Source organism: Actinoplanes sp. KI2 (assembly GCF_025630775.1).
Lineage (GTDB): Bacteria > Actinomycetota > Actinomycetes > Mycobacteriales > Micromonosporaceae > Actinoplanes.
This window is the reverse complement of record NZ_JAOSZE010000012.1, coordinates 1-115343: the sequence shown is the minus strand read 5'-3', so window position 1 is coordinate 115343 and position 115343 is coordinate 1. Positions and strand designations below refer to the sequence as shown.

The window sequence follows — 115343 nt, the reverse complement described above, 5'->3', positions numbered from 1 at the left end:
AACGACCCCCAGCTGCGGGTGGTCTTCGGCTACTCGTCCGAGCACAGCCTGGCGACGACCGCGAAGGCGCTGATCCACGCGTACTACGGGCGCGACGCCGTGCACCGCTACTTCGACGGGGTCTCGGACGGCGGCCACGAGGCCCTCGACCTGGCCCAGCGGTACCCGGGCGACTTCGACGGCATCATCGCCGGGGCGCCGGCCAACAACTGGTCCCCGCTCGCCGCGATGTTCCAGCCCTGGCTCGCGCGGGTCAACCTGGACCGCAACGACCACCAGATCCTCACCGCCGAGAAGCTGCCCGCCCTGCACGCCGCCGTGCTGAAGGCCTGCGGCGCGGTCATCACCGACCCGCGCGCCTGCACCTTCCAGCCGTCCTCGATGCGCTGCCCGGCCGGCACGGACACGCCGGCGTGCCTCACCGCCGCGCAGGCCGACGTGGTGCGGGCGTTCTACCGCGGACCCACCGACGCCCAGGGCCGCAACCTGTTCGACGGCGGCATGCCGTACGGCTCGGAACTGGCCTGGCAGCTGTGGGCCGTCCAGCCGGCCGCCGACCCGGCCGCGCCCAACGACACGATCGCCGCCGGGCTCGGGCTGAACTACCTGCGCAACGCCGCGTACTGGCACAACCCACCGGTCACCATGGGCCTGCGCGACGTCCGCTTCACCGCCGCGGAATACCAGCGGCAGCAGGAGGTCGGCGACATCTACGACGCCACCAACCCGGACCTGCGCCCGTTCGAGGCCCGCGGCGGCAAGATCATCGTCTACCACGGCTGGGCCGACCAGGCGATCCCGCCGTTCGCCACGCTGAACTACTACCGCGCGATGCTGGCCTACGCCGGCGGCTACGCGGCGGCCCAGAGCTTCTCCCGGCTCTACATGATTCCCGGCCTGTACCACTGCCCGTGCGGCCAGCCCGCCGACGGCTCACCCCCGACCGTCGTGGACATGATGACCCCGCTGGTGCACTGGGTCCGCGACGGCGTGCCGCCGGGCGCGGTGACCAGCCAGGCCGTGCTGCCGTTCGACCCGACCCGGCCGGCACCCCGCAACGACGGCCTCAACAGCAACTACCACTTCATCGGGTACGCGAGCACCTACCGCACCGACGCGGCCCTGTGGTGCCGCCAGGACGGCCCGGCGCTGCGCTGCACCCGGCACCCATGATGCGGATCGTCAGTCCAGGCAGAACTCGTTGCCCTCGACGTCCTGCATGTTCAGGCACGACTCGTTCTCCTCGTCGGCGAGCAGCAGCTGCCCGCGGGTCGCGCCGAGCGGGAGCAGTCGTGCGCATTCCGCCTCGAGGGCGGCCAGTCGCTCGGCACCCACGAGCCCGGTGCCGACCCGCACGTCCAGGTGCACCCGGTTCTTGACCACCTTGCCCTCGGGGACCCGCTGGAAGTACAGCCGCGGGCCCTCCCCGGTGGGGTCGACGCAGGCGAACGAGGAAGCCGGATCGTCGATCCCCTCCGCTGCGACGTAGCCCAGCGCCGCGCACCAGAAGCGGCCGACGCGCTCGGGGTCGGCGCAGTCGAAGGTGACCTGAAACTTTTTGATCGACACCACCGGTCCACCATAGAGGCGGAACCTTCGGTCGTCTCCGCGGGCCCGCCACCGGCTCCACGACCCGACCAGCACGCATTGTCGGCCCATGACGGAAATGGATTTTGCTTTCGGGCGGCGCGGCGAAAACGGCGCCCTTCGACGCCGAGGTCGAGATCGTCACCAAAGACCCGCGGAGGCGACCCCTCGCAGAACACGGCGCGTGAAAGATCAGTTGTTCAGGGGACAAGCTGCGTGCGATCCTGGGGTTCTGACGACGGCTCGGAGTGTGCAGTGTGGCGATCGCGTTGCCCGGCACCGACCGGGTGCCGGAAGGACACAAACGCGAGCTGCTGGTGCGGCTGCACCGGCTGTACGACCAGGCCGGCAGGCCGGCGACCCGGGTCATCAGCAAACGCATCGACGGCGAGAACCTCGAATCCGTCTCTTACGAGACGGTCAGCTCCCTTCTCCGCGGCAACATCGTCCCCAGTTGGTCCCGCCTGCAGTCGATTGTCGTTGTTCTGGCCCGCATGTCGGTGCTGGAGGTCGACGTCAGTCAGGAGCTTGTCGCCTTCAACGAACTCTGGCGGCGTCTCGACTCGCCGGAATTGCGGATCCCGCCGTCGGTCATCCCTCCTGCGCCGTCCGTCGCTGTCAGTGATCGAGCGGTCGCCCCCCGTGCGCACGGTCCGCTTCCCGATCCTGCCGAGCTGTTCACCGGGCGTGAGCAGATCCTCGAGGCAATCGACAACCTGCTGGGCCGGCAACCGGACATCCCGCTGGTCCTGGTCGGGCCGGTAGGGTCGGGCAAGACCCAGTTGGCGGCCGAATACGTCCGCCGCCACCGTGATCACTACGCGGTGACCTGGTGGATCGCGGCCGAGGATGCCGGCCGGGCTCGGGAGTCGCTGCTCGATCTGGCGCACAAGCTCGGCGGGGAATCCGGCGCTGCCGACTACCGCGATCCCTTCGATCGGCTTTTTCGCTTCCTCGAACAGTGCGGGCCATACCTTCTTGTCTTCGACGGCGTGGCGGGCGAAGACATCCGGAATCTGATCCGTGCCGCAGGCGGCAGCGTCCTAGTGACCACTCGGGACAGCGGCTGGACCCAGCGGGGTCGGCATTCGAAACTCGAGATCGGTGACCTCGACCTGGTCGAGTGCGCGCTGTTGCTGCGCAAGCAGGATCGGCACATGACAGGAATGCAGTTGTCCCGGATCCTCGAGGTGGTGGGCCGGTCACCGGCCGGCGTAGCCGAGGCGGCTAGGCTCTACCGCGAGCGTGCGCTGTCTTGGGAAGACCTGGCGGACCGGCTCGCCAACCCGGCTAACCGTGCTCTGACGGATGACTACCCTCCGTCCGGGCATCTGGTCGACGAGATCCGCTCCATCCTGGCCCGTTTCCCGGAGGACTCCGCCGAGTTGGGCATGCTCATCCTGTTGCTTGGATTCGGTCCTGGCGCCGTGTGGCGGTGGATGCTGCAGGTCGGAGCCGATTCGGGCGTCTCGCCCGGCGTCCGGCGACTGCTCGACGACCCTGCCGCAAGCGGGCGGGCGTTCCGAAATCTGGCCGAGTCGGGCCTCGGTTGGCGGTCCGGTGACGGCGAGCGCATCGAGATACCGGCGATCATCCGCCTGGTGCTCCGGGAGCTGCTGCCTCGGGCGTACGGGGAGACCAACCGGCGCGACGTGGTGGAGATCCTGATCGCGGCCGACCCCGGACATCCGGAGAATCCGGCGACGCACGCACTTCACCGGCTCATCGCGCCGCACGTGCGGCCGGCCGGACTCGTCGATGTCCACCGCCCGGCGGCCTATCGGACGATCTACCATCAGATCCGCTTCCACCACCTCGCCGGCGACCTCGACGCGGCGATTCGGCTGGGGCGAGAGGCCGAGGCATCGCTAGCTCGGCAGGACGTGGTCGCGCCGGCCGACGAGCTGGCCCTGCAGATAGATCGCGCCCTCGCGAGCGCGCTGCGGGCCGCCGGACAATACGGCGAGTCCTACCGCCTCACCGAGCGGGCCATGGCGCAAGTCGATGCGAATACGTCAGTCGCGCTCGATCTGGCCCGCGGCAGGGGCGACGACCTGCGGATCGCCGGCGAATACCAGCGGGCGTACGAACTGGACGAACAGATTTGGCAACAGCACGCGGCCACCTATTCCGATGACGACCCTCGGACCCTGGCGAGCCGCTACAACCTCTCGGTCAGCCGGCGGTTCCTCGGCCGTTTCCGGGAGGTGGCAGAGGCGGACCGAGCAGTTCTCGACCGGCTGCGGGGCGGCCGGCGCGCCGGTCCGCGGCAGACACGCTGGGTCAACGCCCTGGCCGAGGATCTCTATGGGCTGGGACGCTTCGCGGACGTCGTGGAGTTGCTCGGCCCGCTGACGGAAGCGGAGTCCGGACGGGAACTGCAGCGAGCACGCCGGATGACCGGGGTTGCCTTCCGTCGCCTCGGCAGGCCGATGTCGGCCATGGAGCAACTCGCCGTCTGCTACCAGGAGTGTGTCGGCCAGATGGGCGAGCAGCGCGAGCTCACCCTGGCGGCGTGCGTGAGCCTCGGGAACGCTCTGCGCGACCTTGGCGAGTTCGAGACCGCCGTGCACTACTCCTCGCTGGCGGTGAAGGGTTATGCGGCAGCGATGGGCGCCGACAACCCGCTGGTGCACGTCGCCCGCACCAACCGAGCTGCGGTTCTCCTGGCACGTGGAGACGTCCAGGCGGCGCAGGAGGAATTGGACTTCGTGTACCCCACGCTGACCGATCGCCTCGGTGCCGAGCACCCGTTCGCCGTACAGACCGCGATCAATCGGGCTTCGGCGGTGGCGGTGACTGATCCGCCTTCGGCGTGGCGGTTGTCCCGCTCCGCATACCGGCAGGCACAGGCCGTCTTCGGCGACGACCATCTCGACACACTCATCGCCGCCGCCGGTTACGCCGCGGATCGAGTCACGCGCAAAGAGGACGACGTGGCCGCGCCCGGCCTGGACGAGATCGTGGCCCGTATCCGCCGCCAATTCGGTCCCGATCATCCATTGGCGAGCACTCTGGCATACGGGGTACGAGCGGTCGTCGACATCGAACCCCCGACCGGGTGACGGCAGCAGATTTTGTCAGATGCTGTCAGAACGCGGTGAGACTGCGGCGCCGATGTGGGGGGCGCACCTACCGTGAGCGGGTGACCACGTTTCTGGTCCGCTCCGCCCACGAGGCGGCCCTCGGGTGTACGACCACCCGAGGGCCGGAGGTTCGAATCAGACCCTGATCACTCGTCCTGTCGAGCACGATGTGAGAGCGAGACCCAAACTATGGCAAGACTAGTGCCTCTGCGGCGACGGCGACAGCGACCGCCAGAATCGCCGGCGCCACGCCCGGCGCCCACCGCACCCGTCACGACGAAGGCAGACCCGTCTGCCGTGCCAAGCAAACACGACATCATCCTCGCCTACATCAGGGGCATCACGCCGTACGCGGCTGCCGCCGCCACCGTCGTCGTCGCCTACTTGGCCCATCGCTGACGGGCGCCGCCCTCCACGGTGGTTGCGGCGAGCCGTGCTCGGAAGGTTTCTCAGGTCGGCGGCGGCTCTATGTCACCCTCGAGCCGCCGCCCCGCGACGGCCTGGCTCACCTCCGGGTGATCGGCGCCGAACTGCGCCGTCAATTGAATGATCGCTTCATCGAACAGCTCCGCAGCTCGGTCGTCGTCGCCGGTCGCCCGCAGATCGTGGGCGAGGTTGACGGCGCGCATCAGGACATAAGGGTGGGCGCTGCCGCCGCGAACGTCGACGCCCTCGACATCGGTGAGCTTGCTCAGTTGCAGCATCCGCTCGGACAGAGCCAGCGCCTGCGATGCCCGGCCGGCCAGGGCATGGTCGGTCGCCAGCGAGGTGCCGGCGCAGACGGTGTCGGGGTGTTGCGCACCTAGCTGCTCCTCCAGCCTCCGTTGGGCCGAAACGTCGAGGGTGAACGCCTGCTCAAAGTCGCCGCTCGCCCGCAGGAGGATCGCTTGATTGACTTCGGCGGCGAGAGTCAATGGATGATCCGGCCCGCACTCTTTCCGGTAAAGAGTGAGGGCATCGTTGATCAACAGGGCAGCCTCGTCGAGCTCACCCAGCTGCCGAAGCACGTTCGCCAAGCTCATGTTCGCCACCATGGCGTATTCGTGGGTGACGTTGAATCGTCGGACGGTCCGCTCCCGGGTATCCGTCATCAGCTCTCGGGCGTCGTGGAGCCGGCCGAGTTTCCGCAGAGTGATGGCACGCATGCGCTCGGACAGGAGATAGTACGGGTGTCGAGGGCCGACCAACCGCTCCAACAAGGGCAGCCATTCCTCGAGTCGTTCGAGGGCCGCCCCATAGTGGCCCAGTCCGTAGTAGTCGCGCGCCACGTTGATGTTCATCCAGACGACCTGGATGTCGATGACGCCGACGTCGGCGTAATGCGACGCGATCTCGTCGTCCAGGCGCGCCGCGGCGGCGAACTCGCCGATGAGCCGGTGATCGACGGCGAGATTGGCCATGGTGCGCAGGGTGTAGCTGTCGCCGTCGCCGAAGACCTGCCGGTGTGCCTGGACGCTCTGCTGATCGAACGCGAGCGCTTCCCGGTAACGGCCCTCGATACGTAGATCGTGGCCGCGCTGGTTCCCGGTGATCAAGGTGTACTCGTGGTCGGGGCCGAGCTGATCGCTCGCCAGGAAGCGCTGATACGTGTCCTGGAAGATGCGTGCCGCCAGTCGCACGTCGCCGACCGCCCGGGTCGCGCTCGCGACCTGGGCACGCGCCAGCAGGGTCGCCAGGCCGTCCGGCCCCAGCTGCTCCTCGTCCGGATCGGCGGCCGTCCATGCGGCCGCGGCGCGCTCGGAAAGCAGGCGGCTGCCCTCGTAGTCGCCCGTCAGATAGAGGTACCGGGCGTGATCGAGAATGGTCTGCCGACCCTGGGCAGTGCGGGCGTGGATCATGTCGGCGGCCGTCAGATGCGGCCCCATCTCGCTCTGCAGATCCAGCTCACCGATCTCTTCGGGGTCGCCCGGGCTCCCGGCGGCCAGCAGGTTCTGCACGTTGTGCAGGGTCTGAGCTCGCTGCTGCGGGCTGAGGGTGTCCCGCAGGACCCTCTGCACGAGCCGATGCACCTGGATGCGGGGCGATCTGTCGGCGCTGGAACGAAGGGCCGACGACGGAGACCGGCTCACCGTCTTGGCCAGGCCGTATCGGCGCAGCTCGCGCACAAGCTGACCAGTCCTGATCGGATTGCTGAGCGCGGCCTTCAACTCCGGGGACAGGTCGGCATTGCTGCCGCGTCGCAACAGCGACTGCCGGATCCCGTCGCCGCCGAGGAACGCGAAGAGCGCGAACAACTGAACGATCGCCTCGTCCTGCATGCGCAACTTCTCGATCGCGCCAGCCACCATCGTCGCGACCGTCAGAGGATAACCGGGCGGCCGACCCTCACCGAGCAGATCGAGGCGGCGGACCTCGAGCAGCTCGATGTATTCGCCGACCGGCATATCGGTGGCCAGCAACCACGCCGCGGCCTGCTCCAGGGCGAGCGGCAGATCACCCAGCATCTCGGCCAGTTCGTCCGCCTCGGCCTCGGTGACCCGTGTGCCACGGTCGGGATGATCGTTGGTCCGTTTGATAAGGAGCTGGATGCTTTCTTCCCGGCGGAAGACGTCGACCTCGAGCGTCACGCCGACCCGTTCCCATTCCTCGTTCCGCGTCGTGACGATCACGTGGCCGCCGGTCGACGGCAGCAGCGGGGTGAGGTTCCACGGCTGGTCGGCGTTGTCGTAGACGAGCAGCCATTCCCGGTCGCTGCCGGCCAGCCAGTTGAGCACCGTGCGGGCAGTCTTCTGCTGGTCGTCGGCGATCGGCAGATCGAGACGTTGCGCCAACTGGGTCAGCGCGGCAAGGACAGTCGAGGTCTCCTCGGCCGTGATCCACCAGATCAGGTCGTACTGGTCGAGGTGGCGGTGCACGTACTCGGTGACCAGTTGAGTCTTGCCCACACCGCCCATCCCGTTGAGCGACGGCGGCAGGACCGACGTTGTCGTGCCCTGATCGAGCGCCGAGCCGAGGCGCTCCAACAGTTCGACGCGGCCGGTGAAATTGCGGTTGCGAATCGGGATGTCCCCGACAATTCGTTCCTCGGGGCGGTAGTCGTGCGGCCGGGAGGCGGTCGAACGCGCGCTGATGGTGAGCTCGGCGAATCGGGTCGCCGCCGCCCCCGGATGCCGCCGCAAGATGATCTCGCCGAAGCCGCGTAGGTCGGCCGGCGCCTCGGCAAGCGTGTCGAGCAGGGCGGACATGTCGTCGCGGGCGTCGTCCGAACGAGGAAACACGAGATCGCGAGTCAGCGCCTCACTCAGTTCGGCGACGCGGTCGTCGCGCGTGACGCGGTCTTCGAGGCCTGGCACCTGGAGAAGGACATCGAGCAGACGAGCGTTTGGATCGGCCACGGCGTCTCATTTCCGGTGCACGAGCGAGTGCCTTGTATCCGGATTCTATAGGCACGACGTCGTACCTGGTCCGGTGCCGCTCGCTCCCCGCCGTCCGCCCTGGCACACCTCGAGCGACAGTATCGGAGCCGGTTCCAGACTCCACCGAACTCGCCGACCTGCCCACCTACGCAGTCCAAAGTGACCTGGGACTGCTTGATCGACGACATCGGAGCGCGACAGGGGCGGGGCCGGTGCCCCGCCCCCCGGTGTTCAGCCGCGGACCTCCATCTCGTAGATGCGGGCCGCGTTGTTGCCGTCGGACGCCGCGGTGACGACGTTCAGGCGGACGTAGCGGGCGTCGGCGTTGATGGTGGTCGTGGTGGTGTCGGCGGTGTTGCCGCGGATCGAGGCCCGGGTCGTCCACGTGCTGCCGTCGGTGGAGGTGAGCAGGTCGAAGTCGCGGGTGTCCCACTGCGGGTACTCACCGCCGGCGCCGGCGTGCCGGATGACCACCGAGCCGACGTGCTTGGTGGCGCCCAGGTCCTCCTGGAGCCACTTGGACGAGCCGGTCGAGCACCACTTGTCCGCCCAGCCGGCCAGCCAGCTGCCGTTGACCGCCTTGTCCGGGCCCTCGGTGGCGCTGCACGACGAGTCGGCGGTGGCCGCGGTGCGCAGCGCGAGGTCGGTGGGGGCCGAGGACGACCCGTACACCTCGAGCTCGTAGATCCGCGCGGCGGTGTCGCCGTTGTTGGTCGGGGTGGTGGCCTCGAACCGGACGTAGCGCGCCGTCCGCGCCGGGATCGGCGAATAGGTCCGGCTGTTGCGCATGCCCGTGGCCGTCACGGCCGTCGACCAGGTCGCGTTGTCGGTGCTGGTGGAGATGGTGAACGCGCCGGTGTTCCAGCCGGTGTTCTCGCCGCCCAGGCCGGCGTGCTTGACGATGAACGAGGACACGGTCTGCGCCGAGCCGAGGTCGACGGTCAGGGTGCGCGGCGTCGAACCCGTGCACCACTTGCTGTTGTCCTTGATCTTGCCGTCGACCGCGTTGGCCGCCGACTCGCTGCTGCCGCAGGTCGCCGCCCCGCTGGTGATCGGCTTGCCGAGGGCCAGGTTCGGGCCCAGGTTGGGCTCGGCGGGCGGCTGGGTCGCGCCGTCGCCGAAGCTCGGCGGGAGGTCACCGGAGCCGGTTCCCCAGGACGAGGGCGAGGATCCCATCGTGTACGCGATCGTCCCGCCCCCGGCGATGTCGGTGTACTTCAGGTAGTTGTGCGAGGTGGACGTGCCGTTGACCGACAGCGACTGGACGTACGGGGATGAGGCGCTGCCGCCGCTGATCGTGAGGTTTCCGGTGGGTCGCTGGATGAGCACGCTGGGGAACAGGCCGCCGTGCACCGCCAGGGTGTCCGCGCCCGGCGTGACCGGGTAGAGGCCCAGCGCCGCCCAGACGTACCAGGCCGAGGTGGCGCCGAGGTCGTCGTTGCCGGGCAGCCCGCCCGCGCCGGCGGTGAACGAATCGGACATCACCCGCCGGACCGCGTCGCCGGCGGCCGACGGCTTGCCGGCGAAGTGGTAGGTCCACGGGACGCCGTGCTCGGGCTCGTTGCCGACGTAGAAGTACGGCAGCGAGAGGCCGCCGTTGAGCTGGGTGAAGTGGTGGTCGAGCCGCTGGATCGCGGTACCGCTGCCGCCCATCAGCGTGATCAGCGCGCCCAGGTTGAACGGCACCATCCAGGTGTACTGGGCGGCGTTGCCCTCGGTGTACGGCGACTCGGTCGCCGGGTTGAGCGGCCACGGGAAGCTGCCGTCGGAGTTGCGGTTGTGGATGTACGCCGACTCGCCGTTGAACAGGCTGCGCCAGTACTGCGAGTGGGTCGCGTACGTCTGGTAGGTCGCGGTGTCGCCGAGCGCCTGGGCGAACCGGCTGATCGCGAAGTCGCTGTTGGCGTACTCCAGGGTCTCCGACGGGTTGCCGGCGATGAAGTGGTTGGCCTCGTAGGTGGCCTCGTTCCCGCGCAGCACGTAGCCCTGGGTAGCGCCGCCGGTGGCGCTCTTCTTCATCAGCGCGAGCGCCGCCGCGGTGTCGAAGTTGCGGACCCCGAACTGGTAGGCCTCGTCCACGATGATCGGTCCGGGGTCGCCGGGCATCACGAAGTCCTCGATGCTCTGGTGCGACCACTTGGGCAGCAGGCCGCCCTGCTGGCCGTCGAGCACCATCGACTTGACGATGTCGGTCATCACGTCCGGCGCGATCAGCGAGACCAGCGGGGTCCACGAGCGGTAGATGTCCCAGCCGGAGTAGTTCTGGTAGATCGGCGAGGACGAGCTGTGCACCGCGCCGTCGAAGCCCATGTACTGACCGTTGGTGTCGCTGGAGATGGTCGGGTTCATCAGCACGTGGTAGAGCGCACTGTAGAACTTCTGCAGGTCGGCGGTGGCGCCGCCGGTGACCTGCACCCGGTTGAGCGCGGTGTTCCAGGCCGAGCTCGCGTTCGCGCGTACGGTGTCGAAGGCGCCGGTCTCGGCGGTCGCGTTGGCCTGGGCGTTGGCCACGCTGACGAACGAGATGCCGACGGTGGCGTTGACCACCGCGTTCGACGAGGTGTCGAAGGTGACGTACGCGCCGGTCTGCGTGCCGCTCGCGGACGCCGAGCCGGCCGAGATCGTCGAGCCGCTGAACGTGCCGTACCCGGTCGGGGTCCGGTCGAACTGGATCGAGTAGTACATCGTGAAGGTGCGGCCGCCGCAGAACCCGCCCGCGGTGTGCTGCCCGTACACCCGGTTGCCGCTGACCGTGACGTTGCCGGCCCGGTCGCCGGTGGCCGAGCGGCTGTCGTTGATCAGCAGCCGGGCGGTCGTGGTCGGCGGGTAGGTCAGCCGTAGCGCGCCGGTCCGGGTCGTCGCGCTCAGCTCGGCGGTCACCCCGTACTTGTCGAGCCTGTTCTTGTAGTAGCCCGGTGCCGCGCTCTCGTTGCTCTTGGTGTACGCGCTGGCGTACGAGGTCCAGGCCGAGCCCGGCGACGAGCCGAGCGCGCCGGTGACCGGCAGCAACGGGATGTCCTCGTTGTTCGGGCAGCCGGCGCCGTTGAAGTGGGTGAGGCTGAACGACTCGATGGTCCGGTCGGAGTCGCGGTAGCCCGAGGGGGAGCCGTTGGGGGTGTCGGGGCTGAACTGCACCATGCCGAACGGCACGGTGGCGCCGGGGTAGGTGCTGCCGCCGGCGCCGCCGACGACGGGGTTGGGGGAGTTGCTGTCGTCGGTGCCGACGAACGGGTTGACGTACTGGGTGAGGTTGGGGTCGGCGGCGAGCGCCGGCGAGGGAACGGCGGTCAGGGCCGCGGCGGCCAGCAGGGAAGCCGCGGCGAGGGCACGGATCATCGGTGCCATCCCTTCGTGCGGAACGGGGAATGACAACGTTGTCGGGAATTATTGAGGCATGTCAATATCCTGGCGTTCCGGAACTTGATTCCTGCGCGTTCGAACCCTCAGCGTAGGGACGATCGGCCCCCGGCCGGGGCCGATCGCCCGGCTCGGAGCATGGCCGATCGCCCGCCGGCTCGGAGCCTGGCCGATTGCCCGCCGGCTCAGAGCTTGAAGGCGGCCACGAGCGTGCGCAGCTCGGCGGCCATGGTGGCCAGCTCGCCGGCGGCGCTCTGCGAGCGGTTGACGCCTTCGGCCGTCGTGTGCGCCGCGGCCGCCACATCCGCGATCGTGGCGCTGATCTGTTCGCTGGCCGTCGAGGCCGCCGCGACGTTGCGGCCCATCTCCGCCGTGGTGGAGCTCTGCCGCGCGACGGCCGCGGTGATGAGCTCCTGGTAGCCGCTGATCCGGCGGATGATCGTCGTGATCTCCTCGATGGCGGCCACGGCGCCGGCCGTGTCACCCTGAATGACCTGCACCCGCTCGGTGATGTCGTGGGTGGCGCGGGCGGTCTCCTGGGCCAGGTCCTTGACCTCGCTGGCGACCACGGCGAAGCCCTTGCCGGCCTCGCCGGCGCGGGCGGCCTCGATCGTCGCGTTGAGCGCCAGCAGGTTGGTCTGCTCGGCGATCATGGTGATCGCGTTGACGACGGCGCCGATCTCGGTGGACGACGCGCCGAGGCGGGTCACGGTGGCGGTGGTGGTCTCGGCGGCGGCGACCGCCTCGACGACCACGGCGGCGGCCTCGGCCGCGTTGCTGGAGATCTCCTCGATGGAGCTGTCCACCTGGGCGCTGCCGACCGAGACGGTGTGCACGTTCGCCGAGACGTGCTGGGCGCTGCGGGCCACCTCGCCGGCCTGGGTGCTGGTCTCCTCGGCCATCGTGGCGATCTGGACCGCGGTCTCGGTGAGGTCGGTCGACGCGGTGGAGATGTGCTCGGCGTGGCCGGACAGCGCCCCGACGGTCTCGCGCAGCGCCGCCGTGGTGTTGTTCAGGGCGTTGCCCAGCTCGGCCAGCTCGTCGTTGCCGGGCACCTCGGCGTGGACGGTCAGATCGCCGGCGGCGAGGCCGCGCAGCGCCCGGACGACGGTCCGCAGCGGCCGGACCACCGACCGGGTCGTGACGATGCTCAGGGTCACGGCGGCCAGCAGCGCGACGACCAGCGCGGTGCCCAGCACGGCCATGCTCTCCCGACGCAGGTTCGCCATGGCGGTGGTCTCGGCGGTCATCTGGGCGCCGAGCTCCTGGTCCATCGAGTCGATCGTGGTACTGATCCGCGCATAGATCTCGCTGGTGGTGCCTTCGTTGAAGCTCTTCTTGGCCGCGGCGACGCCCGCCCGAGGATCCCGCCCGATCGCCTGCAGCAGCGCGTCATCCTCGGCGAAGTAGGCGTCCCAGCTCGCCTTGAGCTCGCCCCACAGGCGGCGCCCGGTGTCCGTGGCGGCGTTGCCCGCGCCCGCCTTGAGCTTGTCGTAGACGGCGGCCTTCGCCTTCAGCATGCCGTTGCGGTTGTATCCGTCGGAGCCGGTGGCGGCCGCGTAGCCGTCGGTGACGACATCCACGACGACCAGGCCCTGCCAGCCGCTGATGTCGGCCAGCGACAGGCGCTGGTCGGCGACCTCGGTGCGGAGCTCGACCAGCCTGGCGAAGCGCTGCTGCGCGTCGTTGGTCTTCGTCAGCCCCCACGCACCGGCCACCGCCGCGGCGATGATCAAGGCGGCGACCATGGCGAACGCCAATCCCATCCGCAGACCGACACGAAGATTCGCGATGCGCACCATGACCGCTCCCAAGCGCCATTGACCGGAAGAACTGTCAGTCCGATCGGCAGCAAGCGGATGCGCGACCCCGCTTCGTGAGTGAGGTCACCGGCGACGCGAGACGCCGGTCAATTGGTCCGGTACGGGCCCGCGTGCTCGGGGGTGCGGGTGGCGACCATCAGCGACAGATCACGCATCGCCTCGTAGAGCCGGGCCTTCGCGGTGGCCGGGGTCAGGCCGAGCTGCTTCGCGGCCTCGCCGGTCGTGCGGCGGCGGAAGTAGGTCGCGACGATAATCTCCCGGTGCTGGGGCGGGAGGCTCTGCAACATCTCTTCCGTCGAGGTCGGCATCCTTGGCACTTTGGTCATCGGGACGCCGGCACACCAGTGCGCACCTGCGGCGTAGTCGCGCGGTCACCGGTCCGGAGGCGCCTGCTCGGCGGTCGTTTGCGCCGCGGTCGTGGTGAACGTGATGTAGGTGTCGGGCGGGCGGGTCTCGGGCGCCGGGCCGTCGTGGATCTCCCAGGCGTCGCCGGCCGCCCGCGTCGCCACCCGTGACCAGAACGCCTCGACCCCGGGGTTGTAGCGCTGGAAGGCGACCTGCCACCGCCCCGGGGTCAGCGCGATGACCTGCGCCGCCGCCGCGAGCCCCACGCCCGTGCGGCGCAGCGCCCGGACCACGAAGAAGCCGTTGATCGACGTTCCGCCGCCGTCCGCCGCGACCGTCATCACGAAGCCCCCGGTCCGGCCGGCCGCGGTGATCAGCCAGGCGCGCCGGGACGGGTCCCGGCCGGCCAGGAACAGGTCGAGCTGCCGGTCGTTGAAGGTGCCGTCGTCGTTGGGCAGGTGCCCGTACGGCTCGGAAAGGTCATGCCGGAACAGCTGGCCGAGATGGCCGAGCACGGCCCGGTGCGAGCGGTCGACCGGCACCAGCGCGACCGGGGCCGACGGCGGACGAGGAAGCATCATCGGATCTTCGCACCGCCGCGGCCCCGGGCGTCGCGTGGGCTCAGCGGTGCTCGCGGATGGTTTGGTGGATCCAGCCGACGATCGGGTCGACCCGGGCCGTGGTCTCCTGCTGGTCGTGCGGGCAGGCCGGACCGTTGCTGTCCAGCGAGACGAGCCGGGGGAGCCGGCCGGTGGTGAAGTACGGCGCGCCCGAGTCGTACAGGCAGCCGCTGGTGGTGGGCTTCGGCGCGTACCCGACGACGCCGACGGTGGTGTCGGCGACCGCGGTCACCTTCATCTCGCCGGTCTGCAGATGGGTGGCCGGCTTCGCGTTCACGTCGCTGAGCGAGCCCCAGCCAGCGATCCGGACGATCTCGCCGATCTCCGGGGCGGTACGGGACAGCGCCAGCGGCCGGATGTCGCGTACCGGCTCGGCCAGCTTGGCGATCGAGATGTCGCCGGCCGGCGCCTGGTAGTCCTCGATCACGTGGACGACGTGGCCGTTGGTGTCCGCGTCGTCGGTGCGCCCGATCGTCGCGACCGTGTCGTACGGCACCGGGCCGCTGACCGGGACCCGGTTCACGTCGTGGAAGCAGTGCCCGGCCGTGATGATCCACTGCGGGGCGATCAGCGAGGCCGAACACCCGCTGTTGTACGTCGTGCCGTCCGGCCGCGGGATGTTCGTCATGGTGAGCTTGGTGGCGAACCGGTACTGCCCCTCGGCGGCCGGCGTCCCGTCGGCCACGGCCGCGGCCGGGCCGGACGTGCCGAGCAGCAGCGCCAGCGAGCCGGCCGCGGCGAGCGCGACGGCAGTTGCGGTGCGCAGTCGGGTGGACATGCGTTCCTCCCCTCGTGAGTGGAGCGGGATCACTCCACAGAGGACGACGGTAGCGGTACCGGATTGTTCAGCAGGATTCGGGCCGCCCGGCCGGGGCCGGAATGGTCTGATGATTTTGTGTGGCGCATGTCTCACCACCTCATGTGACGGCCGTCGCCACCGACTGAGAGAGCGCTCAAGCCGCATCCGACGAAGGACCCTAGATGTTCCTCACTTCCTGGTTGGAAGATCGTTCCCTGCGTACCAAGGTGCTGGCGCCGGTCATGGTGTCGGCCCTGGGCCTGGGGACCATCTCGTGGGTTGCGGTGGCCGGCCTGAGCACCGCCGGCGAGCGCACCGAGGCGATGTACGCCCACACGGCCAAGCCGCTGAACGACCTGGTGTCGCTGCGGGACGCCCAGGGCGATTCCCGCGTCATCGTCCGCGACGCCCTCCGCGAGCGCGGCGACGCGCAGCAAGCGGCGATCGACAGCTTCCCCGGCATCGACGCAGCGGTGGACAAAGCCATCGACTCGTACGTCAAGGACCACGGGACCCTCACCCGGCAGCAGACCACGCTCCTGGCGCAGGCCCGGCTCGGACTCAACGAGTTCCGGGCCAGCCGCGACAACCAGCTCGTCGGGTTCATCCGGAACGGCTGGCTGAAGCAGGCGGAGACGCTGCTGGACGACAGCGGCGCCCTCGGCGCGGCCAACAACGTGTTCGGCCAGGCCCTGGACACGCTGACCGCCGCGGAGACCACCCAGGCCCAGTCGGTCGCCGCCGCGGCCGTGACGGCGCAGCGCGACAGCACCCGGGTGCTGCTGGTCATCTCGCTGGGTTGCGTGCTGCTGGCGGTGATCGTCGGCCTGTTCCTCGCCCGGATGGTCGTGCAGCCACTGCGCCGGGTCCAGAACGTGCTGTCCAGGCTGGCCGCCGGCGATCTGACCGGCGACCCGCAGGTCACCTCCCGCGACGAGGTCGGTGCCATGGCGGCCGCCCTGGTGTCGGCGAACGCGTCGCTGCGCGAGACGGTCGGCATGGTCGTCGGCTCCGCGCACACCCTGGACGAGGCCGCCGAGCGGCTGAACAGCAGCAGCGACCAGATCGCCCACCAGGTGTCCGCCTCGGCCGAGCAGGCCACCTACGTGGCCGACGCCGCCGCGACCGCGTCGAGCAGCATCACCACGGTCTCCGAGGGTGCCTCGGAGATGGGCGCCGCGATCGGTGAGATCGCCGAGCGCGCGGCGCAGGCGGCCGCGGTGGCCAGCGAGGCGGTCCACGCCGTCGAGACCACCTCGGCGACGGTCGCCGAGCTGGGCCGCACGTCCGCCGACATCGAGCAGGTGCTCGGCGTGATCACCTCGATCGCGCAGCAGACCAACCTGCTCGCCCTGAACGCCACCATCGAGGCGGCCCGGGCCGGCGAGTCCGGCAAGGGCTTCGCGGTCGTGGCCGGCGAGGTGAAGGAGCTGGCGCTGCAGACCGCCAACGCGACCGAGGACATCGCCCGGCGCGTCGCGGCGATCCAGGCCTCCAGCACCGAGGCGATCACCGCGATCGGCCGGATCGGCGACGTGATCAACGAGATCAACGACCACCAGGGCGCGATCGCGACCGCCGTCGAGGAGCAGACCGCGACGACGGCCGAGATGCAGCGGAACGTGGCCGAGGCGGCCGCGTCGAGCACCCGGATCGCCGGCACGATCACCGACGTGGCCGACGCGGCCCGGACCACCGAGGCGGAGACCTCGGCGTCCCAGGCGGCGATCTCCACGGTGGCGACGATGGCGCGTGAACTGCGCGAAACGATCGGACGCTTCCAGCACTGACCGATCGCCATGGCCCCCGGCGAGGGACCGCTCTCGAACGCCCGATGACACCGTGCTCGGGCCGGCGGGAGTGGTCCCTCGCCTGCGTTCAAGGTCCGGGTGCTCCTCGGCTGAGTTTGCCCAGACACCCGATGTCGTCAGCCGCACGCGTCAGCGCACGCCCACCCGCTTTCTGCCGCGCGGAGAGAGGGGCCGATCCGGTGGGTGTCCGGTCGGCGGTAGCCGCAGGCAACCCGATGCGCATCGGGCCGGCGGCCGTAGGGGTGGCGGCCACCCCCGCTTGGCGTGCGGGATCGGCAGTCGCGTACGGGATGGGCAGCGGCCACCCCGCTTGGCGTGCGGTATCGGCAGCGGCGTACAGGATGTGCAGCGGCCACCCCCCGCTTGGCGTGCGAGACGGGCAGCGAAAAGCCGCATCGCCCGGCTCCGACGTGGGGGTGTCGGAACCGGGCGATGCGGCTCGCCGGTGGGACCGTCAGGCGTCCGGGTTGTTGGCCAGCCGGCGCTCGTTGATCTCCCAGCTCCGCACGTACAGGCGGATCATCTTGGCCATGCTCTCCTGCGTGTCGAAGGTGAGCACAATGTGCTGGCCGGGGTCGCCGTGCGGGGCGTCGCGGACGGTCAGGACGGTGCCGGTGAGCTCGACCTCGCCGTACTCGCCGAGCACGACCATGGCGGTCAGCTGGTCGCCGGGGGACAGCCGCGCCGGCTCGTCGATCCAGCAGCGCAGGCCGCCCTCGCTGATGTCCAGCAGCGCGCCGTCGATGTCGCGCTTGCCGGTGGCGAGGCGGACGGCGGCGCCGCCACCGCCGCGGACGAACTCGCGCCGGTTGCTCTGGCGCGGGGCCTGAGTCGGGGCCAGGGTCCAGCGGTACGGGGCCTCTCCGGAGATCGCGATCAGTTTGCAGGGCAGCACGATGCGGGTGCGCGGCGGCGCCCAGAAGACGTCGAGCTCGTGGCCGGACGTGATCGCCGTGTGGCCGGTGGTCTCGAGCGGCGCGGCGACCGTGAAGGTCTCGGTGTCGATCGACTCGAGGCGGGACCGGAAGTTCACGTGCTCGCCAAGCACCAGGTACATCGGCGTACCGATGACTGGCAGCTCGGTGGTGGCAGACACCGCGACGATCATGGTTGGAGACACCTCACGCAGGGGGATCCGGTCGAGTACGCCATTCGGCCACCCGAACAGAGACTTGAGCGATCCGGCGAGGTGACGTGGGCCTCGACAGGCGCGCCGGACGCAGCGCAGCTCAGAGCCCGAACGGTGCGCCCAGCGAGGTGGCGGTGGCCGCGCAGCCGAGCAACGGCAGATGCAGTTGTTCCTCGACGAAGCGCAACGTGGAGCAGTGCGTCATGGGTTGACCGGTGCTGACGTTCCGCACGGTGGGCGCGATCACGATGGTCGGGATGTGATTGCTCCGGGACGTGCCCTCGTCCCAGGTGATGACGATCGTGAGGCGGCCGGCCCGGTAGTCGGGGCCCGCGACGATCTGCGGGAGCCAGGTCTGCAGCCATCGGTCGCCGGTCCGCACCAGGTCGGCGGGGCAGCCGGCGGCGCCGTGCATGTCGTCGCAGGCGTTCGGGCTGACGAACGCGTACGCGGGCAGGGTGCCGGCCGTCACGTCGTCGTGCAGGGCGCCGGCCGTGGCGGTGCCGAGCGGGACGCTCCACCGGGCGCAGTCGGCCCGGGCGTTCACGAAGTACGTCGCCGGCACGTGCCGCACCAGATAATGGCCCTTGCTGGTCAGCACGCACGTCCGGGCGGCGGACTCGGCATAGTTCCGCCACTGCCGGGCGGACGCGCCGACCTGGTGGAAGACGTTGTCACCGGACAGCGGGTGGTCCTTGGGGTCCTCGTCGTCGCAGATGCCGGCGGTGCTGCCGCTGGTGAGCAGGATGTACGCGGCGAGCGACGGGCAGTGCGCCGGATACCCGGCGTCGTAGTCGGTCGCGGTGCCGAAGCCGGCCGCGAGCTGGTTGAGGTAGGGCGCGTGCGGGTCACCGATGATCTGGTCGTACCCGTGGTTCTCCTCGGCGATGATCATGACTTTGCGGCCGGGGTCCGGCGCCGGCGGCGAGACGCTGACCGGCGTCGTCGGCTCGGGGGACGACGAGCCGTGCTGACATCCCGCGGCGAGGACGGTGACGGCCAGCAGGGCGACGGCGATGCGCGACCTCATGCCGGCGGACCCTACCGCCGTTCGCCTGAAAGCCCGGTGAATGTCCTCGTCGGCGCTAACAGCTTCCTGACAATCTCCGGTCAGCCTCTGCGGGTATGACCAATCGGAAAACGATTCTGTGCCTGACCGCCGTGCTGCTGACCGGCGGCTGCAGCGGCGCCAAGACGAGCGGGCCGCAGGTGGCGTCGGTCCCCGGGGCGACGACGGCGACCGTGCGGCCGAGCGCGAGCGACTCCGCCGCCGACCGGCAGCTTCCGCTCGGCGCTACGCAGGAGCAGATCGACCGCGCGTACGCCGCCTACTACGCCTGCTGGACCGCGCACGGCGTGCCGTCGACCAAGAGCGGCGGCGAGGACGGCGGGCCGCTGCTCACGTACAAGCTGAATCAGAAGAAGTACCAGCCGGCGGTCGATGCCTGCGCGGACCGGGAGCCGCTGAACCCGCCGGAGCTCGACCCGCAGCAGAACCCGGACTACTGGGACCAGCTGCGCGACGAGCAGCGATGCGTGCAGGCCAAGGGCCTCCCGTTGCAGGTGGTGCCCGGCCAGCAGGGCCTCTGGGTGCGACCGGCGACCGACGCCAACTACCGGAAGGTGCGGTCCGACGCGGCGGTGCAGATCCAGCGCGACTGCGAGATCCAGGCGTACACGAAGAAATGAGGCGTACACAAATCGCTCTGGGTTTGATCGGTTTGGTGGTTGTCACGGGCGGCGGGTTCTATGCGCATCGGGCGCTCGCCGATCGCAAGGCGACACCTGCGCCCAGCGCCTCGGTGCGGGTGGCGACCGCGAAAGTGATCCGAACCGATCTCTCCGACTACTGGTCGGAGACCGGCACGGTCGGCTACCGCAAGCAGCGCACCCTGCGCGGCACGGCGGCCGGCGTGGTGACCTGGCTGCCCCGGGCGGGCAGCGTCGTGGCGCGCGGCGGCACGCTGTTCCGGGTGAACGATCGGCCGGTGACGCTGTTCTACGGGTCGACGCCGATGTTCCGCGACCTCGGCCCGGTCGGCGTGGTCGGCCGGGACGTGCGGGTGCTCGCGAACAACCTGCGCGCGCTGGGGTATCGGATCGGGGAGCAGCCGGCGGCCGGCCGCGTGGTCGGCGCGGGCGCCGCGAGGGTGCGGGTCACCCGGGACGACGCGGTGTTCACCGAGGCGCTCAAGGCGGCCGTCCAGCGCTGGCAGTGGGACCGGCGGATCCAGCCGGCCGATGGCGTGCTGAAGGTCGGCGACGTCCTGGTGCTGCCCGGGAGGGTGCGCGTCGGTGCGGCCGGCGCGAAGCTCGGCGACGACGCGACCGGGGACGTGCTGGCGGTCAGCGATCAGACCAAGGTGGTGTCGGTCGAGATCGATGCGGATCGCGCGGATGACGTCCGAGCCGGTCAGAAGGTGCGCATCACGCTGCCGGACAGCACGGTCACGACCGGAACGGTCGGTTCGGTGAGCACCGACGTGATCAAGGACGGCGACACGCCGAAGGTACGGGTGGTGGTCACGGCCGACCGGCCGGCCGCGCTCGACGGGCTGACCACGGCGGACGTGGAGGTGCGGTTCACCGGGACGACCGTTCGGCACGTGCTGGCGGTGCCAGTCGGCGCGCTGCTCGCGCTCAGCGGCGGCGGTTACGGCCTGCAGGTCGCCGGTGGCGCGCTGACCGCGGTCAAGGTCGGGCTGTTCGCCGGCGGCATGGTCCAGGTCTCCGGCGGCGGCATCACCGAGGGTGCGAGCGTGGTGACGACCTCGTGACCGCCGTCCTGGAGATCAAGAACGCGAGCATGGTGTACGCCGGGGGAGTCACGGCGCTGAACGACGTGTCGCTCCGGATCGATGATGGGGAGTTCGTGGCGATTCTTGGCCCGTCCGGATCGGGCAAGTCCACCTTGCTGCACATCATGGGCACTCTCGACCGCCCGACGCACGGGTCGGTCGCCATCAGCGGCCACGAGATCACGGACATGTCCGACAGGGAGCTGTCGCGCCTGCGCGGCGAGCGGATCGGTTTCGTCTTCCAGCAGTTCCATCTGATCGACGGGCTGACCGCGGTGGAGAACGTGGCGACGGCGCTGCTCTACGCGGGCGTGCGTCGCCGTGACCGGCACGCGCGGGCTAAGGAGGCGTTGGACCGGGTGGGGTTGTCCGACCGTCTCGACCACACCCCGCGGCGGCTCTCGGGCGGCGAACGGCAGCGCGTCGCGATCGCCCGGGCCCTGGTCAACCGGCCGGCCCTGGTGCTGGCCGACGAGCCGACCGGCGCCCTCGACGCGGCCAGCGGCGCCGCCGTCCTCGACCTGCTGACCGAGCTCCACCGGGCGGGCACGACGATCGCCCTGATCACCCACGACCGGGACATCGCGGCCCGGGTCCCCCGGCAGGTCCACCTGCGCGACGGCCGGGTCGGTGCCGCATGACCCGGATCGCGCCCGGCGACCTGATCGGGCTGGGACTGCTCGGCGTCCGCACCCGCAAGGCCCGCGCCACTCTCTCCGCGCTGGGCATCGCGATCGGCATCGCCACCCTGGTCGTCGTCACCGGAATCCCGGCGTCGAGCCGGCAGGCCCTCGACCGGCAACTGGCCGCGCTCGGCACCAACCGGCTGCAGGCCGCGCCGGTGCCCGACCGCGATCCGCCGGTGATGCTGCCCGCCGAGTCGGTCGACATGGTCGCCCGGATCGCCCCGGTGACCGTGGCCAGCGCGGTCGCGGACTTCGGGCAGACCGTGGCCCGCTCCGATCGGACCGGAGCGGGCGACTTCAACGCGCTCGCCGTGCTGGCGGCCAAGAACAACCTGCTCCAGGCGGTCAACGGCCGGGTGCGGGCCGGTCGCTTCCTGGACCCGGCCGTCGAGCACTTCCCGACCGTGGTGCTCGGCTCGGTCGCCGCCGCCCGGCTCGGCTTCGCCGACCTGGCCCCGGGGCAGAAGACACCCCAGGTGTTCATCGGGCGGCACTGGTTCACGGTGATTGGGATCCTGGAACCGGTGCCGCTGTCGCCGGACCTCGACCGGTCGGTGCTGATCGGCTGGGACGCGGCCGGAAAGTGGCTGCGGTTCGGCGGCCATCCGACCCGGATCTACCTGCAGACCACCGACGACCAGGTGGAGGCCGTGCGCGGGGTGCTGGCCGCGACCGTAGACCCCGAGCACCCCGGCGACGTGCTGGTCAGCCGGCCGTCCGACGCCCTCGGCGCCAAGCGGGCGGTCGAGCGCACCTTCGGCGCGCTGTTCCTCGGGCTGGCCGGGATCGCGCTGCTGGTCGGCGGCATCGGCGTGGCCAACACGATGTACATCTCGGTGCTGGAGCGGCGCCGCGAGATCGGCCTGCGCCGGGCGCTGGGCGCGAACCGGGGGCAGGTGCGCGTCCAGTTCCTCACCGAGTCGATCGTGCTGTCCGTTCTCGGCGGGGCGGCCGGCGTCCTCGGCGGAGTGCTGGCGACGGCCGCCTATTGTGCCTGGCAGGACTGGCCGCTGGTCGTCCCGGGCAGGTCGACGGCCGGCGGGCTCACCGGCGCGCTGGCGATCGGCGTGCTGGCCGGCGTCTACCCGGCGATCCGGGCCGCCCGGCTGCACCCGACCGAAGCACTCTCCAGCGTCTGAGGGCCGCGCAATGACCTTTGGGGGCCATCCATGACCACACGGCGGGTTCTCGTGGCCGAGGACGATCCGCGGCAGGCCGAGGTGGTGCGCCGGTATCTGGAGGCGGCCGGGTACGCGGCGAGCGTGGTCCACGACGGGGACGGCGCGCTCCACTGCGCCCGTACGCAGAAACCGGATTTGGTGGTTCTGGACGTGATGATGCCGGGGCTGGACGGGCTCTCGGTGTGCCGCAAACTGCGCGCCGAGTCGGACGTGCCGATCCTGATGCTGACCGCCCGGGCGACCGAGGACGACCTGCTGACCGGCCTCGAGGTGGGCGCGGACGACTACCTGACCAAGCCGTACAGCCCGCGGGAGCTGACCGCCCGGGTGCGGACGCTGCTGCGCCGGACCACGCCGCGTCCCGGCTACGTGGCCGGCCCGCTCGCGGTCGATCCGGTGCACCACCGGGTGACGCTGGACGGGCGGGAGATCGAGTGCACGCCGGGGGAGTTCGCCATCCTGGCCGCGATGGCCCGCGAGCCGGGCCGCCTGTTCAGCCGCGCCCAGCTGCTCGCGCACACCCGCGGGCTGGACCGCAGCTCCACCGAGCGCAGCGTCGACGTGCACGTGCTCAACCTCCGCCGCAAGATCGAGGACGATCCGCGGAACCCGGTCCACCTGCGCACGGTCTACGGCGCCGGCTACCGGCTGGGTGGCTCGTGAGCCGGCGGGGTTGGACCGGGAGCCGGCGTATTCCGCTGCGGCACCGCCTGGTCACCCGGCTGCTGCTGACCGTGATCGGGGTGCTGGTGGTGGCCGTCGGCGCCACCGCGTGGCTGGCCGCCCAGACCGCGACCCGGGCGATCCGCCAGGAGCAGGGCCGCTCGCTCGCCGACGAGAAGGGGCTGTACGAGGCGCTGGTCGGCTACGCGGCGACGCATCCCGACTGGTCCGCGGTCGGTCCGCTGCTGCACGACCGGGCGCGGGCGCTCGGCCGGCGGGTCACGCTGACCACCGCGCAGCGGCAGGTGATCGCCGACTCGTCGGCCGGGCCGCCACCGGCCATGAGCAGCCCGGCGGCCACCGTGGACCCGCTGCGGCTCGACCTCGGGGTCACCGGCGGCACGGAGATCATCGACGGGCGGGTCGTCGGGCCGTACCGGCTCACCGCGGGCGAGACCCAGGCCGTCGACAAGATCGCGCAGGACGTGCTCACCTGCCTGGCATCCGCGGGGGTGGAGGGGCGGATCGTCGGCTCGCCGAGCGGCCGGCCGACGCCGGTGGTCGTGCGCGGCGGCGACCCGAAGGACGCGATGAGCCAATGCGGCGCCCGCTTCGCCGGCTGGAGCATGCCGAGCGAGGAGAAGGCGCTGCGCGGGCTCGCGAAGTTGATGGCGACCTGCCTCGGCCAGCCGGACCCGTCCTTCATCGGCATCCAGGTCAACTGGGCCGCCAGCCCGCCCTCGTTCGCGGCGATCGACGGGTCGGCGCATCCGCGCGGGGGCGCGCGGGTGCGCTCCTGCCTCGACCAGTCGCGGCGCGCACAGTTGGAGCCGTACACCGCGCCGGCGGCGCTGCTGTTCGTGACCGATCCGGACACCGGGCTGGCCCGCACCACGTTCAACCTGTCCCGCGGCAACGTCATCCGGATCGCGGCCGTCACGGGCGGCATCCTGCTGGTGACGATCCTGGTCACCGTGCTGCTCGGGCGCCGCCTGGTGCGCCCGCTGCGGGTGCTGACCGAGAGCGCCGCCCGGCAGACGCCGGCACCGGTGACCACCCGGGACGAGATCGGCTATCTGGCGACCGTGCTCAACGAGGCGATGCGCCGCCGCGGCGAGGCCGAGGCCCAGCGCCGCGCGATGGTCGGCGACATCGCTCATGAACTGCGCAACCCGCTGACCAACGTGCGCAGTTGGGTCGAGGCCGCGCAGGACGGTCTGGCCCGGCCGGACGCGCAGCTGCTGGCCCTGCTGCACGACGAGACCGTGGTGCTCCAGCACGTGGTGGACGATCTGGCCGACCTCGCCGCGGCGGACGCGGGCACGCTGAGCCTGCACCTCGCGCCGGTCGACCTGGGCGAGGCGCTTTCCCAGGTGGTCGCCGCGCACGCGACCGACGGACTCACCCTGAGCGTTGCGGTTGCGCCGGCCACCAAGATCAACGCCGATCCGGTACGCCTCCGTCAGCTGGTCGGCAATCTCGTGACCAACGCCGTTCGCTACACCCCGCCCGGCGGCACGGTCGTGGTAACGGGCTCGCTCGAGGGTGGCGAGGCGGTCATCACCGTGCGCGACACGGGCATCGGGATCGCGCCGGACGACCTGCCGAGGGTGTTCGACCGGTTCTGGCGGGCCGATGTGTCGCGGAGCCGCACCACCGGGGGCAGCGGGCTGGGCCTGGCGATCGCCCGCCAGCTGGCCCGTGCCCACGGCGGCGACATCACCGTCTCCAGCACCATCGGCGTGGGCACGACGTTCACGGTTCGGTTCGGGGGCCTGACTAGATTGGAGCCATGAGCGAGGCGCCCCGGCGGCAGGTCGCCGCCACCATGGCCGAGGCCGCCCGGTCCTGGCTGGGCCTGCTGACCGCGGAGCAGCGCGCGATCGCGACCGGCCACCCGCCGTCGGATGCGGCGACCGACGGCGAGCGGCGGCGCTGGTTCTACACCCCGACCGACCACGGTGGCCTGACCCTGCACCAGCAGCGGCCCGCCCAGCAGCGCGCGGCCATGCGGCTGGTCGCCACCGGCCTGTCCCGCCCCGGCTACGTCACCGTCGCCACCACCATCGGCCTGGAGAACGTCCTCGACCACACCGAGGGCTTCGTGACCCGCTTCGACCGCGAGCGCGGCCGTGACCCGGGCCTCTACTACCTGCGCGTCTTCGGTGACCCGGGCCGCGACGCCACCTGGGGCTGGCGCTTCGGCGGCCACCACGTGTCGCTGAACAACCTGGTCGTCGACGGCGAGCTGGTCGCCACCACGCCCTGCTTCATGGGCGCCGACCCGGCCAGCTCCGAGCTGCTCGGCGGTGCGGTCAACCGCCCGCTCGCCCGGGTCGAAGACCTCGGCCGCGACCTGGTCCGATCGCTGCACCCCGGCCTGGCCGAGCGCGCGATCCTGTCGGCCCGGGCCCCGTCGGATCTCGTCACCGCCAACCGCACCACCATCGCGCCCGGCGACCGGGTCATCCCCCTCGCCGGCGTCTGGCGCGACGAGCGCTTCCCCGACCCGGCCGAGCAGGCCAAGCTGCAGGCGGTGAGCGACGCGATCGACGCGGCCGCCGGCTACGCGGAGTCCGACCACCGGGCGCTGGAGTACACCCGGCAACCGAAGGGCATCGCCGGCGCCGAGCTCGACGGCGGGCAGCGCGACCTGCTGCAGGCCCCGCTGGGCACGTATTTCGGACGGGTGCCGGAGGCGGTCGCCCCCGCCTACGACGCCGCCGCCCTCGACACGCTGTACTTCGCGTGGGCCGGCTCGACATCGCCCGGTGCACCGCACTACTACCGGGTGCAGGGGCCCGAACCTGCTGATCGAGTGGGACAACACCCAGCGCAACGCCAACCACGCCCACTCGGTCTGGCGCGACCCGTCCCGCGACTTCGGCCTGGACGTCCTGCGCGCCCACCGCGCCCGCCACCACTGATCGTCCTGGGCGCCCACCGCGCCCGCCACCACTGAGCACGGCAAGGCGGTGCCCCGGATCCGACGCGGGAGGACGACGGATCCGGGGCGAACTCGGCCGGGCTCGATCAGGACAACGGCGGCCCGAGCCGGTTCACGTAGATGGCGTTGTCGGTGCCCCGGACGAACAGGTGCAGTTCGCTCTGGTAAACCCCGGCGCCGGGTCCGGACGGGGTCGCGCCGCCACCCGGCACCTGCGACCATCCGGACCACGCGCTGCCCAGCGAGTTGAGGTAGATCGCGTTGTCCGTGCCGCGGACGAACACGCCGAGCTCACCGCGGTAGACCGCCGCGGCGGGCGAGGACGGCGTGCGGCCGCCGCCGGGGACCGCTGACCACCCGGACCAGCTGGACGCCAGCCGGTTCGCGTAGATCGCGTTGTCGGTGCCTTGAACGATCACGTACAGCGAGTTCTGGTAGACCACCGCCGCGGGCCCGGACGGTGTCGCGCCCGCGCCGGGCACCTCCGACCAGCCGCTCCACGTGGTGCTCGCGTACCGGTTGAGGTAGATCCGGTTGTCGGTGCCCTGGACGAGCAGGTACAGCGCGCTCTGGTAGATCGCCGCGGTCGGCGCGCCGTGGGTGGCTCCGCCGCCGGGAAGCTGCGACCAGCCGGACCAGGACGCGCCGGACAGCCGGTTGACGTAGATCCGGTCGTCCGTGCCCCGGACGAAGAGGTGGAGCTGGGACTGGTAGACCACCGCCGCCGGACCGGACGTGGTGAGGCCGCCACCGGGCACCTCGCTCCAGCCGGACCAGAGCACGCCGTTGTCCCGTTGCACATAGATCCGGTTGTCCGTGCCCCGGACGAACAGGTACTGGATGTCGTTGTAGTGGACGGTTGCGGGCGAGTCGTACGTCGCGCCGCCGCCGGGGACCTGCGACCAGCCCGACCATCCCGCCGGCAACGCCGCCTGGGCAGCGGCCGGCTGCACGCCGGCGAGCGCCGTCGCCGCCACGATCGCCACGATGCCCGCTATGGCGGCGCGGACGAGCCGTCGGCCGACACCACCCGGGGCCTCCTGAGCCATCACTTGTCTCTCCTCGTGATCAGTCACATTCGTCCGGCGCGCCTGAGATCGACCGTAGTGAATGAATGTGACCAGAATGGAGGAGCGTGATTACAACCCGTGAAAGCCTGCCTCCGCGAGCCGGGCCCGGTGGGCGCGGTTGATCTCGATGAGCCGGTCGAGGGCGTCCCGCGCCCGGGTGAGTTCCTCGAGGTGTTCGGTGATGCGGTCGCGTTCCCGCATCATCCGGTCCCAGGCGGCGTCGGTGTTCTGCTCGCTGGGCGAGTCGACGCAGGGCAGCAACTCGGCGATGGTGCGGCTGGACAGCCCGGCGGCGTACAGCCGCTGGATGAACGTGACCCGGGCGATCTCGTGCTCGGTGTAGTGGCGTTGACCGCTGGGGCTGCGGGTGCTGGTGAGCAGCCCCTGCTCCTCGTAGTAGCGCAGGGACCGCACGCTCACGCCGGTGCGCGTGGCGAGGTCACCAATCCGCATCGTGTCTCCCGCTGTGACTTGGTTCTCAACGCTTGCATCTGACGTCAATGTCAGCTTTTAGCGTAGCTGACGTGGCGATCGTGGGGTCCGTGAAAGGCGGCGTGTGATGACGACCCTGTTCGACCGGTACCGGCTCGGCGAGCTGGTCCTGCCTAACCGTGTGGTGATGGCCCCGATGACCCGGGTCCGCGCGGCGGCCGGTGCGCTGGCGACACCGTCGATGGCGACGTACTACGCCCAGCGCGCCAGCGCCGGGCTCATCGTGACCGAGGGGGTGCAGCCCAGCCTGGTCGGCCAGTCCAACCCGGGCACCCCCGGGCTGCACACCGATGAGCAGGTCAAATCGTGGCAACTGGTCACCGACGCGGTGCACGCCAACGGTGGGCGCGTCTTCGCCCAGATCATGCACGGCGGCCGGGTGTCGCACCCGGACACCACGGGCCTGCACCCGGTGGGCCCCTCGGCGGTGCCGGCCGAGGGCAAGGTGTTCACCCCGACCGGCCCGAAACCGGCGCCCACGCCGCGGGCGTTGCTGACCGCGGAGGTGCCCGAGCACGCGGATTCCTATGCCCAGGCCGCGCGGCGCGCCGTCGACGCCGGCTTCGACGGGGTGGAACTGCACGGCGCGAACGGCTATCTCATCGCACAGTTCCTGTCCAGCAGCGCCAACCTGCGCACCGACCGGTACGGTGGCTCGATCGCCAACCGGATCCGGTTCGCCGTCGAGGCGGTCACCGCGACCGTCGACGCGGTCGGTGCGCACCGCACCGGCATCCGGCTCTCGCCCGGCGCCGGCCTGTGGGGCGCGCACGACACCGACGTCCCCGAGCTGTACGGCGCGCTCGTCGCCGAGCTCGCGCCGCTCGGTCTGGCCTACCTGCACCTGGAGGCCACCACCGGCGAGGACGTCCTGGCCGGCCTGCGCGACGCCTGGCCCGGCACCCTCATCGTCAACCCGACCTTCCCGATGGGCCCGCGCACCACGGACAAGGCGGCCGCCGACCACTGGCTGGGGCTGGGCGCCGACCTGATCAGCTTCGGCCGGGCCTTCATCAGCAACCCGGACCTGGTCGAGCGGCTCCGGCAGGACCTACCCCTCGCGCCCGACGACCAGGCGACCTGGTACGCCGGAGGCGACACCGGCTACCTCACCTACCCGACCTACCAGCACGGCGTCACGTCCGATTCCTTCAAGACAGCGTCTTTGCGTGCTTGATAGCTTCGCGCCATGGACATGGAGACATCCCGGCACCTGAGTGCACACATCGACCGCTCGGTCCAGGACGTCTACGACTACGCGTCCGACCCCTCTCACCTGCCCGCGTGGGCGCCGGGCCTGGGCAGCTCCATCGAACTGGTCGACGGGCAATGGGTCATGGAGTCGCCGATGGGCCGGATCGTGGTCGCCTTCGCGCCCCGCAACGAGTTCGGCGTCCTGGACCACGAGGTGACGCTCGCGTCGGGCGAGACCTTCTACAACCCGATGCGGGTGACCGCCGACGGCACCGGTTGCGAAGTGGTGTTCAGCCTGCGTCGCCAGGCGGCCATGAGCGACGAGGACTTCGAGCGCGACGCCGATGCCGTGTTGTCCGATCTCCGCAGACTGAAGCGGAAAATGGAGCGGCCGTAGCGTCCTGATGACGGGCCTCGCCGGGTGACCTGCACCCGGCGGGGCCCGCGGGACGCGTTTCAGTGCCCTCCGCAGTTGGGCGCGGCTGGGACGTCCACGAAAGCGTCGATCACCTCGCCGGTGGCCCGGCTCACCGAATGGACCGTCATGTGCTGCGTTCCGGGCTGACTCGGCGCGGCGTGCACCTCTCGAATGCCGTCGACCGTCGACGTGGACGGCTGATCGAAGAAAATCACGCCGTTGTCGGCGAAGGTGACCTGCCAAACCTGCCCGGCCGGCACCTTGATCTCGAATTCCTCGCCCACCACCGGCGAGCCGCCCGGCTCGTCGTCATCCTGCTTCGCCTTCAGGATGTACGGGCTGCCCTGGCTGCCCACGCCAATGGTGGAGAAACCCGGGCTGCACGGTCGCCCGCTCGCCGAGGCCGGACCGGTGAAGGCCACCAAGCTCCCGATGGTGCCGGCCACGAGAATCCCCGACATGACTGCCTTGCGCATTCCTACCTCCCGGAAAGGCACGTTCGACCTGTCGCGAGGACATACGCACCGGGGTTACCCGGGGCCGGCGGAAAATTGTCGGTGTAACCCCCGCTCGTATTCCTGTTCGGACGCGAAAAATCCGTCAGGAGGAGCTTCAATCATGCGACCGCGCATCAATACCAATGCTCGCAGAATGCGTAGCGGCGCCGTTTCCCTCGCGCTCATCGGCTCTTTCGGGCTGGTTGCGGCGTGCGGTGGTACCGGTGGAAACAAGGCGGACGCCGGGCTGAGGGCCTCACCGGGCGGCAGCCTGCCGGGTATGCCGGGTGGTTCCGGCCCGCCACCGTCGATGGCGGGTATGCCCATGCCGTCGCCATCCGCGGCGACCGCCGGCGCCGCGGCGCCGGTCGCCGGTGACCGTGTCGCCATCAAGAACTTCGCCTTCGCGCCGGCCGTGCTGACCGTGCCGGTCGGAACCACGGTGACCTGGACCAATCAGGACTCCGACGCGCACACGGTGACCAGCAGCGGGTCCGGCGGACCACTCAACTCCAAGGCCCTGGGCACCAATGACACCTTCAGTCACACCTTCACCAAGGCGGGCACCTTCACCTACCTGTGCTCGATTCACCCGTTCATGACGGCCACCGTGACGGTGACCCGATGAACGGGGGCAGCCACGAACACGGCGCCGACGGCGCGGGCATGACCCGGCGGCAGTTGATCCGCCATGCCGGATGGTTCGGCGGCGCGGTGGTGCTCAGCGTGGCCGCCGGCGAGGTGATCAGCCACGTCGCCCACGATCATGACGCCACCGCCACCGCCGACCCCGGCGCGCTGCGGTTCGTCCAGGTCTCCGACAGCCACATCGGGTTCACCGGGCCCGCCAACACCGATGTCACCGCCTCGTTCGGCCACGCGGTGGACCGGATCAACTCGTTGGGGTTCCGGCCCGACTTCGTCATGCACACCGGGGATCTGACCCACCTGTCGACCCCCGCGCAGTTCGACCAGGTCAAGCAGATGCTGTCCACGGTCCGGGCGGAGCGGGTCTTCGTGGTGCCGGGCGAACACGATTCCGTTGGCGACGGCGGCCGGGCCTACCTGCGTACGTTCGGCGCCAACACGGCCGGCGACGGGTGGTACAGCTTCGACACCCACGGCGTGCACTTCCTGGCCCTGGTCAACACGCTGAGCCTGGAGAAGTTGGGGCATCTGGGAACCGAACAGATCGATTTCGTACGCCGGGATCTGGCCGCGGTGAAGCCGGACACCCCGGTCGTGGTGTTCAGCCACATCCCGCTGTTCGCCATGTATCCGCAGTGGGGCTGGAGCACCGACGACGCGCTGCAAGTGATCAACATGTTGCGCCGCTTCTCCTCGGTGACCTGCCTCAACGGACATGTCCACCAGTTGTTCACCAAGACCGAGGGCAACATCACCTTTCACTCCGCCACCACGACGGCCTATCCGTTGCCCGCGCCGGGCCGCGCTCCCGCGCCTACCCCGCAGGTCCTCCCGGCCCGGCAGCTCGAGGACGCCCTGGGCATCCGCACCGTGACCTATCGGGAAGGGGACCAGGCCCTGGCGGTGAAGGAGGAACGACTCACATGAGCACGGCAAGGCTGGTGATCCGGCTCGTCGTGGTGGCCACGGTCGCCGTGAGCGGTTACGTGCACGCTGAGCTTTACGTCGACGGCTACCGTTTCGTGCCCCACGTCGGACCGATGTTTCTCCTGCAGGCAGCGGTGTCGTTCGCGCTGGCCACGCTGCTGCTGCTCGGCGGACCGCTGCTGGTGCAACTGGCGGCGGCCGGCACCGCGCTCGGCGCCCTGGGCGGCTTCGTGCTCTCCCGCACGGTGGGGATCTGGGGGTTCACCGAGCGGGGGTTCCAGCCGCACCCGCAAGCATTGGTCAGCGTGCTGTCGGAGCTTGCGACACTGGGACTGCTCACCGCGCTCTGGATTCAGGCGCTGCGACATCGGGCGGCCGGCGGTGCGGCTAGGTCCGGTCCGGTGTAACCCGCGTGCGTATCTCACCGCAGGAGGTGAATGCCGATGGCGGTTGCGGATCCGCAGCCCCCGGAGCCACGCGTTCTGCGGCTGGTGGGCGCTGAGACGTACCCGAGCTGGGAAGAGGTCTACCGGGACAACGCGGAGCGGGTCTACCGGCTGATGTTCAGCCGCGTCGGCAACCGGCCGGACGCCGAGGACCTGACGACCGAGGTGTTCCTCGCCGCGATGCCGCGGCTGCGTCCCGACGCCTCGATCGGCGAGGTACGGGCGTACCTGCGGGCCACCGCGCGGACGACGCTCGCCGAGCACTGGCGTCGCACGCTGGGCCGCCAGGTAACCTCGATCGACCCGGACGCCATCGCCGACGAGTACGCCGCGCCGCCCGGCCGGCCGGAAGCCGAGGGCCAGGTACGGCGGCTGCTCGCGGCGCTCCCCGAGCGATACCGGAAAATCCTGGAGCTGAGGTTCCTGCAGGCCGCGTCGATCCGCGAGGCGGCCGCGAACCTCGGCGTCAGTATCACCCACGCCAAGGTTCTGCAATATCGAGCACTGCGAGCGGCGGCGAAACTCATCGACGCGGAAGGGCGGTGAACAGGGTGCGCCGGATCTCCGCCTACATCGACCGGTTGCTGCGCCAGCGCCGGCCGGGCCGCTTCGTGCCCACCGACGACGAGGCGGACGCGCTGCGCGCGGCGATCGCGCTGCGAGCCGCCGAGCCGGAGGGGGCCATGCCGCGCCCCGAGTTCCTGGCCGACCTGCGGGCCAAGGTGGCCACCGAAATGGCGCGGGCCGGCGAAGCCGAGCCCGAGGTCGGCCGTCCACCGACCGGCCGGCGCCGCCAACTTCTCGCGGGCACCGCCGCCGCGGCCGGCGCCGCCGTCGTCGCCGTCGTGGTCGACCGCACGGTGGCGGCGCCCACGACGGCCGAGCCGTCGCCCACCCTGTCACCGAATGACGGCGCCTGGCACACGGTCATGGCGAGCGAGGACCTTGCCGAGGGCGATGCGCGCACCTTCGACACCGGCGCGGTGACCGGCTACCTCCACCGCGTCGACGGCGTGGTCAGCGCCCGCTCGGGCATCTGCACCCACCAGGCCTGCCGGCTGCTGCTCAACCTTCCCGAGCGTCGGCTGGACTGCCCCTGCCACCGCACGTTCTTCGCGCTCGACGGCGAGGTGATCCATTATCAGCTGAAGACCAAGCCGGGCCGCCTGCCGGAGATCCGGGCCCGCGAACAGAGCGGGCAGATCCAGGTCTTCGTCCCCCGGACCACGGCGGACTGAGGCGGTGCACTGCTGGCCCCGCCGGGGTGACATCCCCGGCGGGGCTCGTTCCGGTCAGGCCGGAGCGCCGTACGCTCCGATCTCGACGGTGTCGACGAACGCGCAGCCGGTGGACTGGCTCGGGCAGTGGCCGCCCTCGTCGGCGACCTGGGTGCCGAGCATCGTGTAGCGGAGGAACTTCACGGCGGACGTGCCGGCCGACAGGCTCACCGGGTTCATCCGGTTGCGGTCGGCCGTCCCGAAGTGGCCGGTGGCCGCCACCGTCCAGGCGGCGCCGTCCGGTGAGGTCTCCAGCCGGTAGTCGCCGGTGGAGGAGCTCGGGTCGTCGCCGCAGTTGCCGGTCGGGTTGATCTCGATGGAGGCCAGGTTGACCGCGGCCGGCAGCGCGATGGTGACCGAGCGGGGCTCGATCGCCGTCCCGGTCGTGACGACCGCGTCGGAGCTCCAGCCGGTGCCCTGCGACATGTCGATCGCCTGGCCGGGGCCGCAGCCGAAGCCGCTGTTGTCCTCGCCGTCGAAGGCGGTGACCGAGGCGCCGCCCTGGGCCGCGGCCCAGTCGCGGCGGACCGACCAGTCGACCGTGCCCGGGGCGGCGACCACGGTGACCGTCTTGATCTGACTTTCGAACCCGGCCCCGCCGGCGGCGACCTTCTGATACGTACCCAGGAAAATGTTCTTGATCTGGTAGTGGCCGTTGTGGTCGGTGACCGCGGCGTAGGAGCCGGCGAACCCGGAGGCGTGGCCGCCGAAGGTGACCGCGACGCCCGCGGCCGGCTGTCCGGTGCTGCGGTCGGTGACCGTGCCCGCGATCGAGCTCCTCGGCGAGTGCGGCGCGGGCGGCATCGAGAAGTCCTCGACCGGCGCGGTGTCCGAGCCGTCCACGGCCGCGGCGAAGAAGCCCATGCCGCGGTGCGCGAAGACGGTCCAGATGGCCGTACGGTGCCGGCCGCCGGCCACCACCTGGTCGGCCATCAGGATCGCGTTGCGCATGTCCAGGAAGGACGGGTCGGCCGGGGACAGCTCCATCGCCCGGGTGGCGAGGGACTCGGTCAGCCGGTAGCCGAGCGCGGTGCGCAGGTCCCAGAGCGTCTCCGCCCAGATCTCGCCGTCCGCGTGCACCTCCGGGCCGCGGCGGGAGATCTTCCCGTAGTCACCGTACGTGTACCCGCCCGGTCCCGCGTTCGGCCGGCCGGGGCAGACCGCCGCCGGGGCGCCGACCGGGCAGTCGAGCGGCTGGGTGCGGATGGTGTTCGCGCCGGCCGTCGAGTACTCGAAGATCACCAGCTCGCCGGGTTTGGCGGTGTCCTTCTCCAGCCCGACGCTCTGCAGGTAGTCGTAGGCGTACCAGTCGCTCCACGCCTCGCCCATCGCGCCCGACTGCGGCCCGTTGAGCGTCGACACCCCGGCCGCGTCCACGACGAGACGGTTGGACAGGCCGTGGGTGTACTCGTGGTAGACCGAGGACGCCTCGTTGCCGACGTCGGACGGCACGTACGGGTCGTCCGCCGCCGGCGTGTTCGCGGCCGGCTGCAGGTACATCTGCATCGTGGGCGAGGTGCCGTCCGGCGGCGTCGCCATGTTCGCGTTGTCGACGTGGTTCTCGTCCGGGAAGCCGTTGTCGGTGTTCGCCCCATCAAGATCATTCACCTGTACGGGGTCGCCGTCGCGCGTCTCGAAGTTGCCCGCGGCCCGGGTGAAGCCGATCGGCGCGGCCAGCAGGTGGTCGTGGAACACCGAGGTGAAGTAGAGCAGCTGTGCGGCGTCCATCGCCCGGTTGTCCTGCCAGGAGAACGCCTTGAACGGGTCCCAGGTGCACTGGTACTGGGCCGAGCAGAGCTCGCCGGTGAACGTCTTCAGCGGGTAGGTGAAGTGTCCCGGGGAGCTCTGGCCGACCTCCTCGCCCGGGTTGGCGACGTTGTCGTCGTTCAGGTCGGAGAACACGTGCGACGAGTTGCCGGTGAGGTTCTTCGCGTACGGGGTGACCCACTTCGACAGCGAGACGCGCCGCTGCTTGCCGCCGGCCGGGGCGCCCGGGTAGTTGTCCCAGACCAGCGCGTCGGGCCCGGCGTCGTGGGCGGTGAGGCTCTGCCGGTAGAGGACACGCCCGGTCTGCGCGTCGACCACGTGCAGGTAACCGGCCTGCATGGTGAGCGTCCGATAGCCCAGCCGCAGGCCGCCCGCGGTCGGGAAGGCGACCAGCTGGGCCTTGTCGCCGGCGGTCGGGCGGGTCTCCCGGGCGTCCCGGCGGGCCGTGTCGAGCGCCTGGCTGCCGGACAATCTGGCCCCGGCCAGCGACGCGGGCAGCTGCCGCACCGGCGAGCCGGTCATCTGGACCAGCGCGCCGTTTTTCGCCACGTCGGCCCGGATGCCGTTGCCGAAGACCGGCACGTCGCCGACCCGCTGCAGGAAGCTCAGGTGGTGGGTGCCGGCGATGTCCAGGTAGTCGCGGCTCAGGTGCAGCGTCGCCGGGTCCACGCCGAACAGGTCGGCGTGCGCCTTGAGGTAGTCCTTGGCGACCCGTACGGCGGGCTTGCGGGACGGCCCGGTGAGGAAGCCGTCCAGCCGGGCCACCTGGCGGGGCGTGCCGGTGACCGGGTCGATGTCGACGATGCCCTGATCACCCAGCTGGGCGCGGAGGGTCTGGACCGAGGGCCGGGCGGAGAGCGCGGCCGCCCGGGTGGCGAGCGCGCCGGCGAGCGCGGGATCGTGCCGCGCGTCGTAGTTTCCGGGGGCGGCGGTGGCCGCCGTCGAGGGCGCCGGACCGGGGGCCGCCGTCGCGGGGGCGCTCCCGGCCACGGCCGGCGTGATGCCGATGGCCAGTGCCACGCCCCCGGCGAGGGTACGTCTGAGGTTCTTTCTCATCCGGCCAGACTGGCAAACCGATCGACCGGTTTCAACATCGATCAGATCAGCCAGCGGTTCTTCTGCACGATCGGCAGCGAGGCCCACCACCGGCCCAGGCCCCAGGTGTGCCCGGCATAGGTGAGCGCCAGGACCACCCCGGTGACCGCGTAGATGAAGTGGTAGTCGGTGATCGGGTTGGACGAGCCGCTCGGCTTGCCGTCCGCTGTGGTCTTGTCGAGCGGGAACTCGGCCAGCCACATCAGGGCCATCAGCACGACCAGGGCGACGGCGGCGACCCGCAGGCCGATGCCGAGGACGAGGGCCAGGCCGATGCCGAGCAGGCCCAGCATGAACAGCCAGTCGGCCCAGGGTTTGCCGGCGATGTCGTGGAAGAAGGTCTGCAGGCCGCTGGGGCCGACGTCGACGTTGGACAGGAAGCCCTTGGTGGGGGAGCCGCCGTTGATCCAGGCCTTGGCGGACGGGGTCGAGTACCCGAGGCCGAAGCACTTGTCGAGGAATGACCACAGGAATACGAAACCGGTGGAGATGCGCAGGACCGCTAGCGCCTTCGCGGCGGCCGCGCTCAGTGGGGTGCCGGGCGCCCGGACGTTCTCGAGGTGGTGAGCGTCCCGGCCGGTGGTCGTCATGGTGTCCTCCCATCGATGTCCTTGGCTATGAGTGAACGCCAAGGGCCTTGACGGGGGTCAGGGCCGAAAGTCCCCTCTGCCCGACCGACTTCGATCAGATGAGGATCAGATGAGGACGTCGGCGACCTCGCGCCGCCGGGTCGGGTGGCCGGGGGTGCCGTAGCCGAAGCGGATCAGGATCTGCGGGCTGCCGGATCGGCCGAGCGAGCGGCGGAGTTGCTCGCGCGCCGCGGGCACCTCGATCGGCTGGCTGATCATCGAGGTGTCCAGGCCGGCCGCGGTGGCCGTGAGCAGGACCTTCTGCATGGCCTGGCCGGCCCGGATCTGGTCGGCCGGCCGGTCGCCGGTCACCCCGAGCACGCCGACCAGCGGCTCCGGTTCGTAGTCCCGGCCGGGCACCCGCCGACGGTCGGTGAACAGCCGCTGGGGAAGGAGGTCCTGCGGCTCGGGCAGCGGCGCGCCGGCCTGCGCGGGAACGCCGTCGGGGGCCTGGTCGGCGTGCGTCCAGGTGGCGAGCTCGGCCTGGTAGCGGGCGTCGCGGCGGAGCACCCGGTCGGCGCTGTAGGCGATCTCGCTGACCGCGGCGAGGGCGGTGGCGCCGACCAGCAGGTCGAGCCAGGCGACCTCGTCGCGGGCCGCCGCGAGCAGTGCCCGGCGGACCTCCGCCGGGACCGGGGCAGGCCAGAACGGGCCGCGGTTGCTGTACCGGCGGGCGACGGCGTCGTACAGCTCCGCCTCGGCGTACGTCGGCGGCCGCGGCTCGGCCGGGGTCAGCCGGGCGACCAGGTCGCGGTCGGCCGGGTCGGGGTGTGCGTCGACGACGGGCGGGTGGCCGGCCGCGGCGAGCGCCAGCCGGGCGTTGTAGAGGGCGGCCCCGCAGGCGAGTCGGGCGGCCCAGCCGGACCGGCCGGTGCCGAACTGCCGGCGCGGGTCGATGCGGATCTCGACGGCGCCGTCGCGCAGGCCGAACAGCCACGGCTGGCTGTTGTGCAGCGAGGGCGCGCGGATGCCCGCCTCGGCGGCGTGGCGCAGGTCGGACTCGTCGTACGCGACGACGGCGACGCCGGTCGCGCTGATGGTCGGGCGATTCATGGCGGGCACCTCCTGCACACCACGGTCCCTCCGACGGCGCGGCCGGGTCAGGGTCAAAGGTCCCGCGTGCCCTGGCGACCGGCCTGGGAGTACGCCGGAACTTCGACGGTTACCCGATGTGACGCGGGACCTCACGCCTATCGGGTGTCAGCATCTTCTGAAGGAGGAAGCGATGCCCAGCGCACGTGAGATGACCACCCCGGTCGCGATCCACCACGAGCTGATCCAGGGCCGGTACGCCGGCCTCGGCGAGTACACCGTCTCGTTCGAGCGGTTCCCGCGGGACGTCGACCCCGCGCCCTACTTCGCCGGGCTGCCCGGCGACCGGTGCAGCTGCCCGCACTGGGGCGTGGTGACCGCCGGGCAGATCACCTTCCGGTGGGTGGACCGCGAGGAGACGTACGCCGAGGGCGACGCTTACCACGCCCCGCCCGGCCACCTCCCACTGATCACCGCCGGTACCAGCGTGATCGAGTTCAGCCCGGCCGAGGAGCTGGCGAAGGTCCAGCGGGTGGTCGACGCGCACATGACCGCCGACCGGTTCGTGCGCTGGCTGGAAACGGGTGCGGAGCCCGGGGACTTGTTCGCCCCGGACGTGTTCGGCGACCTGACGCTGCCGCAGTGGCGGGTGCAGGCCGGCACCGCCACCGACCTGATGGCGCTGCGCACCCAGGGCCACCCGTGGCCGGGGACGGTCACCGTGGAGCGGCTCGATCTCACCGCGCGCGGCTGGGTGATGCAGATGACCGAGCGCTGGACCGACGACAACGGCGCGGACTGGTACTGCCGGGAGATGTTCCGCGCCGACGTCGAGAACGGCTCGATCACCGACATCGCCATCTCCTGCACCGGCGACTGGGACGAGGCGACCGTCCGCAAGCACGCGGCGGAAGTGGAGCTGCTGCGCCCATGAGCGACGACGTGCGGCGACTCCTCGACCGGGCCGACGGGCACCGTGCGGCCGGTCGCGGCGCCGACGCCGGCCCGCTGTACGCCGAGGCGACCGACCTCGCGCTCGCCGCGGGCGACCTGCCGGCGGCGATCCGGGCGGTGCTCGCGCTGGCCCGGGGACAGCGGTTCGACGTGCAGCCGGGCCTGATCCCGGCCCGGCTGCACGACGTCTACGTGCGGGCCACCGAGCCGGCCGACCGGGCCCGGCTCGCCGCCGCCCTGGCCCGGGTCTGGGCGTACGCGAGCCGGCCGCACCGGGCCGCGCCGTTCGCCACGACCGCCCTGGAGCTGGCCCGCGCGGAGGGCGACCCGGTGCTGCTGGCCGACTGCCTCGACGCGACCCTGACCGCGCACTGGGGGCCGGACGACCTGGACCGGCGCCGCGGCTGGGCGCAGGAGCTGGACGACGTGGTGGCCCACCTGCGCGACCCGCAGGCCCGGCTGCAGGCGTACCTGTGGGCGCTCACGGTGGCGTGGGAGCTGCTCGACCTGCCCCGCATCCATCGCCACCTGCGCGCGCTGGAGGAGCTGGGCGCCGCGGACGCCGAGGCGCGGTTCTTCGCGGCGCCCCGCCGGCTCGCCGCCGACCTGCTGCTCGGCCGGCTGGACACCGCGCCCCTCCTGCGCGAGATCGCCGAGGAGGCGGCCGGGCAGGCGTTCGTCGCGGACGTCGAGGGGATCGGGCACTTGATGACCGCCTACCCGGCGATGCTGCGCGGCGACCGGGCGACCTGCGCCGCCGAGGCCGCCGTCTACCAGGAGTGGGCGACGACCGAGGGCGCGCCGACGGTGCTCGCCGAGGCCGGCCTGCTCTGGGCGGCGGCCGGGCGTACGGACCGGGCCGCCGCGGTGGCCGGTCAGTTCGGCGGTGACACCCTGGCCGGGCTGCCGGCCGACGGGGACTGGCTGCTCACGGTCCAGTGCGTGCTGGAGGCCGCGCTGGCCGGGGGAGTGCGGGAGGTGGTCGCGGCGGCGGTGGAGCTGCTCACCCCGTACGAGAACCGTGCCGTGATCAACGCGGGGGCGGTGATGTTCCACGGCACCACCGACGACACCCTGTCCCGCGGCAACGCGCTGCTCGGCAACGCGACGGCCGCGGCCCGCCAGCGGGAGCGGGCGCTGGCCACCTACCGCCGGATCGGGGCGGTCTGGTGGCGCGAGCGGCTGGAAGCGGCGGCCCCGGGCGGCGACGCGGGCCGGATGCGGTTGCGGCGCGCCGAGGGCGGGCTGTGGAGCGTCGGGCCGGACGCGGCGCCGGTGACCGTGCCCGGGATGCGCGGGCTGGAGTACCTGCACTGCCTGCTGTCCCGGCCGGACACCGAGATCCCGGCGCTCGACCTGGCCGGCCCGCAGACGGTGCGGCAGGGCGGGCTGGGTCCGGACGCCGACGCCCGGGCGCTGGCCGAGTACCGGCGGCGGTTGGCCACCGCGCCGCCGGCCGAGCGGGCGGCGATCGAGGCGCACCTGCGCTCGGTGACCGGGCTGGGCGGCCGGGCCCGGGAGAGCGGGTCGAGCGCCGAACGGGCGCGGGTCGCCGTGCGCAAGGCGATCGTGGCGGCGCTGGGGCGGGTCGCCGAGGCGCAGCCCGAGCTGGGTCGCCACCTGTACGAGCGGGTCAGCACCGGCGCCACGTGCCGCTACCGGCCCGATCCGGCGAATCCGATCACCTGGCTGCTCTGACGGCCCCGCTCACTCTCGTACGTCCGCCGGGCCCTGGGTGGTCGGCAGGCCCGCCGCGAGCCATGCCTCGACGCCGCCGGCCAGATCGGTGGCCCGGTGCAGGCCGAGCGCGCGCAGACTGGCCGCGGCGAGGCTGGAGCTGTAGCCCTGCCGGCAGGCGACGACGATGTGCAGGTCGTGGCCGGTGGCCTCGGCGATGCGGCTGTCCGACAGCGGGTCCAGTCGCCATTCCAGGACGGTGCGGTCGATCACGATCGCCCCGGGCAGCTCGCCCTGGCGGGCCCGCTGCCGGTCGGTGCGGGTGTCGATCAGGAGGGCGCCGGCCGCCACCGCCGCCACCGTCTCGTCCGGGTCCAGGCGGTCCATGCCCTCGCGGGCGCGCTCCAGCGCCGCGTCCACTCCGCCGAGAGTCGTCGTCATCCCGCGATCATGCCCGACCCGCCGGCGGGGAAACGGGGATGCTCGCCCGTTCTCAGTCCGGCAGGCTGCGGAGGAAGGCGGCGAGCAGGTCGCGCAGGGCGGTGCGGTCGGTGTCGGACAGGCCGGCGAACAACTCGCCGGCCACCCGGTCGGCGGTCGCGCGGGCGGCGGCCAGCCGCTGCCGGCCCTCGTCGGTGAGCGCGACCGCGCGGGCCCGCCGGTCGCCGGGTACCGCCTGGCGCACGGCCAGGCCCAGCGCCTCCAGCTCGTCGACCGAGCGCATCATCGTCGACTTGTCGCCGTCCAGCTCGGCGACCAGCCGGGCCTGGGTGCACGGTCCGAGCCGGCCGAGCGTGTTCAGCACGCCGAACAGGCGGCCGTCGATGCCCAGCGGCGCGAGCTCCCCGCCGAACCGGCGGGTCGCCCGCTTGTGCGCGCCCGCCAGCAGCTGACCGATCTCGACGCCGACCGCGTTGCTCCCTGCCATGACCCCACTCTACTCAGCAGAGAAGTTCTCGCTTGAGATATTCTCGTCTGAGAGGATATGGTCGGCGGGTGCATCAGTGGATCCGCTGGCCGCTGCGACTCACCTCGTCGCTGGCCGCCCTGCTCCTTTTCGACCAGGCCGTGTTCGCCGGCCAGTTCCTCGCCGGCGCCTTTCCGGCGTTGCAGACCCACCGGGACAACGCGACCTACGCCGGCGTCGCGGTGCTGACCGCCGCGGCCGCCGCGGCCCTGATCCGGTGGCCCGGCCGCGGCCCGATCTGGCCGACGCTGGCCTTTCTCGGGCTGTTCGGGCTGATCGCGGCGCAGATCGCGCTCGGCTTCGCCCGGGTGCTAGCGCTGCACATCCCGCTCGGCGTGCTGATCATCCTGACCGGCGGTCTGCTGGCGGCGTGGTCGTGGCGCTACCGCCCGGCGGTGGTCGCGGTCGCGCCCCGGCCCACCGGCACGGCGTCGGTGGGGGAGCGGTCGTGAGCCTGAGCCGGCGGCGCCTGCTGGGTGGTCTCTCCGCGGCCGGTGCGGCCGCGGTGGTGGGGGTTCCCCTGCTTTCCGGGGTACGCGGCGCCAGCTCGACCGGTGAGCTGCTGCCCAGCCGGATCGCGCTGCCCAGGCCGTTCACGCTGCCGTTCCGGGTGCCGCCGGTGCTGGCCCCGGTGCGCTCCGACGCGAGCGGCGACCATTACCGGGTCACGCAGCGAGCCGCACTGGTCGAGATCCTGCCCGGCGTGCGTACCCAGATCTGGGGTTATGAAGGTCTGTTCCCGGGGCCGACGATCCGGTCGGTGCGCGGCCGGCGCACGGTCGTGACCCACCGCAACGAGCTGCCGGTGCCGGTCGTGGTGCACCTGCACGGCGGGCACACGCCGGCCGGGCAGGACGGTTTCCCGACCGACCTGCTCTACCCGGTCGGCCGGCCCGGCGAGCACGCGCACATGGACGGGGCGATGACGCACGGCAGCCGTGACTACGTGTATCCGATGACCCAGCCGGCCGCCACGCTCTGGTATCACGACCACCGGATGGACTTCACCGGTCCGGCGGTGTGGCGGGGGCTTGCCGGGTTTCACCTGGTCAGCGACCCGGCCGAGGACGCGCTCGGGCTGCCCTCCGGCGACCGGGACCTGCCGATCATGATCGCCGACCGGTCGTTCGACGCGGACGGGTCGCTGCGCTACCCCAGCCTCGACCCGACGCTGACACACACGCCGGGCGTGCACGACCCGTACGGGTCGGGGGTGCTCGGCGACGTGATCCTGGTCAACGGCGTGCCGTGGCCGGTCGCCGACGTGCGCGCGGCCCGGCACCGGCTGCGCCTGCTGAACGCGTCCAACGCCCGCCGGTACCGCCTGACCCTGGACCCGCCGGGCGCGCTGGTGCAGATCGGCGCCGACGGCGGTCTGCTGGAGAGCCCGATCGTGCACGACGCGGTGGAGATCGCCCCGGCGCAGCGGTTCGACGTGGTGGTCGACTTCGGCCGCTACCGCCCGGGCGACGTGGTGACCCTGCGGAACGCGTACGGCGATCGCACCACGACGCCGGTCATGCGGTTCCGGATCGGCCCGGCCGGCCCGGACACCAGCCGGGTGCCCGACCGGCTGGCACCGTCACCGGCGCCCGCCGCGCCCGTCACGGTGACCCGTGACCTGCGGTTCCGGCACGGCAAGGTGCACGGGATGCCGGGCTGGACGATCAACGGGCAGGCGTTCGACCCGGCCGTGGCCGCCGCCGATCCCCGGCTGGGTGACACCGAGATCTGGCGGCTCAGCTCGGACTTCCACCATCCGATCCACCTGCATCTGGCGTCGTTCCGGGTGCTGTCGCGGGGGATCGGCGGGCCGGGCGCCTACGACCACGGCCCGAAGGACACGGTGGATCTGCGACCGGCCGAGCAGGCGAGCATCCTGGTGCGCTTCACCGACCACCCCGGACGGTACGTCTTCCACTGCCACAACCTCGAGCACGAGGACATGGGGATGATGGGCGTCGTCACCGTCCGCCCTTGACGATCACGGCTTGCGGCCGACCGCCCCGAACTCGTCGACCTCGCGCAGGTCGTCGCCCGCCGCGTCGGGGCTGGGTCGCCACTTGTTGCACGGCACCAGGCCGGGCTCGAGGACCTCGAGGCCCTCCAGGAAGCGGGCCAGTTCCTCGGGCCGGCGCAGGTGGTAGGAGAGCGGAGCGTTCGCGTTCCAGACCCCGATCGCCTCCTCGAAGGCCGGGCCGTCGAGCACGTTCGTGCCGTCGGCGGTGACCAGGTAGGAGCCGGACGGCAGCGCGGCCAGCAGCTGGCGCACGATGCTGACCGCCTCGTCGAGGTTGGGCACGTGGCCGAGGATGTTCATCAGGATCAGGCCGGTCGGCTGGGACAGGTCCAGCGTGGTGCGCCCGGCCGCCTTGATGATGTCGGCCGGCTCGTGCAGGTCGGCGTCGATGTACTCGGTGGCGCCCTCGGGCGTGCCGGTGAGCAGGGCCCGGGCGTGCACCAGCACGAGCGGGTCGTTGTCCACGTACACGATGCGGGCGTCGGGGGCGACGGCCTGGGCGACCTGGTGGGTGTTCTCGGCGGTGGGCATGCCGGTGCCGATGTCCAGGAACTGGCGGATGCCGGCCTCCTGGGCCAGGTAGGTGATCGACCGCTTGAGGAACGCGCGGGACGAGCGCGCCACCACGGTGATGTCCGGGTAGAAGCCGGAGAACTGGTCACCGACCTGGCGGTCCACCTCGAAGTTGTCCTTGCCGCCGAGCCAGTAGTTCCAGACCCGGGCGGAGTGCGGGATGCTGGTGTCGAGCTTGGCGCTGGCCTCGTTGTCGGTCATGGTGGCCCTCCCGCTGGGGAAATGTCCTTACGGCTACGTTCCTATCAGCCTGTTCGTCGGTATGCTAGCTCGCGAAGATCACGCTGTTCCAATGTGGACGACCGGGGCAAACGGATGGATTTTTCATCCGGCGGGCGACTTTCGGCAGGCGGACTTTAGTGAACCAAATAACGGGCGGCGGCTCGACCGTGCGCCGCATGCAACTCGGCGCGCGCCTGCGTGCCCTGCGCCGGGCGGCGGGGCTGACCCGTGAAGAGGCTGGTCATCCGATCCGGGCCTCGGAATCCAAGATCAGCCGGATGGAGCTGGGCCGGGTCGGGTTCAAGGAACGCGACGTCGCCGACCTGCTGACCCTGTACGGCGTACACGATCCGGACGAGCGGCGGCGGCTGCTGGCCTTCGTGACCGAGGCCAACTCCCCGAGCTGGTGGCACGAGTACGGCGATGTGCTGGACACCTGGCTGCAGACCTATCTCGACTTCGAGCAGGGCGCCGAGCTGATCCGGACGTACGAGATCCAGTTCGTCCCGGGTCTGCTGCAGACCGAGGCGTACGCCCGGGCGGTGATCAGCCTCGGCTACGACCCGAGCAACCGCGACGAGATCGAGCGGCGCGCCCGCCTGCGGATGGAGCGCAAGCAGCTGCTGCTGCGGCCGGACGCGCCGAAGCTGTGGGCCGTGCTCGACGAGGCGGTCCTGCGCCGCCCGATCGGGGGAGTCGAGGTGATGCGCGGGCAGGTCGCCGCCCTGCTCGAGCTGACCGATCTGCCGGGCGTGCAGCTGCAGGTCATCCCGTTTGCCGCCGGCGGGCACGCGGCGTCGGGCGGCGCCTTCAGCGTGCTGCGCTTCCCGTACCAGGAACTGTCCGACGTGGTGTACATCGAGCACATGACCGGCGGCCTGTACCTGGACCGGAGCGAGGAGGTCGACCGGTACACGGCGGCGATCGGCCGGCTGTTCATCGAGGCGGCACCGCTCAGCGAGACCCCGGCGATCCTGCGCGGCGCACTGAAAGACCTCGGCGGCTGAGCGGCGCGGCATGCCCCGACAGTGCCGCATCGTGGCGACGAGCGAGCGCGTCGTCAGCTGAACATCTGCTCCTTGAGCAGATAGAGGCAGAGCACGACGCCGGTGACGGCGGCCAGCCCGACGAAGAAGCCGATCAGCATCAGCGCGACCTTGAACCGGCTCTCCGGGAACTCGCCGGACGCCGTCCCGGTGTCACCGTTGAGGTAAACGTGAAAGTCGCGCCCCCGATAGACGTACGTGCAGACCCAGACCGGAAGCAGCACCAACGCGACGTCCAGCCCGGAGTAATGCGGGTCCTTCCACAAGTCCCAGCTCGTGTACGAGGAGCTCAGCGCAATATCCCGGCTGCCCTCCCGCGCCTCCCGCACCCGGTCGAGCATGGTCGCTTTCGCGGTGTCGACGGCCGCGTCCGGTTCGACGTCGTACCGGACCGCTTCGTGGCCCTCGAGGAACTCGGGGGTCAGCGGCCGCGCCGACGCCAGTGACCACGGCGCCAACGCCGTCTGGTCGGCCGTCGGCACCACCGCACTGGCCGGGACCGTCACGTCGCTCTGCCGGACCCGGGTCCGGGCGGCGCTGCGCATCTCGGGCACCCGGTGCCAGCGCGGGTCCGGCGCCAGGGTGGCATCGAAAACCCAATGCGGCAGGTACGTGCTGCGCCACGACTCAAGCTCGGTGACCTGCTTCAACGCGTCCGGGGCGAGCGGCCGGTGACCGATCCAGCGGCGTACGTGGTCGAGCAGGCCGGCCCGGTCGACGGCGAACGGCAACACCCCGTCGGGCACGAACTGTTCGCGCGGGTTCGCCTCGGTCACCAGCGGCGTACCGCAGAACGGGCAGCGCCGGGCGAGATTCGTGGTCTCCGTCCGCGCCTCGCAGCCCGGGCAGGAGAACACGGTCGCCCCGGCGTACGCGACCCGCCGGCGCCGGCTGCGAATCAGCTGGTCGTAGGGATGCCGCCCGATCGCCGCCGCCGAACCGGCGATCGCGGTCTCGTGTCCGCAGTGCGGGCAGCGCAGGACCGCAGTGCCGGGTGCGAACTCGAGATCGGCGCCGCAACTCGGGCACGGGTAGCTGAGCACCGGGCGACAATAGCAACACGTCCTAGCCGGCCTCGGGGTCGCGGACCGACCGCAGCAGGACCCGCGACACGTCGATGACCTGCAGCTCGTCGGCGGCCTTGCCCTGCTGCTTACGGACGTTGGCGCCGTCGGTGAGCATGACGATGCAGTACGGGCAGGCCGCGGTGATCAGCTCGGCGCCGGTGGCGATCGCCTCGTCGGTGCGGGTCTCGTTGATCCGGGTGCCGATCGTCTCCTCCATCCACATCCGGGCGCCGCCCGCGCCGCAGCAGAACGACTTCTCGTGGCTGCGGGGCATCTCGGTGAGCCGGACGCCGGGCACGCCGGCCAGGATCTCCCGGGGCGGGGAGAAGACCCGGTTGTGCCGGCCCAGGTAGCAGGGGTCGTGGTAGGTGACCGCGGCCTCGACCGGGTGCACCGGCACCAGCTTCTGCTCGGCGACCAGCTGGGACAGCAGCTGGGTGTGGTGCAGGACCTCGTAGTCGCCGCCGAGCTGCCGGTACTCGTTGCCGAGCGCGTTGAAGCAGTGCGCGCAGGTGACCACGATCCGCTTGGCCCCGGCCGCGTTCAGCGTCTCCACGTTCTGCTTGCCCAGCTCCTGGAAGAGCAGCTCCTGGCCGAGCCGGCGGGCGGCGTCGCCGGTGCAGGTCTCCGCGCCGCCGAGGACCATGAACTGGACGCCGGCCTCGTTAAGCAGCTCGGCCACGGCGCGGGTGGTCTTCTTGGCGTTCTCGTCCAGCGAGCCGGCGCAGCCGACCCACAGCAGGTAGTCGACGTCGGCGGGGAGCTGCTGGCCCTCGTCGAGCACGCGTACCTCGAACGGCAGCCCGGCCATCCATTCCAGGCGGGCCTGCGCGCCGCGGCCCCACGGGTCACCGGCCCGCTCGAGGTTACGCAGCAGGGTGTGCGCCTCCTTGGGGAACTGCGACTCGATCAGGACCTGGTAGCGGCGCATGTCGACGATGTGGTCGACGTGCTCGATGTCGACCGGGCACTGCTCGACGCAGGCGCCGCAGGTCACGCACGACCACAGCACGTCCGGGTCGATCACGCCGCCCTCGCTGACCAGGCCGACCAGCGAGCGCTCGGCCTCGGCGAGCACATCCTTCGGAAGAGCGGAAGTATCGGGGCCGGCCAGCAGGTACGGCGCCTTGGCCGCGGCGTGGTCGCGCAGGCTCATGATCAGCAGTTTGGGGCTGAGCGGCTTCTCGGTGTTCCAGGCCGGGCACTGGGACTGGCAGCGGCCGCACTCCGTGCAGGTGCCGAAGTCGAGCAGGCCCTTCCAGGTGAAGTCCTCGATCGCCCCGCGGCCGATCTTGTCGTCCTCGCCGGGGTCCTCGAAGTCGACCTCCTTGCCGCCGGAGTAGACCGGCAGCAGCGCGCCCAGGGCTCGGGGGCGGCGGGAGAACGCGACGTTGATCGGGGCCAGGAAGATGTGCAGGTGCTTGGAGTACAGGACGAGCACCAGGAAGGCGAGCACGACACCGAGCGACAGCAGCAGGCCGACCGTCTCGAGGACATCGTTGGCCGTGGAGCCCAGTGGCGCCAGCACCTTGGCCACCGCCTCGGAGGCGAAGGCGCCATGGGCGTACGGGAAATTGCCGGTGTTGATCTGCGCCCCGCGATAGAGCAGCAGCGTCCACATCACGTTGAAGATCATGAACAGGACCAGCCAGGCCGGGCCCAGGTGCGAGCCGAAGAACCGGGACCGGCGGCCCTCCCGCTCGGGGCTCTGCCGCAGCCGGATCACGCTGAACACGGCCAGGCTGACCAGCACGGCCACGATGAACAGGTCCTCGAGGAAGCCGAGCCAGGTCATCGTGCCGATGATCGGGATGTGGAAGTCCCGGTCGAACAGGGCCCCGAACCCCTCGATGATCGTGGCGAAGAGGATGGTGAAGCCCCAGAACACCGCGAAGTGCGCGGCGCCGGGGACGCTCCACTTCAACAGCTTGCGCTGCCCGAGCACCTCGGTGGTCACGGCCAGGACGCGCTTGCCCACGCCGCTCGTGCGGCCGGGCTCCACCGCCTGCCCGGTACGCCCGATCCGGTACAGCTGGAACGCGCGGCGACCGGCCACCGCCAGCACGGCCAGCGTGATCGCCAGGCCCAGCACGAGTCGTACGACCACTCTCACTCCTCGGTGAAGATGACGGGTTGGGCCCGGCGACGCTCGATCTCGGCGAGCAGTTCCGGCACGACCTCGTGCACGTCGCCGACGGCGCCGAGATCGGACAGCTGGAAGATCGGGGCGTCCGGGTCGCGGTCGATGGCGACGATCGTCCCGGCGCCGTGCATGCCGCAGCGGTGCCGCAGCGAGCCGGAGATGCCCAGCGCCAGGTAGAGGCTGGGATGCACGATCGTGCCGACCTGGTCGACCTGCGCCTCGCGCGGGCACCAGCCCTGCTCGGCCGCGGCGTGCGAGCCGGCCGCCACCCCGTCGAGCGCGGCGGCGAGCCGGCGGACCAGCTCGAACCCCTGCTCGGACCCGACACCGCGACCGCCGGCGACGATCACGGCGGCGGTGGAGAGGTCGCGGGTCTGCGCGCGGCTGTGCACGGCCCGTACCCGGTCGGAGAAGGGCACCCGCAGCGCGCGGATCTCCGGTTCCACCGGCGCCGGGGCGAGCGTGACATGCTCGGTGCGGACCACGAGGATCGGGACGCCCCGCGCCACGCTGGACTCCACCAGGTACGCGCCGCCCTGCACCGACTGGGTGGCGATCGGGCCGTCCGGGCCGGCCGTCACGTCGATCACGTCGCTGAGGACGCCGGAGTCCAGCCGGACCGCCACCCGCCCGGCGATCTCGAGGCCGTCGCGGCCGGAGGCGATCACGATCGCGGCGGGCCGCCGCAGGCCGGCGAGCCGGACGAGCATCTCCACCCGGGCGGCCACCGGATGCTCGTCCACCTCGGGCGCGACCACCGAGTAGATCGTCGCCGCGCCGAACCGGCCCAGCAGGTCGATGCTCGGCCGATCGGCCGTGCCGCCGAGCACCGCGGCCGGCCTGCCGAGGCGCCGCGCGACGGTGAGCAGCGCAGCGGTGGCACGCGGCTTCCGCCGCCCGGCCAGCACCAGGACCTCCGCCACGCGCGCCTCCCGAACTCGCCGGTCTACAGGAACTGGCGCTCGGCCAGGAAGTCGGCCACCCGGATCGCCACGCTGGTCGAGTCGCCCGTGGCGAGCTCGCCGGGCCGGCCGCCGCGCCGCGGGGTGGTCGCCCGCACGACGCACGCCGAGCCGGCCAGTCCCACCTCGGCCGGTTCGATGCCGAGCGTGGCCAGGGTCCACACCGAGATCAGCTTGTCCCGGGCGTCCAACCGGGACACGTACCGCGGGTAGCGGGGCTCGCCGCACCGCTCGGTCACCGAGACCACCACCGGCGGCGCCGCGGCCAGCACCCGCCGGTCGCCGCCGCCGTCGTCCCGGTGGATCTCCACCCGGCGCTCGCGGGCCACCAGGCGGTCGGCGAAGCAGAGCGCGGGCACGCCGAGCCGCTCGGCGACCATGGCGGGCACGGCCGACATCCCCGAGTCGGCCGACGAGGAGCCGCACAGCACCAGGTCGAACCCGAGCCGGTCGACCGCGGCGGCGAGCACCCGGGAGGTGGCCAGCGCGTCCGAGCCGTGCAGCGCGTCGTCCCGGACGTGCACGGCCGTGTCGGCGCCGAGCACGAGCGCCGTGTGCAGGGCGCCGACCGCGGCCGGCGGACCCATCGTGACGGCGGTGATCTGCACGTCGCGGCGGCGTACGGCGATCTGCAGGCTTTGATCGACGGCGCACCAGTCGGCCGCGTTGAGCGCGGCGGGCCGGTCGTCGCGCACCAGGGTGTGGTCGGGGGCGAAGGACAGGCCGTCGTCCATGGACGGTACCTGCTTGACGAGCACCACGATCCGCACGGTGGACCTCCCTGGGCTGAACGCGAGTTTAGGACGATCGCCGTCGATCTGGCCAGAGTGACCAAGGGCCCGCCCGGAGAGGACCGATCGCCCTGTCCCGGCGGGCCGGCCGGGCCGAAGCTCGGAAGAGGAGGGGGCTGATCCCATGAACACGACAACCGTCCCGCCGTCCCGCCGGGTCCTGGCGGACTGCGTGCGCACCGCAACGGCCGCGCCGTCGCTGCACAACAGCCAGCCGTGGCGGTTCCGGCTGGATGGGCCGGTGGTGGACGTGTACGCCGATCCCGCGCGCCGCCTGGAAGTGATCGACCCGGCCGGGCGTGAGCAACTGATCAGCGTGGGTGCCGCCGTCCTGACTCTCCGCCTGGCGATCGAGCAGGCCGGGTACCGGTGCGAGACGACCCCGTTCCCGAGCCCGGCCGAGCCGGAGCTGGTGGCCCGGGTGGTGGCCGGGGCGCCCACCGCGGTCAGCGCGACGACCGAGGCGCTCGCCGCCGCCATCCCGCATCGGCACACCAACCGGTGGCCGTTCGCCCAGCTGCCGGTGCCGCCCGAGGCGCTGCGCCGCCTCGTCGACGCCGCGCGCCACGAGGGCGCGGTGCTCACGATCGCGACCCCGGCCGGGCGTGACCGGATCCTGGCGATGGCCGCCGAGGCCGGCCGCCGGCTGCAGGGTGGCCCCGGTTACCACGCCGAGCTCGACCGCTGGGCCGGGCAGGGCGTCCGGCACGACGGGGTGGCGCCCTGGGCGGTCGGGCCGTGGGACGCCCTCGAGGCGGTGCCGGTCCGCGACTTCGGCGAACTGTCCGAACTCCGGCCGGCCGAGCCGTTCGAGCCGTACCCGACCATCCTGGTGCTCGCCACCGCCGGCGACGCGCGGCCGGACTGGCTGCGGGCCGGACAGGCGCTGCAGCGGGTGCTGCTGACCGCGACCTGGCAGAACCTGGCCACCACGCCGATCAGCCAGCCGGTCGAGGTGCCCCAGGCGCGGCGCCTGCTCACCGACCCGGCGACCGGACTGTCCGCCCAGATGGTGCTGCGGGTCGGCTACGGCAAGGTGGCCGGCCGCTCGCCGCGGCGGCCGCTCTCCGAGGTGCTGCTGCCCGACCGCGCGCGGTAGACCCTACCGGGGTTCGGGCGTTGCGTGGCCGTCCGGCTGGACCCGATGGAGAGGCTCCAGCAGAGGTTCGCGCGGCGCCAGGTCGACGACCTCGCCAACCTGTTCGAAGGGCTGCATTCCGGGCGGGCCGAACATGAGGGCGAGGATCCGGATTGGCTGCTCGGGCTCACCCAGACCGCGATGAAGGGCATCGACGCGACCAGCCTCACGTCGTTCGGCCGGCACCACGGGTTCGTTGACGACGGCGACTTCTGGGCGAGCGATCTCGGCCTGCGATACCTGGATCAGAGTTGTGGGACCACAAGCCCTCGGCCGGCCTGCCCTCGGTTCAGTAGACGGTCAGGCCGTGGTCGCGGAACTGGTCGCGTACGCGCTCGATGGTCGCGGTCCCCGGTGGCGGCGTGTCGGCCAGCGGGAACGGCAGCCCGAGCGCCGCGTACTTCGGTGCGCCCAGCCGGTGGAACGGCAGCACCTCGACCCGCTCGACGGTGGGCACGTCCTCGGCGATCGCGGCCACCGCGTCGACGTTCGCGCGCTCGTCGGTGAGCCCGGGGACGAGCACGAACCGTACCCAGATCGGCATGCCTCGCTCCGCGAGCCGATGCGCGAAGCGGATGGTCGGGCTCAGCCGCCCGGTCCGGGTGACCTTGCGGTACGTGGCCGGGTCGCCCGACTTGATGTCCAGCAGCACGAGGTCGACGGCCGACAGCAGGTCGTCGTCCGCCCGGTCGCCGAGGAACCCGCTGGTGTCCAGCGCCGTGTGCAGTCCCATCTCGTGGCTACGGCGCAGCACCTCCCGGGTGAACGCGGGCTGCTGCAGCGGCTCGCCGCCGCTGAGCGTCACCCCGCCGTGGGCGACCTTGATGAACCGCTCGTACCGCCGGATCTCGCGCAGCAGCTCGTCAGCGGTGACCGGATGGCCGCTGCGCCGGTACCAGGTGTCGGGGGAGTGGCAGAACTGGCAGCGCAGCGGGCAGCCGGCCAGGAACGCGACGAAGCGCGTCCCCGGCCCGTCGACGCCGGTCGAGACGTCCCACGAGTGCAGGCTGCCGGTGGTGGTCACAGCGAGCCGTGGAACGTACGGGAGATGACGTCTTGCTGTTGCTCCCTGGTGAGCCGGACGAAGTTCACCGCATAGCCGGAGACCCGGATGGTGAGCTGCGGATACTTGTCGGGGTTGGCCATCGCGTCCTCGAGGGTCGCCCGGTTCAGCACGTTGACGTTGAGGTGGAAGCCGCCCGCGTCGGTGTAGCCGTCCAGGATCCCGGCGAGGTTCTCGACCCGCTCCTCGCGGGAGTGGCCGAGCCCGTCCGGGGTGACCGTGGTGGTGAGCGAGACGCCGTCGCGGGCCTGCCGGTACGGCAGCTTGGCCACCGACAGCGCCGCCGCGACCAGCCCGTGCCGGTCCCGGCCGTTCATCGGGTTGGCGCCGGGCGCGAACGGCTCGCCGGCTCGCCGGCCGTCGGGCGTGTTCCCGGTGTGCTTGCCGTACACGACGTTCGAGGTGATGGTCAAAATCGACAGGCTCGGCTCCGCCTTCCGGTACGTGGGCTGCCGCCTGATCTTGGCCATGAACCGCTCGACCAGGTCCACGGCGATCGTGTCGGCCCGGTCGTCGTTGTTGCCGAAGGCCGGGAACTCGCCGTCCACGGCGTAGTCGACGACCAGCCCGTCCTCGTTCCGCAACGCCTTGACCTGGGCATACTTGATGGCGGCGAGGCTGTCCACGGCGACCGAGAGGCCGGCGATGCCGGTGGCCATGAACCGGTGCACCGGGTAGTCGTGCAGGGCCATCTCGAGGCGCTCGTACGCGTACTTGTCGTGCATGTAGTGAATGACGTTGAGCGCGTCGACGTAGGTCTCGGCCAGCCAGTCGAGCGTCCGGTCGTAGGCGGCCAGGACCGTGTCGTAGTCGAGCACGTCGTCGGTCACCGCCGCGGACGCGGGGGCGACCTGATCGCCGGTGATCTCGTCGCGGCCGCCGTTGATCGCGTACAGCAGCGCCTTGGCCAGGTTCGCGCGGGCGCCGAAGAACTGCATGTCCTTGCCCACCCGCATCGCCGACACGCAGCAAGCGATCGCCGTGTCGTCACTATAAGCGGGCCGGATCAGCTCGTCGTTCTCGTACTGGATGGCGCTGGTGTCGATCGAGACCTGCGCGCAGAACCGCTTGAAGCCCTCGGGCAGCCGCGGCGACCACAGCACGGTGAGGTTGGGCTCCGGCGCCGCCCCGAGGTTGTAGAGAGTCTGCAGGTACCGGAAGCTGGTCCGGGTCACCAGCGGACGGCCGTCGCAGCCGATCCCGCCGATCGCCTCGGTCACCCAGGTCGGATCCCCGGAGAACAGCTCGTCGTACTCCGGCGTGCGCAGGAACCGGACGATCCGCAGCTTGATCACGAAGTCGTCGATCAGCTCCTGGGCCTGCTCCTCGGTGAGCGTGCCCTCCTCGATGTCGCGCTGCAGGAAAACATCGACAAAGCTTGACGTACGCCCGAGCGACATGGCCGCGCCGTTCTGCTCCTTGGCCGCGGCCAGGTAGGCGAAGTACAGCCACTGGATCGCCTCCCGGCCGGTGGTCGCCGGCGCGGAGATGTCGTACCCGTACCGGTCGGCCATGTACCGCAGGTCCTCCAGGGCCCGGATCTGCTCGGCCAGCTCCTCCCGGTCCCGGATCACGTCCTCGCTGGACAGGCTCCGGTCGAGCTCCGCCTTGCGCTCCGCCCGCTCGGCGATCAGCCGGTCCACGCCGTACAGCGCGACCCGCCGGTAGTCGCCGATGATCCGGCCGCGGCCGTAGGCGTCCGGCAACCCGGTGATCAGGTGCGAGCGGCGAGCCGCCTTCACGTCGGCCGGGTAGGCGTCGAACACCCCGTCGTTGTGCGTCTTGCGGTACTGCGAGTAGATCGTCCGCACGGTCGAGTCGAGGCTGTACCCGTACGCGGCGAGGCCGTTCTGCACCATCCGCAGGCCGCCGCTCGGCATGATCGCCCGGCGCAGCGGCGCACTGGTCTGCAGGCCGACGATCAGCTCGTGGTCCTTGTCGAGGTACCCGGGTGCGTGCGAGGTGATCGTCGACGGGGTGTGCGCGTCGACGTCGTAGATACCGCGGCGCCGCTCCTCCACGAACATCAGCTGCAGATGCCGCCAGATCCGCTCGGTCCGCGGCGTCGGCCCGGCGAGAAACTCCGGCCCGCCCTCGTACGGCCGGATGTTGTCATGGATGAACCGGCCGACGTCAATCGTGTCGCGCCATTCCTCGCCGTGGAATCCACGCCAGCCGTCCTGCGATGCGGTGCCCATGGGCCCTCCTTCGTCCATCTCCAGCCTTGCCGGATCGGCGTGGCGGATGCAGGGCCGAAGGTCCCGGCGCGGCGGGTCAGCCGGCGGCGTCCTTGAGGGCCTTGTCGACGAGGGTGCGGACCGTCTCGGTGGTCGCGGCGGCGTCCGGCTCGGTGATCTTGGTGACATTGGCCTGGGTCTTGGCGGCGCCGACGACGACGAAGTGCATGGCCGGGTAGGAGGCGGCGTTGGCGTCGACGGCGGCGGCCGGGGCCTGGCCGGCGGCGAGGATCAGGTTGCAGCCGCCGATGGCGAGGGTGGCCAGGTAGGTGGCGGCGTTGGCGGGGGTCTGGTCGCCGGCGACGGCGAGGTAGCGGACTTTGCCGTGGGTGGCCAGGGACGCTTTCTGCATGCCGTCCCAGGCAAGCACGGCGTCCTTGTCGGTGAGGCCGGCGGCGGGGGTGAGCAGGCACGCGGTAGCCGCGGTGTATTGCCGGGCGCGGGGTTCGGCGTCCTCGGGCCACAGCAGCCAGGTGAGGCCGACCGCTGCGATCGCGGCCGCCGCCGCGGCGGCGATCCACGTTCGACGGCTCATTCGCATACGTGACACGGCGCGGAGCGTACACGGGAATCCGGTCCGGCTTGAATTGATATCCATCAACACAGAGCGTTACCTGATCGCCGCTTGACGCACAGGTGATCTTCAGTGAATCTTGGCGCCGAATCATGCTCGCGGCAGACGGGGAGCTGGGGTCCTGTGAGTACTTGGTGGCGTCGTTGTGCGCTGGTGACCTTGGTGGTTTTCGGTCTGTCGACGGCGATGCCGGCCGACAACGTCCACGATGGACACTTCCCGTTGAGCTGGCTCACGCGCCTTGTGGACGTGCGGTTCGCGTCGGCGCAATCGCCGGGCGGGAAGGGACCGCAGAATCCGCACGGACCGCAGCCCAAACACGGTGGGTATGTGCCGACGGCGGCGACGATGGCCAACGGTGGGGCGGGCCGGGCGCCGGGCAAGGTGAAGGGCGCGCTGGATTCGTACCGGCCGTACCAGCCGGCGGTGAAGCCCATCAAGATCCGCGGCAAGTCGCGGGGCTTCGTGGCGGCGACCAGCACGCGGGACGCCGCGAAGTCCACCGCCACGATGGACCAGTACGCCAACGCGGACGGCACGACGACGCGGGTGTACACGCCGGGCGCGACCAACTACCGGACGTCCGGCGGCGGGTGGCAGAAGATCGACCCGACGCTGGTCAAGGACGGCTCGGGCGGCTGGCGGGTGAAGGCGAGCGGCCTGAAGGTGTCGCTGGCCGCCCGGGCAGCGACCGCCTCACCGACCGCGACGCCGGCCTCGACCGCGACGCCGGCCTCGACCGCGACGCCGGCCTCGACCGCGACGCCGGCCTCGACCGCGACGCCGGCGACTTCGGCGGGCACGAAGGCGGCCCGGCCGCTGGCCTCGATCATGCTGCCGGGCGGGAACTCGGTCGGTTACGACCTGGCCGATGCGTCGCCGGCGCCGGCGGTGGTGACCGGTTCGACCGCGACGTATGCCGGTGTTCTGCTGGGCGGTGACCTGCGGCTGCGGGCGAGCGCGGACGGTGTCGAGCAGTCCTTGGTGCTGGCCGCGCCACCGGCGACCGACGAGTGGGTGTTCCCGCTGCGGCTGACGGGGCTGAGCCCGCGGCTCGGCAAAGACGGGTCGGTGGAGCTGGTCGACAAGTCGGGCAAGGTGCAGGCGTGGTTCCCGCGCGCGACGATGTCGGACTCGGCGTTCGATCGGGCGTCCGGCGATTTCGTGCGGTCGTCGGCAGTGACCCTGTCGTTGACGACGGTCGGCGGTGCGCCGGCGGTTAAGGTGACCGCGGATCGGGCGTGGCTGGCCGATCCGGCCCGCAAGTATCCGGTCACGGTCTCCGGTGCGCTGACCACGGCCGCCGCTCGTGGCGCGTTCGTGGACAACAACGCCGCGACCGGTCCCGGTGTGCAGGCCGGTGGCGATCTGGCGATCGGGACGTCGAACGGCTCGACGAAGGCGCGTTCGTTCCTGAACTTCGGTGACGTCAACGCTCGGGTCGAGGGCAAGAAGGTCATCTCGGCGTCGTTGAAGCTGCATCTGACGTACGCGAAGTGTGGGGCGGCACGGTCGTTCTCGGTCTATCCGCGGTCCGCGGCGACCTCGGCGGCGGCGTTGTCCGCGACGACGTATCCCGGTCCGGCGCTGGCGGCCCGGCCGATCGGGTCGCTGACGGTGGCGAACCCGGCCGCGGCCTGCGCCAACACCGCCGCGGATCCGGCGGCCGGGACGGATGTGACCGTCCCGCTGGATGCGGCGGCGTTCAACAACGGGACCGTGGACAGCACGAGCTTCGGGGTGGCGCTGGCGACCTCGGACACCGACCCGGCGGCGTACAAGGTGTTCGCCGCGTCGTCGTCGGCGGTGGTGCTGACGACCGCGGCGGCGAATGTGGCGCCGCAGGTGGACACCCGGTATCCGGGCAACAACGCGACGGTGGAGACGCTGACCCCGCAGTTGGTGACCCGCGCGCATGACCCGGACAACTCGCCGAACACCGGTCTGACCTACGCGTACACGATCTACAACAGCGCGGGCACCGCGGTGGTGGCCAGTTCGGGCACGGTGACGACGGCGGGCTGGCAGGTGCCGGCCGGGAAGCTGGCGTGGAACTCCACGTACCTGTACACGGTGGCGGTCGGTGATCACACCAGCACGGCGCCGGCGACGGCGGCGTTCGCGTTCGCCACCCCGGTGCCGCAGCCGCGGTTGACTGCGGATCTGGCGCAGAACCCGGGGGCCGGGTTCGACCCGAACAACGGCAACTACACCACCTCGGCGGCGGACGCTAGCGTGGCGGGCGTCGGCCCGGAGCTGGAGATCTCGCGTAGCTACAACAGCCTGGACACCCGCCGGTTCGGCGCGTTCGGTCAGGGCTGGTCGAGCATTCTGGACACCAAGGCCACGCAGAAGCTGGACGCGGCCGGTGCGGTGCAGACGGTGGTGGTCACCTATCCGAACGGTTCGGAGGTGGCGTTCGGCCGGAACAGCGATGGCACGTTCACGGCGCCGTCCGGGCGGTATGCGGTGTTCACCGCGCAGACCTCGGGCAGCACGGTCACCGGGTACACGCTGACCGACAAGGATGCGACGCAGTATGTGTTCGGCCGGTCGGGTGGCTCCGGGGTTTTCCGGGTCACGCAGATCATCGATGCCAACGGGCGGGCGCTGAGTTTCGGCTATGACGGCACGACCGGTCAGGCCACCAGCATGACCAATGCGTCGGGCCGCAAGCTGACGCTGACCTGGACCTCGTCGACGCCGTGGTCGCCGGCCGCGTTGACGAACGTGGCGCATGTGGCGACGGTGACCACCGACGCGCCGACCGCGGGTGGCTCCGGATACACGTGGACCTACGGCTACACCGGCAACGATCAGCTGGCCACGGTCTGCCCGCCGGGCACGACCACGGCGTGCACCGCGTACACGTGGGGCAACACCGTCAATCAGTATGCGAATGCGACGCTGAACTCGAACCCCTACTCGTATTGGCGGCTCAACGACGCGGCGGGCAGCGCGTCGGCGGCCAGCAGTGTGCTGACCAACGCCGGCATGGACGTCGGCATCTACCGGAACGTGACGCTGGGCGCGCCGGGCGGGCTGGGCTCGTCGACGGCGACCGCGGCCTCGTTCGACGGCAGCACGTCGTATCTGGCGTTGCCGGGCAAGCTGGTCGCGGACGGCTCGTACCAGTCGGTGAGCATGTGGTTCAAGACCAGCGTCCCCAACGGTGTGCTGTTCAGCTACAGCCATGACTCGGTCAAGCTGGGCACTTCGGGGAGCAACTTCACCCCGGCGTTGTATGTCGATAAGAACGGGTATCTGCGGGGCGAGTTCTGGCAGGGCGCCGCGACGACGATCAAGTCGACGGCGGTGGTGACCGACAACGCCTGGCACCATGTCGTGCTCTCCGGCGCGGGCAGCACGCAGACCATGTACATCGATGGGGTGGCGCAGGGCAGCCTGGCCGGGACGATCTCCATGTTCGGCGCCAACGGCTCGGCGTTCGAGACGGTCGGCGCCGGCTATGTCGGCTTCGGCTGGCCGGACCACGCGAACACCGGCGCCACCTCGGGCAAACCGTACTTCTTCGGTGGTTCGATCTCGGATGTCGCGTTCTACAACAAGGCGTTGACCGCCGCGGATGTCACCGCGCAGTACTGGGTGGCGAAGAACAGCAGCTCGATCATCTCGAAGATCACTCGGCCCGGCGGGGGAGTCGCCGCGCAGGTCACCGTCGACCCCGCCGCCGGGCAGGTGGCCAACGTCGTCGACCAGAACGGCGGCACCTGGACGATGGGCACGCCGACCATCGCCGGCAACAGCTCGGTGTATGCGGCGTCGGTGCTGGGGGCGAAGCCGTTCGACTATTGGCGGCTGGGTGAGAACGACGCGGATGTGACCGACGCGGTGAACGAGGTCGCCGGCGACACCGCCTCCTACAGTGCGACCACGCTGGGCGTGACCGGCCCGTTCGCGGACAACACGGCGACCCAGTTCGACGGCACAAGCTCGAACGTGGTGATGCCGGGCAGCGTGGCCACGGCCGGGGCGAACTCGGTGAGCCTGTGGTTCAACACGACGGCGACCGGCAAGGTGCTGTACGGAGTGCAGGGTGGGGCGCTGGGCACGACGACCGCGCCGGGTCTGCCGTCGTTGTGGATCGGCGCGGACGGCAAGCTGCGGGGTCTGTCGCCCTCGGCCACGCCGACCGGGCCGGTGCGCTCGGGGGTGGCCGGTAAGTGCCTCGACGACTACAACATCGGTACCGCCAACGGGAACAAGATCGACATCTGGACGTGTAACGGCAGCATCTCGCAGAACTGGCAGATGTATTCGGACGGCAGCATCCGGACCATGGGCAAGTGCCTGGACATCACCGGCGGCGCGTCGGCGACCGCGAACGGCACCAAGGTCGAGCTGTACACCTGCAACGGCGGCGTGAATCAGGTGTGGCAGCCGTACAACGGAGGGCTGCGTAACCCGAACTCCGGCCGGTGCCTGAACGACGCGAGCAACTCGGCCGTCGACGGTAACCCGGTGATCATCTACGACTGTGTGGGCGCCGCGAACGATCGGTGGTCGATGGGGCTGGCCTCGACCGGCGCGGTCAACGACGGTAAGTGGCACGAGGCGGTGCTGACCACCTCGGGCACCAACCAGTCGCTGTACGTCGACGGTGTCAAGACCAACTTCAGCAACGGCAGCACGGCGCTGACCCCCGGTCCCCAGCCCAATGCCTACCTTGGCGCTGGGCTCACCGGAACCGGCTGGTCCGGTCTGACCGCGAACACCACCTCCTACTACGCGGGAAAGCTCGCCGAGGCCGCGTTCTACGACTCGGAGCTGACCGCGGCGCAGGTCGATGCGCAGTGGCAGGCCAGCAAGCAGAGCTCCGCGGTCGCGTGGACCACCATCGACACCACGATCAAACCGATCACCATGCCGGTCAAGACGGTTACCGTCATCGACCCGGGTGGCAAGACCCTGTCCTACAGCTACGACCTGACCAACAACCGGCAGATCGACGAGACCGACGCGCTGGGCAACACCACCCGCTACGGCTACGACGTCGGCGGCTTCTCCAGCCTCGTGTACGACCCGACCGGCGTGTGGACGCAGGCCAACCAGGACGCGCGGGGCAACACGATCTCCCGGATCACCTGCCAGGACCAGTCCGCGAGCAAATGCTCGACGTCGTATTACGAGTACTACCTGAACGCGTCGAACCCGGTCGACCCGCGCAACGACGAGATGATCACCAGCCGGGACGCCCGTTCGGCGAGCGCCACGGACGACACGTACAAGACGACGAGCACGTACGACGCGAAGGGCAACCCGCTCACCACGACCGCTCCGCTGGGCCGGGTGACCTCGACGAGCTTCACCGACGGCAGCACGGTCGCGGCGGCGGACTCCGGGTTCGCCCCGGCCGGCCTGCCGTACCAGGTGGTCAACGCCGCCGGCGGCAAGCAGCAGATCAGCTACAACGCGAACGGTGATGTCGCCAAGACGGTGTCGCCGGCCGGTGAGGTGACCACCTACACGTACGACAAGCTCGGCCGCAAGATCTCCGAGACGACCACGACCTCGACGTTCCCGCACGGGCGCAGCAGCACGTTCACCTACGACGGGCAGGACCGGGTCCTCACCCAGACCGACCCGGCGGTCACCAACCGGGTCACCGGCGCGGTGCACACCGCGGTCACGACCGACGTGTACGACGCCGACGGGAACATGACGTCGCAAACCACGTCGGACGCGACCGGTGGGGATGTGGCGCGGACGCAGACGGTCGTCTACAACGCGTTGGGTCAGAAGCAGTCGCAAACCGACGCGGTCGGTAAGAGCACGAGCTTCACGTACAACCAGTACGGGCAGGTGGTCACCGAGACCGATTCGGACGGCGGGGTCACCGCGTTCGAGGTCGACGCCGAGGGCAACGTGCTGACCGAGACGATGAAGGGCTGGACCGGGGATCCGAACAACCCCAGCGCCCCTGTCGATCTGGTCACCGAGACCAAGAAGTACGACCCGAACGGCCGGCTGGCCAGCACCACCGATGCGCAGGGCTGGACGACCTCGTACAAGTACACCGACGACGGACTGACCGCGCAGGTCATCCGCAGCAACATGCCGCCCAAGGACGACGGCACGCCCGCGGACGGCGCGACCACGTTCGTTCAGGAGAGCGACACCTACGACAAGGCCGGGAACCTGGCCACCCGGGTGACCGACAACGGCGCCACGACCACGAACTTCGGCTACGACGCGGCCGGCCGGCAGACCAGCATCACCCTCGACCCGACCGGCCTGAACCGGGTCACCACCAACGTCTACTCCCCCGACGACAACGTGGTGAGAACGACCCGCAGCGGCGGCGGCAGCACATTGTCGGTCACCGACCGTCAGTACGACGCCGAGGGTCGCGTGCGGGCCGAAGTCGCCTACAACGGCGACCCGGCGACCACGCCGGTCGGCCGGTGGAAGCTCGACGAGACCTCCGGTACGACGGCGGCGGACAGCGCCGGCAACAACGTCGCCCAGGCCGATCCGTCCGTGACCTGGTCGACCTCAGCCCCGCCCGGGCACACCGGCAGCGCCAGCTTTACCGGTGCGAGCGCGTCGCGGATCCTGAGCACCGATCCGATCCTGGACCTCACCCAGGCGTACACGATCTCAGCCTGGGCGCAGCTGAACACAAAGGCCAGTGACCAGTACGTCGTTCAGCAGCCGGGCGCGAACGGCAGTTCCTCGATCAAACTCGGCTACCTTGCCGCCAGCAACACCTGGACGGCGGCCGGAGCCAACCGGCTCGCCGACGGCAGCATCAGCTGGTGGACCAGCAACAGCGCGGCCGGCGTGCCGACCGTCGGCGCCTGGACCCACCTGGCGGCCACCGTCGACCCGAAGACGTCCACGGTGAAGCTGTACATCAACGGCGCGCTGGCCACGACCACGACGGTGAGCAGCCCGTTCAACAACCAGTCGGCCGGGCAGATGCAAATCGGCTCGCAGGGGGGCGGCTCCGGCTTCATCGGCCAGATCGCCGACGTGCAGGCCTACCAGGCCGCCCTGACCGACCAACAGATCTCGGCCGTCTACGGCAACTCTGCTCCCGCCGCCGGCGCGGGTGTCACCCGAACCTCCTACCAGCTGGACGAGGGTGGCCTGGCGCTGCGCACGACCGATCCGCGCGGCAACGCCACGGATGTGTCCTACGACGAGGACGAGCACCCGGCGGTCAGCACCGGCGTGTCGGTGACCGCGGAGACCGTGAACGGCGCGGTCGTGGCCCGCCCGGTCTCTTACACCGGCTACGACACCTTCGGCGACCCGACCGAGTCGGTCGACGCCAACGGCAACCAGACGACGAACGTCTACGACCGGGCGGGCCGGGTCTACGAAACCCACCGGCCGTCATACACCGCGCCGGACGGGACGACGATCAACCCGGTCAGCTCGGTCGTCTACGACACCCTCGGGCAGACCGCGTCCAGCACCGACGAGCTGGGCAACACCACCCACTTCACGTACGACCAGCTGGGCCGGCTCGCGAAGACGGTCGCGCCGAACGACGGCGTCACCACGACCGCGTTCGACCTGGACGGCAACCCGATCTCGGTGACCGGGCCGACCGGGGCGACGGCCCAGATGACGTACGACTACCTGGGCCGCAAGGCCACCGCGACGCAGATCCTGCGGCAGCCCAACGACACGCTCACCACCACCTACAGCTACGACACGGCCGGTCGGCTCAAGTCGCAGGCCTCCCCGAACGGGGTGACCACCAACTACACGTACAACGCGGCGGGAGAGCCGGTCACCGCGGTCGACGCCGCCGGGAACACGACCACGACGACCTATGACGGTCTGGGCCGGCCCACCCGGGTCACCCAGCCGAGCGGGGCATACCAGAACACCGCGTACGACATGCTGTCGCGGGTCTACAGCGCCGCGTCGTACGACGCGAGCGGCACGCAGTTGACCAAGTCGTCGCGGTCCTTCGACGCGGCCGGCAACGTGCTGACCAGTTACGACGGGCGTGGCACGGCGACCACGTTCACCTACGACCCGACCGGTCTGGTGTTGTCGGAGAAGCAGCCGACCACCTCGTCCACGTCGATCCTGACCTCGTTCGGGTACGACCTGAACGGCAACCGAACCAGGTTCACCGACGGGCGCGGCAACGCGTTCTGGAACACCTACAACTCGATGAACGCGGTCGAGTCGACGATCGAGCCGGTCACCAACTCCTATTCGGCGGCCTCGGATCGCACCTGGACCCGCAGCTACGACGCGGCGGGGCAGCTGGTCGGGATCGCCGAGCCGGGCGGGGTGAGCCAGACCTACGCGTACGACAGCATGGGCAATCTGACCGCACAGTCCGGCGCGGGCGCGGCGGCGAGCACGGCGACGCGCACGTTCGGGTACGACCTGGCCGGGCGGATGACCTCGTTCTCCGCGCCGGGCGGCACCAACCAGATCACCTACGAGGACCGCGGCCTCCCGAGTTGGGTGGGCGGTCCGTCCGGCACGACGTCGTTCACCTGGACGCGGGACGGGCTGATGAAGTCGCGCATCGACGCGGCGGGCACGACCTCGTACACCTACGACGGCGACGACCGGCTGGCCACGCTGACGAACCCGACGGCCGGCATCAACCAGACCTACGCGTACGACGTCGACTCGGCAGTCAAGACGATCACCTACGGCGGCACCGGCAACGTCCGCACCTTCTCCTACGACGGGATGAAGCGGGTCACCGGCGACGAGCTGAAGACCGCGGGCGGAACGTCGATCGCGAAGATCGCCTACGGGTGGGACGCCAACAGCAACGAGACGTCGAAGACCACCACCAACTTCGGCGGCACGACCACGGCCAACACGTACACGTACGACCTGGCCAACCGGCTGAACTCCTGGTCGGACGGCACCACCACCACGGCTTACACGTATGACGCGTCGGGCAACCGGACCGGCAACGGGTCCACCACCTACACCTACGACCAGCGCAACCGGCTCGTCGGGGATAGCACGGGCACCGGCTACACCTACAGCCCACGCGGCACCCTGACCTCCACGGCCAAGGGCACCGCCACCGAGACGACCGTCTCCGACGCGTTCGACCAGGTCGCCTCGCAGACCGCGGGCGGCAGCACATCGAGCTACACCTACGATGCGCTCGGCCGTGCCCTCCAGTCCGGGTTCGCCTACACCGGCACCGGCAACGACCTCGCCGCCGACTCGGGATCCACCTACGTCCGCGACCCGAACAACGCCGTGGTCGGCGCCTCCTCCGGTGGCAACAACCGGGAAGTCTGGACCGATCTGCACGACGATGTGGTCGGGCAGTTCACCGACACCGGCACCGCCCTGTCCGGGTCGACGGTGTACGACCCGTTCGGCACGGTGAAGTCCTCGACCGGAATGCTGGGCAACCTGGGCTACCAGTCGGAGTGGACCGACAACCTGACCAAGCGGGTCAACATGGCCGCCCGCTGGTACAACCCCGGCACCGGGCAGTTCGACAGCCGCGACACCGTGGCGAACAACCCGGTCCCGGACTCGGTCAACGCCAACCAGTACGCCTACGCCAACGCCAACCCGCTGACCGGCACCGACCCGACCGGCCACGGCTGGTGGAGCAGTATCACGAAGGCCGTGTCCAGCGCCACCAGCGCGGTGGCCTCGGCAGCCAGCTCGGTGGGTTCATACGTCTACCAGGCGGCCTCGACGGCGTACAGCTACGCGTCGTACGCCTATCACGCAACGGTTGCCGCCGCCTACGCGGGCGTCGCGATGGGGATGGACTGGGTCGCCAGGAAGGCCACGAAGTACGGCGCCAAGGGGCTGGCGAAATGGGCCCACCGAGGCCGGATGGCGGCGGCCAAGAAATGGCGTGAACACACCAACCGGGCAACCAGGGCGCAACAGGACGCCGAACGCAAGGGCCACGCCCTGTATCAACGCACGGCCCGGGCGGTGCAAAAGGTCTCGAAGGTTGTCAAGGACGCCGGGAAAGCCACCGTCAAGTGGGCCAAGAAGCACAAGACGCTGGTGGAGATCGGGGCCGTCGTGCTCGCCGTCGGCGCCACGGCTCTCCTAGGCCCGGTCGGCGGGGCGCTGGTCGGCGTCGCGATCAACCTGGCCAAGGACGCCGCGCTCGGCAACATCCACAACCTCAAGGATCTCGGCACCTCGGCGTTGATGGGGGCCGCCGGGGCGTTGATCGGCGGCGGCACCGGCCGGATCGCCGCCATGATCGGGAGCCGGGTCGTGGGGGCGGCGGCCGGGAGGATCGGCTGCGGCATCATCGGCAGGACGCTGTCCGGCGCATTATCCGGCGGCGTCGAAGGCGGCATCGGTGGTGGCCTGCAGGACGCCAGCACCCAGCTGCTGACCACCGGCCACATCAACATGAAGCAGACCTTCCAGGCGACCGTCCAGGGCGCCCTGGTCGGCGCGGTCACCGGTGGCGCACTCGGCGGAAAGACACCGTGTCACAGCTTCGAACCGGATACGCGCGTGGTCATGGCCGACGGTCACACCAAGCCGATCGGCGACGTGAAGCTCGGCGACAAGGTCCTCTCCACCGACCCGGCCACCGGCAGAGCCGAGGCGAAGACGGTCAGCGTCCTGCACCACAACCACGACAGCGATCTAGCCGACGTAACCGTCAAGGATGCCAAAACCGGCAAGACCAGTGTTCTGCACACCACCCAGAACCACCCGTTCTGGAACGCCACCAAGGCCAACTGGACCGACGCGAAGAACCTGAAGGCCGGCGACAAGCTCCGCAGCCCCGACGGCGAAACCACCCAGACCGTCGCGGCGGTCAAGGTCTGGACCGGCCTGAAGTGGATGGACGACCTCACGGTCAACGACGTCCACACCTACTATGTCCTCGCCGGCACCACCGCGGTACTCGTTCACAACAACAACTACTGCGGAAAGCATGCGTCTGGCGAATCCGCGGAGAACTCCGACTACATCGGACGGCATCTCGCCGACAATGACCTTAAGAAAGACCTGATGGACGCAGGTGCCCGCAGAATCGACGAGGTGAAGGGCGGCCTTGGCGACGGTGACGAGCTTCCGGGGGCCTTCAGTGTCGGGCGAGACCGCACAAATGGGCGCGTCTACCACGGAGAGAGCGGATCCGGCGCCGGCCTCGATCCTCGAGTGCAGTCCGCCCTTCCGGCTGAGTCTCAGATGGAGAACGGGCGGCCGCCTGAGGTTTGTGCCGAGGCTCGGATGTGTACCAACGCATTGGCTGGAGGATCCCGTTTGGAAGATCTTGATATTGTTACGGTCAACCAGAAGGGCAAGCGGTTCAAGATGTGCCCGAACTGCGCCACCTGGGTTCCTGGTCTGGTGAGGAGTGTGCTTACGGGATGACCGCGAATTCGGCCCGGATGAGGATCTGCGAAGCGCTCGAGGGCATAAGCGCGGTGCGCTTCGTCCGGACGGCCGACGTCGACGTCGAGGATGCCTGCCGTCGATTTCGGAGCGAGGGCTACGAGGTGACGGACTGGCTGCGGAGTTTCATCCGGGATTACAGCGGGTTGACTGTTGGATGGAAAGGTGTCCGGGGCGGCGACAACGAGTTCAGTACTGCAGTCGAAGACGCCTTGGACGCCTTTCTTCCAAACATTCGCATTTATTCCAGGAGGTTAGGTTGTTTGGCGCTTCCGATTGGTGTCGCTTTCGCCACTGAGGAGCGTATGCTCCTATCGGAGTTTGACGACGTGATTTTGGGCGGGGACGCCGGTTTGCAGCGCGTCGGCAAGGGGTTCGAGGCCAGCATGTGCGCCCTCGTGACCGGTCAGTGGGACAAGACCTTTTTCTAGCTAGTGCATCGTTCCTTAAATCCTGTACGTCACTTTCAGGCGGTAGCCCCTATATCCACGGTTCGACCTTTGGCGTTGAGCTGCGCGGTCGTGACCGCGGTGACGATGTGGATGTCGCGGGGGTCGGCGAAACATCCGCCACCAGGTTCTTGCAGGTTGAGCTAGCAGTCGCGCCAACGGCGAAGGAACCGTCTACCAGCGCGCCGACGGCCCGTGGGAAGGCGCTGACTAAGTCCTGACCGCCGACGGCGCCATTCAACGGGTTCGATCGTTGACTACGGCGTCGTGACGCTCACCGGCACGGTCGGCCGCCGGTCGTCCGAGGAGCTGGCCGCCCGGCTGTCCCGGCAGGTCGCCGGGTGGTCGACGTGGTCGACTTCTGCTTCGACGACAGCCAGGCCCACGGTTTCCGGCTCGGCTTCGGCACCCTCTGGGGCGGATGATGGGTTCCCGTCATGGCGCCCGGCGGATCATCTGCGCACGCCGCCGCACCGGCTCCGCCTCGGCCGGCCAGCCCAGATCGGCCGGCGTACGCCAGGTTGTCCAACCGGGCGGCGACGGTCGGATGGTTCGGGTCGAGCGTCTGCTCGCGGCCATGTCGTGATCTCGACCGTCTCAGGGCGCCCGAGCCCGCACGGCCGATCTACTGAAACCCGCCGGTCGATCGATGCCGCCGGGCCGCGTCCTTGGTCAAGTGATGCAGAATGGCGAGGTGCTCGATGCGGTGTGGCAGGCGATCGAATGCGGTGACTGGGAGACGGCTCAGCGGTTGATCGGCAGCTTGCCGGAGACGGTTTTGACCGGGCCGCAGGGTGCCGCATTGCTGCACGCCGCCATCCACGGCCGCAGCGCAATGACTGTCGATGTGCTTCTCATGTGCGGTGTGGACCGGCACGTGCCGAGCCCGGACGGCGGCGACCTCCTGTCCTGGTTGGCCGATCGCGGCGACTTGGAGATGTTGGACAGTTTGCTGGATCATGACGCCGATCAGGCAGCGGCGGCGAAGCGGGACGCGCTGGAGATCGCGCGTGGGTGGGTTGCCGGCGGCGTGGAGGCTGAGTTGCGCCGGCGGCTGGGATTGCCCGACGGCGGTGTGCTCGAGCGGGAACAGGTGCCGTACGGCGACGGCTGGCAGCACGCCACGCGAGTTCGCGTGACCGCGCCCGACGGACGGTCGGCCGAGGTGCTGGGCGCGCACCGGGCGATCGTCACCGTGCTGGAGTGCTCCCTGGGCATCGTGGCCGCACCCGACGAGCTGCTGGCGCGGGCAATGCATGACGGCGATCCTGACTCGTGCGACTGGAACGCCGCCGCTTTCACCCTCACCAACCACCTGCGTGCGGACGAATCGTACCGTTGGGCGATCTCCCGGGTCGGCGATGCGCAGACCCTGGTCCGCCGCTTGGCAGCCGAGGTTCTGCACCGTCTCAGCTTCGACGACCGCCCGTTCGCGGCCGCCGCGCTCAGCCCGATCCGCGAACGGCTGACCGTCGAGGACGATCCCTACGCCCTGGAGCAGCTGCTGGCCGCCTACGCCGGGTATCACGGCGACGGCCCGCTGCCGGAGGTCCGAGCCCACGCGCGGCATCCCGAGGCGCGCATCCGTGCCAGGGTGGCCGACCTGCTGTTATTCGCCGGGCCCGATCCCGACGCGGTGATCACCCTGCTCGAGTTGGCCGGTGATCCGGACGGCCAGGTCCGGGCCGGAGCGCTGTATTCCCTGGTCGAGTCCGGCGTCCGCACCGCGCAGGTTCTCGCGGCGTACGCGGCGAACCGGCACGACGACCGCATAACGGTGCTGGTCCAGGCGCTCGCCGGCCTTGCTCTGCACGGCGACGATGAGGCCCTGGCACGGTTGCAGGAGTTGCGGTGGTATGCCGGCCCGGACAAGTGGAATGTGTCCTCGCGCGCCGACGACATCACGCGGCGGCTGCAAAACTGGTGAATTCGATGCCGCCTCAGCCGCCGGTCGCCGCCGCAGAGGCCACAGCGTCACGACGACGGCGATCACGCTGCGGAACGCCACCCGCGCTTTGCGAACGTGCGGGCATCAGTCGCACACCTTCCACTTGCCGTCCTCCTTGGCGAGCGGCAGTTCCAGGTCCTCCGTGGCGCCCGTGCCGGTGGTGAGCTTCATCTGCACGGTGGCCTGCCACGACAGGTTCCACAGGGTGACCTTCGTGTTGGCCACGGAGCTGTCGGTGATGCCTTTGCGGTGCACGTACTCCGTGAAGCTGTCGTGGCTGGCCTTGGAATCGGCGGCCGTGCAGACGTACTGCAGCGCCTTGGCGTCGTCGCCGGCGATCACCGCGCTGACGTAGGACTCGGCGGCCGCGTTGGCCGGCTTGGTCTGGCTCGCGATCAGGCCGAAGAAGGTGGCGCCGCCGCAGCAGCACAGAAGCACCAGGCCGCCCGCGATCAGGCCGATGATCAGGCCCCAGCGAGTCGGCTTCTTCGGCGGTGGCCCGAACGGCGGGGGGCCGAACGCCGGCGGTCCGTACGGTGGCGGTCCGTACGGGGGTGTGGCTGACATGCGCGGATGGTACAGCCGGCCATCAATGCCGGCCGTCCCGTCAGCGCGGCACGCTCAGGCGGTCGTCGGGGATGACCGCCACGCCGAGGATCTCGATCATGGCCTCGGGTTACTGGCAGATGACCGCCGACACCGAAAGGCTGCGGACGGGCCCGGGAGGACACGTGGGGGCGACTCTGCAATCCAGCGCGGCCGACCCGAACCCCGGGGCCGACACTTCGGAAAAGTCACTTCCCGGACCCGCCGAAGATCACCCTAGAACACTGCTCCCCATGATGTCCTGACGCAGAGGGGCGGCAGATCCGTGCAATTCATCCACCGTCAGGATCGCGGGCCGAGGAGCGCCACGACGCGGACATCGCGACGATGGTCCGGGTCACGGTGTCCGGATCCACCAACTGGTGAAGGTGCTGTCCGGCATTTTCCTCGACGACCCACCCACGTTGCGCGGCCTCGCGCGCCATCGCATCGTATGGCGGACCGAACAGCAGGTAGCCGCATGGCCGGCTGTCCCACCCGGGAGGCACGGGCACCAGTTCCTCGTAGTAGCTCAGCGGCAGTCGAGGTTGCTCAGCGGAAACCGCCCTGCGCACCTCGGCGTCGGGGAACATGGGCGCAACGTCTTCGTCGTCCCACCACGCCGTCCATTGCGGTAGCCGCCCATCGACCGCCTTCGGGCGCAGAAACTCCAACAGTTCCGGCGTAGCCACCGGCGTAGGGCCGGACAGCGAGGGCAGTGCCGCATCGACGAAGATGCACCCGGCGACCGGGCGTGGTGCCGAGGTGACGACGACCGGAACAAACAGACCGGCGTTGCTGTGCGCGACGATCACGATCGGCTGATCCGCCGGTAGCTGATCGATCGCCTCCCGAGTGATCTGGGAAACGACCCTCCAGAACGGCGGTCCGGAATCGGCGACGCCAACCAGGGTCGGCATGATCGTCGCCGCGCCACCGGCCTCGAGTCGGCTCTTGATCGGTGCCCACGTCCGCGGACCGACCGATGGACTGTGCACGAGAACGAAGGCGGGATTCATCGGACAACCGTGCCCTGGCCTCGTCGGCGCAGTCCACCCCGCCCGTCACGCCGAGCGCGAACAGACGGGTGGCAACGCAGTCGGTGGAACCTCGCGACTCAGATATCGAACCGGCTTGGCAAGGGACTCCGCGTAGGCAATCTCCTGCCGGGTTGACTCGCCCACGTAGCCGCCCGGATCCACGATGTACACCTCGTCAGCCATGCGAATCTTTTGGAAGTGCACGCCGCGAAGCCGCCGCTTGAGGTCCGAGCTATCGACTGTCCAGTCATAGCCCGGCAGGTCGAACATTCCGAGGCTGATCACGACGCACCCGTCCATCGTGAGCCGCTGGTTGACCTCCGCGAACTCAGCCTCAAACCTGGTCGAGCCGCAGAGCGTGATGACCTTCGCGTCCCCCTCGGCCGACCGCGGCGAGTGCTGGTCCTCCATGAGGTCCATGATCTGCCGCAATCGGCTTGTTGACCAGGCAAAGGGTGTGTTTCGTGGTTGAGGGACTTGGCGGTGCGCGTAGGTAGGCTGGTTTTCATGGTGGGGATCGACGCGTATTCGGCGTTGGACGAGGGCTTCCGACGGTGGGGACCGGTCCCGGACGCCGAGCTCGCGATGGCGCACGCGATCTTCCGCCCGCATCGGGTGCCGACCCGGACGCTGCTGCAACACGCCGGTGCGCCGGCGGAGCGAGTGTCGTTCATTGTGCGTGGGCTGACCCGCATGTTCTACGTCGGCGAGGGTGGGGTTGAGCGTACGAAGGGCTTCCGGGCGGAGGGCGAGCTGGTCTGCTCCTACGCCGCAGCGCTGCGCAATAAACCGTCTCAGCTGTTCATCGAGACGCTGGAACCGGCCGAGCTGTTGACGGCGGACCGGCCGGCGTTTGTCCGGCTTTGCGCAGGTCACCCGGCTTGGGCGGCGGTGCTCGGCGCAATGACCGAGCGGCTGTTCCTCGACGAGGAGCGCCGCCATCGGCAGCTGTTGACGGAAGATGCCACGACCCGATATCGCGCGTTTGTCGCGGGGCAGCCGGCCCTGGCCGCGCGGCTCACGCAGCGCCAGATCGCCGCCTACGTCGGTGTGTCCGCTGAGGCGTTGAGCCGGATCCGCACCGCGCTGGCGGTTCGTTGATGTAGGTCAAGGCCGTCGAGGGGTCCGGTTTCGTAGCTTCGGAGCATGAACGGACAGGAGATGGTTGCGGTCGGCGTCGACGCGTTCGGCGGGCCGCTGCGCCCGCTGCGTCTGCCGGTGATCGCGGCGGGGCCCGGCGAGGTGCTGGTCCGGGTGGCGGCCGCTGCGGTCAATCCCGCCGATCTGGGGATGGTCGCCGGCCGGTACCGCTGGGCCGATGAGGTCCGCTTTCCGCTGGTGCCCGGCTACGACGTCGCGGGGACTGTCGAAGCCACCGGCCAGCCGGTGGTCGCGTTCACCTCGCACAAATCGACGCAGCGTGGCGGGTACGCCCAGTTCGTCACCCTGCCCGCCGAGTTGGTCGTGCCGCTGCCCGATGGGCTGACGGCGGTCGACGCGGCGCCGCTGCCGTTGGCCGGGATGACCGCGTTGCAGGCACTCGACGTGCTCGGCGAGGTGGACACGTTGCTGGTCAACGGTCCGCGCGGCGCGGTCGGCAGTCTGATCGTGCAACTGGCCACCGCCCGCGGTACGACGGTCGTGCCGGCCGACAGCCCCGGTCCGGTCGACGCGGCTGTCGACGTCGTGGGTGGCGCTGTGGCGCGGGCAGCGTTCGACCGTGTGCGTGACCACGGCCGGTACGCCACCGTAGTCCCGGAGTTCTGGATCCCGGGTGGCGTGTTCGCCGCCGAACGTGGGATCACACCGCGGGTGGTGTCGGTACGGTACGACCGGATCGGACTGATGGGTCTGGTCGAGCAACTCGCAGCCGGTACGGTCACCGCCAAGGTCGGCGCGGTCCTGCCGCTCACGGACGCGGCGCAGGCGCACCGGATCGTGGGGAGGGCCGAAGCGGCGCCGAGGGTAGCCGGCAAGATCGTCCTCGTGCCCTGATCCCAGAACCGACGGGTTCGACCGTTCGAGCGGACAGCGGACAACGACGACGAGATCACCATCGAGTGCGACGCCTTCCACCCAGGAAAAACGACCTACCCTGACGAAATGGCCCGCTACGTGATCGACGCCGCCACCCTGCTGCATCTCGTGGATAACGCGCTTGCCGTTGAGCGCAGTCACCAGTTGGTTGCGCCGAACATCATTCGTTCGGAGGCGTTGCAGCTGTTGTTGCGCGATGTCCGTCGAGGCGGACGTACCGATCGGGAAGCGCTTGAGGTTCACGAGCGGATCACCGAACTCAAAATGCGGCTCCTCGGTGACCGGGTGTCGCGTGCAACAGCTTGGCGGATTGCGCGTCAACAGGACTGGGACACCCTGCGTGACGCCGAGTACTTGGCGGTTACCCGGTTGCAAGCCGATGCGCTGGTCACGGTGGACACAGATTTGGCGGCCAAGGCAGAGAACGTCGTTCCGGTGGCGCCCCTCCGAGCCCTGATCACCGGCAAGTAGCACCAGCCGCGCAACGTCCGCCCAGGCCGCTGCGATGTTGAGGGGAGGATGCCGGCCCGCACACGTCCCGGGCTAGCCGCCCAGGAAGCGCAGCACGGCCAGCACCCGGCGGTGGTCGCTGTCCGCCTGGGCCAGCCCCAGCTTGGCGAAGATGCTGTTCACGTGCTTGGCCACGGCGCTGTCGCTGACCACCAGCGCGCCGGCGATGCCCGCGTTGGACCGGCCCTCGGCCATCAGGGCGAGCACGTCGTGCTCGCGCGGGGTGAGCCGGTCGAGCGGGGCGGTGCGGCGCACCAGCAGCTGCGACACCACCTCGGGGTCGAGCACCGTGCCGCCGCCGGCGATCCGGCGCGCCGCCGCGAGGAAGTCGTCGACGTCGGCCACCCGGTCCTTGAGCAGGTAGCCGAGCCGGCTGGTGTCGCCGGTGAGCAGCTTGGTGGCGTACCGCTCCTCGACGTACTGGGACAGCACCAGCACGCCGACCTCGGGCCACTGCCGGCGGACCTGGATCGCGGCGCGCAACCCCTCGTCGGCGTAGCCGGGCGGCATCCGCACGTCGGCCACGAGCAGGTCGGGCCGGTGCTCGTCGACGGCCCGCAGCAGCGCGTCGGCGTCGCCCACCGCGGCGACGACCGGGCAGCCGCGGGAGGCGAACAGCCGGGACAGGCCGTCGCGCAGCAGCACCGAGTCCTCGGCGAGCACTACCCGCACGGCAGGGTCACCAGGATCGACGTCGGTCCGCCGGCCGGGCTGGCGATGCTGAGCGTGCCGTCCACCGACTCGACGCGCTGCCGCAGGCCGCGCAGGCCGGTGCCGTGCACCGGGTCGGCGCCGCCCCGGCCGTCGTCGGCGACGGCCAGGGTCAGGCCGTCGGTCTGCTGCCGCACCACGACGTCGGCCCGGGTCGCGGCCGCGTGCTTGGCCACATTGGACAGCGCCTCGGACACCACGAAATAGGCGACCGCCTCGATCGCCGCCGGCGGCCGCCCGCGCAGGTCGACCACCAGCCGCACCGGCACCGGCGAGCGGGCCGCGATGCCGGACAGCGCCGCGTCCAGGCCGAGCTCGTCGAGGACGGCCGGGTGCAGGCCGCGGATGAGGTCGCGCAGCTCGGCGAGCGCCTGCTTCGCCTCCTCGTGCGCCGCCGCGACGGCCGTGCGCACCGCGGGGTCGGCCTCGGCGAGCGCGGCGCGGGTCATCCCGAGGTTCATGGCCAGCGACACCAGGCGCTGCTGGGTGCCGTCGTGCAGGTCGCGCTCGATGCGCCGGCGCTCCGCGTCGGCCGCCTCGACGGCGGCGGCCCGGCTGGCCGACAGCGACGCGACGCGCCGGGCGAGCAGTTCGGCGGGCGGCGGTTGCAGGAGCCGCCGGGCCAACCTCAGGTCGAGGGCGGCGGCACCCCGGGCGAGCCAGCCCGCAGCGACCGCGATGGCCACGCCGAGCGCCGCGATCGGCGACCGGTGCAGCAGGCTGCCCTTGCCGCTGAGCGCCGCGGCCACCACGAAGCCGGGGCCGAACACCACGCCGGCCAGGACCAGGGTGCCGGCCAGAGCGAGGAATGCGCCGCCCAGCGCGTGGTAGCGGACCTGCCGCCAGGTGGCGGACGACACCGCCTGGCGGGCCAGCCAACGCCGGCGGGGCATGCCGGGCGGCCGCGCGGCGGGCGGCGCCAGGTCGGCGCCGAGCAGGCGGAGCCGGGCCTCGTGCCACGACGTGAACCGGGAGGTCAGCGCGAGCAGCACGGGCAGGGCCACGGCGAGCGGGGCAACCGCGCCGACCGTGCCGCCCAGCGCCGCGGAGCCGCCCAGGCCCGGCACGGGGTGCTCCGCCCCGACCAGCTCCCCGACGTCCACGATCGCCGACACCAGCACGACCGGGACGAGCCAGAGCGCCGCGCCGGCCAGCAGGCCGGCGACGGCCAGCCACGTACGCCGCGACCACAGCACCGCCGGCACGTCCCGCCATCCCACGCGCCCACCCTAGCCAGCCGCGGCCGCCCGGAGGATCCGGCTGATTACCGGATCTCTCCTGTACCCAGCACCACCCTCGAGACGGATGCCGCCGCTACCGACACGGGCCGCCGCGGCAACCACGCTTGATCGCATGGACCGAATCTCGTTGCCGGCCGTGCCGGCGATAGCCGCGGCCGCGTTGGTGCCGTGGACCGTCGGCATCGCCACGCTCCTGCCCCGCACCGCCACCGCCCGGCACTGGAACATCGTCTGGGCCGGGCTGGACGTCGCCATCATCGCGGGCCTCGCGTCGACCAGCCGGCTGGCCCGCCGTCGCGACCGGCGGGTCGTGCCGGCCGCCGTCGCGACCGCCACGCTGATGTGTGCCGATGTCTGGTTCGACCTGTGCACCACCGACGCCGGCCGGCCGTTCGCCACGGCCTGCGCCTCGGCGGCGGTCGAACTGGCGGTCGCCGCCACCTGCCTGGTCGTCGCCCGCACCGCCGATCCCGCCGAAAGCCTCCCGTCATCTCCCAAATGCTGGTGAGCCGTCACCAGGGCACACCATCACGGCCTCAGCCGCACACCTTCCACTCTCCGTCCTCCTTGGCCAGCGGCAGCTCCAGATCTTGCTGGGAGCCCGTGCTGGAGGTGAGCTTCATCTGCACGGTGGCCTCCCACGACAGGTTCCACAGCGTGACCCTGGTGTTGACCACGTAGCTGTCGGTGATGTTGTTGGTGTGCACGAAGTCGGTGAAGCTGTCGTGGCTGGACTTCGCGTTGCTGCTACCGCAGACGTATTGCAGCGCCTTGCCCTCGTCTCCGGCGATCACGGCGTTGACGTAGGACTCGGCGGCCGCGGTGGCCGGTTTGGTCTGGCTCGCGCTCACGCCGAAGAAGACCGCGCCCCCGGCGCAGCACAGGAACACCAGCCCGCCCACGATCAGGCCGATGATCAGGATCCAGCGAGTGGGTCGTTTCGGTGGCGGCCCGTACGGCGGCGGCCCGTACGGTGGTGGTCCGTACGGTGGCGGTCCGTACGGCGGAGTTGCTGACATGCGCGGATGGTACAGCTGGCCATCAATGCCGGCTGTACCGTCAGCGCGGCACGCGGAGGCGGTCGTCGGGGATGACCGCCACGCCGAGGATCTCGATCATGGCCTCGGGTTGCCACAGGCTGGTGCAGCCGATGCCGGCCATCGCCGGGTAGACCGGGCCGGCCAGTTCCCGCCACACCTTGCCGATTTCCTTGCCGTGGGCCTGGTAGTCCGGGATGTCGGTCAGGTAGATCGTGATGCTCACCAGATCTTCCGGCTGACCGCCCGCCGAGCGCAGCGTCGTCAGCACGTTGCCGAACGCCTGCCGGAACTGCTCGACGATCCCGCCGGGCACGATCCGCATCTCCGCGTCCAGGGCGGTCTGCCCGCCCAGATACAGCGTGTTGCCGGACAGTGTGCCGTGCGAGTAGCCGCTGGGAGCCGGCAGGGAAGCGGGGTTCACCGCGACGGGCCTCATGGCATTGACTTTATGTGACGGCCGTGAAAAATACGAGATATGGAGCCCGACCTCAGCAACTATGTCCTCGAGGGCGACAACTCGATGTACCGGTTGCCCAGCGGCCTGGTGGCCCCCGTGGTGACCCGCGGCGGCCTCGAGGACGCGAACACCGCGAACTCCGGCGGCGCCATCCGTGTCTCGGGAGTGAGCATCCAGCACACGCCGGCCCGTCGCCTGTGGTTCGGCAAGGTGCACAACGACCCCGGGTACCGCTCGGTCACCCACCACCACGGCGAGGCGGAGACCGGCGGCTACGTGCTCTCCGGCAAGGCCCGCATCTACTTCGGCGAGAAGTTCGAGGACTACGTGGACATGGAGACCGGCGACTGGGTCTTCGTGCCGCCGTTCATGCCGCACATCGAGTGCAACCGGTCCCGGTCCGAGCCGCTCACCTGGCTGACCACCCGCACCCCGGAGAACATCGTGGTCAACCTGGCCGACGTCCCGGACGACGAACTCCCGGGCTGGCTGAACCGGTGAGCACCTCCGAGGTGGTCACCGCCGCCCTGACCCTCAAGCCCGTCGATCCCGAGCACTTCGACCAGGCGTACGTGGGGACACCGCAACCGTGCCCGTGGCCCAAGGCGTACGGCGGCGACCTGGTCGGACCGGCCACCGCGGCCCTGGTCCGCTCGGTGCCGGGCGACCGTGCCCTGCACTCGATGCACAGCTACTTCCTGCGCCCGGCCGAGATCGGCGCCGAGGTCCGCTACGAGGTGGAGCACCTGCGCGACGGGCGCGGCTACTCCACCCGGCACCTGCGCGCCTACCAGGCCGGCAAGGTGGTCTACACCGCGATGGCCTCGTTCCACGTGGGCGAAACCGGCCAGGAGTACGCGACCCGGCCGCCCGCCGACGTGCCCGGCCCGGAGACGCTGCCCAGTTCGGCGGAGTACCTGCACGACCGGTCGCACGGCACCGGGACGATGACCGCCGCCTCGAAGGAATACTGGTCACACGGCCGCGGCTTCGACATGCGCCACGTCCCCGGCCCGGTGTACCTGCGCGTCGAGGGCCCGCGAACGCCGTACCAGGCGGTCTGGGTCCGGCCGTTCGACCCGCTGCGGCCGGTCGACGGGCTGACCGGGGAGCAGTTGCACACCGCCGCTCTCGCGTACGTCTGCGACTACACCATCCTCGAGCCGATCCTCCGGGTCCTGGGCCGCCCCTGGGCCGAACCCGGCCTGGTCACCGCCAGCCTCGACCACGCGATGTGGTTCCATCGCCGCGGCAGCGTCGACGACTGGCTGCTGTACGTGCAGGACGCGGTCGCCGCCGACTCCGGTCGCGGCCTCGGCGCCGGGCGCTTCTTCACCCGCGACGGCCGGCATCTGGCCACGGTCGCCCAGGAGGGCATGATCCGCACGTCCTGAAAGGACACCCCCGTGCCGCTCTCGCCATCGGCTCACGTCGACACCTTCACCCGCGACCACCTGCCACCCGCGCACCTATGGCCGACGATCGAGTTCGCCCTGCCGGAGCTGCGCCACCCGGACCGCCTCAACGCGGCGACCGAGCTCATCGACGTTCCGGTCGCCCGGTTCGGGGCGGACCGACCAGCATTGCGTACGCCGTCGGGGGAGACCTGGACGTACGGCGAGCTGCAGCACCGGGCCAACCAGGTCGCCCAGGTGCTCACCGAGGACTTCGGCCTGGTACCCGGTCAGCGGGTCATGCTGCGCTCGCCGAACAACCCGTGGACGGTCGCCGCCTGGCTCGGCGTGCTCAAGGCCGGCGGGGTCGTGGTCACCACGATGGCCGCCCTGCGGGTCCGCGAGATCACCCCGGTCGTCGAGCGCACCCGTCCGGCCGTCGCGCTGGTCGACGACCGCTTCCTCGGTGAAATGCCGGAGTTAGTCCAAACGACACCCTATTCCGTCCTCAATGCGAAAAGCCGAGCCAAGTCCGGCGAATTCGCCAACGTGGAGACCGCCGCCGACGATGTCGCGTTGCTCGGGCCGACCTCCGGCAGCACCGGCGCCCCGAAGATCACCATGCACTTCCACCGCGACCTGCTGTCGATCGACAACACGTTCGGCCGGCACCTGCTGCGGCTGACCGAGGACGACCTGATGGCCTGCTCGGCCCCCCTCGCCTTCACCTTCGGGCTCGGCGCGCTGGTCGTTTTCCCGTTGCGGGCCGGCGCCTGCTCGCTGCTCACCGAGGCGACCACCCCGGTGCAGCTCGCCGACCTGGTCGCCAAGCACGGCGTGACCGCGCTGGCGACCGCGCCCACCGCGTACAAGACCATGCTGCGCGAGGGCCGGGAGGGTGAGCTCGCCGGTTTGCGGGTCGCCCTGTCGGCCGGTGAGCACCTGCCGGTGGAGACCTGGAGGCGGCTGCGCGACGAGCTCGGCCTGCGCGTGATCGACGGGATCGGCACCACCGAGCTGCTGCACATCTTCATCTCGGCGGCCGGCGACGACATCCGGCCCGGCGCCACCGGCAAGCCCGTGCCCGGCTGGCGGGCCACGATCCTCGGCCCGGACGGCGCGGAGCTGGGACCGGGCGAGCCGGGGCGGCTGGCCGTGATCGGCCCGGTCGGGTGCCGCTACCTGGACGACGAGCGCCAGCGCGCGTACGTGGAGAACGGTTGGAATGTCACCGGCGACACCTTCGAGCGCGACGAGGACGGGTACTTCGTCTACCACGCCCGCACCGACAACATGATCGTGTCGTCGGGGTACAACATCGGCGGCGCCGAGGTCGAGGCGGCCATCGACACCCATCCGGACGTGCTGGAGAGCGCCGTGGTGGCCCGGCCGGACAGCGAGCGCGGCTCGGTGGTCTGCGCGTTCGTGGTGCTGCGGCCGGGGGTGACCGGGGACGCCGCGAAGGCCCGGCAGATCCAGGAGCACGTCAAGCAGATCCTGGCGCCGTACAAATATCCGCGCGACGTGCGCTTCCGGGATTCGTTGCCGCGCAACGCGAACGGGAAGCTGCAACACTTCGTGCTCCGGGGGATCGCCGAGGCCGAGCGGGCGGGTGTGCAGTGAAGGTCGCCATTGTCGGCGGGGGCCCGGGCGGCCTCTATTTCGCCACCCTGATGAAGCAGCTCGACCCGGCGCACCGGATCACCGTCTGGGAGCGCAACGCCCCGGACGACACGTTCGGATTCGGCGTGGTGTTCTCCGACGAGACGCTCGGCGGCATCGACAACGCGGACACCGAGTTCGCCGCCGCGATGGCCGGCCGGTTCGCCCGCTGGACGGACATCGACATCCATTTCCGCGGGGTCAGCCACACCGTCGGCGGCCAGGGTTTCGCGGCGATGGGCCGGAAGGAACTGCTCGGCCTGCTCCGGCAGCGGTGCCACGACCTCGGCGTCACCCTGCATTTCTCGACGCCCGCCCCGGACGTCGAACACCTGCGGGCGACGCACGATCTGGTGCTGGCCGCCGACGGCGCGAACTCGCCGATCCGGGCCGCCCATGCCGGCGTTTTCGAGCCGCGCCTGGACCGGCGGCACAACAAATACATGTGGCTCGGCACCGACCTGGTCTTCGAGGCGTTCCAGTTCTACATCAAGCAGACGCCGTGGGGGACCATGCAGGTCCACGGCTATCCCTACTCCGAGCAGGGCTCCACCTTCATCGTCGAGATGCACGAGGACGTCTGGCGGCGGGCCGGGTTCGACGCGACCGAAGACGTCGCGTTCCCGCCCGGCGTCTCCGACGAGTCGGCCATCGAGCGGCTGCGCGGCATCTTCTCCGACGAGCTTTCCGGACACCGGTTGCTGGCCAACAACTCGAAATGGCTGAACTTCACGACCGTACGCAATCGGAAGTGGCACCACGGAAACCTGGTGCTCGTCGGCGATGCCGCGCACACCGCCCATTTCTCCATCGGCTCGGGGACCAAGCTCGCCATGGAGGACTCCCTCGCGCTCGCCGCCTGCCTGCACGAGAACCCCGACATCGAAACCGCGTTGATCGCGTACGAGTCGGAGCGCCGCCCGGTCGTCGAATCGACCCAGCGCGCGGCTCAGGCGTCGCTGGAATGGTTCGAGAACATCGGGATGTACGTGGACCAGGAACCGACCCGGTTCTGTTTCAACCTGCTGACCCGATCCCGCCGCATCACGTATGCGAACCTGCGCACCCGGGACGCCGAGTTCGCCGATCGGGTGGACGCCGCCTTCGCGGCCGAGAACGGTCTGGAAACGGTGGCGCCGGCGATGTTCCAGCCGTTCCGGCTCGGCGCGATGACCCTGAAGAACCGGATCGTGGTGTCCCCGATGGACATGTACTCCGCGGTCGACGGCGTCCCCGGCGACTTCCACCTGGTCCACCTAGGCTCGAAGGCGATGGGCGGCGCCGGCCTGGTGATGACCGAGATGGTGTGCGTGTCGCCGGAGGGCCGGATCACGCCCGGCTGCACCGGCCTGTGGAACGATCAGCAGCGCGACCAGTGGCAGCGGATCGTCTCGTTCGTGCACGAGCGCAGCACCGCCCGGATCGGGCTGCAACTCGGCCACTCCGGGCGCAAGGGCTCGACCCGGCTGATGTGGGACGGCATGGACCAGCCGCTGCCCGACCGGAACTGGGAGCTGATCGCCCCCTCCGCCATCCCGTACGGGCCGGGCTGCCACCTGCCCCGCGAGGCGACCCTGGCCGACCTCGACCAGGTGGTCGCCGACTTCGTCGCGGCCGCCCGCCGCGGCGCCGAGGCCGGCTTCGACCTGCTCGAACTGCACTGCGCGCACGGCTACCTGCTGTCCTCGTTCCTGTCCCCGGTGGCCAACACCCGCACCGACGAGTACGGCGGCTCGCTGGAGAACCGGCTGCGGTTCCCGCTCGAGGTGTTCGACGCGGTGCGCGCCGTCTGGCCGGCCGAGAAGCCGATGAGCGTACGCATCTCGGCGACCGACTGGATCGAGGGCGGCACCACCGAGCGGGACGCCGTCGAGATCGCCCGCGCGTTCGTGGCGCACGGCGCCGACGCCATCGACGTCTCCACCGGCCAGGTCGCCCAGCACGAGCGCCCCGCCTACGGCCGCTCCTACCAGACCCCGTTCGCCGACCGGATCAAGCACGAGGTGCCCGAGGCGACCGTGATCGCGGTCGGCGCCATCGCCTCGTACGACGACGTGAACTCGATCCTGCTGGCCGGGCGCGCCCACCTGTGCGCGATCGGGCGCACCCACCTGTACGACCCGAACTGGACCCTGCACGCCGCCGCCGAGCAGGAGTACCGCGGCGACGCGGCGGACTGGCCGGTGCCGTTCCGGGCCGGCAGCCGCAAGCCCCCGTCGGCACGCACCGACGCGATCCGGCCGCGGCTGTCGCTGCTGCGCGCGGCGGAGACCCGGCCCGACACCCATCTGCGCTGGCGGCCGCAGTGCTCCGATAGGGTGCCGGCATGACGGTGGAGGTGGCGTCGGCCGCGACGGCCGGCCGCGACTCCCGTATCTCTCAGCTGATCTTCACCATCTTCGGCCTGTACGCGCGGGCCGAGCGCAACTGGCTGTCGGTCGCCTCGGTCGTGCGCCTGCTGGCCGATCTCGGCGTGGACGGCCAGCCCGCCCGCAACTCGATCTCCCGTCTGAAGCGGCGCGGCGTGCTGTGCAGCGAGCGGCACGACGGCGCGGCCGGCTACTCCCTCGACGGCCCGACGCTGGAGGTGCTCGCCGAGGGCGATGTGCGCATCTTCGAACGCACCCGGGCCGCCGCCGGCGACGGCTGGATCGTGGTGGTGTTCTCGGTGCCCGAGTCCGAGCGGGAGAAGCGGCACGCCCTGCGCACCAGCCTGACCCGCCTCGGCTTCGGCACCGCGGCACCGGGCGTGTGGATCGCGCCCGGCAACCTCGCCGCCGAGACCCGGCGCACGCTCGAGCGGCGCGGCCTGTCCGGCTACGTCGACATCTTCGCCGGCGACCACCTCGCCTTCGGCGACCTGCGGGCCAAGGTCCGCCAGTGGTGGGACCTCGACGAGCTGACCACCCTGTACGCCGACTTCCTGCGCCGCCACGGCCCGCTGCTCGACCGGATCGCCGGCGGCCGGACCACGCCGCTGACCGCCTTCCAGATGTACGTGCCGATGCTCACCGAGTGGCGCCGGCTGCCCTACCGCGACCCCGGGCTGCCGCTCTCGCTGCTGCCGGCCGACTGGAACGGCGTGACCGCCGGCGCCCTGTTCGGCGAGCTCGACCAGGTGTTGCGCGCGCTCGCCGAACAGCACGCGCATCCGATCGTCCACCCCATCAAGACCGCTTGACGGTACGGCTCATGTAGCGCCCGATCCGCCCGTCCTCGACGGCCGTCAGCCAGAGCTCGGCGACCCGCGGCTCGACCGGTCCCGGGATGCCGGCGTGCAGCTGCTGCTTGGTCAGCCGGAACGTGTCGGCCGGGATCTCGGCCAGCGTCCGCGCCCGGGCGACCGCCGCCGAGGCCGTGCCGACCTGGTCGATGTGCCCGGCGGCGAGTGCCTCCTGCGGGCGGAGGGTCGCGCCGGTCAGCACCGCCCGCTGCGCGGCGGCCTGGCCCCACGCGTACCCGAGAATGTCCAGCGCGGTGGTCGGGAACGGCACGCCGACCAGCAACTCGGTCACCCCGATCGTGCCGCCGCTCATCACCCGCTGGTCGCAGGCGGCGGCCAGGATCGCGCCGCCGGCGATGGCGTGCCCGTTGATCGCCGCCACGGTCGGCTTGCCGATGCCGAACACCGCGAGGAAGGCCGCGTCGAGCGCCGGCAGGAACTCCCGCGCGTACGCGGCGCCGCCGTCGAGGATCCGCCACAGGTCGACCCCGGCCGAGAAGGCCGGCCCGCTCCCGGTGAACACGACGGCCGTGGCGTCGCCACGGTCCAGCTCCTCGAAGGTGGTCGTGATGGCGCGCAGCAGGTCGAGATCGAGCGCGTTGACCTTGCCGTGCGCGAGCCGGACGACGGCGACACCGTCCCGGTCCTCGACATGCAGAGACATCAGCAGGCCCCCTGAGCGATTTCCGTCATTTTACAGGTATTTGTGTGGTGGGCTTGGTCAAGGACGTCGGCTCACGACCGAAGGAGGCACCGGTGAGTACATCGGGCGCCACCGGCACCAGGAGTACCACGTCGTTCAGCGCGCTGACCGGCTTGGCCTCGCTGGCCATCCTGCTGCAAGGTCTGTGGGCCGGCATCTTCCTGGAGCACGACGGGCAGCGGGACGCCGCGAGCGGCTGGATCGACGTGCACGCCCGCGGCGGCGAGGTGGCGCTGGTGCTGGCGGTCGCGGCCACGGTCGTCGCCCTCTGGCGGCTGCGCCCTCGCCGGGACCTGTGGATCGGCAGCCTGGTGCTGGTCGTGTTGCTCGTGCTCGAGTCGTACCTCGGCGGGTTGATCCGGGACGACGGCAAGGACGCGCTCACGGCCGTGCACATCCCGCTCGCCATGGCCATCATGGCCGTCTCGGTGTGGCTGCCCCTGCGGGCCCGGTCCCGGCGCTGAGGCGAATCGCTGCCGGTAGCGCTGGGGTTCACGGCGCGTGCCAGCCCGACGGCCCTGCGGTGACCCGCAGATCCTTCGACCACGCCGTAGACGGCATGCCGGAAGTGCCTCCCTCGCAGCGAAACCTGTAGATGTCGCCATCACAAGTTTCCCCTGCCAGAGAGGCACTTTCGCCTTCTTGCACGCCGTCAGTTGGTCTTGATTCTGGCACCCAGTGCCGACAGAGCGTCGACCGAGTTCACGACGAAAATGCGCGCGTAGCAGCCGTGGCCCGAAGGTACGAAATCGGGGTTGCCTTTGCATTTGGTGGTTTTCATGGTCTGGTCGCCGCCGACGATGAATCCTTTGATCCGCATCGACCCGTTCGTGGCGTAGGTATAGGCCGGTGCACCCGAGTCGCCCTGATCGGCGATCCCGACCTGCGAGCCGCCGGACACCCCGGTACTGAGCACCCAGAATCCCGGGCCCACGCGGCCGACGCCGGCGATGTTGGCGTACTGATTGACGCCTCGGACGGTCACCTTCGAGCAGGATTCGCCGGACAGGCCGCCGCTGACGCAGATGGCGGTGTTGTTACCCGGCCGGATGGAGTCTTTGACCGGTGCGCTGCTGAACGCGTTCCAGGGTCCTTGGAACACCCTTCCCGTGGTCGACCCGTTGATCACCTGGGTGTCGAGGCCCTTCGCTCGCGCCCCGATCGTCCCGATCGTGTTGCTGTTGCCGTAGGTCTGCCACGTCCCGGTCCCGCAATGCCATGCGGTGCTCAGCCCTGTGGTTGCGCCAACCGTGACGGCGACCCCGCCGGAGCACACATACGAGCCGTTCTTGATGAGGTTCGCGCCGTAGAAGGGCCGCGTGTCGTTGTTGCGGTTGGTCGGCACCGGGTCCGCGTATCCCGCGATGGTCACCGGCACCGTGGCAGAGATCTGCCGGGTGGCCTGCGGCTGCAAATCGGTGGTCCGGCGCGGCTGGAGGAGGATCTGCAGCCCGCTGAAGTCGTCGCGGGGACCGACCGATGCGACCGTGTCCGGGTTCGCGTCGGCCACCTGGATCGCCTGGGCGTCCAGTTCTGCGGCCGAATAGGCGGCGGGGGCGACGGTGACGGGGGTCGTGACCGGCTCGGTGGCCAGGAGTTGCAGGACGTCCGCCGGGGGATCTCCCTTCCACGCCAGGGTCACCGCGCCGCCCACGACCGAGACGCCGCCGAGACCGCTTTCCGGGTGGGTGTCGAGCCACTCGGTGAGGTTGTCGGCGGTCACCTCGGCATCGGTCTGTTCGCCACCCTCCGGGATGGTGGCCTCGGACACGGGCTTCGGGTCGTCGTCGGCCATCGACGGCGCCGGCAAGGCGAACGTCGCGAGTAAAATTCCGCTGGAGATAGCGGCTGTCCACCGTCTCTTCATTTTTCCCCGTTTCGTGGTGCGGTATGCAAGTGAGGACTTCGACAATGGGTGGGCCGAGGCAATGGGTATGACCAAAGCAGAGCGCAAAAAAAGAAGACAGCGGTTGGAGGAGACCCTGAAATGGGTGGTCGACGTACACATGCGACCATTGGAGGAAGGGGTCACAACGGTGACTACTGCCGGCGTCAACGACGATTTCACGGCGGTGGAAGTAACACTGAACCGTCGGGACAAGGCGTTTGCGACCATGCTTGTGGCCGACTCTAACGGGCTGGTGAGGGTTCTCGACGAGCCTACCATCATCGATCCTCTATAGGTACCAGTGTCCATGGTGGACTAATTGGCTCGACGGACTTCTGCGGAGCGTGCTCCGGGAGCCGCGCCGTGAGCAGTAGGCCGCAGCCGCCGGCACGCTTACGCGGCCCGCCACCCGGGTGGAGAGTCCGGGTTGGGCCGCAACGAGGTCCGGCGGGAGTACGGACCACGATCGTGGCAGCCCATTCCTAGCCTCGATGATTCGCCGGTGATGGCTGTCTGGTCGGCCGGGCCGCCGGTGACCCGCAGATCCTTCGACCACGCCGTGGACTGCACGCCGGAAGGGCCTCCAGCGCAGCGAAACCTGTAGATATCGCAATCACCAGTGTCCCCTGCCAGAGAGGGGCACTTTCGTCTATTTGCGCGCCGATCGGACCCACCAGTTTCGCTCTCTCGGCAGCGGTCAATAAGCCATGCCTACCGCCGGGCCCGGGTCGCCGTCTGTGGAGAATATGCGCATTAACGGGTCCCGCTCGAGGATGGTGATCCGCTGCCGCGACGTGGCGACCGTGCCGCACGCGCGGAGCGCCTATGCGCGGCCCCGGCGTTACGCGGTGATCTTCACGATCCCGGAGAGCAGGATGGCGATGTGCTCGGAGGGCTCACCCTCGGAGAAGATCGTCGCCCGGGGTGCGAAGTGGACGAGCCGGCCGGCCGGGCGGATGTGCGACAGCCGCGCGCGCATCTCGCTGGGAAGAAGTGACTGCGTAAGCCCGGATCCCACGTGTGTCCGCCCCTCCGCGTCGTCGGCCTGACCATCGTGGACCGTGACGGGCCGTAACCGCCGAGTCGCTTGCCGAGTTTCGGGGGTACCGGAGTGAACGGTGTCACACATAGCATGGCGTATCGAGCGGGGCGTGGCAGGCAGCAATGGGCCAGCAAATGGGAGCGCTCCCAAAACCGGGGAGGAACCTGGTGCGCTACGGACACTTCGACGATGAGCGGCGCGAGTACGTCATCGACCGCCCCGACACCCCGCTGCCCTGGATCAACTACCTGGGCACCGAGGCGTACTTCGGGATCGTCTCCAACACCGCGGGCGGATATTCGTTCTACCGGGACGCCCGGCTGCGCCGCCTCACCCGCTATCGGTACAACAACGCGCCCCTCGATCTCGGCGGCCGCTACCTGTACGTGCGGGACGACGTCACCGGCGACTTCTGGTCGCCGTCGTGGCAGCCGACCCGCAGCACGCTGGACGAGTACGAGTGCCGGCACGGCCTGTCGTACACCCGGATCGCCTCCGCCCGCGACGGCGTCCGGGCCGAGACGCTCTACTTCGTGCCGCTCGGCGAGACCCTCGAGGTGTGGCGGGTCCGGGTCACCAACGAGCGTGACACGGCGGCGCGGCTCTCGCTCTTCTCCTCGGTCGAGTTCTGCCTGTGGGACGCGCAGGACGACGCGACCAACTTCCAGCGCAACTTCTCCACCGGCCAGGTCGAGGTGGCCGACGGAGTGATCTACCACAAGACCGAGTACCGGGAGCGGCGCGACCACTTCGCGTACTTCGCCTGCTCGGAGCCGATCGCCGGGTTCGACACCCAGCGGGAGGCCTTCCTCGGCGCGTACCGCGGCTGGGACCGGCCGGCGGCGGTCGAGCGGGGCGCGGCCCTCGACTCGGTCGCCCACGGCTGGCAGCCGATCGGCAGCCACCACGTGCGGCTCGCCCTCGCGCCGGGGGAGAGCCGCGAGGTGATCTTCGTGCTCGGGTACGCGGAGAACCCCAGGGACGAGAAGTTCGACCCGCCCGGGTCGCAGACGATCAACAAGCGGTACGTGCGCCCGGTCATCGAGCGCTGGCTGCGACCCGAGACGGTCCGCCAGGGCTTCGCCGAGCTGGGCGCCTACTGGGACCGGCTGCTCGGCGTGCTGCGGGTGACGACCCCGGACGCGGACACCAACCGGATGGTCAACATCTGGAACGCGTACCAGTGCCTGGTGACCTTCAACCTGAGCCGGTCGGCGTCGTTCTACGAGTCCGGGATCGGCCGCGGCATGGGCTTCCGCGACTCCAACCAGGACCTGCTCGGCTTCGTCCACATGATCCCGGGGCGCGCCCGGGAGCGGATCCTGGACATCGCGGCCACCCAGATGGCGACCGGCGGGGCGTACCACCAGTACCAGCCGCTCACCAAGCGCGGGAACAACGACATCGGCGACGGCTTCAACGACGACCCGCTGTGGCTGGTGCTCGGCGTCTCCGCGTACCTGAAGGAGACCGGCGACGACACGATCCTGGACGAGCCGGTGCCGTTCGACAACGCGCCCGGCAGCGAGGCGCCGCTGTACGAGCACCTGCGCCGGTCGCTGCGCTACACCCAGGACCGGCTCGGCCCGCACGGCCTGCCGCTGATCGGCCGGGCCGACTGGAACGACTGCCTCAACCTCAACTGCTTCTCGGACACCCCGGGCGAGCCGTTCCAGACCACCGAGAACGCCAGCGGCGGCGGGGCCGAGTCGGTCTTCATCGCCGGGCAGTTCGTGCTGGCCGCGAAGGAGCTGGCCGCGATCGCCGAGCGGCGCGGGCTGACCGGGGAGGCGGCCGAGTACCGCGCGGCCGCCGAGAAGATGACCGCCGTCGTGCTCGAGCACGGCTGGGACGGCGCCTGGTTCCGCCGGGCGTACGACTTCCACGGCCGGCCGATCGGCTCCGGCGAGAACGACGAGGGGCAGATCTTCATCGAGCCGCAGGGCATGTGCGTGCTCGGCGGGGTCGGCATCGACGACGGGCTGGCCGTGCGGGCGCTGGACAGCGTGGCGGAGCGGCTGGCCACCGCGCACGGCATCGTCCTGCAACAGCCGGCGTACTCCGGCTACCGGATCGAGCTGGGCGAGATCTCCTCCTATCCGCCCGGCTACAAGGAGAACGCCGGCATCTTCTGCCACACCAACCCGTGGATCATGATCGCCGAGGCGATGGTGGGCAACGGCGACCGCGCCTTCGACTACTACCGGCGGATCAACCCGTCGGTCCGGGAGGCGATCAGCGAGGTGCACCGCTGCGAGCCGTACGTCTACCCGCAAATGATCGCCGGGCGGGACGCGCCGACCCACGGCGAGGCCAAGAACTCCTGGCTCACCGGCACCGCGGCGTGGAATTTCGCCGCGGTCTCGCAGTGGATCCTCGGCATCCGGCCGGAGCTGACCGGGCTGCGCATCGACCCCGTGCTGCCGGCGAGCTGGCCGGGCTTCCGGGCCACCCGGGCCTTCCGGGACGCCACCTACGAGATCACCGTACGCAAGGAGGCCGGCACGACCGGGCGGGTCACCCACCTGATCGTGGACGGCGAGCGGGTGGACGGCACGGTGGTGCCGCCCGCGGCGCCCGGCACCGTGGTCCGGGTGGAGGCGGTCGTCGAGGGCTGAGCACCGCCGGACGCGCCGCGGCCCGACACGGCTGGTCAGGCCGCGGCGACGTCCGGATAGAGCTGGGCCGGCCGGCGGAGATCAGCCGGCGGCGACGGCGTTGTGGACGGCTACCCGGTGGGTGTCGGGGTTTGACCAGCTCCAGTTCGGGTGGGCGCGGTTGGTGAGCAGGACGATCACCTGCCGGCGCGACGGCACCACCAGCAGCGATGTGCCGGTGAAGCCGGTGTGCCCGAAGCTGGTGGGCGAGGCCAGCTTGCCCATGAACCAGGGTTGGTTGATCTCGACGCCGAGGCCGTGGTCGGCGGTGCGGTGCGGGCGGTCGGCGTCGATGGCCGGCTTGCCCTTGTTGACGTTGGTGAGCATCTTGGCGACCGTGTCGGCCGACAGGATCCGCCGGCCGTGGTGGGTGCCGCCGGCCAGCAGCATCTGGCCGATCACGGCGACGTCCTGGGCCGTGCCGAAGAGGCCGGCGTGCCCGGCGACGCCGCCGAGGATGTTCGCCACGTCGTCGTGCACGGTGCCGCGTAGCAGGCCGCGGGAGGTGCGTGCGTCGGTGGCGACCAGACGAGACTTGTCGGCGACCCACTTCAGCGGCAGGAAGCCGGTGTCCTCGAGGCCGAGCGGCGTGGTGATGTTGTCGCGTACCGCCTTGTCGAGCGAGGTGCCGGTGAGCTTCTCGACGAGGCGGCCGAGGACCATGAGTCCGACGCTGGAGTAGCGGAACGTGGTGCCGGGCACGCCGCCCTTGACCAGCGGGGTGGTCATCACCGACTGCCAGCGCTGGGTGTTGGTGCTGAAGCCGGTGACCTTGGCGCCCACCGGGAGGGCGCTGGTGTGTGCCAGCAGCATCGCGATGGTGATCTTGTCTTTGCCGGCACCGGTGAACTCGGGCAGGTATCGCTGTACCGGCGCGTTCAGCTCGACCTTGCCCCGGTCGACCAGCTGGAGGGTGAGGATCGCGGTGCAGACCTTGGTGAGCGAGGCCAGGTCGAAGATCGAGTCGGTGCGCATCGCCACCCGCTTGGCGGCGGGCAGGTCGACCGGCCCGGCGCCGTAGCGCAGCGCGTGCCCGGCGGCGGTGCTGAACCGGGTCTTGCCGTCCTGCATCACGAGCGCGACGGCGCCCGCGTAACCCGGGTGTTTGGGGTTGTCGGCGGTCGGCACGAGGTACTTGGTCAAGGTTGCCTTGACCTTCGCCGCGTACGGCGGGCCGGCCGGCGTCGCGGCGCTGGTCACGGCCCTGGGCGAGGGGGCCGGCTGGATGGCGCGGCCGACGGCGCCGGGCGTGGTCAGCGGCTGCTCGGTCGCGACCGGTTCGGCCCAGACGGGCGCGTCGCCGGCCGGGGCGGTCCGCCCGCAACCGGTGAGCGCGGCGGCCGTCGCGGCAAGACCGGTGCCCAGCAGGGTACGGCGTCCGATATTCACGCCGGTGATGATGACACAGCCGGGCCGCGGACCGACCACCAGGCTGTTTAGTCCACCGTCGAAGCGGTGATCGACACCGTCCGATGATCTCGGTGTTCGCGTCTCGTGGAAGGGCCGGTCGGGTGCCCGCGAGGGATGGTTGAATCGGCAGGGCGGGCGCGTCGCGCTCGGCTGGAGCGCGCACGGAGTGAAGAAGCAGTACGGCATCAAGGCCGCGCGGCACGTCTTCCGCCTCCGGATCGGCCGGTGGCACGAGAGTCTTCTTCGGACGGTGGTTCTGATGGCTGACGTCGAGCGGCTGGGCGACCGCATCGCTGCCGCGGTCGAGCGGGAGGGCGCCGACGTCAGCTGGGAGCATCCGACCGGATCCCAGCGCATTCTCTGGGTGACCGGCGACGACCTGCCCACCATCGGGGTCATCGTGGCCTCGGGCCCGGCCGACGTCCAGATCCTCTGTGACGACTTCACCTTCGAATCGGTCGAGGCCGACGCGGCGGCGGGGGTCGTCCTCGAGCTGGTCACCGGCGAGCCTCGTATCGTCGAGCGTGGATGGATCGGGAAAGCGTTGGTCCTTCAGGTGACGGCCGGGCGCCGAACCTACGAGGCGGCGCGTTCCGGACGGGATGCGCCCAGCGGCTGGGAGGCTCGGTTGATTGCTCGTGGATAGCCGCAGAGGCGCGAGCAAGCCGTCCTTCGCTGACATCGTGGCGGCCGAGCGTGCCCGACCGGCGGCCGATCCGCAGGACGGGCGGGCCCGGAACCGGGTCACTGCCCACCAGCTGTGGGACGACAGCGGCCGGCGATGGTCCCAGCCGGCCGAGATCACACCGGCGGATGCGGATCGGCTGATCGCCGACGACACGGTCCGCCTCGGCCTGTGCCGGCCGGGCGACCGCCGCCTCGAATGGTTCACGACGGACGAGCGCAAGACGGCCTGGCGGCGTTTCCGGCCGCGGCTGCAGGAGTTCGGCGCCGGGATTCCGCCCGGCGGCGGGATCGGCTACGTCCCGCAGCTGTGGACCCGCGCCGACGGCTCGCGGCTCCTGCTCCTGCAGGTGCTCTGCTGATCAGGCCAGGTGGGCGGCGTCCAGGGCGGCCTGCAGCGACTGCAGGTAGCCGTCGCTGGTCACGGTCGCACCGGAGACGGTGTCGATGGTCGCGCTCTGCGCCTGCAGGGTCTCCTGGGTGAGGATGGGCAGGGCGTACGCGTTGATCTCCTGGTCCCGGCCGTTGCCGCTCGGGTAGACCGGCACCTGCACATCGGTGATCTTGCCGGCGGTGACGGTGATGGTGACCTGGACGTCGCCCCAGCGGGTCGAGACGGTCGAGCCGGTGTAGGTCTTGGTGCCCGTCGTGGCCGTGGACGAGGACGACCCCGTGTCTGACGGCGTGGAGCCGGCCGACGGCGTGGAGCCGGCTGACGGCGTGGATCCGGCTGACGGCGTGGAGCCGGCCGAGGGCGTCGGGGTGGCCCCGGTGCTGGTCGGCTGGGTCGCGGGCGCGGTGGCGGCGACCGCCGTGCCGACCGTGCCGCTCGTGCTCGTGCGGTAGCTGAACAGCAGGACGAGGGCGGCGATCGTGGAGAACAGCCACAGGGTGATCCGGCGCATCTCGGTTGTCCCCATTCTTTGCAGGCGAACGGTCTTACCAGGCGAACAGTTCGGTGTGGATGTCTTCGGGGCGGGCGCCGGCCTCCCGGGCGGCGTTCCGGGCCGCCTCGGCCCAGGCCTCGGGGCCGCAGACGTAGATCTGCGAGCCGGCGATGCCGGGGACCAGCTGTCGCAGCGCCCCGGCGTCGGTGTGGTCGGCGTACCGGGCGGGCAGCCAGGACGGCCGGGCCGCGCGCGGGCCGAGCAGGTGGATGACCCGGACGCCGCGGCGGGCGGCGAACCACTCGAGCTCCGCCCGGAAGGCGATCTCCCGCTCGTCGCGGGCCCGGTAGATCAGGGTGGCCTCGCCGGGCGCGTAGGGCAGCTCGCCGAGCAGCGCGATCAGCGGGGTGACGCCGATGCCGCAGGCCAGCATGGTCACCGGCCCGCCGGCGTACGTCTCGCCGGTGAGCTTGCCGTACGGGCCCTCGATCAGTGCCCTCGTGCCGGGCCGCAGGGCGGCGACCCGGGAACTGCCGTCGCCCAGGTCCTTCACGGTGATCCGCAGGCCCGGCCCGTGCGGCGTCGCCGACAGCGAGTAGGGGTGCGAGCGGGACCAGCCCGGCCCGTCGAGGAACCGCCACTGGAAGAACTGCCCGGCGCGCACCGGCAGCCGGTCGAGGCGACGCCCGGTCAGGTAGACGGAGGTGAGCCCCGGTCCCTCCGGGACCACCCGCTCGACCACCAGGCGGTGGCGCAGGTTGCGCCACACCGGCAGACCGATCCGGAACGCGAGGACCGCGCCCGCCGACACCGCATACAGCGTCCACCAGTACGCGGTCGAGACGGCCGAGCCGACAAAGTCGGTGCCGGTCCACAGCTGGTGCGGCAGGGCCAGCCCGACCCCGGCGTACGCGTAGAGGTGCAGCAGGTGCCAGGACTCGTAACGCAGCCTGCGCCGGGCCGCCCGGATCGAGGTCACCACCACCATGACCAGCGCGAGCGTGCCGGCGGTGGCCAGCAGCATCCCGGGGTAGCTCCAGATCAGGTCCCACAGCTCGCCGAGGAAGCTCGGCGAGTCCGCGCCGGTGTAGCCGATGGTGATCAGCACGATGTGCGCGATCATCAGCCAGAACGAGGTGAACCCGGTCCAGCGGTGCCAGCGGGCCAGCCGGTCCTGCCCGAACGCGCGCTCGACCAGCGGGATCCGGGCCATCAGCAGCACCTGCAGCAACAGCAGGTCGGACGCCCACAGGCCGGTCAGCCGCCCGGCCGCCGAGAAAGCGTCGCCGGTGAGCTGCCGGATGCCGCCGTTGTGCACCCAGAGCGCGGTGACGATCAGCATCGTCAGACCGGCCACAACGCCACCCAGATCGGCGTACCAGCGCGGGGTCGCCCGCAGGGTCCGTCGCGGGCGATGGGCGTCGGGTGCGGGGGAGTAACGGGGGGCCGTGACGGTCATGCCATCACCATCGGTCGCCCGGCTGTGCAACCGGCGTCGGATCGCTATGGATCGGCTGTGTGGTCGCTGTCAATGCCGCCCCGGCGCGCGGCGGTCAGGTTACCCGGTGGGCGGCGGTCAGGGTTCCCGGTGGGCGCGGGTCAGGTTTCCCGGTGGGCGGCGGTCAGGTTTCGCGGTGGGCGGCGGTCAGGTTTCCCGGTGGGCGCGGGCGACCAGCACCGGGCACTCGGCGTGCCGCAGCAGGTGCAGGCCGGTGGAGCCGAGCAGGGCGCCGCGGATGGGACCGCGGCCGTGGCTGCCGACGACCACCAGTTGCGCCTCGGCGGCCGCGCCGACCAGGACCGGGGCGATGGCGTCCCGGGTCAGCCGGATCTCGACGGGCACGTCCGGGAACTTGCCCCGCCAGGGCGCGAGCTGCTCCTCGACGAGGGTCCGCGCGGCGGCGTCCTGTTCCGGTGTCGCCACCTCGGCGGGCCGGATGCTCGCCACCCAGACCTGCATCGCCGGGGCGTACGAGCGGACCACGACCAGTCCCGCCCCGCGGGCGGCCGCGGCCGTGAACGCGGCGTCGAGCACCTGGTCGGCCGCGGGCGAGCGGTCGACGCCGGCGACCACCGGGCCGTCCGGCCGGGGCGTGCCGCGCACCACGACCACCGGGCCGGGTGCCTGCGTGGCGACCTGCTGGCTGACCGAGCCCAGCCGGAGGCCGGCGAACCCGCCGCGTCCGCGGTACCCGACGACCATGAGCTCGGCCTCGCGGGCGAGCTCGAGCAGGCGCGCGGCGGGCTGCCCGACCAGGGTGTCCGCCGTGACGTCGACCTCGGGCTCGGCGTCGCGGGCCTGCCGCACGGCGGCGTCCGTGATCGCTGCCGAGGCGGACCACACCCGTTCGACGTAGGTGCTGCCGCTGGCCTCCCGGGCCTCGTCGGCATCCCACTCGAGGACGTGCGCTATCCGAAGCGGCCGCCGTTGGAGCCGGGCCTCGCGGGCCGCCCAGTTGATGATGAGGTTGCCGGAGCCGGCGACGCCGACGACGATGGCTCGGGGACTCATGGCCGACTCTCCCTCTTCCTGCCGGGCTGTCCTCTCCACTGTGGTCGTGCCGGCCGGTCCAGGGTCAGGGTCGAAGGGCCCGAAACTCGTCGCTCAGTCCGGGTCGGCCGGGTGCTCGACGTGCGTCTCCGGGCCGGGGAAGATCAGACCGATGTGGCCGTCGTCCAGCCAGCGCACCTCGTACGGCGGTGTGCCGTCGGGGTGGCGCAGTGCCGTGACCACGCCGACCCGGCTGGCGTCGCCCACGTGCGTTCCCTTGACGATGATGCGGTCACCAACCTGCGCGATCATCGAGCCTCCCGAGTCCCGGCCGGATGTCCGGCCTCCGATACCTGTCCTGGAAAGCATCGTCTCATCCGACCCCGGCAGGAAAGGGCCGAAAGGATCGGAAACGGGCGGGGCGCGGTGGCCGCCCACGACCACGCGGCACGTCTGCCATCACCACGCGGCCGGGACGGGCGTGCCGGCGGGGACGACCGCGACCGGGCAGTCGGCCAGCTCGGCCAGCCGCTTCACGGTTTCGCCGAGGGTGCCGGCGGCGGCGACCACCAGGGCGGCGTCGCGGCTGAGCGCGGCGAGTGCGCGTGCGGGGTCGTCGTCGTGCAGGATCTGCCGCTCCACCGCCTCCGCCTCGTCCGGCGGCAGGTTGTCGTAGAGGACGGCGGTCAGCAGCCGGTCGCTGTCGGTGATCGCCTCGTGCCGGGTCCACACGTGCACGACGCGCAGCGGCAGACCGCGCTGCTGCGCCTGCTCCCAGGCGTACGCGAGAACGCCGACGCAGCCGGGGTCGTCGTCGAGCGCCGCCAGGACGAAGGACGGGTCGATCTGCGCGGACATGCCGGCCTCCTCTGCTCGGAGCCCACCGGGCACCCGGACGCGGCGCCGGCGACCGTCTTGACGACGATGGGTCTGGCGGCTCCGCGGCCGTCTCTTCTGATGACCGGTCGCCGCGTCGCCGTGCGTCCGGTGAGCTCGAGGCCAGCATCGCCCCGGCGGCGCGGCACCGTCAGGGCCATAGGTCCCGCATTACGGGTGAACGGCTCACCCCACCCCCGCACATGGCAGATCCACCGGGCGTATGGCATTGCGTGACGCACGCGGTGCTCTAAGGTTCGACCAATCTTTTATCCACGGGGACGGGTTGTGGCGAATATCCGGAAGACACTCGCGGCGGTGGTCGCGGCCATCGCCGTGGTCGCCGGTGCCGGCGGCTGCGGGACGGGCAGCCGGCCGGACGACGGCAGCGTGGTGGTTGATCCCTCGGTGCAGGATCACGACCTGCTCGACGACGTGCTCGCCATCGACGCGAAGCGCGAGACCGGCGGATCGGGTTTCTCGTACGTGCCGAGGACGCGCCCCGACGGCCTGCACCGGCTGACCACCAACACGGCCGAGTCCCGGATCGTCGACGGTTACCAGCTCGGCGCGGAGCGTGTCCAGGTCATGGCCGAGTTCGCGGCGCAGCCGACCGGCACCTGCGCGAGCATGAAGGCTGACCCCGGCTCGGGCGTCTGTGTGTGGGCGGGGCCCGTCAAGGCCGCCGCGAACGACCCGAAACTTCGCAACCTGACGGTGTACGTGAGCCAGGTGGGTGTCCAGCCCACCATCCCGGACGACGCGGTGACCCGCCGAGTCAGGACATTCTGGGCAACCGCCGACATGGTTCCCGTGGCGGCGGCGAGCTGGTTCACCGAGTTGGTCGCCCGGGCCAAGGCCGCCCCGAAGGTCAAGCTCGGCTGATTTCGCGGGGTCGAGGCGACGGCCGGCCGCTCATCGGATGAGGTCCTGCCGGTGCACGGGACGGCGGCCCGGGGGCTGCTCCGGTTCGCCGGTCAGCGGGACGATCGCGGGGATCGGCCGGGTCACCGGCGCCGCGCTGGTGAGTACCAGCGGCTCGCCGTGGTGCACCAGCTCCAGCTTGGCGTCGACCGGCCCGTCCCGCAGCGAGTAGACGGCCTCGCCGGGCCGCACCGTCACCTGCAGCCGCAGCCCTCGCCAGAGCAGGGCGAACGCGAGCCGGTCGATCCGGCTCGGCAGCCGCGGCGCGAAGGACAGCACGCCGTCGTGGTCGCGCATGCCGCCCAGCCCGGCGACCAGGCTCAGCCAGCCGCCGGCCAGCGAGGCGATGTGCATCCCGTCGCGGGTGTTGCGGTGCAGGTCGTACAGGTCCATCAGCACCGCCTCGCCGATGTAGTCGTGGGCCAGCTCCAGGTGCCCGACCTCGGCGGCGAGGATCGCCTGGGTGCAGGCGGACAGCGAGGAGTCGCGTACCGTGCGGCGCTCGTAGTAGGCGAAGTTGCGGGCCTTGTCGGCGCCGGTGAAGTCGTTGCCGCACCAGTGCATCGCCAGCACCAGATCGGCCTGCTTGACCACCTGCGTGCGGTACAGGTCCAGGTACGGGAAGTGCAGCAGGAGCGGGTACTCGTCCGGGCGGGTGGCGTCGAAGTCCCACTCCTTGCGCAGGGTGAAGCCGCGCACCTGCGGGTGGACGCCGAGCTCCTCGTCGTACGGGATGTGCATGGCCGCCGCCGCGGCCCGCCACCCGGCGACCTCCGGGTCGCTGCCGCCGAGGGACCGGAACCGCTCGGGATGGCGGGCCGCGGCGTCGGCGGCCGCGGTCAGGTTCCGCCGGGCCATCAGGTTGGTGTAGACGTTGTCGTCGGCGACCGCGGTGTACTCGTCGGGGCCGGTGACGCCGTCGAGGTGGAAGTCGCCGTGCCGGTCGCGGTGGCCGAACGAGGCCCACAGCCGTGCGGTCTCGGTCAGCAGCTCCACCCCGACGTCCCGGTCGAACGTGTCGTCGCCGGTCGCGTTCACGTAGCGGACCACGCCGTCGGCGACGTCCGCCGCGAGGTGCACCGCGGCGGTGCCGGCCGGCCAGTACCCGGAGCACTCCTGACCGCGGATGGTCCGCCACGGGAACGCCGCGCCGGCCCAGCCGAGCGTGGCGGCCCGCTCCCGGGCCAGGTCGAGCGTCGCGTGCCGCCAGCGCAGGGCGTCGGCCGCCGCCCGCGGGTCGATGTAAGTCAGCACCGGCAGGACGTACCGCTCGGTGTCCCAGAAGACGTGCCCGTCGTAGCCCGGCCCGGTCAGGCCCTTGGCCGCGATCGGTCCCTTCTCGGCCCGCGCCCCGGCCTGCAGCAGGTGGAACAGGGCGAAGCGGACCGCCTGCTGCACCTCGGCGTCGCCGTCCAGCTCGACGTCGGCGCCGTCCCAGAACCGGTCCAGGTACGCCCGCTGCGCCGCGAGCAGGCCGTCCCAGCCCTCGAACCGGGCGCCCGCGATGGCCCCGGCGACCTGGTCGCGGATCGCCGCCGCCGAGCGCCCGCTCGACCAGCCGTACCCGACCAGCTTGACCAGGCGCAGCCGCTGCCCGGGGGCCAGCCGGCAGGCCACCGTGACGCGGGCGACGTCGGGCTCCGCCTCGCTGTCCCGGCGCAGCCCGGGTGGGCCCTCGATCACGTGATCCATCACCGCGGCCAGGCGCAGTCCGCTCTCCCTCGTGACATGGGTGAGGAACGCGCCGGCGCCGCTCGCGTGGTGGTCGTCGGCCACCAGCGGCGCCCCGAGCACCGCCGACACCCGCGGATCCTTGAGCGGGCCGGGCAGCGGCTCGTTCGCCACCAGCTCGGACTGCACGATCACCCGCAGCGGCGTGTCCACCGGCGTGACCTCGTACTCGATCGCGGCGATCGATCGCTGGGTGAACGACACCAGGCGGGTCGTGCGCACCCGCACCGCCGACCCGGCCGGGGATTCCCACTCCACCTCGCGGCGCAGCACGCCGTCGCGCAGATCGAGCACCCGCTCGTGGCGGAGCAGCCGGCCGTCGCGTACGTCGAACGGCTCGTCGTCCACCAGCAGCCGGATGATCTTGCCGTCGGTGATGTTGACGATCGTCTGGCCCGACTCCGGGTAGCCGTAGCCGCCCTCGGCGTACGGCAATGGTCTCAGCTCGAAGAACGAGTTGAGGTAGGTGCCCGGCAGGCCGTGCGGGTCGCCCTCGTCGAGGTTGCCGCGTAGTCCGATGTGCCCGTTGGACAGCGCGAAGATCGACTCGGACCGCGCCAGGAGTTCGGTGTCCAGGTGCGTCTCGCGCACCTGCCAGGGTTCCACGGGGTAGGCCGAATGCCGGATCACGGGAGCCTCCGCTCGTCGGACGACAACGTCGCCTCCCCATCCTGCCCGCCCGGCACGGCGAACCGCCCGGCCGCGGGGCCGGGCGGTTCGCCGATGGGGTCAGATGAGCCAGCGGTTCTTCTGGACGAGGGGCAGGGAGGCCCACCACTTGCCCAGGCCCCAGGTGTGTCCGGCGTAGGTGAGGGCCAGGACGACGCCGGTGACCGCGTAGATGAAGTGGTAGTCGGTGATCGGGTTGGTCGAGCCGCTCGGCTTGCCGCCCGCGGCGGTCTTGTCGAGGGGGAACTCGGCGAGCCACATCATGGCCATCAGGGCGACGGCGGAGCCGGCGGCGATCCGCATGCCGATGCCGAGGATGAAGGCGAGGCCGATGCCGAGCAGGGCCAGCATGAACAGCCAGTTCGCCCAGGTCGCGCCGGCGATGTCGTGGAAGAAGCTCTGCAGCCAGCTGGGGCCGACGTCGACGCTGGACAGGAAGCCTTTGGTGGGGGAGCCGCCGTTGATCCAGGCCTTGGCCGAGGGGGTGGCGTAGCCGAATCCGAAGGTCTTGTCGAGGAACGCCCACAGGAACACGAAGCCGAGGGAGATGCGCAGGACCGCGAGTGCCTTGGCGGCGGTCTTGGTGAGCATGGCGCCGGGTGCCTCGACCTTCTCGAGGTGGTGAGCGGCGTCCCGGCCGATGGTCGTCATGGTGTCCTCCTCAATCGATGTCCTGCCCTCAGCCTGCTCGTCCCGGGCACCGCGCGCCCGTGTCGAACAGCCCGATCCCGCGGGGTCCAAAGTCCTGTGTGCCGGCGGCCGGGCGGGGACCTTCGCCTCTGCCTGCCGCGGCGCATCGGCGAAACGCTGGAAGGTGGGAACCACTGTGGGAGGACGACCATGACCTATCGCATCGCGATCAACGGGTTCGGCCGGATCGGCCGCAACTACCTGCGCCGGCTGCTGGCCAAGGACCTGGCCAACGCGGGACTGCAAGTGGTGGCGATCAATGACCTGTACGACGGGGGAACGCTCGCGCATCTGCTGCAGTACGACTCGACCTTCGGGCCGCTGGGCACCGAGGTCGGGCACGACGGCGACGCGCTGAACGTCGGCTGGCACAGCATCCCGACCTTCGCCGAGCGCAGCCCCGACGCGCTGCCGTGGGGCGACCTGCGGGTGGACCTGGTCATCGAGTCCACCGGCAAGCTGCGCAGCCGGGACGACGCCGCGCTGCACCTGAAGGCCGGCGCCGGCCGGGTGCTGATCTCCGCGCCCGGCAAGAACGTGGACGCGACCCTGGTGCCGGGCGTCAACGCGGACACCTACGACCCGGTGCGGCACCAGGTCGTGTCGGCCGCGTCCTGCACCACCAACTGCGTCGCGCCGCTGGCGAAGGTGCTGCACGACGCGTTCGTCATCGAGCACGGGTATCTGACCACCGTGCACGCGTACACCAACGACCAGAACGTGCTGGACGCGCCGCACAAGGACCCGCGCCGGGCCCGCGCCGCGGCGGTGAACATCATCCCGACCAGCACCGGTGCGGCGAAGGCCGTCGGCCTGGTGCTGCCCGAGCTGGCCGGCCGGCTGGACGGCGTCGCGCTGCGGGTGCCGGTGGTGGACGGCTCGATCAGCGACCTGACCCTGCAACTGGGCACCGACGTGACCGCCGAGCAAGTCAACGAGGCCGTCGCGGCCGCGTCCGCCGGGCCGCTGTCCGGGATCCTCCGCTACACCGAGGCGCCGCTGGTCTCCAGCGACATCGTTGGCGACCCGGCGTCCTGCGTGTTCGACGCCCGGCTGACCCAGGCGGCCGGCCGGCTGGTGAAGGTGTTCGGCTGGTACGACAACGAGTGGGGCTACACCAACCGCCTCGTCGACCTGACGAGGCAGATGGCCAAGCGGTGACGCGATGTGGGCCAAGGACATCATGAGCAGCCCGGCGTCGCCGCCGTCCACGCGACGCCGAGCGGGCCGCCCTGACCGAAGCCGCCGTCGTGGGAGGTCATGATGTCCGCCACCACCAAGAGCCGCGCGCCGGGCACCCGGCGCGCCGGCTACGTGATCGCCCTTCTCGTCAACACCCTGCTGATCTATCTGATCAACGTCTGGCCGGGCTGGGCCGTGCTGCCCTTCCTGACTTCGGACATGACGCAGGTGCTGCCGGTGGTCAACCTGTCGCTGATGGCCGGCATCGCGGTGAACCTTGTCTATCTGGCGTATGACGCACCATGGGTGGTGGCCGCCGGTGGGCTGGTGACCACGGGAGTCGGGCTGGCCGCGATCGTCCGGTTGTGGCGGGTCTTCCCGTTCGATCTCGCCACCGGCTCGGCGTGGACGACGGTCATCCGCGTGCTGCTGCTGGTGGCGATGGCCGGAAGCGTGATCGGCATCGTCGTGCAGGTCGCCACACCGCTCGGCGACCTGCTCAAGCGGCGACTCGGCTGACGGGTAGTCCCGCGCCGGCGGCGGCGGTGAAGTCGTCGTCCACGGCGACGACCTGGCGCCCGCCGGCGGCCAGCAGGGAGGCCGCGATCGAGGCGCGGTAGCCGGCGGCGCAGTGCACCCAGACCTCGCCTTCCGGTACGTCGCCGAGCCGGGCGGGCAGGTCGTGCAGCGGGATGTGGACGGCCCCGTCGATGCGGGCCTCGGCGTGCTCGAGGTGGCGGCGGACGTCCAGGATGACGACCGGCCGGTGGTGGCGGACCTGGGCGAGGTCGCCGAAGGTGGCGCGCGGAAAGGACTCGAGGCCGTGGTCGCCGGCCCAGCCGGCGGGGTCGCCGGTGGCCTGGGCGGCGGGCCGGTCGATGCCGATCCGGGCGAGCTCGCGTTGCGCCTCGGCGACCTGGTCCGGGGTCTCGGCCAGCAGGGTGAGCGGCGTGCCCCAGGGTACGAGCCAGCCGAGGTAGGTGGCGAAGCTGCCGTCCAGGCCGAAGTTGAGGGTGCCGGCGACGTGCCCGGCCGCGAAGGCGACCCGGTGACGCAGGTCGACGACCCATTCGCCGCCGGCGAGCCGCTTGCGCAGCTGCTCGGCGTCGGCGCGTTCGGGCTGGCTGAGGTCGGGGGCGGCGGGGCCGGCGCTGTTGGCCGGTGCCATGTGCGCGTAGTAGGCGGGCCACGCGTCCAGGCCGGCGAGCAGGTCGTCGACGAAGGTCCGCTCGGCCTTGGTCAGTGCGGGGTTGGTGCGCTTCTCGGCGCCGATGGTGGAGGCGGTGGCATCCGACTGGCCGGCGGAGCAGAAGCTGCCGAACCCGTGCGTGGGGTAGACGCCCGCGCTGTCCGGCAGGTCGCCGGCCAGCCGGTGCGCCGAGCGGTACTGGTGGTGGACCAGGTCGTGGGTGTGTGCCGGGCCGAGCAGGTCGGGGCGGCCGACCGCGCCGTACAGCAGGGATCCGCCGGAGAACACGGCCACCTGGACGCCCGCCACCCGCAGCGCGTACGACAGATGGGTGAAGGTGTGCCCCGGGGTGGCGATGGCCCGGACCCGCAGGAGGTCGCCGACGGCGACGACATCGCCGTCGCGCACCGGCACCCGATCGAAGGTCACCGGGTCGTCCGCATTGACGTGATAGGCGGCGCCGGTCGCCCGCGCGAGGGCGTGGCCGCCGGTGACGTAGTCGTTGTGGATGTGCGTCTCGAAGACGTGCGTGATGGTGACGCCTTCCGCGGCGGCCAGATCGAGAACGCGGTCGATGTCGCGCTGCGGGTCGACGACGAACGCGCTCGTGCCGTCGTGGACGAGGTAGCTGCGGTCGCCGAGCGTCGGGGTGTCGACAGGAAGTACGCGAAACACGATCTCACCCTCCTTCACTGATACCCCTTGGGGTATCTGCCGTCGACCATAGCCCGATCGGCCGGTCCGGAACAAATACCCCCATGGGTATTATCGAACCGGATCGGTGAGAATCGTGCGGGGAGGTAGGCATGGAGATCGAGGGGGATGCCCTCACGGACGTGATCAAGCGGCTGCGCCGCGCCGAGGGGCAGATTCGCGGCATCATCGCCATGCTGGAGGCCGGGCGTGACTGTGCCGACGTGGTCACCCAGCTCGCCGCGGTCTCGAAGGCGCTGGACCGGGCCGGCTTCAAGATCATCGCAACCGGGTTGCGGCAGTGCGTGACCGCCGAGCAGGACGGTCAGGAGCCGGCGCTCGACGTGGCCCGGCTGGAGAAGCTGTTCCTCTCGCTGGCCTGAGCGTTTGCGGGCCGGCGCCCGGCCCGGGTCAGCGCCCGGCCCGGGTCAGCGCCCGGCCCGGGTCAGCGCCCGAACAGCCGGGCGAGAAATCCCGTCGCCGGCTCGTTCTCGTGGCCGGTGCACCGTTCGCTCTTGCTGACGCCGCGCATGACCTGCTCGACGTGCTGGCCGCAGCCGGCCCAGGTGACCTTGCCGCACTTACGGCACGTGACCTGACGACACATGATCTCCTCCTGCTGCCGGTGGAACGTCGGTTCAGCATACCCCACGGGGTATGTGATCCCGGCTAGCCCGCGTGCCCGTCGTACGCGTAGTCGTCATAGGCGCGCGGGTCCTCCCGCGGCTCCATGTGGGTGAACACCGTGCTGTCCGGCAGCGCCGCGCGGATCTGCTCCTCGACCTCCTCGACGAGGTCGTGGCCGCGCCGCACGGTCCACTCGCCGGGCACGAGCACGTGCACCGAGACGAACCGGTGCTGGCCGGACTGGCGGGTCTGCAAACCGTGGAAGTCCACCTCCGTACCGCGGAACCGGTCCAGGACAGTGATCACCTTCCGCAGGTCCGCCTCGTCCAGCGCCTCGTCGAGCAGGGCCCGGGCCGACTGCGCGACCATCCGGCCGCCGGCGACCAGGATGTTCAGCCCGACGAGCGCGGCCACCAGCGGGTCCAGTCGCTCCCAGCCGGTCACCCCGACGAGCAGCACACCCACCAGCACCCCGGCCGAGGTCCACACGTCGGTGATCAGGTGCTTGCCGTCGGCGGTCAGGGTCGCCGAACGCCGGCGGCGGCCGACCCGGATCAGCAGCATCCCGACCGCACCGTTCAGCGCCGTCGCCCCGCTGGAGATCACCAAGCCGATGCCGATCCGCTCGAGCGGTACCGGCGTGATGAACCGCTGCACCGCGCTGACCAGGATCACCGCCGCCGCAACGAAGATCATCAGGCCTTCGGCGCCGGCCGAGAAGTATTCCGCCTTGCCGTGACCGTAGTGGTGGTTGGCGTCCGCCGGGCGGGCCGCGACGATCAGCGCGATCAGCGCGATGATCGCGGCGACCAGGTTGACGACCGACTCGGCCGCGTCCGACAGCAGCCCCACCGAACCGGTGAGCAGGTAGGCGACCAGTTTCAAGGCGATGGTCACGATCGCCGTACCGATGGACAGCCAGGCATAACGGGTCAGGCTGACCTTCTGCTCCGTGCCCGTCACCATGTGTTCCCACCCTAGTCGCAGCCCGTTCACCGGGACCGGGACTTTCGGCCCTGCGCGGTTCGTCACCTCGATCTATATCTTCAAGAGGACCAGTCAGCTCCTCGGAGGAGAACCGCTGTGACAGACCTGCTCCGCTCTCTCGCCAATCCGGACGAGGCCGAGGTCGACCGGCTCGACGCGTGGTGGCGCGCGGCCAACTACCTGACCATCGGGCAGATCTACCTGAAGTCCAACCCGCTGCTGCGCGAGCGGCTGTCCGCCGACCACATCAAACCGCGCCTGCTCGGGCACTGGGGCACCAGCCCCGGGCTGTCATTGATCTATGCGCACGTCTCGCGGCTGATCAAGCGGACCGGGCAGCAGGCCATCTACCTGGCCGGCCCCGGCCACGGCGGCCCGGCGCTGGTCGCGGCCGGCTACCTGGAGGGCACCTACAGCGAGGTGTATCCGGCGGTCACCCAGGACGAGGCGGGCATGCTCCGGCTGTTCCGCCAGTTCTCCAGCCCGGGCGGCATCCCGAGCCACGTGTCGGTGACCACGCCCGGCTCGATCCACGAGGGCGGCGAGCTGGGGTACGTGCTGGTGCACGCGTTCGGTGCGGTGATGGACAATCCCGACCTGCTGGCGATCGCGGTGGTCGGTGACGGCGAGGCGGAGACCGGCCCTCTCGAGGGTTCGTGGAAGGGCGTCTCGTTCATCAACGCGGCCCGCGACGGCGCGGTGCTGCCGATCCTGCACCTCAACGACGGCAAGATCTCCGGGCCGACCGTGCTCTCCCGCAAGGACCCCGACGAGGTACGAGCGCTGCTGCACGGCCACGGGTACGACGTCATCGAGGTCGCCGGCGAGGATCTGCCCGGCATGCACCACCGGTTCGCCGCCGTGCTGGCCGAGGCCTGGGGAAAGATCCGCGCCATTCAGGAGGCCGCCCGCTCCGGGGGCGGCGACGGCAGCCGGCCTCGCTGGCCGCTGATCGTTCTGCGCTCCCCGAAGGGCTGGACCGGGCCGCACGAGGTCGACGGCGTCGTGGTCGAGGGCACCTGGCGGTCGCATCAGGTGCCGCTGTCCGGCGTGCGGGACAACCCCGAGCACCTCGCGATGCTGGAGCGCTGGCTCAAGTCGTACCGGCCGGAGGAATTGTTCGATGAGGACGGCGCGCCGGTCGCGCTGGTCCGGGAGCTGGCGCCGGAGGGCGATCTGCGGATGAGCGCGTCGCCGCACGCGAACGGCGGCCTGATCACCCGCGACCTCGACATGCCGGACTTCCGCGACTATCAGATCGAGGTGAAGGCGCCGGGAGCCGAGCGGGCGGAGTCGACCCGCAAGCTGGGTGAGCTGATGCGTGACATCTACCGGTCGAGCCCCGATCGGTTCCGGTTGTTCTGCCCGGACGAGACCAACAGCAATCGGCTCGGCGCGGTGTTCGAGGTCTCCGAGCGGGCGTTCATGGAGCGGACCGTGCCGGGTGACGTGAAGCTCGGCCCGGACGGCCGGGTGATGGAGGTGCTCAGCGAGCACAACTGCCACGGCTGGCTGGAGGGCTACAACCTGACCGGCCGGCACGGCATGTTCGCCACCTACGAGGCGTTCGCCATGGTCAGCGCGTCGCAGACGGTGCAGCACGGCAAGTGGCTGCAGGAGGCCGCGCACCTGCCCTGGCGGGCGAAGGTGCCGAGCCTGAACATCCTGCTCACCTCGACGGCCTGGCGTAACGACCACAACGGGTTCTCGCATCAGGGTCCGGGGCTGATCCAGGTGGTGCTCAACCAGCGCGGCAACGTCGCCCGGGTCTACCTGCCGCCGGATGCGAACTGCCTGCTCTCGGTGGCCGACCACTGCCTGCGGTCGCGCTCGTACGTGAATCTGATCGTGCAGGACAAGCAGCCGCAGCTGCAGTACCTGACGATGGACGAGGCGATCGAGCACTGCGCCCGCGGCGCCGGCATCTGGGATTGGGCGGGCACCGACGACGGCACCGAGGACCCCGACATCGTGCTCGCGGCGGCCGGCGACATCGTCACGATGGAGACGGTGGCGGCCGCGCAGATCCTCAAGGAGCGGCTGCCCGGCTTCCGGGTCCGGGTGGTCAACGTGGTCGACCTGATGACGCTGATCCGGCCGAAGGACCACCCGCACGGCATGAGCGAAACCCTGTTCACCGAGCTGTTCACCAACACCGTCGACGTGATCTTCGCGTTCCACGGCTACCCCGGCGCGATCCACCAGCTGGTCCACGGCCGGCCGGACGCCGACCGGTTCCGGGTGCGCGGCTTCATCGAGCAGGGTACGACCACCACCCCGTTCGACATGACGGTGCGCAACAAGGCGGACCGCTACCACCTGGTGATGGACGCCATCAACAACGCGAAACGCCTCCCGCGCGGCGCTGCCGATCTCAAGGAGTGGTGCCGGCTCCAGCTGGCCCGGCACGAGGAGTACGTCGTCGAACACCTGGAGGACATGCCCGAGGTCCGCGATTGGTCACTCTCTTGACAACCGATTAGGTACGGGATCAAAGACAGGCCCCCGCCGTTGCGGACCGGACCGTAGGTGGTCCGGGCCGCACCCGGCTGCCGGGCGATCGCGGCAGGCCGTGGCCGGCCTGCCGCTGCCATGGTCGGCGTAGAAGAGTCAGTCGTGGACGCCGGGCACGATCGCGACGTCGCAGGCGGAGTGCCGCAGCAGGTGCTGGCTCACCGAGCCGAGCAGCATGCCGCGCAGCGCGCCCCGGCCGCGGGAGCCCGCCACCATCAGCTGGGTCGTGGCGCTCAACCGGGTGAGGGCGGCGGCCGGGTGCTCCATCACCGCCTCGGCGGCGATGTCGAGCTGGGGGTATTTCTCCCGCCAGGCCGCGACGTGGTCGTCGAACTGCCGCCGCTCGTCGGCCGGCTCGGCGTGCGTACCCGTCGTCGACCTCGCCCACAGGCCACCGGCCGGCTTCCACGCGCGGATCATGAGCAGCGGTACGCGGCGGACGGCCGCCTCGCCGGCCGCGAACGCGACGGCCGCCTCCGAGGTCGCCGAGCCGTCGACACCGACGGCGATCGGTGCGGTGGTGGAGGGGCGGCCGCGCACGACGACGACCGGGCAGTGTGCGTGCGCGCTGACCGCGACGCTGACCGAGCCGAGCAGGTTGGTGACGGCGCTGTGCCCGCGGCTGCCGAGCACGATCAGGCCCGCCTCGGCCGAGCGCTCGACCAGTGCGAGGGCCGCGTCGTTGTCGGCCGTCGCGATCGTGGTGTGCACGCCGGGATGACTGCGCCCGGCCAGCCCGACGGCCTCGGCGACGGCGTCCTTGATGTCCTGCTGGGTCTCGGCGTCGGGCCAGACCGCCGACGTCGGCACCATCGAGGCGTCCGCCTGCCAGACCGGCCAGTCGTAGGCGTACAGGAACTCGACCGGCGCGCCGGTCAGGGACGCCTCGTCGAGCGCCCACCGCGCGGCGGCCTTGGCGTCGGCGGAGCGGTCGTACCCGACGACGATCGTACGACCGGACATCGTTGCCCCTCTCCGACGCCCTGACCAGGAGTTTCCCTTCGATACCCTACCCGTCAGTCCTGAGCGCCGTGGACGATCGCGACGTCGCAGGCGGCGTGCCGCAGCAGGTGCTGACTCACCGAGCCGAGCAGCATGCCGCGCAGCGCGCCCCGCCCCCGCGACCCGACCACCAGCAGCTGGGTCGTCGCGCTCAGCTGCGTCAGGGCGGCGGCCGGGTGCTCCACCACCGCCTCGGCGGCGATGTCGAGCTGCGGGTACTTCTCCCGCCAGACCGCGACCAGGTCGTCGAACGGCTGCCGTTCCTTCGCCGTGATGGCGTGCGTGATGACCGGCGACTCCGCCCACAGCCCACCCGCCGGCTTCCACGCCCGGAGGACCAGCAGCGGCACGCCGCGGATGGCCGCCTCGCCGGCCGCATACGCGAGGGCCGCCTCGGCGGTCGCCGAGCCATCCACACCGACGGCGATCGGTGCGGTCTCGGCCGGGCGGCCGCGCACCACGACGACCGGGCAGTGCGCGTGCGCGCTGACCGCGACGCTGACCGAGCCGAGCAGGTTGGTGACGGCGCTGTGCCCGCGGCTGCCTAGCACGATCAGGCCGGCGTCGATCGAGCGCCGGACCAGCGCGAGGGCCGCGTCGTTGTCGGCCGTCGCGATCGAGGTGTGCACCCCGGGGTGGCTGTGCCCGGCGTCGGCCACGGCCTCGGCCAGGGTGTCCTTGATGGCCTGCCGGGTTTCCTCGTCGGGCCAGACCGCCGGGCTCGGCACCATCGAGGCGGCGGGCGCCCAGATCGGCCACTCGTACGCGTAGAAGAACTCGACCGGCGCACCGGTGCGGGACGCCTCGTCGAGCGCCCACCGCGCGGCGGCCTTGGCGTCGGCGGAGCGGTCGTACCCTACGACGATCGTGCGACTGGACATGGTTGCTCCTTCCCAGGGGGCTCCGCCGCGCTCAGGCGGCGCAGCAGGGGGTCCGGCTCGGCGCCGACCGGCGCCAGCCGGAGCTTGGCGTCCACCGCGACCACCCCGTCCGGCCCGGCCAAGACCGGGTTGAGGTCGAGTTCGGCGACCTCGGGCAGGTCCTCGGCGAGCCGGCCGAGGCGCAGCAGCAGGTCCTCCAGGGCGTCCGTGTCGACCGGCGGTGCGCCTCGGTAGCCGGTCAGCAGGGGCGCGGCGCGCAGTTCGCGCCACATCCGGCCGGCGTCCAGGTCGGTCATCGGCACCAGGCGCAGTTGCCGGTCGCCGAGCAGGTCGGTCTGCACCCCGCCGAGGCCGAGGAGCACCACCGAGCCGAACTGCGGGTCGTGCGCGATGCCGGCGACGAGCTCGACCGGCGCGATCGCCTGCTGCTGCACCAGCACCCCGGCGGCGCGCTGCCCGGCGGCGGCCACCGGTGCGAAGGCGTGCCGGACGGCGGCCGGGCCGCCCAGGTTCAGCCGGACCCCGCCGCGGTCGGTCTTGTGCACCAGTTGCGGGTCGGCGGACTTGAGCACGACCGGGTAGCCGAGCCGGTTCGCCGCCGCGGCCGCCTCGCCCGCGGTGCGCGCGACCACACCCGGCAGAATCCCGATTCCGTACGCGGTGAGCAGGGCGGCCGTAGTCTGGTAGTCCTGCCAGCCGCCGCCCTCGGCCAGCGCCAGGTCGACGATCGTGCGTGCCGTGCTGGTGTCGATGCCGGACAGTTCGGGGCGGCGGCCGAGCGGCTGCCGGCGCCATTCGGCGTACTCGGCGGCGGCCGCCAGCGCTCGTACGGCCCGCTCAGGGGTGCCGTATACGGGCGCGCCGCGCTTGCCCAGCCGTGCGTCCGCGCCGCGCTCGCCGAGCCGTGCGTCCGCGCCGTGCTCGCCGAGCCGCGCGTCCGCGCCGCCGATCAGCACAGCGGCCACGGCAAGGTCGGGGTGCTCGTCCACGACGGCGCCGAGCGCAGCCATGATCTCGGCGGGCCGGTTGGCGCGGGTGGCGACGACGATCAGCAGCAGCATGTCCGCGGCGCCGCGGCCGGCAACCGCGGCCGCCGCCTCGGCGAAGTCGGCGGGCGGCGCGCCGGCGCCGAGGTCCGCCGGGTTGTCCTCGCCGGTCAGGGTCAGGCCGGCCGCCTCGGCGGCGTCGGCGGCCAGGATGTTCAGTCCGCCGGCGTTGCCCACGACGGCGAGCCGCCGGCCGGTGGGCAGCGGCTGGCCGGTGAGCATCCGGGCGGCGTCCAGCAGGTCGCCCAGGCTCTCCGGGCGCACGACGCCGGCCTGGGCGAACAGCGCGTCGACGGTCGCGTCGGGTGCGGCGGCGGCCGCCGTGTGCGAGGCGCCCGCGCGGCGGCCGGCGGCGGACCGGCCGGCCTTGAGCGCCAGCACCGGCTTGCGCCGGGCCAGCGCCCGGACGGTGCGGGCGAACTTGCGCGGGTTGCCGAACGACTCGAGGTAGAGGGCCACGGCCTGGGTCGCCGGGTCGTCGTACCAGTAGGCGATCAGGTCGTTGCCGCTGACGTCGGCCTTGTTGCCCAGTGACACGAAGGTGGAGATGCCGTGCCCGGCCCGGGCGGCGTCGTCGAGCAGGGCGATGCCGACGGCGCCGGACTGGGCGGCCACCGCGAGACCGCCGGGCACGGGCGCCGCCGGGGCGAAGGAGGCGTCGAGCCGCACCCGCGGATCGGTGTTGATGACGCCGACGCAGTTCGGGCCGACCAGGCGGATCCCGTGCTCGCGGGCCAGCCGCACCAGCTCCCGCTGACGCCGCAGGCCGTCCGGGCCGGCCTCGCCGAAGCCGGCGCTGAGCACGACGGCCGCGCGGACCCCCACGGTCGCGCCGTCGGCGAGCACCGCGGCGACCTGGTCGGCGGGGACCGCGATGACCATCAGGTCGATCGGGGCCGGCAGCCGGCGGACCGACCGGTACACGGGGATGTCGGCGACCGGGGCGCCGCTGCGGTTGACCGCGTACAGCGCGCCGGTGAAGCCGTAGGCGCGCAGCGCGCGGGCCGTTTCGTGGCCGACCCCGCCGGGCCGGTGGCCGGCGCCGACCACGGCGACCGAGGCGGGGCAGAGCAGCGCCCGCAGGGAGGCCTGCTCGGCGGTGCGGTCACGCTGGTCCACCGCCGATTCGGCGGCCTCGTCACCGGCCGTGGCCAGGCCGACGTCGATGACGCCGTCGTCGAAGCGCGACCAGGCGTGCGCGCTCAGGTCCCGGGCGGTCCGCAGCATCGCGAAGTTGTCCGGGAGTACCTCGCCCACCAGCTCGGTGATGCCGCGCCGGCAGGCCCGCGCGGCCAGATGCTCCAGCAACAGGGTGCCGATGCCCCGGCCGCGGTGCGCGTCGGCGACGAACAGCGAGAACTCGGCGCGTGGCCCGGTGTCGTCGGTGCGCTCGGCGGCGGCGACCCCGACCAGCCGCCCGCCCTCGACGGCGAGCACGGCCAGGTGCCGGTCGGACTCCGGCCGGCACAACCGGTCCACCTCGGCCGCGAGCGCACCGCTGCCCGGCACGGCGAAGAACCGCAGACGCAGGCTCTCCGGCGAGGCGTCGTCGTAGAGCCGCTCCAGCGCCTTCCGGTCGTCCGCCCGCACCGGCCGGATCGTGACGATCCCGCCGTCCGCGGCCAGCGCGTCGACCCCGGCCCCGCCGATGACCATGGCAGATCTCCTTTCGATCTCCTTCGATCCTCTGGCGATCCGGTGCCGCCGGGCAGGGCGGCAGGTCACGATCGGACGGGCCGGAAGTCCCGGTCCGGCCCGCCCGTGTCGCAGCAGGCGCAGCGCCGGCCGGTTTCGGCCCGCCCGTGTCTCAGTAGGCGCAGCGCCGGGGGGAGTCAGGCCCGCCCGTGTCGCAGCAGGCGCAGCGCCAGCCCGGGCAGGATGCCGATCAGAGCGCAGCCGAGCAGCTCGGCCACGGTCAGCGGCTCGGTGCCGAGCAGGACGCGCAACGGCTCGGTCAGCACGCCGGCGATCTGCAGCGCGCCGGAGAGGGCGACCGCGGCGAGCAGCGACCGGTTGCGCCCGGCGGTGGGTCCGGCCTTCGCCCGTACGGCGAGGGCCACCCCCAGCTGGGCCAGGCCGAGCGTCACGAACATGACCGACTGCCAGGGTCGGCCGGCCTCGTGCGCGACGACCCCGGCGGCCAGGGTCACGGCCGCCACCGCCGCGCCGCCCGCCAGCACACTGGCGAGCAGCCCGTCGCCGAGCACGGACTCCTGCGGCGAGCGCGGCGGCCGGTCGAGCACGTCGGCCTCGGCCGGTTCGGCGCCCAGCGCCACGCCGGGCACGCCGTGGGTGAGCAGGTTGATCCAGAGCAACTGGCCGGGCAACAGCGCGAGCGGCATGCCGAACAGCGGGCCCACCAGCATCACGATCAGCTCGGCGATGCCGCCGGACAGCGCGTACCGCAGGAACCGGCGGATGTTGTCGTAGATGCGGCGGCCCTCGCCGATCGCGTCGGCCACGGTGGCCAGGTTGTCGTCGACCAGCACCAGCTCGGCGGCCTGCCGGGCGACCTCGGTGCCGCCGCCCATCGCCACGCCGATGTCGGCCCGGCGCAGCGCCGGTGCGTCGTTGACGCCGTCGCCGGTCATGGCCACGACCTCGCCGCGTCGTTGCAGGGCGGCCACGATGTCGAGCTTGCGTTCCGGCTGGGTGCGGGCGTACACCCGGGCGTGCGCGACGTCGTGGTCGGTGAGCGGTCCGTCGTCGCCGCGGGCGACGACGTCGCCCGGGCCGAGGATGCCGATCCTGGTGCCGATCGCCGCGGCGGTCGCGGGGTGATCGCCGGTGATCATCAGCAGCCGTACGCCGGACCGCTCGAACGCGGCGGCCGTGCCGGCCGCGGCCGCGCGCAGCGGGTCGCCGATGCCGACGATGCCCAGCGGGCGCAGCTCCGCGGTGGCGTCGTCCGGCCGGTCGGTGACGGCGGTCGCGACCGCCAGCACCCGCAGGCCATCCCCGGCCAGCTCCTTGGCCGCGGCGGTGAGCGTCTCGTCGCCGTCCAGGACCGCCTCGGGCGCGCCCTTGACGACGACCAGGTATTCGCCCGAGTCGAGTCGGTGCACCGTGGACATGCGCAGCGTCGCGTGGTCGAAGGGATGTTCGGCGACCCGGCGGGCCTGGGCGCGTTCGGCCTCCGGGTCGAGGCCGCACCGGCCCGCGAACGCGATGAGGGCGGCCTCCATCGGGTCGCCGACCGCGGCCCACTCGCCGTCGCCCGCCGCGGTCGACGACTCGTCGCCGGAGGGTGCGATCAGCCCGGCGTCGTTGCAGAGCAGCGCGGCCCGGGCGAGCCGGCGCAGTTGCTTGTCCACGTGCGGCCGGACCGTCCCGGCCGGGGTGTAGCCGGTGCCCTCGATCGTGTACTGGGTGCCGTCGGCGGTCACCGCCCGCTGCACCGCCATGCGGTTCTCGGTGAGCGTGCCGGTCTTGTCGGCCGCGATCGCGGTGACCGAGCCGAGCGTCTCGACCGCGTGCAGCCGGCGGGGGATCGCCCGGGTGCCGGCCATCCGGCGGGCGCCGAGGGCGAGGGCGAGGGTCACGACCGCGGGCAGGCTCTCCGGCACGGCCGCCACGACCAGGCTGACCGCGGTGATCGCCATCCGGATGACCGGCTGGCCGGCCAGCACGCCGAGGGCGAAGACGATCCCGGACACGGCCACCGCGGTGATGCCCAGCGCCCGGCCGAGCGCGGCGAGCCGGCGTTGCAGCGGGGTGGGGCCGGGCTTGGTGCGGGCCACCAGGTCGGCGATCCGGCCGAGGGAGCTGGCCGCGCCGGTCCGGGTCACCACACCCGCGGCCCGGCCGGTGGTGAGCACGGTGCCGGAGCCGGCCGGCTCGCCCGCGGCCCGGTGCACCGGGACCGACTCGCCGGTCAGCGAGGACTCGTCGAGCGACGCCCGCTCGGCGACGGTCAGCTCCAGGTCGGCCGGCACGACGTCGCCGGCCTCCAGGCGTACGAGATCGCCTTGGACCAGCGACGCGGCCGGAACCACCAGGTCCCGGCCGTCCCGCACCACCCGCGCCGACGGCGCGGCCAGGTCGTCCAGCGCGGCGATCGCCGCATCGGCCCGCACCTCCTGCACGACGCCGATCACCGTGTTGACCACCACGACCAGCACGATGATCGCGGTGTCGGCGAGGTCGTGCAGCACGGCCGTCACCACGGCGCACACCAGCAGCAGCGCGACCAGCGGATCGGCCAGCTGCCGGCCGACCCGGCCGGGCAGGCCACGGCGCGGGGGCGCGGCGACGACGTTGGGCCCGTCGGCGGCCAGGCGCGCGGCGGCCTCGGCCGAGGTCAGGCCGCCGGCGGGAAGGTCGGGGGCGGGAAGGCCGCGGGCGGGAAGGTCGCCGGCGGGAAGGTCGGTGGTGGCGTGGGCGGTGGGCACGGGGTCACCGCCGGGTGGCGCGCAGCGTGCGCAGACGCTGCTCGTAGTCCTCGGCGTCGATCTCGCCGCGGGCCAGCCGGTCGGCCAGGACCCGCTCGGCGTCCGGCTCCACCGCGTGTGGTGCGCGCTGGAACTGGGCGACGACGAGCCCGACGCCGAGCAGCAGAGCCGGCAGCAGGACGGCGAAGAGGATCAGGGACCATCCGGCGTCCATGCCGTATCCGTGATACATCATGGCTTTCACCCCTTCCGTGGGTCCGTTGTCATCGTCCGGCCGGCCGGGGCGCCGCGAGCAGGGCCGAAAGTCCACCGCACGGGGGGACATCGGTCCCTGCCGATCAGCTCGGCCGGTGACGAGCATCGTCGGTGGGAGGTGAGGACGATGCTGTTCCTGGTTCTGTACGTCGCGACGGTGGTCGCGATCTGCCTGGTGACGGTGTGGTCCCGGCCCACCGTGGCGAAGGACGACCCGCCCGCGGCGCCCACGCCGCCCGCCGCCCGCCCGGCCGATCCGCAGAGCCTCGAGGGCGTGCTGGTGGTCAAGCTGCTCGCCGGGGACATCACCACGACCCAGTACCGGCACGCGCTCGAAGGGCTCGCTGCCCGGGACGAGGACCGGCACCCGCTGTCGGCCCCGCCCGACGCCGGGGTGTGACCAAAGGCCCGGATCGACCGGTCGTCCGGCCGTGCAGGGCCGTTCCGCGTCCTCCCTAGTCTGCGAGCATGGGCAGCGAGGCAGCGACACCGCGAAACCGGCCCGTCGTGGTCGGAGTGGACGGCTCGCGCGGCACGCCCGGCACGGTGGATCTGGCCGCGGCCGAGGCGGCGCGCTGCGGGGCCTCGTTGCAGATCGTGCACGTGTGGCCCGGGCGGTATCGGGGCGTGTTCCGCAGCCGGGACGCGGTGCCGTCCAAAGCGGACGGTGTGCGGCTGCTGGAGCTCACCCTCCGGCGGGCCGCGCTCGCCCGGCCGGGCCTGCCGATCGCCACCGAACTGCTGGAGGGCGGGGCCGCGGCCACACTTGCCGGCTGCTCGGGGGAGGCGCGGCTGCTGGTGGTCGGTCACCGCGATGACCCGTACACCAGGCCGAGCTGGGGCTCGACCGCGGCCTACCTGGCCCATCACAGCGCCTGCCCGTTGCTGGTGAACCGTGGCGCGGGCCGCGAGGGGCCGGTCGTGGTGGCCTCGTCGGCCCGGCCGTCCGGGGCGGCCACCCTGGGGTACGCGTTCGCGCAGGCCGCGCTGCTGGGCAGTCGGCTGGTGGCGGTGCACAGCTGGATCCGGCCCGGCGCGGCCGACGGTCGCGCGCCGGCCGTTGTCAAGGGCATGTACGCCGATCAGCGCCGGGCCGCCGACGCCCGGCTCACCGAGGCGCTGGCCCAGTGGTCCGAGCGGTTCCCCGAG

Annotated in this window: 98 protein-coding genes and 1 pseudogene (1 of these 99 running past the window's edge); 48 read left to right on the top strand and 51 right to left on the bottom strand. The window is 71.2% G+C overall.

Annotated features, from left to right (window positions below; translation table 11 throughout):
* Nucleotides 1-1173: the 3' portion of a tannase/feruloyl esterase family alpha/beta hydrolase gene (locus ODJ79_RS14705; protein WP_263023987.1), read on the top strand. The gene continues 435 nt to the left of window position 1, outside the view; 1173 of the gene's 1608 nt are visible here — the last part of the coding sequence; the start codon falls outside the window, past its left edge; its stop codon occupies nt 1171-1173.
* A gap of 9 nt (nt 1174-1182) precedes the next feature.
* Here ODJ79_RS14705 and ODJ79_RS14700 read toward each other — a convergent pair whose 3' ends face one another.
* Nucleotides 1183-1659 (bottom strand): VOC family protein, encoded by a 477-nt coding sequence (locus tag ODJ79_RS14700; RefSeq protein ID WP_411267316.1) that lies wholly within the window; start codon nt 1657-1659, stop codon nt 1183-1185.
* 185 nt (nt 1660-1844) lie between these two features.
* On the opposite strand from ODJ79_RS14700, the gene fxsT (ODJ79_RS14695) reads away from it, so the two are divergent.
* A complete protein-coding gene (fxsT, locus tag ODJ79_RS14695) occupies nt 1845-4652 on the top strand; it encodes an FxSxx-COOH system tetratricopeptide repeat protein (RefSeq protein ID WP_263023985.1) in 2808 nt (935 codons plus the stop codon).
* 470 nt (nt 4653-5122) lie between these two features.
* Here the strand turns inward: fxsT (ODJ79_RS14695) and fxsT (ODJ79_RS14690) are convergent, their stop codons facing one another.
* The 6 genes from fxsT (ODJ79_RS14690) to ODJ79_RS14665 form a co-directional block, all read right to left on the bottom strand.
* Complete coding sequence (fxsT, locus tag ODJ79_RS14690; protein WP_263023984.1) at nt 5123-8008, bottom strand: FxSxx-COOH system tetratricopeptide repeat protein; 2886 nt, start codon at nt 8006-8008, stop codon at nt 5123-5125.
* A gap of 252 nt (nt 8009-8260) precedes the next feature.
* Nucleotides 8261-11365, bottom strand: a complete 3105-nt coding sequence (locus ODJ79_RS14685; RefSeq protein ID WP_263023983.1) for a GH92 family glycosyl hydrolase — start codon at nt 11363-11365, stop codon at nt 8261-8263.
* 206 nt (nt 11366-11571) lie between these two features.
* Entirely contained in the window at nt 11572-13188 is a 1617-nt protein-coding gene (locus ODJ79_RS14680; protein WP_263023982.1) for a methyl-accepting chemotaxis protein, read from the bottom strand.
* 107 nt (nt 13189-13295) lie between these two features.
* Nucleotides 13296-13517 (bottom strand): sigma factor-like helix-turn-helix DNA-binding protein, encoded by a 222-nt coding sequence (locus tag ODJ79_RS14675; RefSeq protein WP_263023981.1) that lies wholly within the window; start codon nt 13515-13517, stop codon nt 13296-13298.
* A gap of 63 nt (nt 13518-13580) precedes the next feature.
* Nucleotides 13581-14135 carry a hypothetical protein gene (locus tag ODJ79_RS14670; protein ID WP_263023980.1) on the bottom strand — a complete coding sequence of 185 codons (555 nt, stop codon included), beginning with the start codon at nt 14133-14135 and terminating at the stop codon, nt 13581-13583.
* Nucleotides 14136-14175: 40 nt separating this feature from the next.
* Nucleotides 14176-14952 (bottom strand): S1 family peptidase, encoded by a 777-nt coding sequence (locus tag ODJ79_RS14665; protein WP_263023979.1) that lies wholly within the window; start codon nt 14950-14952, stop codon nt 14176-14178.
* Nucleotides 14953-15155: 203 nt separating this feature from the next.
* Between ODJ79_RS14665 and ODJ79_RS14660 the strand changes: the two genes are divergently transcribed.
* Entirely contained in the window at nt 15156-16763 is a 1608-nt protein-coding gene (locus ODJ79_RS14660; protein ID WP_263023978.1) for a methyl-accepting chemotaxis protein, read from the top strand.
* 475 nt (nt 16764-17238) lie between these two features.
* On the opposite strand, the gene ODJ79_RS14655 is transcribed toward ODJ79_RS14660, so the two are convergent.
* Nucleotides 17239-17880, bottom strand: coding sequence for a PilZ domain-containing protein (locus ODJ79_RS14655; protein WP_263023977.1), 642 nt, complete (start codon nt 17878-17880; stop codon nt 17239-17241).
* Nucleotides 17881-18013: 133 nt separating this feature from the next.
* Nucleotides 18014-18943 (bottom strand): alkaline phosphatase family protein, encoded by a 930-nt coding sequence (locus tag ODJ79_RS14650; protein WP_263023976.1) that lies wholly within the window; start codon nt 18941-18943, stop codon nt 18014-18016.
* A gap of 95 nt (nt 18944-19038) precedes the next feature.
* Here ODJ79_RS14650 and ODJ79_RS14645 point away from each other — a divergent pair, with 95 nt between their 5' ends.
* From ODJ79_RS14645 to ODJ79_RS47140, 8 genes and pseudogenes are all read left to right on the top strand, one after another.
* On the top strand, nt 19039-19602 hold the full coding sequence (locus ODJ79_RS14645) for a hypothetical protein (protein WP_263023975.1): 564 nt from the start codon (nt 19039-19041) through the stop codon (nt 19600-19602).
* 35 nt (nt 19603-19637) lie between these two features.
* On the top strand, nt 19638-20690 hold the full coding sequence (locus tag ODJ79_RS14640; protein ID WP_263023974.1) for an HlyD family efflux transporter periplasmic adaptor subunit: 1053 nt from the start codon (nt 19638-19640) through the stop codon (nt 20688-20690).
* Entirely contained in the window at nt 20687-21352 is a 666-nt protein-coding gene (locus ODJ79_RS14635) for an ABC transporter ATP-binding protein (RefSeq protein ID WP_317620666.1), read from the top strand. The genes ODJ79_RS14640 and ODJ79_RS14635 overlap by 4 nt, the downstream gene beginning before the upstream one ends.
* Nucleotides 21349-22536: an ABC transporter permease gene (locus ODJ79_RS14630; RefSeq protein WP_263023973.1), complete on the top strand. Its 1188-nt coding sequence runs from the start codon at nt 21349-21351 to the stop codon at nt 22534-22536. The genes ODJ79_RS14635 and ODJ79_RS14630 overlap by 4 nt, the downstream gene beginning before the upstream one ends.
* Nucleotides 22537-22566: 30 nt before the next feature.
* The gene (locus ODJ79_RS14625) at nt 22567-23241 is read left to right on the top strand and encodes a response regulator transcription factor (protein WP_263023972.1); all 675 of its coding nucleotides are present in this window, start codon (nt 22567-22569) and stop codon (nt 23239-23241) included.
* Nucleotides 23238-25037 carry a sensor histidine kinase gene (locus ODJ79_RS14620; protein ID WP_263023971.1) on the top strand — a complete coding sequence of 600 codons (1800 nt, stop codon included), beginning with the start codon at nt 23238-23240 and terminating at the stop codon, nt 25035-25037. The genes ODJ79_RS14625 and ODJ79_RS14620 overlap by 4 nt, the downstream gene beginning before the upstream one ends.
* Nucleotides 25034-25987, top strand: a pseudogene (locus ODJ79_RS14615) (DUF3500 domain-containing protein); the annotation flags it as partial. The gene ODJ79_RS14620 and the pseudogene ODJ79_RS14615, both read left to right, overlap by 4 nt.
* A gap of 25 nt (nt 25988-26012) precedes the next feature.
* Nucleotides 26013-26168 (top strand): DUF3500 domain-containing protein, encoded by a 156-nt coding sequence (locus tag ODJ79_RS47140; protein WP_411267319.1) that lies wholly within the window; start codon nt 26013-26015, stop codon nt 26166-26168.
* A gap of 106 nt (nt 26169-26274) precedes the next feature.
* On the opposite strand, the gene ODJ79_RS14610 is transcribed toward ODJ79_RS47140, so the two are convergent.
* Nucleotides 26275-27240, bottom strand: coding sequence for a hypothetical protein (locus ODJ79_RS14610; protein WP_263023970.1), 966 nt, complete (start codon nt 27238-27240; stop codon nt 26275-26277).
* An 87-nt stretch (nt 27241-27327) separates the two neighbouring features.
* Entirely contained in the window at nt 27328-27711 is a 384-nt protein-coding gene (locus tag ODJ79_RS14605; RefSeq protein ID WP_263023969.1) for a MerR family transcriptional regulator, read from the bottom strand.
* 106 nt (nt 27712-27817) lie between these two features.
* On the opposite strand from ODJ79_RS14605, the gene ODJ79_RS14600 reads away from it, so the two are divergent.
* Together ODJ79_RS14600 and ODJ79_RS14595 are read left to right on the top strand one after the other, a co-directional pair.
* Nucleotides 27818-28927, top strand: coding sequence for an alkene reductase (locus ODJ79_RS14600; protein ID WP_263023968.1), 1110 nt, complete (start codon nt 27818-27820; stop codon nt 28925-28927).
* Nucleotides 28928-28939: 12 nt separating this feature from the next.
* Complete coding sequence (locus tag ODJ79_RS14595; protein WP_317620665.1) at nt 28940-29341, top strand: SRPBCC family protein; 402 nt, start codon at nt 28940-28942, stop codon at nt 29339-29341.
* A gap of 59 nt (nt 29342-29400) precedes the next feature.
* Here ODJ79_RS14595 and ODJ79_RS14590 read toward each other — a convergent pair whose 3' ends face one another.
* A complete protein-coding gene (locus ODJ79_RS14590) occupies nt 29401-29787 on the bottom strand; it encodes a hypothetical protein (protein ID WP_263023967.1) in 387 nt (128 codons plus the stop codon).
* Nucleotides 29788-29980: 193 nt separating this feature from the next.
* Here ODJ79_RS14590 and ODJ79_RS14585 point away from each other — a divergent pair, with 193 nt between their 5' ends.
* The 5 genes from ODJ79_RS14585 to ODJ79_RS14565 are packed head-to-tail and all read left to right on the top strand — an operon-like array spanning nt 29981 to nt 33118.
* Entirely contained in the window at nt 29981-30487 is a 507-nt protein-coding gene (locus tag ODJ79_RS14585) for a cupredoxin family copper-binding protein (protein WP_263023966.1), read from the top strand.
* A complete protein-coding gene (locus tag ODJ79_RS14580; protein WP_263023965.1) occupies nt 30484-31434 on the top strand; it encodes a metallophosphoesterase family protein in 951 nt (316 codons plus the stop codon). The genes ODJ79_RS14585 and ODJ79_RS14580 overlap by 4 nt, the downstream gene beginning before the upstream one ends.
* Nucleotides 31431-31841 carry a hypothetical protein gene (locus ODJ79_RS14575; RefSeq protein ID WP_263023964.1) on the top strand — a complete coding sequence of 137 codons (411 nt, stop codon included), beginning with the start codon at nt 31431-31433 and terminating at the stop codon, nt 31839-31841. Before ODJ79_RS14580 ends, ODJ79_RS14575 begins: the two co-directional genes overlap by 4 nt.
* Before the next feature lie 36 nt (nt 31842-31877).
* Nucleotides 31878-32426, top strand: a complete 549-nt coding sequence (locus tag ODJ79_RS14570) for an RNA polymerase sigma factor (protein ID WP_263023963.1) — start codon at nt 31878-31880, stop codon at nt 32424-32426.
* Nucleotides 32423-33118: a ubiquinol-cytochrome c reductase iron-sulfur subunit gene (locus ODJ79_RS14565; RefSeq protein ID WP_263023962.1), complete on the top strand. Its 696-nt coding sequence runs from the start codon at nt 32423-32425 to the stop codon at nt 33116-33118. Before ODJ79_RS14570 ends, ODJ79_RS14565 begins: the two co-directional genes overlap by 4 nt.
* Before the next feature lie 54 nt (nt 33119-33172).
* Here the strand turns inward: ODJ79_RS14565 and ODJ79_RS14560 are convergent, their stop codons facing one another.
* From ODJ79_RS14560 to ODJ79_RS14550, 3 genes are all read right to left on the bottom strand, one after another.
* Nucleotides 33173-35980 carry a M36 family metallopeptidase gene (locus tag ODJ79_RS14560; RefSeq protein WP_263023961.1) on the bottom strand — a complete coding sequence of 936 codons (2808 nt, stop codon included), beginning with the start codon at nt 35978-35980 and terminating at the stop codon, nt 33173-33175.
* A gap of 41 nt (nt 35981-36021) precedes the next feature.
* Nucleotides 36022-36609, bottom strand: coding sequence for a DoxX family membrane protein (locus ODJ79_RS14555; protein WP_263023960.1), 588 nt, complete (start codon nt 36607-36609; stop codon nt 36022-36024).
* 105 nt (nt 36610-36714) lie between these two features.
* Complete coding sequence (locus ODJ79_RS14550) at nt 36715-37701, bottom strand: Acg family FMN-binding oxidoreductase (RefSeq protein WP_263023959.1); 987 nt, start codon at nt 37699-37701, stop codon at nt 36715-36717.
* 172 nt (nt 37702-37873) lie between these two features.
* Here ODJ79_RS14550 and ODJ79_RS14545 point away from each other — a divergent pair, with 172 nt between their 5' ends.
* Together ODJ79_RS14545 and ODJ79_RS14540 are read left to right on the top strand one after the other, a co-directional pair.
* Entirely contained in the window at nt 37874-38614 is a 741-nt protein-coding gene (locus ODJ79_RS14545; RefSeq protein WP_263023958.1) for a hypothetical protein, read from the top strand.
* Nucleotides 38611-40332 carry a hypothetical protein gene (locus ODJ79_RS14540; RefSeq protein WP_263023957.1) on the top strand — a complete coding sequence of 574 codons (1722 nt, stop codon included), beginning with the start codon at nt 38611-38613 and terminating at the stop codon, nt 40330-40332. The genes ODJ79_RS14545 and ODJ79_RS14540 overlap by 4 nt, the downstream gene beginning before the upstream one ends.
* Nucleotides 40333-40341: 9 nt before the next feature.
* Here the strand turns inward: ODJ79_RS14540 and ODJ79_RS14535 are convergent, their stop codons facing one another.
* A complete protein-coding gene (locus ODJ79_RS14535) occupies nt 40342-40752 on the bottom strand; it encodes a rhodanese-like domain-containing protein (RefSeq protein ID WP_263023956.1) in 411 nt (136 codons plus the stop codon).
* A gap of 52 nt (nt 40753-40804) precedes the next feature.
* Nucleotides 40805-41239 (bottom strand): MarR family winged helix-turn-helix transcriptional regulator, encoded by a 435-nt coding sequence (locus ODJ79_RS14530; RefSeq protein WP_263023955.1) that lies wholly within the window; start codon nt 41237-41239, stop codon nt 40805-40807.
* 68 nt (nt 41240-41307) lie between these two features.
* Here ODJ79_RS14530 and ODJ79_RS14525 point away from each other — a divergent pair, with 68 nt between their 5' ends.
* Nucleotides 41308-41730 carry a hypothetical protein gene (locus ODJ79_RS14525; RefSeq protein WP_263023954.1) on the top strand — a complete coding sequence of 141 codons (423 nt, stop codon included), beginning with the start codon at nt 41308-41310 and terminating at the stop codon, nt 41728-41730.
* Entirely contained in the window at nt 41727-43259 is a 1533-nt protein-coding gene (locus ODJ79_RS14520) for a multicopper oxidase family protein (protein ID WP_263023953.1), read from the top strand. The genes ODJ79_RS14525 and ODJ79_RS14520 overlap by 4 nt, the downstream gene beginning before the upstream one ends.
* 3 nt (nt 43260-43262) lie before the next feature.
* On the opposite strand, the gene ODJ79_RS14515 is transcribed toward ODJ79_RS14520, so the two are convergent.
* Nucleotides 43263-44072, bottom strand: coding sequence for an SAM-dependent methyltransferase (locus ODJ79_RS14515; protein WP_263023952.1), 810 nt, complete (start codon nt 44070-44072; stop codon nt 43263-43265).
* A gap of 197 nt (nt 44073-44269) precedes the next feature.
* On the opposite strand from ODJ79_RS14515, the gene ODJ79_RS14510 reads away from it, so the two are divergent.
* The gene (locus ODJ79_RS14510) at nt 44270-45100 is read left to right on the top strand and encodes a helix-turn-helix domain-containing protein (RefSeq protein ID WP_263023951.1); all 831 of its coding nucleotides are present in this window, start codon (nt 44270-44272) and stop codon (nt 45098-45100) included.
* Between the two features lie 53 nt (nt 45101-45153).
* Here the strand turns inward: ODJ79_RS14510 and ODJ79_RS14505 are convergent, their stop codons facing one another.
* From ODJ79_RS14505 to ODJ79_RS14490, 4 genes are read right to left on the bottom strand one after another with little or no spacing between them, the layout of a single operon-like run.
* Entirely contained in the window at nt 45154-46182 is a 1029-nt protein-coding gene (locus tag ODJ79_RS14505; protein WP_263023950.1) for a hypothetical protein, read from the bottom strand.
* Nucleotides 46183-46204: 22 nt separating this feature from the next.
* Entirely contained in the window at nt 46205-48313 is a 2109-nt protein-coding gene (locus tag ODJ79_RS14500) for a (Fe-S)-binding protein (RefSeq protein ID WP_263023949.1), read from the bottom strand.
* A 2-nt stretch (nt 48314-48315) separates the two neighbouring features.
* Nucleotides 48316-49272, bottom strand: a complete 957-nt coding sequence (locus ODJ79_RS14495; protein WP_263023948.1) for an electron transfer flavoprotein subunit alpha/FixB family protein — start codon at nt 49270-49272, stop codon at nt 48316-48318.
* A 23-nt stretch (nt 49273-49295) separates the two neighbouring features.
* Nucleotides 49296-50081, bottom strand: coding sequence for an electron transfer flavoprotein subunit beta/FixA family protein (locus ODJ79_RS14490; RefSeq protein WP_263023947.1), 786 nt, complete (start codon nt 50079-50081; stop codon nt 49296-49298).
* Nucleotides 50082-50226: 145 nt separating this feature from the next.
* Between ODJ79_RS14490 and ODJ79_RS14485 the strand changes: the two genes are divergently transcribed.
* A complete protein-coding gene (locus ODJ79_RS14485) occupies nt 50227-51201 on the top strand; it encodes an Acg family FMN-binding oxidoreductase (protein ID WP_263023946.1) in 975 nt (324 codons plus the stop codon).
* Nucleotides 51202-51529: 328 nt separating this feature from the next.
* On the opposite strand, the gene pflA is transcribed toward ODJ79_RS14485, so the two are convergent.
* The 3 genes from pflA to ODJ79_RS14470 form a co-directional block, all read right to left on the bottom strand.
* Entirely contained in the window at nt 51530-52264 is a 735-nt protein-coding gene (pflA, locus tag ODJ79_RS14480; protein ID WP_263023945.1) for a pyruvate formate-lyase-activating protein, read from the bottom strand.
* Nucleotides 52261-54501: a formate C-acetyltransferase gene (pflB, locus tag ODJ79_RS14475; RefSeq protein ID WP_263023944.1), complete on the bottom strand. Its 2241-nt coding sequence runs from the start codon at nt 54499-54501 to the stop codon at nt 52261-52263. The genes pflA and pflB overlap by 4 nt, the downstream gene beginning before the upstream one ends.
* Before the next feature lie 76 nt (nt 54502-54577).
* Complete coding sequence (locus tag ODJ79_RS14470) at nt 54578-55075, bottom strand: hypothetical protein (protein ID WP_263023943.1); 498 nt, start codon at nt 55073-55075, stop codon at nt 54578-54580.
* A 369-nt stretch (nt 55076-55444) separates the two neighbouring features.
* Between ODJ79_RS14470 and ODJ79_RS14465 the strand changes: the two genes are divergently transcribed.
* From ODJ79_RS14465 to ODJ79_RS14455, 3 genes are all read left to right on the top strand, one after another.
* A complete protein-coding gene (locus ODJ79_RS14465) occupies nt 55445-66457 on the top strand; it encodes a LamG-like jellyroll fold domain-containing protein (RefSeq protein ID WP_263023942.1) in 11013 nt (3670 codons plus the stop codon).
* Nucleotides 66454-66909: a hypothetical protein gene (locus ODJ79_RS14460; protein WP_263023941.1), complete on the top strand. Its 456-nt coding sequence runs from the start codon at nt 66454-66456 to the stop codon at nt 66907-66909. The genes ODJ79_RS14465 and ODJ79_RS14460 overlap by 4 nt, the downstream gene beginning before the upstream one ends.
* A gap of 712 nt (nt 66910-67621) precedes the next feature.
* The gene (locus ODJ79_RS14455) at nt 67622-68854 is read left to right on the top strand and encodes a HEAT repeat domain-containing protein (protein WP_263023940.1); all 1233 of its coding nucleotides are present in this window, start codon (nt 67622-67624) and stop codon (nt 68852-68854) included.
* Between the two features lie 105 nt (nt 68855-68959).
* Here the strand turns inward: ODJ79_RS14455 and ODJ79_RS14450 are convergent, their stop codons facing one another.
* From ODJ79_RS14450 to ODJ79_RS14440, 3 genes are all read right to left on the bottom strand, one after another.
* Nucleotides 68960-69442, bottom strand: a complete 483-nt coding sequence (locus tag ODJ79_RS14450; protein ID WP_263023939.1) for a hypothetical protein — start codon at nt 69440-69442, stop codon at nt 68960-68962.
* 311 nt (nt 69443-69753) lie between these two features.
* Nucleotides 69754-70479 carry an alpha/beta hydrolase gene (locus ODJ79_RS14445; protein WP_263023938.1) on the bottom strand — a complete coding sequence of 242 codons (726 nt, stop codon included), beginning with the start codon at nt 70477-70479 and terminating at the stop codon, nt 69754-69756.
* 45 nt (nt 70480-70524) lie between these two features.
* Nucleotides 70525-70911, bottom strand: coding sequence for a hypothetical protein (locus ODJ79_RS14440; protein WP_263023937.1), 387 nt, complete (start codon nt 70909-70911; stop codon nt 70525-70527).
* Between the two features lie 96 nt (nt 70912-71007).
* Between ODJ79_RS14440 and ODJ79_RS14435 the strand changes: the two genes are divergently transcribed.
* The 3 genes from ODJ79_RS14435 (at nt 71008) to ODJ79_RS14425 (ending at nt 73008) form a co-directional block, all read left to right on the top strand.
* A complete protein-coding gene (locus ODJ79_RS14435; protein WP_263023936.1) occupies nt 71008-71601 on the top strand; it encodes a Crp/Fnr family transcriptional regulator in 594 nt (197 codons plus the stop codon).
* A 45-nt stretch (nt 71602-71646) separates the two neighbouring features.
* Nucleotides 71647-72495, top strand: coding sequence for an alcohol dehydrogenase catalytic domain-containing protein (locus ODJ79_RS14430; protein WP_263023935.1), 849 nt, complete (start codon nt 71647-71649; stop codon nt 72493-72495).
* A 108-nt stretch (nt 72496-72603) separates the two neighbouring features.
* Complete coding sequence (locus ODJ79_RS14425) at nt 72604-73008, top strand: type II toxin-antitoxin system VapC family toxin (protein ID WP_263023934.1); 405 nt, start codon at nt 72604-72606, stop codon at nt 73006-73008.
* 72 nt (nt 73009-73080) lie between these two features.
* Here the strand turns inward: ODJ79_RS14425 and ODJ79_RS14420 are convergent, their stop codons facing one another.
* Both ODJ79_RS14420 and ODJ79_RS14415 read right to left on the bottom strand, forming a co-directional pair.
* Nucleotides 73081-73719: a response regulator gene (locus ODJ79_RS14420; RefSeq protein ID WP_263023933.1), complete on the bottom strand. Its 639-nt coding sequence runs from the start codon at nt 73717-73719 to the stop codon at nt 73081-73083.
* Nucleotides 73710-74978 carry a sensor histidine kinase gene (locus tag ODJ79_RS14415; protein ID WP_263023932.1) on the bottom strand — a complete coding sequence of 423 codons (1269 nt, stop codon included), beginning with the start codon at nt 74976-74978 and terminating at the stop codon, nt 73710-73712. Before ODJ79_RS14415 ends, ODJ79_RS14420 begins: the two co-directional genes overlap by 10 nt.
* 133 nt (nt 74979-75111) lie before the next feature.
* Here ODJ79_RS14415 and ODJ79_RS14410 point away from each other — a divergent pair, with 133 nt between their 5' ends.
* Nucleotides 75112-75507 (top strand): hypothetical protein, encoded by a 396-nt coding sequence (locus tag ODJ79_RS14410; RefSeq protein WP_263023931.1) that lies wholly within the window; start codon nt 75112-75114, stop codon nt 75505-75507.
* Between the two features lie 28 nt (nt 75508-75535).
* Here the strand turns inward: ODJ79_RS14410 and ODJ79_RS14405 are convergent, their stop codons facing one another.
* The gene (locus ODJ79_RS14405; protein WP_263023930.1) at nt 75536-76018 is read right to left on the bottom strand and encodes a hypothetical protein; all 483 of its coding nucleotides are present in this window, start codon (nt 76016-76018) and stop codon (nt 75536-75538) included.
* Nucleotides 76019-76058: 40 nt separating this feature from the next.
* Complete coding sequence (locus ODJ79_RS14400) at nt 76059-76475, bottom strand: RidA family protein (protein WP_263023929.1); 417 nt, start codon at nt 76473-76475, stop codon at nt 76059-76061.
* A 39-nt stretch (nt 76476-76514) separates the two neighbouring features.
* Here ODJ79_RS14400 and ODJ79_RS14395 point away from each other — a divergent pair, with 39 nt between their 5' ends.
* The 5 genes from ODJ79_RS14395 to ODJ79_RS14375 are packed head-to-tail and all read left to right on the top strand — an operon-like array spanning nt 76515 to nt 82733.
* Complete coding sequence (locus ODJ79_RS14395; protein ID WP_263023928.1) at nt 76515-76997, top strand: cupin domain-containing protein; 483 nt, start codon at nt 76515-76517, stop codon at nt 76995-76997.
* Nucleotides 76994-77890 carry an acyl-CoA thioesterase gene (locus ODJ79_RS14390; protein ID WP_263023927.1) on the top strand — a complete coding sequence of 299 codons (897 nt, stop codon included), beginning with the start codon at nt 76994-76996 and terminating at the stop codon, nt 77888-77890. The genes ODJ79_RS14395 and ODJ79_RS14390 overlap by 4 nt, the downstream gene beginning before the upstream one ends.
* A gap of 12 nt (nt 77891-77902) precedes the next feature.
* On the top strand, nt 77903-79513 hold the full coding sequence (locus tag ODJ79_RS14385) for an AMP-binding protein (RefSeq protein ID WP_263023926.1): 1611 nt from the start codon (nt 77903-77905) through the stop codon (nt 79511-79513).
* On the top strand, nt 79510-81882 hold the full coding sequence (locus ODJ79_RS14380; protein ID WP_263023925.1) for a bifunctional salicylyl-CoA 5-hydroxylase/oxidoreductase: 2373 nt from the start codon (nt 79510-79512) through the stop codon (nt 81880-81882). Before ODJ79_RS14385 ends, ODJ79_RS14380 begins: the two co-directional genes overlap by 4 nt.
* The gene (locus tag ODJ79_RS14375) at nt 81879-82733 is read left to right on the top strand and encodes a PaaX family transcriptional regulator C-terminal domain-containing protein (protein WP_263023924.1); all 855 of its coding nucleotides are present in this window, start codon (nt 81879-81881) and stop codon (nt 82731-82733) included. The genes ODJ79_RS14380 and ODJ79_RS14375 overlap by 4 nt, the downstream gene beginning before the upstream one ends.
* Here the strand turns inward: ODJ79_RS14375 and ODJ79_RS14370 are convergent.
* Nucleotides 82720-83439 carry an enoyl-CoA hydratase/isomerase family protein gene (locus ODJ79_RS14370; RefSeq protein ID WP_263023923.1) on the bottom strand — a complete coding sequence of 240 codons (720 nt, stop codon included), beginning with the start codon at nt 83437-83439 and terminating at the stop codon, nt 82720-82722. The genes ODJ79_RS14375 and ODJ79_RS14370 overlap by 14 nt on opposite strands.
* A 92-nt stretch (nt 83440-83531) precedes the next feature.
* Between ODJ79_RS14370 and ODJ79_RS14365 the strand changes: the two genes are divergently transcribed.
* Nucleotides 83532-83942: a hypothetical protein gene (locus tag ODJ79_RS14365; protein WP_263023922.1), complete on the top strand. Its 411-nt coding sequence runs from the start codon at nt 83532-83534 to the stop codon at nt 83940-83942.
* 188 nt (nt 83943-84130) lie between these two features.
* Here the strand turns inward: ODJ79_RS14365 and ODJ79_RS14360 are convergent, their stop codons facing one another.
* Nucleotides 84131-85273 carry a S1 family peptidase gene (locus ODJ79_RS14360; protein WP_263023921.1) on the bottom strand — a complete coding sequence of 381 codons (1143 nt, stop codon included), beginning with the start codon at nt 85271-85273 and terminating at the stop codon, nt 84131-84133.
* Between ODJ79_RS14360 and ODJ79_RS14355 the strand changes: the two genes are divergently transcribed.
* A complete protein-coding gene (locus tag ODJ79_RS14355; protein WP_263023920.1) occupies nt 85236-85661 on the top strand; it encodes a hypothetical protein in 426 nt (141 codons plus the stop codon). The two genes, ODJ79_RS14360 and ODJ79_RS14355, sit on opposite strands and share 38 nt — an antisense overlap.
* Nucleotides 85662-86207: 546 nt before the next feature.
* On the opposite strand, the gene ODJ79_RS14350 is transcribed toward ODJ79_RS14355, so the two are convergent.
* On the bottom strand, nt 86208-86345 hold the full coding sequence (locus ODJ79_RS14350; protein ID WP_263023919.1) for a hypothetical protein: 138 nt from the start codon (nt 86343-86345) through the stop codon (nt 86208-86210).
* Nucleotides 86346-86575: 230 nt separating this feature from the next.
* Here ODJ79_RS14350 and ODJ79_RS14345 point away from each other — a divergent pair, with 230 nt between their 5' ends.
* On the top strand, nt 86576-89026 hold the full coding sequence (locus ODJ79_RS14345) for a GH36-type glycosyl hydrolase domain-containing protein (RefSeq protein WP_263023918.1): 2451 nt from the start codon (nt 86576-86578) through the stop codon (nt 89024-89026).
* Between the two features lie 81 nt (nt 89027-89107).
* On the opposite strand, the gene ODJ79_RS14340 is transcribed toward ODJ79_RS14345, so the two are convergent.
* A complete protein-coding gene (locus tag ODJ79_RS14340; protein ID WP_263023917.1) occupies nt 89108-90454 on the bottom strand; it encodes a serine hydrolase domain-containing protein in 1347 nt (448 codons plus the stop codon).
* A 280-nt stretch (nt 90455-90734) separates the two neighbouring features.
* On the opposite strand from ODJ79_RS14340, the gene ODJ79_RS14335 reads away from it, so the two are divergent.
* Both ODJ79_RS14335 and ODJ79_RS14330 read left to right on the top strand, forming a co-directional pair.
* Nucleotides 90735-91121 (top strand): hypothetical protein, encoded by a 387-nt coding sequence (locus ODJ79_RS14335; RefSeq protein WP_263023916.1) that lies wholly within the window; start codon nt 90735-90737, stop codon nt 91119-91121.
* Nucleotides 91114-91521 carry a hypothetical protein gene (locus tag ODJ79_RS14330; RefSeq protein ID WP_263023915.1) on the top strand — a complete coding sequence of 136 codons (408 nt, stop codon included), beginning with the start codon at nt 91114-91116 and terminating at the stop codon, nt 91519-91521. Before ODJ79_RS14335 ends, ODJ79_RS14330 begins: the two co-directional genes overlap by 8 nt.
* Here the strand turns inward: ODJ79_RS14330 and ODJ79_RS14325 are convergent, their stop codons facing one another.
* From ODJ79_RS14325 to ODJ79_RS14305, 5 genes are all read right to left on the bottom strand, one after another.
* On the bottom strand, nt 91522-92079 hold the full coding sequence (locus ODJ79_RS14325; protein ID WP_263023914.1) for an FMN-binding protein: 558 nt from the start codon (nt 92077-92079) through the stop codon (nt 91522-91524). It abuts the gene before it with no gap.
* Nucleotides 92080-92098: 19 nt separating this feature from the next.
* The gene (locus ODJ79_RS14320; RefSeq protein WP_263023913.1) at nt 92099-93505 is read right to left on the bottom strand and encodes a ferric reductase-like transmembrane domain-containing protein; all 1407 of its coding nucleotides are present in this window, start codon (nt 93503-93505) and stop codon (nt 92099-92101) included.
* Nucleotides 93506-93691: 186 nt separating this feature from the next.
* Nucleotides 93692-94558, bottom strand: a complete 867-nt coding sequence (locus tag ODJ79_RS14315) for a universal stress protein (RefSeq protein ID WP_263023912.1) — start codon at nt 94556-94558, stop codon at nt 93692-93694.
* A gap of 93 nt (nt 94559-94651) precedes the next feature.
* A complete protein-coding gene (locus tag ODJ79_RS14310; RefSeq protein ID WP_263023911.1) occupies nt 94652-94849 on the bottom strand; it encodes a DUF1918 domain-containing protein in 198 nt (65 codons plus the stop codon).
* 147 nt (nt 94850-94996) lie between these two features.
* Nucleotides 94997-95395, bottom strand: coding sequence for a universal stress protein (locus ODJ79_RS14305; protein ID WP_263023910.1), 399 nt, complete (start codon nt 95393-95395; stop codon nt 94997-94999).
* Nucleotides 95396-95701: 306 nt separating this feature from the next.
* On the opposite strand from ODJ79_RS14305, the gene ODJ79_RS14300 reads away from it, so the two are divergent.
* Complete coding sequence (locus ODJ79_RS14300) at nt 95702-96298, top strand: hypothetical protein (protein WP_263023909.1); 597 nt, start codon at nt 95702-95704, stop codon at nt 96296-96298.
* A gap of 30 nt (nt 96299-96328) precedes the next feature.
* On the opposite strand, the gene ODJ79_RS14295 is transcribed toward ODJ79_RS14300, so the two are convergent.
* Both ODJ79_RS14295 and ODJ79_RS14290 read right to left on the bottom strand, forming a co-directional pair.
* Complete coding sequence (locus ODJ79_RS14295) at nt 96329-98698, bottom strand: glycoside hydrolase family 65 protein (RefSeq protein WP_263023908.1); 2370 nt, start codon at nt 98696-98698, stop codon at nt 96329-96331.
* A 99-nt stretch (nt 98699-98797) separates the two neighbouring features.
* A complete protein-coding gene (locus ODJ79_RS14290) occupies nt 98798-99388 on the bottom strand; it encodes a DoxX family membrane protein (RefSeq protein ID WP_263023907.1) in 591 nt (196 codons plus the stop codon).
* A 189-nt stretch (nt 99389-99577) separates the two neighbouring features.
* On the opposite strand from ODJ79_RS14290, the gene gap reads away from it, so the two are divergent.
* Both gap and ODJ79_RS14280 read left to right on the top strand, forming a co-directional pair.
* On the top strand, nt 99578-100588 hold the full coding sequence (gene gap, locus ODJ79_RS14285; RefSeq protein ID WP_263023906.1) for a type I glyceraldehyde-3-phosphate dehydrogenase: 1011 nt from the start codon (nt 99578-99580) through the stop codon (nt 100586-100588).
* 102 nt (nt 100589-100690) lie between these two features.
* The gene (locus ODJ79_RS14280) at nt 100691-101128 is read left to right on the top strand and encodes a hypothetical protein (protein WP_263023905.1); all 438 of its coding nucleotides are present in this window, start codon (nt 100691-100693) and stop codon (nt 101126-101128) included.
* Here ODJ79_RS14280 and ODJ79_RS14275 read toward each other — a convergent pair.
* Nucleotides 101109-102476, bottom strand: coding sequence for a rhodanese-like domain-containing protein (locus ODJ79_RS14275; RefSeq protein WP_411267318.1), 1368 nt, complete (start codon nt 102474-102476; stop codon nt 101109-101111). The two genes, ODJ79_RS14280 and ODJ79_RS14275, sit on opposite strands and share 20 nt — an antisense overlap.
* A gap of 128 nt (nt 102477-102604) precedes the next feature.
* On the opposite strand from ODJ79_RS14275, the gene ODJ79_RS14270 reads away from it, so the two are divergent.
* On the top strand, nt 102605-102874 hold the full coding sequence (locus tag ODJ79_RS14270) for a metal-sensitive transcriptional regulator (RefSeq protein WP_263023903.1): 270 nt from the start codon (nt 102605-102607) through the stop codon (nt 102872-102874).
* A gap of 62 nt (nt 102875-102936) precedes the next feature.
* Here ODJ79_RS14270 and ODJ79_RS14265 read toward each other — a convergent pair whose 3' ends face one another.
* Nucleotides 102937-103098, bottom strand: coding sequence for a hypothetical protein (locus tag ODJ79_RS14265; protein ID WP_263023902.1), 162 nt, complete (start codon nt 103096-103098; stop codon nt 102937-102939).
* Nucleotides 103099-103160: 62 nt separating this feature from the next.
* Nucleotides 103161-104084 carry a cation diffusion facilitator family transporter gene (locus ODJ79_RS14260; protein WP_263023901.1) on the bottom strand — a complete coding sequence of 308 codons (924 nt, stop codon included), beginning with the start codon at nt 104082-104084 and terminating at the stop codon, nt 103161-103163.
* Between the two features lie 117 nt (nt 104085-104201).
* Here ODJ79_RS14260 and ODJ79_RS14255 point away from each other — a divergent pair, with 117 nt between their 5' ends.
* The gene (locus tag ODJ79_RS14255) at nt 104202-106577 is read left to right on the top strand and encodes a phosphoketolase (RefSeq protein ID WP_263023900.1); all 2376 of its coding nucleotides are present in this window, start codon (nt 104202-104204) and stop codon (nt 106575-106577) included.
* Nucleotides 106578-106715: 138 nt separating this feature from the next.
* Here the strand turns inward: ODJ79_RS14255 and ODJ79_RS14250 are convergent, their stop codons facing one another.
* The 5 genes from ODJ79_RS14250 to ODJ79_RS14230 all read right to left on the bottom strand — a co-directional run bounded on the left by ODJ79_RS14250 (nt 106716) and on the right by ODJ79_RS14230 (nt 114174).
* A complete protein-coding gene (locus ODJ79_RS14250; RefSeq protein ID WP_263023899.1) occupies nt 106716-107582 on the bottom strand; it encodes a universal stress protein in 867 nt (288 codons plus the stop codon).
* A 53-nt stretch (nt 107583-107635) separates the two neighbouring features.
* Entirely contained in the window at nt 107636-108502 is an 867-nt protein-coding gene (locus ODJ79_RS14245; protein WP_263023898.1) for a universal stress protein, read from the bottom strand.
* Nucleotides 108478-111204, bottom strand: a complete 2727-nt coding sequence (locus tag ODJ79_RS14240) for a bifunctional GNAT family N-acetyltransferase/acetate--CoA ligase family protein (RefSeq protein ID WP_263023897.1) — start codon at nt 111202-111204, stop codon at nt 108478-108480. The genes ODJ79_RS14245 and ODJ79_RS14240 overlap by 25 nt, the downstream gene beginning before the upstream one ends.
* A gap of 176 nt (nt 111205-111380) precedes the next feature.
* Entirely contained in the window at nt 111381-113939 is a 2559-nt protein-coding gene (locus ODJ79_RS14235; RefSeq protein ID WP_263023896.1) for a cation-translocating P-type ATPase, read from the bottom strand.
* 4 nt (nt 113940-113943) lie between these two features.
* Nucleotides 113944-114174 carry an SHOCT domain-containing protein gene (locus tag ODJ79_RS14230; protein WP_263023895.1) on the bottom strand — a complete coding sequence of 77 codons (231 nt, stop codon included), beginning with the start codon at nt 114172-114174 and terminating at the stop codon, nt 113944-113946.
* Between the two features lie 147 nt (nt 114175-114321).
* On the opposite strand from ODJ79_RS14230, the gene ODJ79_RS14225 reads away from it, so the two are divergent.
* Both ODJ79_RS14225 and ODJ79_RS14220 read left to right on the top strand, forming a co-directional pair.
* Entirely contained in the window at nt 114322-114594 is a 273-nt protein-coding gene (locus ODJ79_RS14225) for a hypothetical protein (protein ID WP_263023894.1), read from the top strand.
* 68 nt (nt 114595-114662) lie between these two features.
* Nucleotides 114663-115343 (top strand): universal stress protein (locus tag ODJ79_RS14220; RefSeq protein ID WP_263023893.1); only part of this gene is annotated, 681 nt, incomplete at its 3' end.

Bases quoted from the DNA above. Each gene is read 5' to 3' on its own strand.
- ODJ79_RS14435 (WP_263023936.1), top strand. From the start codon at position 71,008: ATGGTGGGGATCGACGCGTATTCGGCGTTGGACGAGGGCTTCCGACGG.
- ODJ79_RS14350 (WP_263023919.1), bottom strand. From the start codon at position 86,345: ATGCGCGCGCGGCTGTCGCACATCCGCCCGGCCGGCCGGCTCGTCCAC.
- ODJ79_RS14445 (WP_263023938.1), bottom strand. From the start codon at position 70,479: ATGAATCCCGCCTTCGTTCTCGTGCACAGTCCATCGGTCGGTCCGCGG.
- ODJ79_RS14605 (WP_263023969.1), bottom strand. From the start codon at position 27,711: ATGCGGATTGGTGACCTCGCCACGCGCACCGGCGTGAGCGTGCGGTCC.
- ODJ79_RS14430 (WP_263023935.1), top strand. From the start codon at position 71,647: ATGAACGGACAGGAGATGGTTGCGGTCGGCGTCGACGCGTTCGGCGGG.
- ODJ79_RS14225 (WP_263023894.1), top strand. From the start codon at position 114,322: ATGCTGTTCCTGGTTCTGTACGTCGCGACGGTGGTCGCGATCTGCCTG.
- ODJ79_RS14550 (WP_263023959.1), bottom strand. From the start codon at position 37,701: ATGAATCGCCCGACCATCAGCGCGACCGGCGTCGCCGTCGTCGCGTAC.
- ODJ79_RS14530 (WP_263023955.1), bottom strand. From the start codon at position 41,239: ATGGCAGGGAGCAACGCGGTCGGCGTCGAGATCGGTCAGCTGCTGGCG.
- ODJ79_RS14560 (WP_263023961.1), bottom strand. From the start codon at position 35,980: ATGAGAAAGAACCTCAGACGTACCCTCGCCGGGGGCGTGGCACTGGCC.
- ODJ79_RS14665 (WP_263023979.1), bottom strand. From the start codon at position 14,952: ATGTCCACCCGACTGCGCACCGCAACTGCCGTCGCGCTCGCCGCGGCC.
- ODJ79_RS14580 (WP_263023965.1), top strand. From the start codon at position 30,484: ATGAACGGGGGCAGCCACGAACACGGCGCCGACGGCGCGGGCATGACC.
- ODJ79_RS14440 (WP_263023937.1), bottom strand. From the start codon at position 70,911: ATGGAGGACCAGCACTCGCCGCGGTCGGCCGAGGGGGACGCGAAGGTC.
- gap (WP_263023906.1), top strand. From the start codon at position 99,578: ATGACCTATCGCATCGCGATCAACGGGTTCGGCCGGATCGGCCGCAAC.
- ODJ79_RS14325 (WP_263023914.1), bottom strand. From the start codon at position 92,079: ATGGGGACAACCGAGATGCGCCGGATCACCCTGTGGCTGTTCTCCACG.
- ODJ79_RS14360 (WP_263023921.1), bottom strand. From the start codon at position 85,273: ATGGCCGACGACGACCCGAAGCCCGTGTCCGAGGCCACCATCCCGGAG.
- ODJ79_RS14400 (WP_263023929.1), bottom strand. From the start codon at position 76,475: ATGAGGCCCGTCGCGGTGAACCCCGCTTCCCTGCCGGCTCCCAGCGGC.
- ODJ79_RS14370 (WP_263023923.1), bottom strand. From the start codon at position 83,439: ATGTCTCTGCATGTCGAGGACCGGGACGGTGTCGCCGTCGTCCGGCTC.
- ODJ79_RS14595 (WP_317620665.1), top strand. From the start codon at position 28,940: ATGGACATGGAGACATCCCGGCACCTGAGTGCACACATCGACCGCTCG.
- ODJ79_RS14290 (WP_263023907.1), bottom strand. From the start codon at position 99,388: ATGACGACCATCGGCCGGGACGCCGCTCACCACCTCGAGAAGGTCGAG.
- ODJ79_RS14670 (WP_263023980.1), bottom strand. From the start codon at position 14,135: ATGATGCTTCCTCGTCCGCCGTCGGCCCCGGTCGCGCTGGTGCCGGTC.
- ODJ79_RS14625 (WP_263023972.1), top strand. From the start codon at position 22,567: ATGACCACACGGCGGGTTCTCGTGGCCGAGGACGATCCGCGGCAGGCC.
- ODJ79_RS14585 (WP_263023966.1), top strand. From the start codon at position 29,981: ATGCGACCGCGCATCAATACCAATGCTCGCAGAATGCGTAGCGGCGCC.
- ODJ79_RS14335 (WP_263023916.1), top strand. From the start codon at position 90,735: ATGGCTGACGTCGAGCGGCTGGGCGACCGCATCGCTGCCGCGGTCGAG.
- ODJ79_RS14685 (WP_263023983.1), bottom strand. From the start codon at position 11,365: ATGATCCGTGCCCTCGCCGCGGCTTCCCTGCTGGCCGCCGCGGCCCTG.
- ODJ79_RS14405 (WP_263023930.1), bottom strand. From the start codon at position 76,018: ATGTCAGCAACTCCGCCGTACGGACCGCCACCGTACGGACCACCACCG.
- ODJ79_RS14600 (WP_263023968.1), top strand. From the start codon at position 27,818: ATGACGACCCTGTTCGACCGGTACCGGCTCGGCGAGCTGGTCCTGCCT.
- ODJ79_RS14645 (WP_263023975.1), top strand. From the start codon at position 19,039: ATGACCAATCGGAAAACGATTCTGTGCCTGACCGCCGTGCTGCTGACC.
- ODJ79_RS14680 (WP_263023982.1), bottom strand. From the start codon at position 13,188: ATGGTGCGCATCGCGAATCTTCGTGTCGGTCTGCGGATGGGATTGGCG.
- ODJ79_RS14485 (WP_263023946.1), top strand. From the start codon at position 50,227: ATGAACACGACAACCGTCCCGCCGTCCCGCCGGGTCCTGGCGGACTGC.
- ODJ79_RS14270 (WP_263023903.1), top strand. From the start codon at position 102,605: ATGGAGATCGAGGGGGATGCCCTCACGGACGTGATCAAGCGGCTGCGC.
- ODJ79_RS14230 (WP_263023895.1), bottom strand. From the start codon at position 114,174: ATGATGTATCACGGATACGGCATGGACGCCGGATGGTCCCTGATCCTC.
- ODJ79_RS14535 (WP_263023956.1), bottom strand. From the start codon at position 40,752: ATGACGACGACTCTCGGCGGAGTGGACGCGGCGCTGGAGCGCGCCCGC.
- ODJ79_RS14280 (WP_263023905.1), top strand. From the start codon at position 100,691: ATGTCCGCCACCACCAAGAGCCGCGCGCCGGGCACCCGGCGCGCCGGC.
- ODJ79_RS14265 (WP_263023902.1), bottom strand. From the start codon at position 103,098: ATGTGTCGTCAGGTCACGTGCCGTAAGTGCGGCAAGGTCACCTGGGCC.
- ODJ79_RS14260 (WP_263023901.1), bottom strand. From the start codon at position 104,084: ATGGTGACGGGCACGGAGCAGAAGGTCAGCCTGACCCGTTATGCCTGG.
- ODJ79_RS14315 (WP_263023912.1), bottom strand. From the start codon at position 94,558: ATGAGTCCCCGAGCCATCGTCGTCGGCGTCGCCGGCTCCGGCAACCTC.
- ODJ79_RS14320 (WP_263023913.1), bottom strand. From the start codon at position 93,505: ATGACCGTCACGGCCCCCCGTTACTCCCCCGCACCCGACGCCCATCGC.
- ODJ79_RS14450 (WP_263023939.1), bottom strand. From the start codon at position 69,442: ATGTCAGCCACACCCCCGTACGGACCGCCACCGTACGGACCGCCGGCG.
- ODJ79_RS14305 (WP_263023910.1), bottom strand. From the start codon at position 95,395: ATGTCCGCGCAGATCGACCCGTCCTTCGTCCTGGCGGCGCTCGACGAC.
- ODJ79_RS14545 (WP_263023958.1), top strand. From the start codon at position 37,874: ATGCCCAGCGCACGTGAGATGACCACCCCGGTCGCGATCCACCACGAG.
- ODJ79_RS14515 (WP_263023952.1), bottom strand. From the start codon at position 44,072: ATGACCGACAACGAGGCCAGCGCCAAGCTCGACACCAGCATCCCGCAC.
- ODJ79_RS14570 (WP_263023963.1), top strand. From the start codon at position 31,878: ATGGCGGTTGCGGATCCGCAGCCCCCGGAGCCACGCGTTCTGCGGCTG.
- ODJ79_RS14470 (WP_263023943.1), bottom strand. From the start codon at position 55,075: ATGAGCCGTCGAACGTGGATCGCCGCCGCGGCGGCGGCCGCGATCGCA.
- ODJ79_RS14425 (WP_263023934.1), top strand. From the start codon at position 72,604: ATGGCCCGCTACGTGATCGACGCCGCCACCCTGCTGCATCTCGTGGAT.
- ODJ79_RS14250 (WP_263023899.1), bottom strand. From the start codon at position 107,582: ATGTCCGGTCGTACGATCGTCGTCGGGTACGACCGCTCCGCCGACGCC.
- ODJ79_RS14575 (WP_263023964.1), top strand. From the start codon at position 31,431: ATGAGCACGGCAAGGCTGGTGATCCGGCTCGTCGTGGTGGCCACGGTC.
- ODJ79_RS14375 (WP_263023924.1), top strand. From the start codon at position 81,879: ATGACGGTGGAGGTGGCGTCGGCCGCGACGGCCGGCCGCGACTCCCGT.
- ODJ79_RS14310 (WP_263023911.1), bottom strand. From the start codon at position 94,849: ATGATCGCGCAGGTTGGTGACCGCATCATCGTCAAGGGAACGCACGTG.
- ODJ79_RS14700 (WP_411267316.1), bottom strand. From the start codon at position 1,659: ATGGGCCGACAATGCGTGCTGGTCGGGTCGTGGAGCCGGTGGCGGGCC.
- ODJ79_RS14540 (WP_263023957.1), top strand. From the start codon at position 38,611: ATGAGCGACGACGTGCGGCGACTCCTCGACCGGGCCGACGGGCACCGT.
- pflB (WP_263023944.1), bottom strand. From the start codon at position 54,501: ATGGGCACCGCATCGCAGGACGGCTGGCGTGGATTCCACGGCGAGGAA.
- ODJ79_RS14410 (WP_263023931.1), top strand. From the start codon at position 75,112: ATGGACCGAATCTCGTTGCCGGCCGTGCCGGCGATAGCCGCGGCCGCG.
- ODJ79_RS14460 (WP_263023941.1), top strand. From the start codon at position 66,454: ATGACCGCGAATTCGGCCCGGATGAGGATCTGCGAAGCGCTCGAGGGC.
- ODJ79_RS14675 (WP_263023981.1), bottom strand. From the start codon at position 13,517: ATGCCGACCTCGACGGAAGAGATGTTGCAGAGCCTCCCGCCCCAGCAC.
- ODJ79_RS14660 (WP_263023978.1), top strand. From the start codon at position 15,156: ATGTTCCTCACTTCCTGGTTGGAAGATCGTTCCCTGCGTACCAAGGTG.
- ODJ79_RS14395 (WP_263023928.1), top strand. From the start codon at position 76,515: ATGGAGCCCGACCTCAGCAACTATGTCCTCGAGGGCGACAACTCGATG.
- ODJ79_RS14510 (WP_263023951.1), top strand. From the start codon at position 44,270: ATGCAACTCGGCGCGCGCCTGCGTGCCCTGCGCCGGGCGGCGGGGCTG.
- ODJ79_RS14630 (WP_263023973.1), top strand. From the start codon at position 21,349: ATGACCCGGATCGCGCCCGGCGACCTGATCGGGCTGGGACTGCTCGGC.
- ODJ79_RS14245 (WP_263023898.1), bottom strand. From the start codon at position 108,502: ATGTCCAGTCGCACGATCGTCGTAGGGTACGACCGCTCCGCCGACGCC.
- ODJ79_RS14555 (WP_263023960.1), bottom strand. From the start codon at position 36,609: ATGACGACCACCGGCCGGGACGCTCACCACCTCGAGAACGTCCGGGCG.
- ODJ79_RS14240 (WP_263023897.1), bottom strand. From the start codon at position 111,204: ATGGTCATCGGCGGGGCCGGGGTCGACGCGCTGGCCGCGGACGGCGGG.
- ODJ79_RS14650 (WP_263023976.1), bottom strand. From the start codon at position 18,943: ATGAGGTCGCGCATCGCCGTCGCCCTGCTGGCCGTCACCGTCCTCGCC.